This window comes from Bacillus sp. ChL18 (assembly GCF_026241425.1).
Classification (GTDB): Bacteria; Bacillota; Bacilli; order Bacillales; family Bacillaceae; genus Bacillus; species Bacillus velezensis.
In genome coordinates this window covers 286,920-380,299 of the sequence record NZ_JAPHWE010000003.1, presented here as the reverse complement: position 1 = coordinate 380,299, position 93,380 = coordinate 286,920, and the positions used below count along the sequence as shown (strand labels likewise).

The following is a 93,380-nucleotide window of genomic DNA, read 5'->3' as shown; positions in this document are numbered from 1 at the left end:
GTTCGTCCTGAGCCAGGATCAAACTCTCCGATAAAGTAGTTTGACTGACTACGCACATCGCTGTGCGATTTATTTAAAACTTTGAATTAACAGGTACGTTTTGTCTTGTTTAGTTTTCAAAGATCATGATAATGGAGCGGGTGATGAGAATCGAACTCACGACATCAGCTTGGAAGGCTGAGGTTTTACCACTAAACTACACCCGCATTTGAATTGGCGCGCCCGAGAGGAGTCGAACCCCTAACCTTTTGATCCGTAGTCAAACGCTCTATCCAATTGAGCTACGGGCGCTTATCAGGCGACTTAACTATCATACTACCAATCAGTTATGATGTCAAGTGTTTTTTTATTTCTTTTCGAAGTCTTTTTCTCGACCTCATTTATTATACACGCTTTTGAGAATTTGTAAAGTCTTTTTTCAAAAGATCATTTTCTCATTTGTCGTTATCGCTTTGTTCATCAGCGACGTTTAATAATATACCATGCACTTCAAATTAGGTCAACACTTTTACGAAACTTTTTTCTCACTTATTATTCCCTTCTATATAATAAATAAAAAAGCAGGATTCCTAGGAACCCCGCGTCTATTCAGATTACCCGCTCACCTCAGCTTCTGCGCTATTACGATCTGTTTTTTCATAAGCACGGAAGTTTTGTTCAAGCTGTTCGAGCGACAGACCTTTCGTTTCCGGAAGAAACCTTTTCACAAATATAACGGACGCTACCCCTAACAGGACAAAAATGAAGAAGGTTGCAGACAATCCGATGTTTGCGAGCAGGATCGGAAAAGTTAAACCCACAAGGAAGTTCACGATCCAGAGGCAGAAGACAGTGACCCCCATACCAAGTCCTCGCAATCGAAGCGGGAATATCTCCGACAGCATCAGCCAGGTCACCGGAGAGACAGCCCCCTGCTGAAACGCAAGGAAAGTGACTGTTAATGAAAGAACCACATAAGGAAGAGCAGGCGACCCTTTCAGCACGACAGACAGAACTCCGATCAAAAGCAGCACCGCAGTCGTTCCGATCAGGCCCGTCATCAGCATCGGGCGGCGGCCGACTTTACCGAGAAGCCATATTCCCACAAAAGTCGCGAGCACTGAAATCACACCGTTAGCGATATTGCCGATCAATGCGGCTTTTGTCTCGAAACCGGCATCTTTTAAAATTTGAGTTCCATAATACATAATTGAATTCACGCCGGTGAGCTGCTGCACTACCGCAATTCCGATCCCAATAAACACAATGCGGCGCACCCATGGAACGGCAAGATCCTTAAAGGTGGCCTGCTCCATCTCAACTTCCTTATGAAAGGCAGATTCAATCTCAGCGAGCTCAGACTTCGCTTTCTCTTCATTCCTTATTCGCCGGAGAACGTGCAGAGCATCTTCTTTTCTTCCTTTAGAAACCAGCCAGCGCGGACTTTCAGGAACTTTCAGCATACCGAAAAACAAGAATAACGCCGGAAGGGCCGCGATAACGAGCATATAACGCCAAGCGTGAGAGGTATCACCAAGCACATTGCCGATGATAGCATTACACGTGAAGGCAAGCAGCTGGCCCGTTACAATCATCAATTCATTTTGGGTAACCATTCTCCCTCGGCTTTCCGCCGGCGACATTTCAGCCAAATATGCCGGAACGGTTACGGATGCTCCCCCGACGGCAAGCCCCAGCAGAAAACGGGAGATGATCATAACCGATACGTTAGGCGCCAGTGTACATCCAAGCGTTGCTGCAAAGAACAAAACGGCAAGGATAAGGATATTTTTACGTCTGCCGTTATAGTCCGACAATCTCCCTCCGAAAACCGCGCCGATCGCAGCCCCCAAGAGCAATGAGCTCGCCACCATCCCTTCAGTCAAAGCGGTAAGATTAAGCTGGTCAGCTTCCGCCATAAACGGCAGCGCCCCATTAATTACACCGGTATCGTAGCCGAAAAGTAGACCCCCGAACGTCGATACTAAAATGATGGTTCTTAAAAATGAATGCTGGCTGCTATTTTTATTCATCTTCAAATCCTCCTAGTTTTTACACAGAGATAATATCAGAATATTCAGTTATCAATATTTACACCTATAACGTCTGCATACAAGTTCTGACCGTCCAAAACAGTTATATAAGAAGAAAATACTCCGAAAGCGTTATTATTTATAATGATTATTCGCTCTCCCCTCTCGCCAAATTGTTACTTTATAGTTATTTTGTAGTAAAGTTATAATGATATTATTGGCACTTATGTTATTATCATAATTTTAAAAGCGCTTTCAGTCAATAAATATTTCAGAAAATTTTATAATTTACCTTTATATTACCTATATGTAATCAATTTATGTTTTTAATCAACTTATTTTCACGATATACTCAATATTTAGTCTCTTTTCAATAAATAATTGATTATATATTGAAAACCCCCAATCAGCAGTTGGGGGTTTTTGATTTATTCTTCGTTTATTGTAACGATCGTTCTTCCTCTCGCTTCTCCTTTTAAAAGGGCAGGAAGCGTATCCGGCAGCTCTTCAAGTGTAATTTCCTTTTGAATAAAGGCCTCCAGACCTGCAGGCTTGAAGTCATCAGCTAAACGCTGCCATGTTTTCTTTCTAGTCTCCATCGGACAGAATACGGAATCGATTCCCAAGAGACTGACGCCGCGCAATATAAACGGAAAGACTGTAGCCGGGAGTTTCGTTCCCGCTGTCAGTCCGCTCACAGCAACTGATCCGCCGTACTGAATCTGGCTGAGAACTGAAGCAAGCGGCTCACCTCCGACCGGATCGACGGCCGCTGCCCATTTTTGTTTTTGCATCGGTTTTAACGTGCCGTTATACACTTCATCACGGTGAATGACCGTCTTCGCTCCGAGGCTCTTCAAATAGCCGCTTTCATCTTCTTTTCCCGTACTGGCCTCGACCTCGTAACCTAAGGTTGAAAGAATGGAGACGGCAAAGCTTCCGACGCCGCCTGTCGCTCCCGTGACCAGCACCTTCCCTTTTTCAGGAGCGGCATGGTTTTCTTCAAGACGCTGGACGGACAATGCGGCAGTGAAGCCGGCGGTTCCGATCGTCATGGCTTCTTTAAGTGTCAGACCTTCAGGCAGCGGCACGATCCAATCAGCCGGAATGCGGGCCATCCCGCTATAACCGCCAAAGCGGGAAACACCTATGCCGTAGCTTGTCGCAATGACTTTGTCCCCCTCTTTGAAACGGGCGTCATCTGAGGAAACGACGATTCCCGCTAAATCAATTCCCGGCACGAAAGGATACGACGTTACAATCTTGCCGTCAGGAATGGCAGCCAAGCTGTCTTTATAATTCACCCCTGAGTAGCAAACCTTAATCAGCACTTCACCCTCGGGAAGGTCCTGAACCGCCAGCTCCCGTACGCTGACTGAAAACCGGTCTTCACGTTGATCGACTACTAACGCTTTAAATTGATCTGTCATCACTACGTCTCCTTAAAATGAATTGAATGGCTTTGGAAAAGCATAGAATAAGTTTGATTTGATTTCAAATGTCCTGCCCCGTGTAGTATGATCAAAAGTAAAAACAGCGAAAGAGTGGTTACGCATCATGTCTGATAAACAAAACAAAGATAACAAAAACAACAACAGCGGCAATCAGCCATTACCGGACATTATTCATACCGCCGTTTTCAAGGCGCCGATACAAGTTGTCTGGGATACGGTCTCCACTGCGGACGGCCTGTCTCTCTGGTTTATGCCGAATAATTTCACACCTCAAGAAGACAGTGAGTTTCAGCTGGAATCTCCGTTCGGTCCGTCTCCGTGCAAGCTGCTGGATATTGAAGCGCCGTACCGCCTTTCTTTTTCGTGGGATACGGAAGGCTGGATCGTTTCTTTTGTCTTAAAGGAAACGGAAAGCGGAGATACGGAATTCACTCTCATTCACGGCGGATGGAAAGAGCCGGAAGCCGTCATCAATAAAGTCAATCGGAAAAGCTCCGAGATTCACAGTACGATGGATCAAGGATGGAACGGGCTTGTCAACACGAAACTTCGCGGGGCGGTTGAGGCTTAACACAAAAGGACGGACACGGTTTCCGTCCTTTTTTTGATGCCGATACATAAAAACTGACTTTGCAAAGACACTAACAGAAGAACCGAAAACTTCTTTCAGGGGGCGCTGTTTATGTATTATTACAAAGAAGAGCTGATCAATATCATTAAACCGGACAAGCCGGACCCCGCCGCAGCCAAGGTGCTTCAGGAAATTTTAGGCGGGCACTACGGAGAAATGCGGACGATGATGCAATACTTTTTCCAAAGCTCTAATTTCAGAGGGAAAGAAAAACAGTTCCGTGACCTGCTTCGCGGTGTATTTTTAGAAGAGATCGCACACGTTGAGCTTGTCCAGCATACGATTAATGCGCTGCTCGACGAAAGCGGCGCTGAGGGCCCCGGAAATCAGGCAGCAGATCAGGCGCCGCTTGACGAAGCAGTTAAACACGCCAATCCGCACCATTTTATCATCGGGGCGCAAAGTTCTCTTCCTGTAGACGCCGGCGGCAATCCATGGAACGGGTCTTGGGTATACAACCACGGGAACCTGATTTCCGATTTATTGGACAATGTCGTGCTGGAATCAACCGGCGTGCTGCAAAAGACGCGCATTTATGAAATGAGTTCAAATCAGACGTTCAGAGAAACACTCGGTTTTCTGATCGTCCGTGACAACGCTCATCAAAATGCATTTACAAAAGCGTTGGAAACACTGGGTGTCGAATGGGGCAAATTATTTCCCGTTCCGAATTATGATATTGAAAAATACCCGGAATGCCGGAAATTCGTTGAGATGGGTTATCATAATACCCAATTTAATTTCAGACTGGATCCGACACGGATCGGAGAAATTCTGCAGGGAACGACGCCGAGCCGAAACGGCGGCGAATTAAGTGTGTCCGAGCCTCCTAAAGGTTTCCCCGTGCCGGAACTTCCCGAGCTTCCGAATGAGCACAGCCCCGGACTGAAAGATATGAACTTGTAACAAAAAACGCCTGTTTCGGGCGTTTTTTGTTTTTCTGAATATGAGGTTTGAATGTGTTTAAAACGGGGAATATAAGCCGGGAGATCTTGCCATACGGCCGTTATTATAATGTGAGCACATTGCTGTACATACTTCGTTTCGAAAGTTGTCCTAATTTTCCAGCCGGCCGGCTGGGTATGTTTGAATGATAATGGGAATTATGTAAAGAGAACAATGTCTTTTCTAAGGAGGCAGCGAATGTCTAAGCAAGGAAACTTCCAGAAAACTATGTCACTTTTTGATCTTATTTTAATCGGCATGGGAGCCATATTCGGTTCGGCATGGCTGTTTGCCGTCAGTAACGTCGCCTCTAAAGCGGGCCCATCAGGCGTTTTTTCCTGGCTGATCGGCGGGGGAATCATCTTATTGATCGGCTTGGTTTATGCGGAACTGGGCGCCGCGCTGCCGCGGACCGGGGGAATTATCCGGTATCCCGTATATTCACACGGACACCTGGTCGGATATTTAATTTCCTTTGTCACCATTGTGGCATACACGAGTCTTATTTCTATAGAAGTCACGGCAGTCCGCCAATACGTGGCGTATTGGTTTCCCGGTTTGACCGTCAAAGGCTCCGATTCGCCGACAATTGCCGGGTGGATATTGCAATTTGCGCTGCTCTGCCTGTTCTTCCTCCTCAATTACTGGAGTGTCAAAACCTTTGCGAAAGCAAACTTCATTATCTCGATTTTTAAATATGTCGTACCGATTACGGTAATTGTGGTACTGATTTTTCATTTTCACCCGGGCAATATGACCGTTCACGGATTCGCGCCTTTTGGTTTCACCGGAATTCAGGCCGCGATTTCCACAGGCGGCGTCATGTTTGCATATCTTGGGCTGCATCCGATTGTGGCTGTCGCGAGTGAAGTGCAGAATCCGAAGCGGAACATTCCGATCGCATTGATTGTCTGTATTATCGTTTCTACTATTATTTACACCGTGCTGCAGCTCACTTTTATCGGGGCGATCCCGGCGGATACCTTGAAGCACGGATGGCCGGCTATCGGGACTGAATTCTCCCTTCCGTTCAAAGATATCGCCGTTTTGCTCGGTTTGGGGTGGCTGGCGACATTGGTCATTTTAGATGCCATCTTATCACCGGGCGGTAACGGAAATATCTTTATGAATACGACTTCACGTCTCGTCTATGCCTGGGCCAGAAACGGAACATTATTCAGCATTTTTTCTAAAGTCAATAAAGAAACCGGGACACCGCGTGCCTCCCTTTGGCTTTCGTTCGGTCTGGCTGTTTTTTGGACGCTTCCGTTCCCTTCTTGGAACGCTCTTGTCAACGTATGCTCCGTCGCATTGATTCTGTCTTATGCGATTGCGCCGATTTCTTCTGCGGCGCTGAGAGTCAACGCGAAGAATATTAACAGACCGTTTTATTTAAAAGGGATGAGCATCATCGGACCGCTGTCGTTTATTTTTACCTCTTATATTGTATATTGGTCCGGATGGCGCACCGTATCCTGGCTTCTCGGTTCTCAAATTGTCATGTTTCTGATCTATCTTTGTTTCAGTAAATATGCTCCCAAAGATGATGTCAGCATACGCCAGCAGCTGAAATCAGCATGGTGGATCGTCGGCTTTTATGTCATGATGCTGATTTTCTCCTATCTCGGCTCGTTCGGCCACGGATTGGGCATTATCAGCAATCCGCTTGACCTGATCCTGATCGCCATCGGTTCGCTCGGTATTTATTACTGGGCAAAATATACAGGACTGCCGAAGGCTATGATCGACAGTGATAAATGACGAATGCCGGAAAGAAGTATGGTCTTCTTTCCGGTATTTTTATTTTAAGGGATGACAAAAAAGCGAATGTGCGATAAAATGAATGACAGTCATTCATAAAAGGAGGAACCCCTCTATTGGCAAAACAAAGCTCGGGAAAATACGAAAAGATCCTGCAAGCCGCGATTGAAGTCATTTCTGAAAAAGGATTAGACAAAGCATCCATTTCAGAAATCGTCAAAAAAGCCGGAACGGCCCAAGGGACGTTTTACTTATATTTTTCTTCTAAAAACGCACTGATATCCGCGATTGCAGAAAACCTGCTCGACAATACGCTGGACAGGATAAAAGGGAAAACGGACGGTTCTGAAGATTTTTGGACGTTGCTGGACATTTTGGTAGATGAGACATTTCACATCACCCGGCTTCATAAAGATATTATCGTTCTCTGTTATTCCGGTCTTGCCATCGATCATTCGATGGAGAAATGGGAAGCCATTTATCAGCCTTATTATTCCTGGCTGGAAGGCGTGATCAATACGGCCATTGAACAGGGTGAGGTCCACAGCGGCATTCATGTCAGATGGACGGCCAGAACGATTATCAACGTTGTCGAGAACGCGGCTGAACGGTTTTATATCGGCTGTGAACAGGATGTCGATCTCGAAGTATATAAAAAAGAAATATTCAGCTTTCTCAAAAGAAGCTTGCAGAAATGATTGGCGGAGACCGATCATTTTTGACCGCCGTAAAAATGACTGACATTCATTCATAACTAACTGAGGTGACTGTATCATGTATTGGCTGCTTGTATTGATAGCCGGACTGTTAGAAGTAGTTTGGGCGTCCGCCCTGAAGCATGCGGATTCGCTCTTTGATTGGATTGGTATTTTCCTTCTGATTGCCGTCAGCTTTCTGATGCTGATCCGCTCTTATAAAAAAATTCCGATGGCTGCCGCATATACCGTTTTTGTCGGAATAGGCACCGTCGGCACATATGTAACGGGCGTCATTTTAGGCGAATCGTTTTCAATCGGGCAAATATTCTTTTTGGCTTTGCTGTTGTCCGGTATTTTAGGAATGAAGGTATTTACGAAAGAAACTGAAACAAGGAGTGAACATTAATGGCATGGCTGCTGTTATTTATTGCCGGAGCGGAGGAAGTTGTAGCGGCCGTTGCCATGAAACATATTGACGGTTTTAAAAAAAAGTGGCCGCTGATTGTCATGGTAACAGGCTTTATGCTTTCATTCTTTTGCCTTTCCGGAGCGATGCAGGTTCTTCCCACAGGTGTCGCGTATGCGGCTTGGACCGGCATGGGAAGCATCGGCGTTTCGGCCGTGGGCATACTTTGGTTTAAAGAAAAATTCAACCTGTCACAATTGGTGTCTCTGGGGCTTATCCTCATCGGTGTCATCGGCTTAAAACTGACAGCTTGACGGCCTGAGACAGCTTTTCAAATAAAAAACAAAGGACCCTAAGCGGGCCCTTTGTTTTTTTATGCTGTTTTGATCTGTTCTGCTTTTCCCGCTCCGACTCCGAAAATAAAGATCAGAACGGAGACTGCGATCAGCATGAATAACGGAACCGTCCAGCCGTGCGTGATGTCATGCAGCAAACCGAATACGAGCGGCCCGAACGCGGCAAGCAGGTATCCGAATGACTGGGCCATGCCGGAAAGCGCCGCGGCTTCATGAACATGCCGGGTCCGCAGGCTGAAGAACATCATCGCCAAGCTGAACGCACATCCTCCCGCAATTCCGATCAAAATGACCCATAGCGGAGTGAGCGCCGGGCTTCCGAAAAGAACGCCGGCAATGCCGATAAGGAAAAATAAAGCTGTCAGTCCGGCGAGTGCGCGCTGATTTTTCATTTTAGCGGCAGCGATCGGCACGATAAAAGTAATCGGCAGGACTGAGAATTGCATTAATGAAAGCATCCATCCCGCCTTACTTGAGCTGAGTCCATTCTGCTGAAGAATTTCCGGCAGCCAAGCGATGACGGTGTAAAAAATAAGGGATTGCAGCCCCATGAACATCGTCACCTTCCAAGCAAGCGGAGACCGCAGCAGACTGCTTTTCTTCTCTCCGTTTGTCCCAGTCGTGCGGACAGGCAGTTCGCGTCCTCGCATTTGCGGAATCCACATGACAAACGCAATGAAAGAAAGGATAGCCCAGCAGCCGAGCGCGCCTTTCCAGCCTAACCCCGCTGAAGAGGCGATCGGCACGCTGATGCCGGATGCAATCGCGCCGCACAGATTCATAGAAACCGAGTAGACGCCGGTCATGATGCCTAAATTTCCGGGAAACTTATGTTTAATGAGACTCGGCAGCAGGACATTGCATACGGCGATCGACAATCCCAACAGGATCGTTCCGAAAAAGAGAGTGCCGATTCCAGCGATGGAGCGCAGCAGAGTTCCGGCTGTCAGGACAATTAATGATGACAGTAACACAATCTCGGTCCCGAAGCGCCGGGACAATAAAGGAACAAACGGTGACAGACATGCAAAGGCCAAAAGCGGCACTGTCGTAATGGTGCCGGCAGCCGCATTGGTCATGCCGAGGCTGTCCCGAATTGAGGAAACGAGCGGCCCGACCGATGTCAGAGGCGCTCTAAGGTTGGCCCCTATCAATATGACTCCGATGACCAGCAATATCAGTTTTTTACGCTGACTTGCTTGCAGAATTTGATGTTCGTCTTTAATTTTCATGTTCATCCTCCATGTGTATTGTATCTTTAAATACTGTGATGTATTGGTTGACGGCCTCCATGGCCTGATCCGGTTTCTGTCCGATAATCGCGGCGGCAAGCTGGGTGTGGATCCGGATAGCAGGGGTGATTTCCAACAGGTTATGGACTGACGCACAAAGCGCCTCCGTCATATGCTCGTATAGATCAGAAAGCATGTTGTTATGGGCCGCCTGTACAATGGTTTTGTGCAGCTTAATGTCGGCTTCTGCATACCGTTTTCGATCTTCATTTTGCAAGGCCGCTTCACATTCATCCAAGCATGCCTTCAGTGCTTTCAGGTCTTCGTCATTACGCCTTTCCGCCGCCAATCGTGCAGCTTCTCTTTCGAGTGCGTATCTGACTTCTAATGTTTCAAGCAAATTTGATTTTTTAATATGGCGGTAAAATGCCGCGCCGAGAACACTGGATGAGCTGACATACGTACCGCTCCCCTGCCTTGTCTGAAGCAGGCCGGCATGTACGAGCGCCCGAATGGCCTCACGCAATGTGTTTCGGCTCACATCAAATTGCTTCATTAAATCCAGCTCAGGGGGAATGCGCGTCCCGACCGGCCATTTATCCGATTGAATTAACGATTCAATTTGCGTCACCACTTGTTCTACGAGCGACAGTCTGCTTGTTTTGGATATCTCCATCAAAACACCTCTGAAATTTGTAGGATGATTCTATCATTGGGTAATATAACATAAAAGAAGCGGAGATGTAAATCAGCGGCAACAAAAAAAGAGTGAGTTTTTCTCTCACTCTTCGGCGCTTTTATGAACGTTTTATATTGACTGAGGTCACGACAAACTTGTCATGACGGTGGCGGGAAAATGAATATTCAAAGGGAGTGCCGTTGTCCAAAAAGCCTACATGCTCGACTTCAAGTATCGGGTCATCCGGCCGGCAGCCGAGATGTTGCTGATCGATATCATCCGACTTGCACGCTCTGATTTTTCTATGTGAGCCTGCGATTTTGAGATGCAGTTCCCGCGTAATATGATCATAGATAGAATGGTTGAGCACCTCGTCATTAATGCCGGGTATAAGGCTCGCCGGCATGTACGTTTTTTCAAGAACGTACGGTTCGCCTTCAACAATTCTGAGCCTTACTACATTATAGACGGGAGTCTTTTCATCGATGGCCAAATGTGCGGCGACATCTTGAGAGGGAAACTGCACTTCAAACCGGATGACCTTGCTCTTGATATTCTTTCCTTTTAACAAATTGCTCAGGCCGAGAATTTCGTTGCTGACTACGTGAACGTGCTCATCCTGCATGGCTGATTGAATGATAAACGTGCCGTGCCCTCTTTTTCTGAAAAGCATCCCTTCAGCCGCAAGTGTATCAAGCGCCCGCTTCATCGTCATCCGGCTGCACCCGAACTCCGCAGCGAGCGTCTTTTCATCCGGGATCGGCTGATCTATGTCATATACACTGCTTTTAATCCTCTTTCTCATTTCGTTGGCGATTTTTTCGTACTTATTCATCGGTTTCCTCCGGCTGTATAATGTTTGATCTGTATAGACTCCTTACGGTTATCATAAATTTTTTTCCCTGCTTCATCAATGACGTTACAGCCGCCGATATTGAAATTGAAAGGATTTCCTCGAATTTTCTATGGAATCTCCCTCACTATTATGGTAGAATTTTTGCAGAAACGGACACAACCGAATATTGCATACATTGTATAACCTCAATGATATGGTTTGAGGGTGTCTACCAGGAACCGTAAAATCCTGATTACAAAAATTGTCCCGTACACTTTTTGTAATCAGGATTTTTTATTTTCTAAAAAATAAAAAAAGGAGTATCTGTACATGAATTTCAAAGTATTTCTGCTTGCAGCATCTACCATCGCAGTCGGATTGGTTGAACTAATTGTGGGCGGTATTCTTCCGCAAATCGCTTCCGACTTAAATATATCCATCGTCAGCGCAGGGCAGCTGATCAGCGTGTTTGCGCTCGGTTATGCGGTATCCGGCCCGCTGCTTTTGGCAGTGACGGCAAAGGCTGAACGAAAGCGGCTTTATTTAATCGCACTGTTTATTTTCTTCCTAAGTAATCTGGTCGCTTATTTCAGTCCCAATTTCGCCGTACTTATGGTGTCACGGGTTCTCGCTTCTATGAGCACAGGGCTGATTGTCGTCCTTTCTTTAACGATTGCTCCTAAAATCGTGGCGCCTGAATACAGAGCGCGGGCGATCGGCATCATTTTCATGGGGTTCAGCTCCGCAATCGCTTTAGGCGTGCCTGTCGGCATTATCATCAGCAATGCCTTCGGATGGCGCGTTCTGTTCTTGGGAATCGGCGTATTATCTCTCGTTTCCATGCTGATTATCAGCGTCTTTTTCGAAAAAATACCTGCTGAAAAAATGATTCCGTTTCGTGAGCAGATTAAGACGATCGGGACCGCCAAAATTGCCAGCGCACATCTTGTCACCTTGTTTACATTGGCGGGGCATTACACACTCTATGCCTACTTTGCGCCTTTTTTGGAAAGAACGCTTCATTTGAGTTCCGTTTGGATCAGTGTATGCTACTTTTTGTTCGGTCTGTCAGCGGTATGCGGCGGCCCGTTCGGAGGCTGGCTGTATGACCGTTTAGGGGCATTTAAAAGCATCATGCTTGTGACCGTTTCTTTCGCTCTGATCCTGTTTATTCTTCCGCTGACAACGGTTTCTTTAATCATTTTCCTGCCTGCGATGGTGATCTGGGGATTGCTCAGCTGGAGCCTTGCGCCGGCGCAGCAAAGCTATTTAATCAAAATTGCGCCTGAGTCTTCCGATATTCAGCAAAGCTTCAACACGTCCGCTTTGCAGATCGGCATCGCGCTCGGGTCAGCCATCGGCGGCGGCGTGATCGGACAAACCGGTTCTGTCACAGCAACAGCCTGGTGCGGCGGTTTGATTGTCATTATCGCTGTCGCGTTAGCTGTATTCTCTTTAACGAGACCCGCTTTGAAAAGAAAATCCGCATAAATGTGAGACCGCAAAAAAGCCAAAGGAGTTCCTTCGGCTTTTGCGGTCTTTTTATTTTGCGGCAGCAAGCTCGTCTTCTGTCACCCATTTATGATTGGTTACTTTTTGGCCGCCGTCAGTCGGTGTATAGTCGACCATATAAACCGTTGTCTTTTTGGCTGAATCAATAACGGCTTCGGCGCCTTTCATGCCTTTCATATGGGATGCCTCGATCACGGCCTTGTCACCCGGTTTTAACGTTTTATCACCGGCGCCCTTCAGCTCTTCCTGAATGACCCATTTATGATCTTCGACGCGCTTTCCCCCCGTTTCCGGAGTGTAAGATACACTGTAAACCGTTGTATCATAAGCACCTTTTACGGTTCCTTGCGCATTTTTCATGCCTTTCATATGAGAAGCTAAAATCATGACGTCACTGCCGACCTTATAAGTCGGATTTTCGGCCTTCTTTAAACCTTTCGGCACCTCGGATGAACCTGAGTGATTCATGTCTTCGTGAGAGTGCGTTTCTTTGTCTTTCGCTTTTTCGCTTCCTCCTGAAGATTGGCTGTTGCATCCGGCAAGCGCCAGAACGGGGATCAGGAGAAACATGCTGAATAAAAATAGTCTCGCTTTCATTTCAAGAACTCCTTTGCCTTTTTGATTTTTCACTTTCCCTTTCGTTTCTTCAGTAAAACAAAAAGATGGCCTGTCATTTCTCCTAATTCTTCAAATCTCTCTTTATTGCCTTTCATCAGGTGAAATTGTTCACAAAATGTACACATTAATGGAGATGCAGTATAATTCAATTATCAGATAATAGGGGGAACTCATCATGAAAACGAAGGTTTTTGCGGTGGTATTGGGCGCTGTTTTAATGATTGCGGGGTTGCTTTTGGCAGAAGTTTCGCTTTATATGGAATACATCACAATGCTCGGAGCTATGATTTTTTCTTCTATATTTATGTCAGAGCCGAAAAGAAAATTTCGCGTCATCAAAGGGGTTTGACCTTTCTATTACCGCCGTCTTCTCAGGACGGCGGTTTTGTTTTGCATGTCACTCAATCTATCCGCACAGCCGTTTCTTCTGTGCCGTCCTGATATAAAACAAAATGGGGGCTGTTTGTGCTTTATCACCTGCAAATTCAATTTCAAGCGGCAGCGCCCTGACAAAATAACGGGTTTCCGTCATTGGGAATAATTCGAATGGTGTCTGCCCGTCTATTGTAAGATACAATCGGTTTTCTTTTACCGCCACCGATGCATGTGTGTCATCCTGAAATGAGTAATTGCCGGTAAATCTGCTGTAAAACGCAGGATCGATATCTGCTTTTTTCTGATCTGCCGGACGTTTCGGAATCACGTATGGCTGATCAAATAAGATGTTTACAGCCGCGGCAATTACAGCTTGTTCAAATTGATACGATTGTTCCATATTGCTTAGATAAATCAATGTTTTATTCTGGTCAATATACCGGATCATCAAAGTTGAATAGCCCGGCCAGCCTCCGTCGTGACTGATAATCTTCCCTTTTTGCCGGCTGTTTTGAATCATCCAGCCAAATCCGTATCCGAATTGCTCTTCTTCAATCCAATAGCCCGGTGTAAACGCTTGATCTTTAGACTCTTTGCTGATGATTTCTTCTGTATAAAGAGCCTGATCAAACAGATATAAATCTCTTATAGCGGAGTTAACGGTTCCGTCACCTTGAATCCCGTCAAGAAAGACGACATAATCGGTTTCCTCAAGTTCATCCGGCAGCACATATTCTCCGGAATGAACATCATACACATAGCCATATGCATAGTTCGGAATGTTTTCTTTACTCAGCCTTCTGTTATAAATCCGCGTATCGTGCATACGAAGCGGATGAAATACGGCTTGTTTCATAAATTCAGCAAAACTCATGCCTGATACAATTTCTATAATAACCGCTAACACCACATACCCCGTATTACTGTAAAGCCACTCCTTGCCCGGCGGGAAATAAGCATCCGGTTTATGCTGCTTAAGCATATTGATCACATCTTGATTAACGGCAATTCTGTCCCGGTCCCAATGTGTTAAGAACAACTCCATATAGTCCGGCAATCCTGACGTATGATGGAGTAAATGCCGAATGGTAATGCCCGGATAAGGAAAATCAGGAAGCCATCGCTCTATCATATCGTCATAACGCAGCTTCCCTTGCTGCTCTAAAATGATAACGCCCAAAGCTGTAAACGGCTTCGATACTGAGGCCAATTTAAAGACCGATTGGTCATTCAGCATCCTCTTTGTTTTCAGTTCTGCAGCGCCGAATGAACCCTGGTATAAGATGCGGCCGTTTTCCGCTGCCAATACAGCGCCGTTTATTTCATGTCTTTCGTCTAAAGTGCTGAAAAGCTGTTCAAAAGCTTGTTTTTTCTTATCGTTCATTTCACGAACCTCCATATACAAGCTGATTTACTCTTTTATACGAACGGCCGCTTTAGAAGTTTCAATATTTTTCCTTCTCGAAACACCAGTCGTTATACTGCCGTTCAGGCAGCCGCGGAGGTTTGATGAATGTCTTTTATTCACAAAATACTGTGCAGGCTTCAAATTCAACATGCTTCTCGTCTTTATTTGCACCGGCAATTTCCATGGTCGAAAACATCGCGCAGACGACGGCTTTGTATTCGTTCATGACGGTTTGAATTTCAATCAGGAACCGTTCGGATGAAGCCGCGTATTCCGTTACGTACTCTTTCATTTTGCCGATAATATCATCTGCCTGACGGCTGAAGCCGGCCGCCTCCAAGTCACTCTCAAACTGGTTTTTGTTGATCATATAAATATGCATTTTTTAAAGGCTCCTTTCAGCGGCATTTTGTGGTTATATCTACTGTAAAGGACAAGCTTGGATAAACTTTTAATAAAATATGAACAAAATATGAATTGGCTCATCGGCCTGACCGGCGGGCTTTCGGCTGTGCTCCGTTTCATTTGGACTACATGAAAAAATGACTTCTTTACTCTGTTAAAAACAGCTCATATATGATCTAATACCAGTAAAATGTTTAGGAGGCGGCCTATGTCAGCAGCAGGAAATCGGCAAAAATTTTGGGTCATGGCGATGCTTATAGCGGTCTTTGCCGTGTTCGTTTTCTCTTTTTCTGAGAATCATTCACAAAAGAACTGGCACACGGCGGTTGACCAGGCGTCAGTGGATGTCTTCGGCCAGCAGATCTTTGAAAAAAACCGTCTGGCAAAAACACTCGACGCACGTGAGGCAGAATCTCTTCTGACTCTTGTGAAACTTGCAAATGAAGAACATCACATCATCTAAAAGCCATTATAAAAAGCCTGTTTCCCTTTGGCAGAGGAAACAGGCTTTTTCCATGTATTATTGAGCATGTTTTTGTTCAATAAACCGGTCGATCCGGGCAAGGACATCCTTCATGTCCGTACATTCTTTAAAGCTTTCATTAATGGCTTGAATGCCTTGTTTGTATTTTCCGTTATGCAGCACTTCTTCCGCGGCAAGCCTTACCTTTTCAGCGCTTACTTCATCTTTTTGCACTGTATAGCCTGCATCCAATTCAGTCAGGCGGCGCGCAACCATCGGCTGGTCTTTATCGTGCGGGATGACCACCAGCGGCACTTGATAATGAATGCCTTCATTTACACTGTTCATTCCGCCATGCGTGACAAACACGTCGGCCTGCTCCAGCACTTCAAGCTGCGGCACGTACGGAGTGATGATAAAGTTTTCCGGCGCCTGTTTGATTTTCGACAGATCGGCTTTTTCCCCGGCGGCAATGACTACTTTTCCTTCAAAATCTGAGAACGCGTCTATGCACAGATTGAAAAACGCTTCTGTGTCCCCGAGCACCGTTCCCATTGAGATATAAATGACTTTTTCATTCTTTAATGAGTCAATCGGGAAGTCGACGCGCCCTTTTCTCTTCGGAAAACTCGGACCGATAAATAAATACTCATCTCCGAATGTCTCACTTTCGGGCTGAAAATATCTGCTTGTATAGACGACGTTCAATTCACCTGTGTTGTTCATAAATTGAACCATGCTGTCAGGGGCGACACCGTATTTGTCTTTCATCTCGGCTAACAGCTCTTCACATTCCCTGTCCGGCTGAAACGGCACGCCCGATTCCGGATGGAGCGGCAGTATTTTCAGACGGTCTTCATTGAACAGGAAGGATGCTGAAGAAGAGATGCCGGGAATGTTGAGATAATCCCGCACCAGCTCTCCCGCACCGAATTTATCATAATAGACGGCGTCGAATTGAATGTCCTCTGCCAGCCTCTGCACAATATGTAAAATCTCCAGTGACGTTTTGATATGAACCTTTAAAAATGCAAGTATGCCGGACGGACTGCCGGGATCAATAGGTGTCATTCTGAGCAGATCGCTGTGAAGATGAACTTTCGCCCCTACTCCTTCCAGTCTGCTTTTGTATTTTTCCGTTGAGATATAATGAACGTGATCGCCCCGTTCGCTGAAGGCCTTTGTCATACCCAAAGTCGGGTTTACGTGTCCTTCTGCGGGAAAATTGATCATCAGAATATGTTTCGCCATTTTTCAAACTCCTTTGCTTTTTTTGCGTCTCTTCCATATCCATCATAAATGACGCGGAAAAAATCATGCAAGGAACATCCGTCAGGTCTTTATGACGGTTCGATGACATCGGCAAAAAAAGACAAGGCTTTTCACCTTGTCTATCGTGATGATTCGTCTGTTTCTCCCGCTTTGAGCACGCCTTTCAGATGTTCTTCATCATGCTTGAGATGCTCCGTCATATATTGCACGGCTTTTGTTTTATCGCCCTTTTTTATTTCTTCAAAGACTTTCCGGTGCTCATGCAGGATAACCTCCGCACGGTCATCGCCTCTAAAATTAAGAACTCTGCAAAAATGAATCAGCACATTGACATGCTCAAGCAGCATGGCCAGCCGGCTGTTGCGGCTGAAATCCACAAGGAGCCGATGAAACGACTCGTTTAAGGAAATAATCTCAGTCTCTTTGACGCCTTTATTGATGGCTTCTTCCGTTTCCCGCAGCTGTTTTTCAATGAGGTCAATTTCACTCTCAGCCGCTTCATCAATAACCAGTTCGACCGCCAGTGATTCAAGTGACATTCTGATTTTATAAATCTCTTCAACATCCTTAACGGACAAAGAATAAATGACAAAGCCGTTTCGATCGTCTGCCGTCAAAAGCCCGTCCTTTTCAAGGAGCCGCATGGCTTCTCTGACCGGCGACCGGCTGACTCCGAAATCCTTGGCCAGCTGAGTCTCATTCAGCCGTTCACCCGGTTTAAAAATCCCGTCAAATATCATTTTTTTCAATTGGGAATAAAATTGCAGATAATACGGGATTGGCTTATCTAATTTAAAATTATCCATCTTTCCTACCTCTTCATACAATTTAGGCCTTATTGTTACCAAGATCATATAACAGTTTATCTATGGAAGCAACATTCCCGGGCTTGTCAGCATATCGGATGTGACGGAAACATGAAAACATACAAGATTGCCAGCATACCGGGGGACGGTGTAGGGAAAGAAGCAGTTCCGCAAGCGGAGCCGGTGTTGAACGCGATCGCCGAATTACCTGGAGGCATTGCCTTTGATTTCAAATGAATGCTCGATTCATTCGGAGAAGAGGAACTGGGCCATCTCCTCTTACAATCTATTGAAACGGTCACAAACAGCGGCATTCTGACTCCTGATGTCGGCGGAAAACATTCAACGGAAGACGTCACTTCCGCTATTATTTCTCAAATCAAGAACAGATAATACGAAAAAACCGCGGGCAGGAAAACTGCACAGCGGTTTTTTTCGTCTCAGACGGGACGGACCGCGCAGAAACAGGCCGATTCACCTGTGAAGTCCGCAATACGGCCTGATTGATCCTTTTCTACAGAAAAAAACCGCTGTATATCACGAGGAGCATCCAGCATCTGTTTTTCCAGTAATGCGGCTTTCTCTTCAGTCAGGCCTGCCCGTTCACACCAGACGGTAAATTGAAATGGTTTCAAAAAGCAGACAGCGGATTCAATCCGGAAGCCGGCTGTCTCCAGAAAACGGAGCCATTCTGTTTTTTTCCACGCCCGAAAGTGGCTCTGATCCCGTTTCTTTTCAATGTCATTATAAAAATGGTCATATTCATCCTTTTCAGGTGCGGTATTGTCAATGAGAAGCAGTCTGCCGCCCGGTTTGACAACCCGAAACGCTTCATGAACAAAGGCTCTGACATCGGGAAAATGATGCGCCGCGATTCTGCATGTGACGATATCGAAAGCAGCATCGGAAAACGGCATCTTTTCAGCATCGCCTTTTTCGAATGACACGTTCGTCCATCCGTTTCCGGTTATAAATGCTTCAGCGGCGGCTAACATTTCTTCCGTGAGGTCATATGCGATAACAGAGCGTACGAGAGGAGCGAGAGCGTTAGCCGTATGTCCGCCTCCCGTCGCGATATCCAGCACGTCCATATGCTTTTCGGCACCGGAAGCTGAAACGAGATACGCCAAATCCTCTCCTGCAGTGTGTCCTGGACTAGTCACATATTTCGCGGCGTTTTTGGCAAATTGCCGCTGCGCCTGCTGTTTAATTGAATCCTCCATGATACTCGGGGCCCCTTTTCTTTCTGATTGTTGCCTTAATCAAAATAAACGGGTTCGTCCGGATGTTTGAGATATGCAAACATCCTTTCAATCTGACTTTCCGTATTGCGGGCTTCAGATAGCGGCGGCAGTTCCGTCTCCGCAAAAAAGCTTGCCGCGCTTGTTTCCGTTCCCTCCCTGAGCCGGCCGCCGATGATCTCGCATTTGATAAACACTTTGTAAACGTGGGCAGCGGACGGCGGATGGGAATGGCATTTCTTATCCATTACAGCTAACAGTTTAACGGGCTTTACGTCGATTCCCGACTCCTCTTTTACTTCTTTGACAGCGGTCTCGCCCGGAGAAAACCCGATATCAGCCCATCCGCCCGGCAGCGCCCATCTGCCGTCGCTTTTCTCTCTTACCATTAATATGCTCTGATCTTTAAAAACTGCCGCTCTGATATCAACTTTCGGAGTGGGGTAGCCCGTGTCACCGGCGAATACGTCTTTTATGACCCTTTTGTCGATGCCGGTATGATGCGCCATGATATCCACGCTTATTTTTCTTATTTCTTCAAATCTCTCAATATCATATATGTCTTTGGAATAAGCCAGCCCCGCTTGCGCCGCGGATTGAAGCTGTTTTGCCCAATCTAGCCATTTTGGCTCCATTTTTTCACCGCCCGTTATGTTAATTGACGAAACCCTGAGGGTCCGGGTATTGCACCTTGAGAGTACCGGTGCCCATGATCCGTTTCTGCTCCTTGTTTTCTGTTTATGGAGGGGCGAATCCTGCCGGGAAAACAGAAAAAAGCCACTCATTTGCTGAATGGCTTTTTTTTCATTTTCTATTTTTCTTTCATGACAAGAACGACGCCTGAAACAATAAGAGCCGCTCCGATCCAGAAGGTTCCTCCGATCGTCTCTCCCAGCAGCAGCCAGCCGAGCAATGTTCCGGAAAGCGGCTGAAAGAAGAAAAACAGACCGCCGCTTGCCGCATTCAGCAATTGCAATCCGCGATTCCAAAGCATGAACGCGCAGGCGGTTGAGATCACACCCAAATATAAAAGTCCGCCCCATATCTCAGGCCGGGCAAGCTGAGACAAAGGAATCTCCTGAAGCGGGCCCGCTGTAAACGGGGTCAGGATGACAAATGCGACGCAAATGGAATACGTTGTGACCACAAGCGGTGAGTAATGGCCGGGAACCCGTTTCATCAGCACGGACATCAAAGCCCATGTCAGCGCCGCAGCCAGAAGCGAGAGACCGCCGAGCTGGCTCGACATATCGAGATCTCCGTTCCCCACAATGAGCAATACTCCGATCGTCGCCAGCCCTGTCGATATTCCTTTTTTCAGCGTTAACCGCTCTTTCAACATCAGCCGGGCAAATACAACCATAAATGCGGGAGTGGATGCCGTAATAATCGCACCCATCTGCGCGGTTGATAATTTCGTGCCGATTTCCTGCGTGACGATCGAAATCGTGTTGCCGATCAATCCGATCGCAGCGATCAGTAATAAATCACGTTTATGAACTTTCCAGGATTGGCGTGTAAACAAACTGAGAATCAAAAGCGAAAGAAGCGCCACCGCATATCTCAGCCATACCAGTTCAAGCGGCGGAATGACCGCTACCACAACTTTTACAACGACATACATACCGCCCCAGATACTGGCGGCCAATGCCAAATAAATCGAACCGAACAATGTATTTTTCAATTTGATGCACCCTCCGTTATCATATTAGGTCACGTTATATGCCCTAACGGAGAGAAGCGCAGTCACTTTCCTCCATTAAGGGCGGAGAAGTGCTGCCGGTACATCATGTTCAAATAAGGGCGCTAGAAACATATCGTGTTTCACCTCAATTGCAATCTGATTTTCTCATTATACAAGGTTTGTTAAAAGACGTAAATGAACGGCGGCATCGGCTTTATGGATTGCGGACTTGCAGCTGGATTCTTGTGGTCTGATTGTCAAACCCGTCCGCCACAACCTCATCAAGCATATATTCTTCATATGCATAATCGCCCATTTCCAGCCCATACTCTTCAATAAACTGCATGATGCTGCGGTAAGCCGCTTCCGCTTCATCCCCTATTTGGTACCCGACGGCATAAAGCCCTTTCGGCTTGATATGGAGGTCTCTATTCTCGATGCCTTCATCTGTCTTCATATAAAAATGGGTGTAGTTGTAGAATTCTTTTTTCAGAATCTGCTCCCGCGCAAACAGTCCGCCGACCGGATGCCCCTGATCGAGCTCATGTACCCGCATATAGCGGATCAATTCGGAAATGGCGGCAGTATATTGCCGTTCTGGCAAATGGAGTACGGGTCGTCCTATCATAAGTGTCTCTTCATCTAATCGCTGCAATGAGACGGAGGAAAAGTCTGTCTCCAAGGCTTGTTCGGTCAGCTTCACCTTTGTCTGAATCATCCCATGCAGGTGCTCCAGCTTTTTGATTTTGCTTTCGATTTCTGAAGATCTCTCTTTTAAAAGCGTGATGATACCCTCAGGGGTTTTGTCTGTTAAGAGCGGTTTGATCTGCTTCAAGGGCACGCCGGCCTCCTTAAACAGACCGATGACCTGGAACAGTTCGAATTGATGATAGGAATAGTATCTGTATCCATTCGCTTTTTTGATTTCCGGAGAAAGCAGGCCGATCTCGTCATAATGGAACAGGGTTTGTTTTTTTACGTGGCACAGTTTTGCAAATTCACCCGTTGTGAAGTATTTTCTGACGTCTTCGCTCATAATGCCTCCTTGACTATACGGTAACCATATCCTTTATGATGATCATTGTATCCGAGAGAAGGCTGATTCACAAATGGCTTACGCACTGAAAGCTTTACCGTCTCAAAAAAAGCGGAAGAGGAGTATCAAGTATGACGATTGAAATCAGAGCAGTCACAGAAAAAAACCGTGCCGATATACTGGCGCTTCATGTAAGGGAAAGCCAGACTTCATTTATTGAAACCGCGGAAGAGTGCTTACAAGATTCTGAGGATTGCCGGCATTATCAGCCGGCCGGTCTTTATGTTAACGGGGAATTGGTCGGCTTTGCCATGTACGGATGGTTTCCGGAATATGATGAGGAAAATGAAAACGGCAGAGTGTGGCTTGATCGTTTTTTTATTGATGAACGCTATCAGGGACGGGGATTGGGCAAGCTGTTGCTTGATGGCCTAATCCGCCATCTCGTTCGAATATATGATTGCAGACGGATTTATTTAAGCCTGTTTGAAGATAACGTGCACGCATTGCGGCTTTATCAAAAATTCGGCTTCTTATTCAATGGAGAGCTGGACTCAAACGGGGAAAAAGTGATGGTGAAAGAGCTTTAAACCCTCTGTATAAAAGCGATTCGGCTTCTTGCCAATACCTTAAATTTGAGGTAACATAAAGATATTAGACGACGGTCGACGGACTACGGTCGATTATTAGAACCTGATACAGCGGAGCGGAACATGGTGATCAGGCATCTAAATGGAGGAGAAGATTGTGCTTATTATACTCGTTATGTTTCTTCTCGGGATTATTCTCGGGTTTATCGGCGCCGGGGGAGCCGGTTTTGTCATTGCACTTTTAACTATACTGTTTCACGTACCGATTCATACGGCTTTAGGCACCTCCCTTGCCGGAATGGCTTTCACAAGTTTATCGGGGGCTTTCAGCCACTACCGTGAAGGCAATATTCAGATGAAAATCGGCCTCATCGTCGGCGTTTTTGCGGCATTCGGTTCGTTTTTCGGGGCAAGGCTTACTTCCCTTATCCCCGCAGATTTGCTGCATTACTTGACGGCGGGCATGCTGTTTTTATCTGCTCTGCTTATTTTAGTCCGGTTATTTATTGTAAAAGAAACACAAGAAGATTCCGGACGGCAAAGCAATCTGAATATATGGGTGAAAGCCGTTGTACTCGGTGTCATCGCAGGAATCTTGTCCGGAACGTTCGGCATCGGCTCTGCCCCTTTTATCCAAATCGGCTTAATGATTCTTTTACGCTTATCCATCCGCCAGTCGGTCGGCACCACCATGCTTGTCATTATCCCGCTTGCGGTCGGCGGAGGACTCGGTTATGTGACGGAAGGATTTGTCGATTATATGCTGTTGGTTAAAGTGCTGATCGGAACGATGTGCGGCGCATATGTCGGCGCGAAATTCACCAACCTCGTGCCGAAAGTCATTCTGAAATCAGCCATCTTTTTAACACCGGCCATCGCCGGTCTCATGCTTTTATTTTAAACTGAAACGGGAGGCGGCCGCCTCCCGTTTTTTTCTGTTCTTCATCTGTTTTCGAAGAGCTTTTTCAGCTTTGCTTCCGTTTCGGTATGATCTACCGGCGTATACACACTGCAGCGCAGATCACTGTTGCCCTGAACCTGAAATGAAGTCAGGTTAAAGACCATTTTTCCCGCCTTCGCGTGGCGGAACTCAATTAATACTTCGGGTGCCGAGCTGACTTCGCTCTCATTCCACAGCGTATGAAATTCCGAATACGTTTTCTCCATTTCTTCTATAAACTGAGAATACCACGTATCAGCTACATACTGGCCGTAATACGTTCTGAAAATGGCAATGAATCCTTTCACAAAGTGCTCCCAGTTCACGGCTAAACTTCTTAATTCTTTTCTGGAAAACAATAACTCTATGAGATTCCGTTTTTCAGGAGGAATTTGTTCAAAATCTAAAAACACGTGAGCCGCGGCCTGGTTCCATCCCACGATATGACACCGCCTGTCCGAGATAATGGTGGGACAATAACGGAGCTCCTGCAGGATTTTTGAAAGCGACGGGCTGATAACCGCTTCTTCCTCCGCGGCAAACGGCTGCTTCACGCCCTCCTCAATGGCAAGTGCGTATAAATAATTTCTCTCATCTTTGTTGAGCTGCAGCGCATCGGAAACGGCGTCCAATACGGCTGCGGACACTTTAATGTCTCTGCCCTGCTCCAGCCACGTATACCACGTGGTGCTTACGCCGGCTAATTGCGCGACCTCTTCTCTTCGGAGTCCGGGCGTTCTTCTCCGTGTGCCCATCGGCAGCCCGGCCATCTGCGGAGAAATTTTAGCCCGCTGCGTTTTTAAAAACTCTGAGAGCGCCTGCAATCTTCCTTCTGGTATCATACCGAATCTCTCCTCTCTTACCCTGGTATTCATTATACTAGGATAATCTACAACTTGTAATAGGATAATTGCGAGTTACAATAAATACATACCGAAGGAGGAATGACCATGAAAAGAGTTGTGATCACCGGAATGGGAGTGATTTCACCTCTCGGCAATGATGTGCATACATTTTGGAAACACCTGACGGAAGGAAAATCGGGAATCTCTTTCATCGATTCGTTTGATGTCTCCGGCTCAAAGACAAAAATAGCCGGTACCGTCCGTGATTTTGACGCAGAAGAAAGATGGGGCAGAAAAGAAGCGAGACGGCTTGACCGTTTCAGCCAGTTTGCTTTAGCGGCAGCGGAACAGGCGCTTGAAAGCTCCGGGATTCAGCTCGATCAGATTGACCGTGAACGCCTCGGCGTGTACGTCGGCTCGGGAATCGGCGGCATCACGACTTTGATTGATAACGTTCATACTTTAAATGAACGGGGAGCGCGAAAAGTGAGCCCAAGCCTTGTCCCCATGATGATCTCAAACGCGGCCGCCGCTCAAATCAGCATCAGATTAGGCGCGCTCGGCCCCTCACTTTCTCCCGTCACCGCGTGTTCCATCGGCAATACGTCGATCGGGGAAGCATTCAACGCCATTCGGAATGATGACGCAGATATCATGTTTGCCGGGGGAGCGGAAGCGGCGATTACGAATTTGTCATTAGCCAGCTTCGGCAATGCCCATGCGCTGTCAGCGAGAAACGAAGACCCCGCCGCGGCAAGCCGTCCGTTTGACGCGGATCGCGATGGATTTGTCATGAGTGAAGGCGCGGGCATCTTAGTATTGGAATCATTGGATAGCGCAATCAGCCGAAACGCCCCGATCCTTTGTGAGGTGCTCGGCTACGGCGCGAGCTCTGACGCCTATCATATGGTGGCCTCCCATCCGGAAGGAACGGGCGCATACCTGGCGATGAAAAACGCTTTGAAAAAGGCGAACGTTTCAGCGGAAGACATTGATGTCGTAAGCGCCCATGCGACAAGCACAAAAGCCGGAGATCTTTCTGAAACGTTGGCCATCAAGACATTATTCGGGGAGCTTGCGTATGACATTCCGGTTACGGCCAACAAATCAATGCTCGGCCACATGCTTGGCGCGGCAGGCGGAGTTGAAGCCATCGCTCTGACAGAAAGCTTGAGACACGGCATCATTCCGCCGACGATCAATCTGCAGCACCCTGATTCGGCATGTGATTTGGACTATGTAGCAGACGGGCCCCGCCAGCAATCGTTAACGATCGGCCTTTCCAACTCATTCGGCTTTGGCGGACATAATTCGGCGATCGTGCTGAAGAAATATGAATAGCGGGCATCAAAAAAAGGAGTGAATCATTTCACTCCTTTTTTGCTTTCTCCGGTTTTGTTGTTAAGGCGAAAAAAGCGATGGAACCGATAACGGATGTCGTGAACATAATTGCCCCCATCGGGACGGCCGTCGCTTCATTCATCCCCACAAGCGGCGACACGATGGAACCGAGAAGAAGCGGAAGCATGCCGAGCAGTGCACTTGCGCTTCCCGCGCGGTGTCCCTGCTTTTCCATCGCCAATGTAAAGGTGCTTGTCAGCGTCATGCCGATCGTAATCATATAAATAAAAATTGAAATCACCAGTGCCGCCAGCGGCCCGTGAATGATTGTCATGACGAGCAGAACGGCAGTCGCCGTCATCGCTGTAATCACGCCGATTCTCAGCAGGCTTTTTTCGTGAATGATCCCGCCGAAACGCCCGATGATAAAGCTTCCGGTAATGATCGCCAGACCGTTTATGCCGAATAAAACACTGAATACCTGAGGCGATACTCCGTAAATATCCTGATACACGAAAGGCGTTCCGGAGACATACGCAAAGCTCCCGCCGTGAATAAAACCGACCGTCAGCGCATAGCCGATAAATGACCGATCCTTCAGCAGACTTCCCATTGTCCGCACGGAATTTCCGATGGAGCTCGGAATCCGCTTTTCCGGCGGCAGGGTTTCTGTCAGCTTGAGCGCAATGATGATTACAAGCAAAAAACCGATAAACGTTAAAAAGAGAAAAATCGTATGCCATGATGCAAACGGAAGCAGTAAAATCGCGCCTCCCGTCATCGGAGCCACCATCGGCGCGACGGCGGTAATGACCATCAGCAGCGAGAAAAATTTAGAAAGCTCTCTTCCCGTAAACACATCTCTGACGATTGCACGGGATAAAACGAGTCCTGCCGAAGCGGTGAATCCTTGAAGAAAACGGGCAATCACTAGTGTTGCAATGTTCGGTGCAAGCGCGCAAAACAGAGAAAACAACGCAAATAAAAAAATACATAGTAATAACGGTTTTCTTCTTCCCTTCGCGTCACTTAACGGGCCGACAACAACCTGTCCGATTGTCAGTCCGATCAGACAAGCGGTTAAACTGAGCTGGACAAGCGATGCGCGGGCGCTTAAATCTTCAGCGATTTCAGGGAAACTCGGCAGATACATATCTATATTGAGCGGCCCCAGTATCGCAAGCATTCCGAGAAGAAAAGCCAGCGCAAGCCGCTCCTTACCGGTCGGATTATGCAGCATATCGTTCCCACCTTTCCTTTGTCAATCTCTCAAAACATTTGTATATTGTATCATAATTTTTTCTTTATTTTTAAAAGTTTTCAAAGGGCACAAAAAAAACCAAGGGCTGTTACAGCCCTTGGTCCCGGGTCACACGGTAAAAGGTTTTACGCGTGTTTTTCTTTAAATGCTTTTGCGTATTGATCAGCCGCTATAATGGCATCCGCCACGTCGTCAGCCGTCACGTCAAAAGCGGCATGAATTGTTTCTTCTTCAATCGTCGCGGCTTCTGCCACTTTCATAATGTCCACTTTAGATGCGTCTTTCAATTTGATGTCTTCAAGTGTGACAGGCAGCCCCAAGCTGATATAAAACGCGATATACCGCTCAATTTCCTCAAGCGAGCGTTTTTCCAGCGCCAATTGAACGAGCGTGCCGAATGCCACTTTTTCACCGTGGGTCAAGTGATGGATTTCACCTTCAAGCGCGGTAAATCCGTTATGAATGGCATGCGCCGCAGCTAAGCCGCCGCTTTCAAATCCCAGTCCGCTCAGAAGTGTATTGGCTTCAACCACCGCTTCCAATGCGGGCGTAACGGCTTTCGCTTTCACAGACTCATAAGCGAGACGGCCGTATTTGAATAATACCGCTTCACATTTTTCCGCGATAGCCTCTCCGGCGATTGTCGGAATTCCGCCTGCCATCGTTTTACCGCCATTGGCGATGACACTGCGCGCCTCTATCCACGTCGCCATCGCATCGGCAATCCCTGATGCTAAAAAGCGCGGCGGAGCTTCCGCGACGATTTTCGTATCGACCAGAACCAGGTCAGGATTCTTATGATAGAAACGATAGTTTTCGAACGCGCCTTGTTCAGAATACACGACAGACAGCCCGCTTGTCGGAGCATCCGTTGAAGCGGCCGTCGGCACGATAACGGTATAGCCGTTTATTTCATCTGATACGGCTTTGGCCGTATCAAGCGTTTTACCGCCGCCGACTCCGATGACAATAGTCGCGCCTGCTTTTTCCGCGATGCCGGCAATTCTTTTCATTTCTTCCTGGGAGGCTTCGCCGTTGAAAACCGCCTCTTCAGAAGAAATATTGCTTTTCTTTAATTCAGCAGTCACCTTGTGGCCCGCGATATCCCATACGGTTTTGTCCGCGATGACGACGGCTTTTTCACCAACGCCCTCCAGATGTCCGCCGATCGTTTCAATGGCGTTTTTTCCCTGCACGTATTTGGCCGGACTGATAAAAATTCGTTCCAATGTCATCATCCCTTCTTCGTTGTCTCTCATTACATTTCTCTTATAGAAATGAAAACTCTTCTGATATAATTCCTCGTTTTAACTTGATTTAAACCTCATATACACTGCAGAAAAATCAATTTTCACGGCATTGACAAGATGTGAAGGTGTCTATATAATCTTCGATATTGAAGCTGATCATTCTTTACTGAATGAACAAACGAGATTGTGAATGATTCGTCTTAAAAATTATTTAGTTCTGCTGGATAATTTTTGAGGCGTTTTTGTTTTATATATATTTTTGACTGCGGAGGAGGTTTGCACATGAAGAACATTTGCAAGGATATACTGATGATTATGGCCGGAGCCTTTCTTATCGCGGCGTCCGTGGAATTTTTCGTCATCCCGAATCATTTAGGGGACGGCAGCACCGTGGGAATCGCTCTCGTGTTATATTATCTTTTCCATATACCTGCAAGTATTACGACTCTGGTTGTAAATTTGATTTTTATCGGGCTTGCTTATAAATTTTTAACGAAAAAAACGATTTTATACACGATACTCGGGACGGGAATGACTTCTGTTTTTCTCAGCATCGTCAGCTTTATTCCATTCGGCGTGCACGACATGGTGCTCGGGATTGTATTCGGCGCTCTGCTGATGGGAGCGGGGCTGGCATTGATCTTTATCGCTGACGGATCTACCGGCGGAACCACGCTTTTGGCGTATTTATTAAATTACACAAAGGGCTTTAACATCTCGAAAAGCATGTTTTATATGGATTGTGTCATCATTTTCGCATCCGTTTTAGCGATCGGCCTCAATCATATGCTGTATACGTTTATATTCGTTTATCTGTGCGCCAAAATCGTCGATATTGTCATTGAGGGTTTCCATAATAAAAAAGCCCTCACCATTATGTCTGACCAATACGAAGAAATCGCCAAAGCCATCACCTCCGAGTACGGCAACGCGGCGACGATTTTTTACGGATACGGGTATTACGGCAGCAAAGACAAGCGCATTATCTATGTTGTCATTAAAAAGAACGAATTGCTGAAAATCAAAAAACATGTTCAAAAAATTGACCCGAAATCATTTATCGTTATTCATGAAGTAAAAGAAGCTGTCGGAGGGCAATTCGGGTTTACAAACCTGCCCGCCGCCGCAAATGAAAAATAACCGCCTGCAGTGTATAGCTGCAGGCTTTTTTTATTCGGCTCTTCCCCGCTCAAAGGTTTTTACATCTTTCAATCGAAGTAGTAAATGAAACCTTTTTTGATGGAGGAACATAAAAAATGAATATCAAAACTGACAGGCTCGTAATTCGCACATTTGAACCGGAAGATTGGCAGGATGTCTATGCGTACACATCAAATCCGAATGTCATGAAATATATACCAGAGGGTGTCTTTACCGAAGATGATGCCAGGAAATTCGTTACTGAAAACAGCGGTGAACATGCCGGGAAGTTTCCCGTTTTATTGAAGGATGAGAAAACGGTCATTGGCCACATTGCTTTTTTTCAGTATTTTGGCGATCATACGTATGAAATCGGCTGGGTGTTTCACCCGGAATACCAGGGCAAAGGATATGCTTCAGAGGCGGCGCGAGCCGTGCTGGCATTCGGGTTTAACAAGATGAAATTACACCGGATCATTGCGACATGTCAGCCGGAAAACACGGCTTCGCACCGGGTGATGGAAAAGATCGGGATGAGACGGGAAGGCTTTTTTAAAAAATGCATTCTCCATGATAATGAATGGTGGGATGAATATTATTATGCCGTTTTAGAAGAAGAGTGGGAAGTCTCCAACCTGGAATAAAAAGGCTTATACCCTTTGCTTTTACAGATAAGTGTGTGCTACACTGTTCGTAACAAACACGAAGGGATGATGGGTGGACAATGATTAACTAATCTTATTTTGACCGTTTGAAATCAAATATTTCAAATCAGAAAAAATAGGATTAGTCTGCCCATTTTCTATACGATACGAAAGCTATGTAAAAATAGCTTATTTGATCATGCACAGGTACGGCTAATCCTTCCAAATCAATTGGGAGGATTTTTTTGTCCTCCCTTAAAAGCGAGGGATTGACATATGAAAGAAATGTTAAAAATAAGCGGCATCAGTTATGAAATCAACAGCGTTCCCCTTTTTGATCAGATCAGCGCGAGCGTTCAGCAAGGTGACATCATCGGCGTTATCGGTAAAAACGGCGCCGGCAAATCTTTATTGCTGCAATTGATCTGCAATCAAAAAGCGCCGTCACAAGGACAGATCCAGATGATGCAAGATGTGAACATATATATGGTGGAACAAGAAACGGAAGCTTATGATTCCGGCCATCCAGAGCCTGCGGAGGCAGCCTTGTTAGAAAAGTGGAACGTGCCCGCACGCGCCTTTTCGCAATTGAGCGGCGGAGAAAAACTGAAAGCCCGTCTTGCCAAAGGTTTCTCCTCCTCAAGCAGCCTTTTGTTATTAGATGAGCCGACGAACCACCTCGATCAGCACAGTTTAGAAATACTGCTAAATCAGATCAAGAATTACAAAGGCACCATTATTTTTGTTTCGCATGATCGTGCTTTTATTGATGCAGCGGCGACAAAAATCTGGGCCATCGAAGGAAAGAAACTCATTGAGCATAAAGGGAATTATTCAAGCTATATGGAGGTCCGCAAACAGAGAAGGCTGACACAGCAGCGGGAATATGAGAATCAGCAGCATATGATCAGACGGATTGAAGCTCAAATGAACGAGCTGAGCGCCTGGTCGAAAAAAGCCCACGCCCAATCAACGAAAATAGAAGGATTTAAAGAATACCATCGCGTAAAAGCAAAACGCACGGACGCCCAGATTAAATCAAAGCAGAAGCGTCTTGAAAAAGAGCTTGAAAAAGCGAAAGCAGAACCGGTTGAAGCGGAGTATGAAGTCCGTTTTTCCATTGAGCACCGCAAAAAAGCGGGAAAGCGTTTTTTAGAAGTAAGGGATGTCACAAAGTCATATGACGGCCGAACGCTTTTCAAAAACGTGAATTTCACTGTGATGCACGGTGAAAAGATTGCGATTACAGGCCCGAATGGCAGCGGGAAAACAACATTATTGAAGGTCATCCTCGGTAAGGAAAAAGCGCAGGGCGGCATATGGATTTCTCCGTCTGCAAATGTCGGATATCTAACCCAGGAAGTATTCGACCTTCCGCTTGATAAAACCCCCGAACAGCTTTTTTACAAAGAAACGTTCGAAGCAAGGGGAAATGTTCAATCCCTCATGAAGCATTTAGGATTTACCGCAGCGCAATGGACGGAACCCATCGGCAAGATGAGCATGGGAGAGCGGGTCAAATGCAAACTGATGGCGTTTATTCTGGAAGAGAAAGACGTGCTGATTCTGGATGAGCCGACAAACCACCTTGATCTGCCGTCACGCGAGCAGCTTGAAGACACTTTGGCCCGATACGACGGAACGCTCATCATCGTATCTCATGATCGTTACTTTGTCGAAAAGACGACGGACATCCGGCTTGATATCTCAAACGGCAGCGTCCGAAAACAATGGAAAGAATCTCCCTCCGTCAGGGACGATGCTGAAGAACTGCGATTAAAGCTTGAAACCGAACGGCAGGAAGTCCTCGGAAAACTCAGCTTCATGACTCCGGCTGATAAACAATATCGTGAGCTTGATAAAAAATTCAAAGAGCTGACGGAAGAAATCAAGAAATTGAAATAAATGTAAAAACCCGTGTGTCACGGGTTTTGTTTTGGAAAGTTCACGTATCATGAAGAATAATTTCAAACTGATTTGTACAACCTACGTTCAGATTTATTATTAGCATGGTTCAGGGGGACGAAGAATGGCCAAACGCATCGGAATTACGGGAAACATTATGGCTGATCAATCCGGTCCTTTCCCGGGTTATAATCGGGCATATGTCAATAATGATTATATTCAGTCTGTTTCTGAGGCCGGCGGTGTGCCGTTTATATTGCCGGTGATTCAAGAGACGGCGCTTTTAAAGGAACAGGTCTCTCATGTTGACGGCATCATTCTGACCGGCGGCCAGGATATAGACCCGCTGTTTTACGGCGAAGAACCTTTACAGGCTTTAAGAAAGACCTTTCCTGATCGGGACGCCTACGAGAAGGAGCTGATTCTCACGGCGGTTGCTTTAGAGAAGCCGATTCTGGCCATCTGCCGGGGGATGCATATGCTAAACGTCACTTTCGGGGGAACTTTATATCAAGACCTGACACACGCTTCATTTGCTGACATTAAGCATGACCAAGAAAAAGATCCGCCGTTAAAAACCCATCATGTTTCTTTTGAAAAAGGGACACGTCTCCATACCTTGTTTGGCGATTCAGCGCGGGTGAATTCATTCCATCACCAGATCATAAAAGAGACGGCGCCTTCGTTTAAAGCCGCTGCTTATGCGAAAGACGGGGCCATTGAAGCGATTGAACGGACGGGTGAATTATTTGTCGTCGGCGTGCAATGGCATCCCGAAATGCTGACAAAAAAGCATGAAGACATGAAAAAGCTTTTTTCTCTTTTTATGGATGCGGTCAGCACATAAAAAAAAGCAGATCAAAACGATCTGCTTTTTCATTTTATTCTTCCGGTTTCTCCGGTGTTTTGCCTTGTGTCAGCTTATGGCCTTCGATATCCACGTTCGGAATGATTTTATCCAGCCACTTCGGCAAGTACCAGGCCGCATGTCCCATCAGCTTCATGACACTCGGAATGATGGTCATTCTTACAATGAACGCATCGAAAAGAACACCGAAGGTCATTGCCAATCCCATGGATTTGATCATAGAGTCCCCAGCGAAAACAAATCCCGCGAAGACGAAAATCATGATCAGCCCCGCCGCTGTTACGACAGGTCCGCTATGCTTCAATCCGGCATGGATGGCTTGTACCGGATTTTTTGTTTTGACATATTCTTCTCTCATTCTGCTGACAAGGAATACTTGATAATCCATCGCCAGTCCGAAAAGAATACCGATTGCTAAAATAGGCAGGAAGGCGAGAATCGGGCCTTTTTCCGGGATGCTGAGCAAGCCGGTGAAATTCCCATCCTGCAATATGAATACCGATAAGCCGAGTGTAGCGGTCATTGTCAGCAAAAAGCCAAGAACGGCCGCAAGCGGCACGAGAAGAGAACGGAAAACGACGGTCAGCAATACAAATGCAAACCCGACAATAAGAATGGCGAATTCCGGAATGGCATCGTTTAACCGATCTGAAATATCAATGTTCACCGCGGTTGACCCGGTGACGAGCAGACGGATGCCGTTTTTGTCTGACAGTTTCCGTATATCCTGCACCAACTCTTTCGTTGCCGTATCGTTCGGCCCGGTTTCAGGCACTGCCGTAATGATGGCATAGTCCCCTTTTTCGTTCGGCATGGCAGGGGTGACGCTCGCCACATTGTGCAAGTCCTTCATTTCGTTCACGGCGTCTTGAAATGCTTCACTTTTGTTCCCCTTGACCCCTTTTGCATCGGCAACAATTGTCAGCTTGCCGTTAAAGCCTTCGCCGAATCCTTTAGACAAAAGATCATAGGCGCGGCGATCCGGGCTGTCTTTCGCTTTCATTCCCGCATCAGGCAGCCCCAGCTCTAAATGCATGGCCGGCAGACTGATGACGGCTAAAAGAATAATGCTGAAAATGCTTAACAGAATAGGCTTCTTTGTAACGAAGCGCCCCCAGGCATTCGTGCCGGCGCTTTTCTTTTCTTTCTTCTTATTTGATGTCGGAATCATCCGTTTTCCCGCGATTGACAACACCGCAGGAACCAGCGTTACTGATGCCAATACAGCCATCAGCACACTGAGTGCCGCTGTCAACCCCATGGCAGACATGAACGGAATGCCGACAACGGTCAATCCGCAAAGCGCGACGATCACGGTCAGTCCTGCAAAAACGACGGCGCTGCCTGCCGTTCCCGCGGCTTTAGCGATCGATTCATTTTTTTGTACACCTTCGCCCAAAAACTGACGATGCTTCGTAAAGATAAACAGCGCATAATCAATCCCGACGGCCAGGCCGATCATTCCGGATAATGAGAGACTGACCGAGGCTATCGTAAAGAACTGTGTCCCGATTAACGTCAGCGCGACGCTTACGCCTAATCCGATCAGGGCCGTGACAATCGGCAGCCCCGCTATGACTAATGAACCAAACGTAATAGCCAGTACGACGAATGCCAGCAGAACGCCGACAATTTCAGATACACCGCCGACCTCAACACCGGCCCCCGGGACATCACCGCTGAGCTCCGTCTGCAGGCCCTTGTCTCCTGCGGCAGACAGACTGTGTTTCATATGTGAAACAGACGCGGCCGTAATGTCATCCGCCGCTTTTGTGTACGTAATATCGGCATATGCCACTGATCCGTCTTTAGAAATGGTTCCTGTCTCAAAAGGACTTGCAATCGAAGCGACTGAATGATCTGTTTTGATCTTCTTTAAAGTATCTTCGATCGCTTGTTTTTCTGATTTTGACGTCAGTTTTTTCCCATCTTCAGCTCCGAAAATAACCCGGATGCTTCCTTTATCGGGACCCTTTGAAAATTCTTTTTGAATCATATCCATTGCCTTTTCAGAAGGTGTGTCGGGAATTGACATATCCTCAGAAAAAGCAGGTTTTAACGAGATGGCGATCACAACCGAAGCGATCAGTATCACGAGCCACGCACTGATTATTTTTAATCGGTTGCGGGCAGACCATCCCCCTAATTTATATAAAAAACCAGACATCGAATACTCCTCTCCAATCATTACTTTCTGCCTAATTGTAGTTCACATTCACATAAAAAAAACGTACATAGGGACATGTACGTTTGGGCAGTTTTTCATTATATATTCAGTTTCAGAATGCCTTTTTGCATGGCAATGGTGACGGCTTCCGTCCGCGAATCAGCGCCTAATTTGTTATAAATCGATGTTAATCTCGCTTTTACCGTCCGCTCTGAGATTCCTAAATCAAAGGCGATCGCTTTGCTTTTATGTCCTTTCGCAACGGCTTCTAGAACTATGATTTCCTTGTCCGTCAGCTGTGTTTCATTGGCATTTGCCCGTTCCATTTTCATTTCCCGGAAACGGCGCAAGATGTCCGGCTGCAGAAGCACTTCTCCCCTGACCGCCGCATCCATCGTATGAAATAAGGTTTCTGAGCTTGTGTCCTTCAGCAGATAACCGTTCGCGCCTGATTCGATGCCTTCTATCATCAGATGATCTTCATTATAGGTCGTCAGAATAATGATCGGCACATCAGAATGCTCTTTTATCTGTTTAATGGCTTCCAGCCCGCTCATTTCCGGCATGTACAGATCCATGAGAATGACATCGGGCTTAAGTTCCTCTGCGAGGCGGACGGCGGTTTTCCCGTTTTCCGCCTCTCCCGTTACGGTGTAATGGTCATTTGTTTCTATCAAAAGCTTCAGACCTTCTCTGACGACAAGATGGTCATCAGCAATTAACACTTTATACATGTTCTGCCTCTCCTTGAATTGGTATGATGATTTCAATTTGAGTCCCCGCTGATCTGGCGCTTGTTATACGGAAAGTGCCGTTCATCATATTGACGCGTTCTTGTATCCCAAGCAGCCCGTAATGTCCGCTTTTTCTCATTTCTGTTCGGGCATCAAAGCCTTTCCCGTCATCTTTGACGGTTATGCGGATTTGTCCCTCTTCTTCCTGAACGGATACCCAGACATTCTTTGCTTCTGCATGCTTGGCGGCGTTTGTCAGGCCTTCTCCAATCATGTAATGGCAATTCTCCGCCGTATGAACGTCAAGCACATGATGCACGCTGTAATCTAAAAAACAAGACAGCCCGGAGGCTTCTGTAAAATGGTTGATTTGTTCAGTGATGCTTTCTTTTAAGAACCCGATCTCTTCTGATTTGCTGCGAAGGTTGTCAATGGCCGAGCGCGCATCAGCCAATGTGCCCTTCACTCTGTCCATTGACTGGCTGATGATGTCTTTCGCTCTGTCAGTGTTATCTTTCGAAAGATGAACTTGCACCGCTTCAAGCTGCATATGCAAGCTGACCAGCCCTTGTGCAAGCGTATCGTGCAAATCTCTCGCCATCCGCTGCCTTTCATTTTGAAGCGTCAGCTGTTTCACTTGCCGGTGAGCGAGCTCTAATTTTTCAAGCGTCAGCTGTGTTTTTATTTTTTCATCAACTTGCGCGAAAAATGTTGCCGCATACGTGATAATCACGATCATGATGGGAGCGGCGATAACGATGAAACGTAGCAGATGATGCGGATGCTCCTCGTGCAAAGCTGTTATGGACATTAAAATGAAAAGATAGAGTATGAGCAGCGTTTTTCCCTTATCCGCCATTCCGATAATCTGCCCGATTAAAAAGGCATAGAGACCGACGACTACCGCGATATAACCGCCGCCCATCAAGTTAGCCGATGTATATATGATAAATCCCTGTATGATGAAATAAAGAAACGTTTTTTTCTTGACCCAGCGATGGGAATGCCAATGCAGCACGGTAAAAATGACGATCAATATCGTGAATAACAGCAGCAAAAAAACCGTCCAGCTTTCATAAATGTACTGCAAAGAGACTGATGCGGCATATACCATAAAAATAAACGCCAGACCGGGCACCCGAAGCGCAAGCATATGCAATGAGCGTCTGTCACGGGAGACGTAGTCTTCTTGATGTTTTGTACCAAACAATCTCTGTCCACTTCCTTTTAGCCGACCGGCCTCACGAGGTTTTATTCTATTTGTCATCATACCATAAGTGCCTTCTTCTCACCTTCCCCTTCTGTCCCTGCATGACGGGTGAAAGAAAAAACAGCCTGCGGGATTGTTCGCAAGCTGCTTTTTTGTTCATATCTTTTTTATGACCTTTCCCGGGTTTCCGGCCATGACGGAATTTGGCGGGACGTCTTTCGTAACGACTGTACCGGCCGCAATGACGGAGTTTTCGCCGATGGTGACGCCTGCTAAAATGACACAGCTTCCTCCGATCCATACATTGCTGCCGATCGTAATCGGAATGCCGTAACCGCTTTTATTTCTTCCTTCCGGCTGCAGAGAATGCCCGGCTGTATAGATCCCGACATTCGGCCCTATCATACAGTTATCGCCTATCCGCACGTCAGCCATGTCTAAAATGGTGCAATTATAGCCGGCATAAAAATGATCGCCGACATGAATATTGGTTCCGATATCACAATGAAAGTTATGCTCAATGCTCGGTTTCTCTCCCGCCGTCCCGAACAGTTCTCTGATGATCGCTTCTTTTGTTTCAAACGCTTCCGGATCGGCGCCGTTTAATTCCCGGACAAGCCTATGCGCCCGGATGTTTTTCTTCCTCAGCTCTTCCGTTCCGCGTTCATAATAGATTTTGTTATCAGAACTCATGTGTCGAGCCTCCATTCTCAGCAAGGATATTCTATTTATTCTCCGTTTGAAAACAATTTTAAACCGTCTTGACTGATTCGGGAAGTATATTTTAAACTACTTTTAATAAGTCTTTTAAAAAGTGATTAATAAAGGAGTGCGGAATCATGGCGAATACCATTAATAATACATCCATTGTAAAAAAAACGAATGAAGAAACCATCATTGAAGCGCTGCTGAAAACGGATGCGGCCACCATTTCCTTTCTCTCTCAACAAACAGGGCTCAGCGCCGCCACGTGCGGAAACATTTTACATGAATTAAAAGAACGCGGCGAAGTCATGGAGATGGAACCGAGCGCCTCAACAGGCGGAAGAAAAGCAAGGCAGTTTACGTTAAATGCGGACAGTCATTTGGTACTCGGCATATCCGTTAAAACAGAAGGCGGCGTCCATTCGATTGACGTCGCGCTGGCAGATTGGCACGGTGACTATGTTGAAAAAGACAGCCGCTTTTATGATGTCATCAATTATGACGTCATCGAACGGCTTACTGACGAATGGATAAGGCGGTTTCCCAATATAAAGGCAATCGGCATGGGGGTTCAGGGTGTGGTCAGCCACGGCGTCATCGGCATTTGTGACACTGAAGAGCTGTGTGATATCCCGATGCAGGAAAGACTTGAAGCCAGATATTCTGTCAAGGTCAATGTAGAAAACGAGATGCATTACGCTTTGTACGGATTTTATCGCGATCAGCAATATACCGTCCCGAAAACCATCGCCATGGCCGCATTTGTCAAAGACAATCCTCCGGGAGCGCGCTTTGTTATAGACGGGCGCTTAGTCAAAGGCAATACACAATTCGCCGGAGAAATTTCTTATATTCCATTTGAATCGACACGCAAGCAGCAGCTTGAAAAGCTCTATTCACCGGATTCTTTTCCGGAACTGGCTGTTAAGATGACAAGCGCCATGATTTCAATCATCAATCCGCAGGCCATTGCGTTTATCGGAGAATTATCAAAAGGGTTGGATATGGAACAGGTTTATGAAGCATGCTCCGCTTTTGTCCCGAAAGAACACATGCCGGAGCTGATTCTTATTGATGACATCCAGCCCTATTACCAAAAAGGATTGATTGCCATCACATTAAAATCTCTGCGTTTTCCGCTTCATTTGACAGAGAGAGAGCTGATTTCATGAGTAGACAGGGCATTCAAAAGTGGAAACTTGCCCTTTTTATTATTTTTTCGCTGCCCGGACTTGCTTTTTCATCCTGGATTTCCCGCACGCCTGAGGTGAGAGAAACGCTGAAAGCCTCGACGTCAATGATGGGGTTGATTATTTTCGGGCTGGCGCTCGGCTCATTGATCGGCCTGTTAAGCGCCAGCCGGATCATCTCGCGGAAAGGCACCAGATTCGTTGCTCTGATCAGCGTTCTGATTGTCATTATCGGGATATTCGTCATCAGCGCAGGTGTTTTTGCCGCTTTCAAAAGCATCGTATTTGCCGGACTGATCATCTTCGGGCTCGGCTACGGACTTGCGGAAGTGGCCCTTAATGTAGATGGTTCCGCCCTTAAACGCGCCGCAGAGAAAACCATGATGCCCGCATTGCACGCATCGTTCAGCGCCGGCACATTGCTAGGCGCAGGACTCTCCTCTCTCGCTATTTTATTCAAGGTTCCCGTGCTCGTTCACCTGCTGCTCATTGCCAGAATTGAGTTTATCCTGATTTTTACTTTCTTCCGGTTTCTGCCGGAGGACACCGGGAAAGAAGATGCCGTCTCAAGGCGGCAGGAAGTCTCAAGCGAAAAGCCGGTAAACGTCTGGACAGAGCCGCGCACACTGCTGATCGGGCTCATCGTGCTCGGAATGGCTTTCGCAGAAGGGTCGGCCAATGACTGGCTTCCGCTCACCATGACGGATGGTTTTCACGTGACGCACGCGCAAGGCACGGCGGTTTACGGCGTCTTCCTCACCGCTATGCTGATCGCCCGGATCTTTGGCGGGGCATTTTTGGACCGGTACGGACGCGTGCCCGTTCTTCGTCTCTGCACCGCCGTCAGTGTCATCGGACTTTCCCTTGTGATTTTCAGCGGAAACCTCACAGCAGCCGTAATCGGCGTCTTTCTTTGGGGAATCGGCGCCTCCCTCGGCTTCCCGGTCGGCCTTTCCGCAGCCGGCGATGACCCAAAAGGAGCAGTTAAGCGGGTCGGAGCAATCTCCTTCGTCGGCTACTGCGCCTTCTTAGTCGGCCCTCCCGTTCTCGGACTGCTCGGTGAAGAATTCGGCCTTGTCAGAGCGCTGATGATCGTACTGATCGGCATCGTGCTCAGCGGGCTCGTCTCCCGCGCGGCAAAACCGCCCGCGCATCAGAAAAATGTTCATGACACCAACAGCCGTTCCATGTGAACAAGAGGAAGCGATTGTGCTTCCTCCTTTTTTTGATGCACCGTCAGGCTTTTTCTCTGCTTTTTCTCACAAACAAAATTTGTAAGACTAGACCTCTTTTCTCAGGGGAAATTAACTACGTATTTCTACAAAGGGAGGTTTCAGACGATTATGGATAAGCGTGAATTAGCGGCTCACGAGTCGTTGGACTTACATGAAATCATTAACTTCAAGACGCTTTGTGTCGCGAAATCCAAGCTCATGCAAGGGCTTGTGTTTGATCAGGATCTGAAAACGTTAATGGAAAAAGACGTTCAGCAAGCCTCTCAAGACCTGGCTGATTTGCAAGCGGTTTATGAACGGGCAACGTTTCAGGCTCCCGTTCCTCAAAACCGGCCGACTTCGATCATCAATTGAAAGGAAGGTAAGCATCATTGAATCATGACCATTTAGATCCGATCAATTCATTACATGTCCCTGAACTTGCGGATATGACATTCGCAATGGATTTTCTCATACGCGCCAAAGAAGGCGTCAGAAATACCGCCGTTGCTTTAACAGAAACCGCTTCACCTGATGTAAGAGCTTTGCTGCGCAAACAGCTCATGCAGGGAATCACGATGCATCAGGAGATAACAGACTTGATGGTCAGCAAAAAGTGGTTTCACCCGCATGATCTGAGCGAACAGTATAAATTGGATCAGCTCTCTGCGAAAAATACCCTCATGGTCGGAAGCATGAACCTGTTTCCCGTTGAAACAAACAGAAAAGGGATGTTTGACCGCACACCTGATGAACACTAACACTGGAGGTATTACAGCATGAAGGCCGTAACGTATCAAGGAGTGAAAAACGTCGTTGTCAAAGACGTGCCTGATCCGAAGATTGAAAAACACGATGACATGATTATAAAAGTCACAAGTACGGCAATTTGCGGATCAGATTTACATTTAATCCACGGACTCATCCCGAATTTGCAGGAAGACTACATCATCGGCCATGAACCGATGGGCATCGTGGAAGAAACCGGTCCCGGCGTAACGAAAGTCAAAAAAGGCGACCGCGTCATTATTCCTTTTAATATCGCCTGCGGAGAATGCGTTTATTGTAAAAATCAGCTGGAAAGCCAATGTGATCAATCAAATGAGAACGGCGATATAGGCGCTTATTTCGGCTATTCAGGAAATGCCGGCGGCTATCCGGGAGGCCAGGCGGAGTATTTGCGCGTTCCATTTGCGAACTTTACCCATTTTAAAGTTCCCGAAACATGCGAAGAACCGGATGAGAAACTGAGTGTTATTTCCGATGCGATGACAACCGGCTTTTGGAGCGTTGACAATGCCGGCGTAAAAGAAGGCGATACAGTTATCGTTCTCGGCTGCGGGCCCGTGGGCCTTTTCGCTCAAAAATTCTGCTGGTTAAAGGGAGCGAAACGCGTAATAGCCGTAGACTATGTCAACTACCGTCTCCAGCATGCGAAACGGACGAATAAAGTGGAAATCGTGAACTTCGAAGACCACGAAAATACAGGCAGCTACCTGAAGGAAATCACCAAAGGCGGCGCTGATGTGGTCATTGACGCCGTCGGCATGGACGGAAAAATGACGGATCTTGAGTTCCTCACCAGCGGATTAAAACTTCAGGGCGGGGCGATGAGCGCATTGGTCATCGCGTCTCAAGCGGTGCGAAAAGGCGGAACGATCCAGATTACGGGTGTGTACGGCGGCAGATACAACGGGTTTCCCCTTGGCGATATCATGCAGCGAAACGTCAATATCCGATCAGGACAAGCTCCGGTCATCCACTATATGCCGTATATGTTTGAACTGGTGTCAACCGGCAAAATTGATCCGGGCGATGTTGTAAGCCATGTCATTCCGCTTAGTGAAGCGAAGCACGGCTATGAGATGTTTGACACGAAAACAGATGATTGTATTAAAGTTGTACTCAAACCTTAGAGAACGGAGGCTACAGAAATGACCAGCGCCTTACATGAATTACTTGAAATTCAGGAGATGGCTTCTTTTAAGTCACTTTGTCTGACGAAATCTAAAACCATGAAAGCGCTCGTATCCGATCCGCAGCTGAAAGAAATCATGCAGCAGGATGTGGATACATCAACAAGGCAATTGCAGGAATTTGCCTCAATTTTATCTGATGCACAGCATGAATGAGGAGATGAATGACGAATGAATCCGATTATTGAATACTTGACGGGAATGAATGCGCTGACAGACCAAATTGTCGCAATGGATTTATTGAATTCGGCAAAAAGCGGTGTCAGAAACTATGCGATGGCGGCGACGGAAGCCGGAACGCCTGAAGTGAAAGCGATCCTCACCCGGCACTTAGAAGAAGCCCTTGACATGCACGAGCAAATCTCACGCTATATGATGGAAAAAGGCTGGTATCACCCGTGGAACACAAATGAACAAGTCCGGCTCAATTTGCAAAATATTGATACGGCGCTCCGCCTGCCCGTCCTATAAATCGTTTTGCTGCTGAGACAGCACCCCTGACTCAAGCTTCAGTATTTCAAACTGTGAGCTGCCTTTTACAGCACCCAGGCGGCTCTCAGTTTTTTTATGCCTTCTTGTATATCGGTTTCAGAAACCCCCGCGAATCCGAGGGAAACTGTTTTTTCAGGGACCTGTTTTTGATAGGTAAGAGACACGGGATAGATTTTGACGCCTTGTTCCTCCGCCTTTCCAATCAGCTCTTTTTCGCTGAAAGGCAGATGAACGTCAAGTAAAATCCGCAGCCCGGAATTTTCTCCGCGAATCATGACGTATTGTCCCAGCTCGCGCCGCACGGCCTCTAATAATACCGCTCTTTTTTTCCGGTACAGCTTTCTCATTCTGTTAATATGTTTCTGCCACTCTCCGCTTTTGATAAATTGAGCCAGCGTCAGCTGACTGTGACAGGAGACGGTCTGTTTATATAAAGAAGCGATTTCCCTTCCTTTTTCGATAAGCGGCAAAGGAAGAATCATATAGCTGATGCGCAGCGAAGGAAGCAGAGATTGGGAAAACGTCCCCATATAAATGACACGGTGATGCTGATCAAGCCCTTGCAATGATGGGATCGGCTGGCCGGTGTATCGGAATTCACCGTCATAATCATCTTCTATAATGAACGATTGATGTTCCTCCGCCCATTTCAGCAGCTGAATCCTTCTGTTTACCGGCATAATCGTTCCTAACGTAAATTGATGAGAAGGCGTGACATATACAAGACGCGGCCGCTCTTCATTCAGCTTCCGGATACAGACTCCTTCATCATCAACGGGTATCGGAATGATCTTCATGTGATTGGCTTTAAAAATCTCCCTCGCTCTCGGATAACCCGGATCTTCATATCCGATGGATAGATTTGCTTCAAATATTTTGCACAGCATTTGCAAAAGAGCAGGGTTCCCGGCGCCGACTATCACTTGTTCAGGAAGACAATTCACGCCGCGCGACTGATATAAGTATTCTGAAATGAGCGTTCTCAGTTCAAGCTCGCCCAAATCATCCCCGGGCCGATAAAGCTCATGCCCGTATTGATCTAAGCTTGCAACCATGCTTTTGCGCCATGCCGAAAAAGGAAAATGAGCGGCATCCACAGTGCCGTAGTGAAAATCAATCCATTGGCGGTCTTCCTTCGCCTTTGTTTGAACAGGCGAAGAGCCCGGCTTTTTCACATAGACGGCGTCCGAGTCATAATCGGCAAACCATCCGCTTCTCGGCTTACTGACAATATAGCCTTCGGCGGCAAGCTGTTCATAGGCACGCTCCACAGTCGTCTGACTGACGGAAAGCTGACTTGACAAAAGCCTTTTTGAAGGAAGCTTCAGTCCTTTAGGAATACGGCCCTGATGCATATTTTCCTTAAAATGCCGATAAAGCTGCTGATAAAGCGGAAGATCCAGATCTCTATTTAAAAATGGCGTGATATCCATTTTTACTCCCTCCAAACTGGCATTCTTCTTTTTATAAAAACTGGCCATTTGTATAAGGTCAATTTCAGTTTATAGTCATTATAAACTTTGAAAATGTGTTTAGAAATATATATTGGAGTGATTGGAATGAATAAAGCCGCAAACGGCTGGATTAACGGATTTATCGGCGTGCTCATTTTCAGCGGCTCGCTTCCCGCGACCCGCTTGGCTGTAGCGGACTTTGACCCGGTATTTCTCACCGTATGCCGCGCCGCGATAGCCGGTATATTGGCAGGCGCTCTGCTCCTCATTTTTCAGGAGAAACGCCCTGCCAAAAGCGACATCATTTCACTAATAACAGTAGCGCTCGGCGTCGTGATCGGTTTCCCGCTGCTTACAGCCTTAGCGCTTCAGCATGTCACATCCGCTCATGCCATTGTCTACATCGGGCTTCTCCCGCTTGCGACGGCGATCTTCGGCGTACTGCGAGGAGGCGAACGGCCCAGGCCGGTCTTTTGGATTTTCTCGGCTGCCGGCAGCATCCTCGTAGCCGGATATGCTCTGCTGCAAGGAGGAGAATCCTCTCCGCTCGGTGATACGTACATGATCGCTTCGATTATCGTGTGCGGTCTCGGTTATGCCGAAGGCGCCCGCCTCTCCCGGCGGCTTGGCAACTGGCAGGTGATCTCTTGGGCACTCGTTTTATCGCTTCCCCTTATGTTCATCCTGTCTTTCTGCTTCATGCCGGACTCATGGTCAAACATCGGCGCGCCCGCACTGCTCAGTCTTGCATATGTCTCAATATTCAGCATGCTGATCGGCTTCGTATTCTGGTATCGCGGACTCGCCCAGGGAGGCATCGCCGCGGTCGGACAGCTACAGCTTCTGCAGCCTTTCTTCGGACTGTTACTGGCCGCCATGATTCTCGATGAAAAAGCAGGATGGGAACTTGCGGCGGTGAATGCCGGCGTTATCGCTTGCGTGGCGGCCGCCCGGCGGTTCGCAAATCAATCAGAAAAGGCCGAACAATGAACTTGTTCGGCCTTTTCATTATGTTCCGCCCATAGGCAGCAAAAGTCTGCATCTCTTTCACATGATCCGGGTATTTTTCAGGCAGGCTGAACTCCCTTAAACGCACTCATCACCAGATCATGCACATAAGAATCATTCACCTCATCACCTGTGATCAACAGGCGATAGAAAATCGGTCCGTAAATGAGATCGATGCTAACGTCAATATCAAGATTCTCTCTTAATTCACCTTTTTGAATTCCCTTTTCCAGAAGGCCTTTCGCTTGGAGGCGGCGGGGCTGGAAAAATCGCGTGCGATATTCTTCCGCCAATTTTGCATCCAGCTGCCCCGCACCGATTAATTCCTTAATAACGGTTCCTTCCCGGCTCGTCAAAAATCTTGCTAAATTCGTGGCGTGGGTCAATATATCTTGCACTGTTGATCCTGTATCGGGCACAGGCAGTCTGTCCGTAGCGGTCGAAAGAAAGCTGTCCATGATAACGGCAGCCTTGTTTGACCACCATTTATAAATCGTTGCCTTACTCACTTTGGCACGCTCAGCAATTTTATCGACTGTCACTGCGTCAAAGCCATTTTCCAACAATAGGTCATACGCTGCAGAAAGAATTGCCTTATGTGTTCCTTCATCGCGCGGCCGTCCTCGTTTACTCTGCACATGAATCATTCCTTCCCGAATTATAAACGATACGTTCAGTATACTTAACCTGTATAAAAAAAGAAAACAGAAACCCATTTACAAAACTGAACGTTTAGTATATTATTTGCTTATAATAAACTAAACGTTTAGTTTACAAATTAACTTGAGGGAAGTCTTGTTGAAATGCAGACTCCAAAAGCCTCTGCGTAAAGGAGATGAATCAGCAAATCATTTATCAAGCATCTTAAAAACCACTTAAAAAGGAGTTCATTCATATGGCTAAAGAAAACAAACAAACAGCAGATCAGGGAATTTCACCTGGTTTAACCCTTCTTCTCGCAACGGCATGCGGTATCATTGTCGCTAATCTTTATTATGCACAGCCCTTGGCAGGATTCATTAGTGCGGCAATCGGGCTTTCTCCAAGCAGCGCCGGATTGATTGTCACGCTGACTCAAATCGGATACGTTGCCGGCTTACTGTTTCTCGTCCCTTTGGGAGACATTATCGAAAACAAAAAACTTGTCGTTGTATCGCTCCTTCTAAGCGCAGCCGCTTTGACACTGACAGCATTTGCAAAGCATGGAACACTGTTTTTAGCCGCTGCGTTTTTCATCGGACTGGGATCAATTGCAGCCCAAGTGCTAGTTCCGTTCGCATCATACCTTGCGCCAGACGCCGCACGCGGCCGGGTTGTCGGCAATGTGATGAGCGGCCTGCTGCTCGGTATTATGCTTTCCCGTCCGATATCCAGTCTGGTCGCTGATATATGGGGGTGGAATGCCATATTTGCTTTATCCGCCGCGTTAAGTGTTGTCCTGGCAATCGTCTTATCAAAAGTGCTTCCTGCCAGAAAACCAACAGCAAACACAAGCTACACCGTCTTACTCGGTTCAATGTGGAAGCTGCTGCGCACAACTCCGGTCCTACGCCGCCGTGCCATTTATCATGCGTTTGTATTTGGAGCTTTCAGCTTGTTCTGGACGACTGTACCTTTATTATTGTCCGGCCCTGCTTTTCATTTTTCTCAAAAGGCAATCGCGCTGTATGCATTAGCGGGCATTGCGGGTGCAGCGGCTGCACCGATAGGCGGCCGTCTGGCTGATCGCGGCTTGACCCGGCTTGCCACCGGAATCGCTCTCGGTGTTGTCATCGTTTCTTTATTACTCCCGCTCATAATTCAGAGCAGCTCCCCCGTCGGAATAGCAGTTCTGGTGGCCGCAGCTATCCTGTTGGATATGGGGGTATCTGCCAATCTCGTACTCAGTCAGCGTGCCATTTTTTCGTTGGCACCTGAATTTCGCAGCCGATTAAACGGATTATTTATGGCAATCTTCTTTCTGGGCGGTGCTATAGGATCATCAATCGGAGGATGGGCATACGCCTCAGGCGGGTGGAGTATCACATTATGGATTGGAATCGCTTTTCCGGTCATAGCATTGCTTTATTTCACCACGGAGAAATAAGCCTTTTACCAAAAATAAGCCGTCAGGGCCAAGCTGACAGCTTTTTTTGGTGTATTCTTCTTTACATCCATCCGAACAAAAAATCCGGATTCATGAAAAGATGATATTGATTCTTTACGCCCCGCTCATATAGCCGGACTTCCAATTCTTTCAGCAGCGGTAAAACCATGTCATAATATGTTAAGAAATAATTGCGCCATAGGCAGGTGAACACATGAAGAAGTATTTATATAAACACCTTTTGTTAGCTCTCGTTTCGTCCGTTTGCTTTTTATTAGTCTTTTACGTGAGTTTAAAAATGACACAAGAGGACACACCGCCGTTGTCTTCTTACCCGTTTTACCTTTTTATTTATCTGTACATAGCAGCCGGATATTTGACGGTCGGCCTTGTTTTAGCTTGTATGACTGATATCTTGAAGAACCGTTGGACATTCAATAAACCGTCTACCATTCTATTGAAACTTATCGTTTACTTACTCATAACGTATGCTATTTTTCATTCTTTCTTCATTTTAATAGCGCCGTTGATTTATGTGCTGTTTGAGTCGTTATTCATGCTGAGAAAAGCTTCATAACCTGAAAAAACATACCGCATGCTGCCGGTATGTTTTTAATATGCTTGTCAGTTGTTCGCAGTGATCCGTTTGATGTTTTCTTCCATCAAGCCGGAAATGAGCTGTTCGTTTGTATGAGGAATCTGTTTGAGCTGTTGTACGACCAGCCCTTGTCTTGCAGCTGAATGATTTTGACTCAGCTTTGCTTTCCCCTCTATTTTGCTGACTTTGATTTTAAAGCCTTTTACCCCTTTGTTCATGCCTGCCAGCAATTTCGCATCGACATCCTCTAATTTGTACGGGCTGTCGGGGCTTTCGTATTTCAATACGAGATCACTCATCGACTGCACGGTTTCTTCCTCATCCAAAAGCTCCGCCTCTCCGTAAACATGAACCGCCACATAATTCCAAGTGGGTACAGCCTGATTCGTCTCATACCATTTAGGCGAGATATAACAATGAGGCCCTTGAAAAACGGCTAACACGTTTTGGCCATCAATCTCTTTCCATTGGGGGTTCGGCAATGCAAAATGACCGTATAAGCATTCGTTATTCTTACTCATCATCAATGGCAGGTGGGTTGCATACGGCATGCCTTCCGCCGTTGAAAACAATGCTGCGAAACCATACTCTTTGATTACATCGCACGCTTCAGCTTCACTCAGCTGAAATGGAGCCGGAATATACATACAAAACTCTCCTCTCTGAACATGGATTGATAAAGCGCTTTCCGCTATAATAAGATATCAACTGACATTTAAAAAGGTACAGTTTTCAATAAATATACATGTCAGAGGAGAACATCTGATGAAAAATATGATTTTCGCTTTCGGGAGCGACACCCCGAAATACAAACAAATTTACGAGCAATTTAAAACATTGATTGAGCAGGGAAATATTCAGGCAGATGAGCGGCTGCCTTCGATTCGGGAACTGGCAGATTCCCTGCGGGTAAGCCGTAATACAACGCTGATGGCTTATGATCTCCTTTTAGCGGAGGGATACATTCGCGGAGAAACACGCAAAGGTTATTTTGTAAATGAAGTAGAACCTTCTATATTTCAAAAAGAAAACGATGTTGTTCACGCAGAGAAAACCGAATCAACTCAGCCGGTCCTGATTGATTTTCGCGCCGGGGCCGTCGATCAAAAGCATTTTCCTCTGAAAACATGGAGAAAATTATACAATCAAGTTTTGACATCAGAGAAAAGCTTTCTGTACGGTGAACCGTTCGGCGAGAGAGACCTGCGTGAACAAATTGCCGCTTATCTCTTGGAATCCCGCGGAGTGAAAACAGATGCGGATTCCATTATCATCGGCAGCAGCACCCAGCAGATGCTGATATATCTCAGCCGGATTCTGAAAGAGGATTTTTCGGGAATGATCGTTGAAGACCCGGGATTTGATGGTGCCAGAGCGGCATTTCAATTTCACGGGCTATCTCTGGAAACGATGCCTGTCTATGAAAACGGAGCTGATTTTTCTCAATTACATGCAATGAAAGAAAAATTAATCTATGTGACCCCATCCCATCACAGCCCTTACGGCGTAAGCATGTCCATTCAGCAGCGCCAAACTCTGATCAATTGGGTGAATCATAGAGAGGGTTATATTCTTGAGGATGATTATGACAGTGAATTCCGTTATACACAGCAGCCGTTTCCCGCTCTTGCTTCCATTCAATCAGACCGGGTGATTTATTTAGGGAATTTCTCAAAATCCTTTCTTCCTGGCATCCGCATAAGCTATATGGTTTTGCCGCATCGCCTTTTGCACCGGTATAAAAAACGGTTTATTCATTTCGAAAGCACCGCTTCTTCGCTTAACCAGCTGACCATGGCTGAATTGATGAAGGCCGGTGAATGGACCCGCCATATTAAGCGCATGCGCATTGTTTACAGGCGAAAAATGCAGCACTTGATTTCACATGTAAAGCAGCAGTTCGGCGATCATGTGACGATCATCGGCGAGCAGTCGGGATTGTATATATTGGTGAGAGTTCACCTGAATTATACAGAAGAAACATTAATCGAACGCGCTTTTCAGTACGGAGTGAAGGTATATCCTACCGCCGTTTATTTCGTTGCCGAAAAACCCGAACCGCCGATCATAAAGCTAGGTTTCGCCCATCTCGATACGGATCAGATCACACAGGGCGTACAGCTTTTGAGAAATGCTTGGTTGTCATGAAAGAAAAAAGGCGCCGAACGGCGCCTTTTTTTATTTCGTATTTCTTGTGAATTTCGGCAGTCCAAATATGATGGCGGCGATGCCGCAGATTCCGATTAAAACGGGATAGAAAGAGTATGGCAGGATGCTGACTGGTGAAATATTCCCGAATTTCCCGGCTGATAACAGCTGCGCGCCGTAAGGAATCAATCCTTGTATCATACACGAAAAGATATCCAGAATACTTGCCGATTTTCTGTTGTCGATGTTGAATTTATCAGCGATATTCTTTGCAATCGGCCCGGCTGCGATAATCGAGATCGTATTATTGGCCGCAGCCAGATTCGTCACGCTGACCAGTCCGGCAATGCCGGCTTCGGCTCCTTTTTTCGAACGGATTCGTTTCGTGATGAACTCCAGTAAAAAGTCGATCCCGCCGTTTTGTTTCATCACGCCGACCATCCCGCCGATCAGCATGGACAGGATGATCAGATCGCTCATTCCGGCAATTCCATCCGTAATCGCCTTAAAATAAGAATCAAACGTCAGGCTGCCGCACGCTAACCCTATGATTCCCGTCAAAATCAATCCGCCGAATATGACAGCCATCACATTAATACCGATTAACGCAAAAACCAACACGGCGATATAAGGAAGCACCTTAATCCAGCTGTAAGATGCAGTTCCCGTATGGACGGCGTGGCCTGCCGGAATAAAAAATAAGATAATAACAGTCACAATGGCAGCGGGCAAAACAATCAGAAAGTTCGTTTTGAATTTATCCCTCATTTGTGTTTTTTGCGTCCGGACTGCCGCAATGGTCGTATCGGAAATAAAAGAAAGATTATCTCCGAACATAGCTCCGCCGACCACAGCCGCAATCGGAATCGCGGCGGAGATGCCAAGCTCGCCGCTCAAACCCGCGCTGATCGGCGCAACCGCCGCAATCGTGCCCATTGATGTTCCCATCGATATAGAAATAAAACAAGCAATGATAAACAGCCCCGGCAGCAAAAACTGCTGCGGGATAACGCTCAAAGCAAGATTGACAGTTGAATGCACCGCCCCCATCGCTTCAGCCGCTGAAGCAAAGGCACCTGCCAATATAAAAATCATAACCATAATGATAATATCAGGATGTCCCGCACCGGAAGCGAACCATTCTATTTTTTGATTGAGCGATTTCTTCCGGTTAAATAACAGCGCAAAAGCTGACGCAATGATCGCGGCAATCAAGATCGGCAATTTATAAAAATCTCCGGTCACCAGACCAGAGCCGACAAAAAGCCCTACGAATAAGACTAAAGGCAATAACGCCCAAGGGTTCTTTTTATTGTTCATCTGGGTAAACCACCTCTTTTCAGCATTAAAGTCGCTAATCACAGTCTAAGCAACATTTCACACTTTAAAAGTCTGCAGTAAAAAAGTCAAGCTGAAAAAAGGATAAGTAAAGATTGATAAGATAGAAAAAGCTGTTTTGTTTCCACTCTTTAGAAAATAAAAAAACCAAGGCTCGTTTCCCTTGGTACATTTCATGCGGCCCGGCGTCCGGGACACCTTCTCTTCATTCAGAAATACATTCAGCTTTCAATCTGTTTTTAAGTTTCGCTTCATTTTCAAGGATATCTTCGTAATCCTCAATCTTCCTGTTTAATCGTTTTATGGTTTCATCAATTTCCCTCTGTTTCTCCGTCAGCCTTTTCCTTTCATTTATAAGGATGTTTTTTCGGGGTTCGATCGTATGATCGGCTCCTTCAATAAATAAAGCGGTATATTCAATCAGCGCCTCAATCGACAGCCCGGCATTTCTCATGCATTTTATAAATTGAATCCAATTCACATCATCTTCGTCATAATCGCGGATGCCGCTTTCATCGCGTTTTACCGGAGGAATCAGTCCTATACTTTCATAATACCTAAGCGTCGCGGCTGATAACTCAACCTGCTTTGCAGCCTGCGCAATCTTCATATTCTTATCACCCGTCCTTCAAACCTTCATAAGCTTGCCATTATAGAATATCATTTCATAAAAAAATAAACCAAACTCCTTGACTTAAAGTCCGCTTTAACATTTAAAGTAAAATCGAACAGAGGATTCATCACTTTATCTTGGAAAGGAAGATAACCATGTGTAATAATCATCCGACTCGTGTATTAAGCGCTCCGCATGCAAAAGCTAAATTTGAGCGGACGACGATTGAGAGAAGAGCATTACGGCCGCACGATATCCTGATTGATATTAAGTACAGCGGGATTTGTCACTCAGACATCCACAGTGCATTCGATGAATGGGGCGGCGGAATCTTTCCGATGGTTCCCGGACACGAAATTGCCGGAGTTGTGGAAGCCGTGGGTGAAGAAGTCACCACATTTGCCGTCGGCGACCGTGTGGGTGTCGGCTGTTTTGTAGACTCCTGCGGGGAATGTGAATACTGCCTTAACGGAGACGAACAATATTGCACAAAAGGCGTTGTTCAAACTTATAATAACCTGGACTACGACGGAAACCCTACGTACGGCGGCTACAGCCAAAAAATAGTTGTCACTGACAGATTCGTTGTCCGGATTCCGGATCAGCTGGATTTGGATGCTGCCAGCCCGCTATTGTGCGCGGGCATTACCACCTATTCTCCGCTGAAACACTGGAATGCCGGCCCCGGCAAAAAAGTGGCGATTGTCGGAATGGGCGGGCTCGGACACTTAGCCGTTCAATTCGCGCACGCTTTAGGCGCAGAGGTCACCGTCCTCAGCCGCTCAATGAACAAAAAAGACGAAGCGCTTGAATTTGGAGCCGATCATTACTTTGCAACAAGCGATCCGGATACATTCACTGAGTTAGCCGGACATTTTGATATCATTTTAAATACGGTATCCGCGAACCTTGAGGTAGATGCCTACTTATCCCTGCTTCGCATTGACGGTACATTAGTAAATGTAGGAGCGCCTGCTAATCCGGACTCATACAGTGTGTTCTCTTTAATCACGGGCCGCCGCAGCATTGCGGGTTCACTCGTCGGCGGTATTCCGCAGACTCAGGAAATGCTTGATTTCGCCGCCGAGCACGGCATTGCTCCTAAAATTGAAGTGATTCCGGCCAACCAAGTCGACGAAGCGTACGAACGGGTTCTCCAAAGCGATGTCCGCTACCGTTTCGTCATTGATATTTCAACTTTATAATTCACATAAAAAACATACCAATATCTATTGGTATGTTTTTTTCTGTTCAGATTATTTTTTATTTCAGCAGCCAGCCGGGCACCGCTTTTATATAAACCAATTCGCCTATCAATTCAACGATCGTCTGTGTGACGATAACAGCGGCGGCTAATGAGGCCCAAGCATCCGGCAAGGCCAGTGCTAACGGAAGGACTGCGAGTGAATTTCTTGTGCCCGTGCTGAAGATCAATGCTCTTCCTTCACCTGTATCCAGACGGAACGCATTTGCGATAAACCGGGAGACAAACGGCATAATGAGCAGGAATAACAGATAGATCGGGATCACACGTAGAATGATGTCAGCATCACTGATGACCTTGCCGATTTGTGTGGCGACGACCGCCAGTAAGACCAGAGCCATAAAAGGAACAGGCAGCCATGCCGTCCACTCTAACACCTTTTCTCCCGCCGGCTTCTTATCAGCCCATAATTGAGTTATCACCGCCGCCAGCAGCGGCACTGCTATTAACAATAAGAATGCTTCCAGAAACGGTCCCGCATGAACAGCCCCTATCACTTCTTTCCCGATAAACAGCCGCAGGTATAACGGAAGCAATACCATCTGAACGGCGAACAAAACCGGCGTGGAAGCCAGTATTAATCTCTCATTTCCTTTGCCGAGCTGAGTAAAGACGATGACGTAATCAATACAAGGTGTAAGCAATACCAAACAAACCCCTAATAATATAGGAGGAGATTGAGGAAAAATGGCGGTTAACACCCATACAACGACAGGTACAGCTAAGAAATTACCGATCAGTAAAGCCGCCATAAACTTGAGGTTTGACATGGCTTCCCTCAGCTTCAAGAATGGGATTTGGGCAAACATGGCATACATGAGAACAGCGATAAGCGGTGATATCGTCCATCCCCAGCGAAGTCCTGAATCTTTCCCGGCGATCCCCGCTATTCCTCCGATCACAAGAGTCACACCATATATCCAAATTTGCTGTTTTTCTAATGTCTCTCTGGTTATTTTCATTGGCTGACACCTCTTCCCCGCTCATTATACCTTCTTTTCTTCCGGAATTAAAAAACACCAAGGGTCTGTGACACTTGGTGTTTTCGGAACGCGGGTTATTGTTGTCAAAACCGCTTATGAAAGTTTACTTGTGTTCTCTGTCCTGCCAACGAATAAGGTGGCTGCAACACTGGCTGAACTGACCAAAGTCCCCAGTACGGCAGCAAGAATTGTCAAAAAGCCATTGGGAATCAGAAATCCAATCGGAATGAGCCCCGCAAACGTGAGGACGATAAAACATTGATAGACTCCGGATATGATTCTCACAACCAAGCTGCCAAAAAAGGACATGACGAATGGCGGAATGAACAAACATAAGATGATTCCGAGCGAGATCAATAAAATCATAGGCTCGTCAAAAGAAATGACACGATCGCCGGGCGACTCTTCAGCAGCCGCGAATACAGCAAATATAGACATTATCAGCGTAAGAAAAACAAGAAAAAACCTTTTCAGCAACGTTATGACTCCTTTTTTTATAAAAACGGGTATCTTTTTTTAAAATCACGATAACCATTTTATGTTATCAAATGAAATAATATGAAGTCAATTGATGAATGAATCATAATAAAGCGTGTCATTTTCTTCCGCGAAGCCGTATCAGCAAATGGTTTGAAGAGAAACAGAAACCTTTACATTACATCCCCTTATCAGGATAAAAAAGGAATTCACTGCAAATGTCCTGCGGATTGTTTATTTTCACTGACTGCCAATCAATTAAAATGGTCAGACAAAAACCACATTTGCTGTTGAAAAGTTGTGGAATAAAGCATCGCATCAACTGCACTATGACAAGCTGAAACGTTAATATTTTGTGTTTCAGCCATTTCATCATGCTGTCCCAATACCATTTTTTCTATAGTCTTTGCAGCAGCAAAGTCCTCTGGAATCCTATACTAATCTTCCGCAGCCGCTGCATCGGCCTTTGTCACATGAACTGTACCAAACGGATGGTTGGGAGGAGCATAAATTGAATATAGTTTTAACGGCGTATTACCCGTATTAATAACATTGTGCCAAGTGCCGGCAGGGACAACAATGGCATAATCATCATAGACATTTCTTCGGAAACTTAAATTATTTTTACTCTTGCCCATTTTAACTATCCCTCGGCCTTGCTCAATCCGTAAGAATTGATCTACGTGAGGATGGATCTCCAAACCGATATCTTCTCCAATACCAAGACTCATCAAAGTAATTTGAAAATGCTCTCCTGTCCATAGGGCCGTACGGAACGTATTGTTTTGTTTTGCGGCTTTATTGATATTCACGACAAATGGTTTTGGTCCATAATCTTTCAAGAGAAGGTTTCTATCTTCGTATGAAGGACGCAAATCACCATAGTTATTTGGAATAGTCCAATAAACAGATCTTCCATCGCTATACATCGGTACATTCACACAATAATAACATTGATGCGAAAAAGGTATATAATACATTTTTCATCCCCGCAATTTTAAATTTTTGTGATATTATCCTATGCGTTTTGTAATGAGAGTGTGCCACACTAAGAAATTCCCTTGTTCAGCCTAAAAGACTTAAGTTAGCAGAAACGTTTTGGCCACAAAATCCGTTTGCATAAAAAATACCAACTGAATATGCACGGACTAAAATAGTTGCACTGATGGATAACTTAGGCACATGCCCTTATCAAAAACAATCTGGGTGCATATCCTGCTCCTAAAAGTCATTCATAAAGGGAGTTTAGATATGTATTATTATTATCCGTATTATGTATATGATTACAGACAGCAGCCTGATTTAAGTCAGGCAAATCATAAAATGCGAAGCCATTTATCTGCGATTCAACAAATTCCAATACACTCATCCTCCTTTCAACAATCAATGGCTGCGGTAGTGAAACACTTGCAGGCTGTCAGCAGAGCACTCGCTCTGGGATGCGGTATGAGTTCAGAATTCAGATTTCTTCCAGACACTTGGGGATTACGAGAACTTCATATTGTACACGCGAAATACCTTACTCCGTTGAGCTATCACGTTTATTCCGCTTTAGGCGCGGCAGAGCTTCTCGCCTCCGGACAAGGCCGGGCTCCTCATTTTCCTCTTATGGTTGGCTGCATGAATTCAATACTTCGTCTATGGTCAAACTTCCCCGCAGCGATAGCAGACCTGCGAAGAGCAGCCGGTCACCAATACGCGTCATCTGTAGACGAGGCGGAAAATCTCCTAAGACCAATGGTTCCAGCCACACAACAGGCATTATCCATCAGTCAATCTGCAGTGAGTCCGGCTATTTGGCAGGCTTCCTTACGTGCCGCGCAGTTAGCTCGGGAAGTACGTCAGAATGTTGCACAATCAATGAGTCAGGGATCTTCTTATTAATTAAGCCAAAAGATTTTTTCGGCTTTACACAGTCACATAACCGGACTTATTCAACACAAAAAAGAGCAGTAAACACGTAAGTTACTGCTCTCCTCAGTCTATCCACCGTTCATTTGTTTTACAATGTATTCAGCATCATTTCCTACACCTTGAAGCAGCGCTGAACCTCGCCTATGCTGCCAAGGCAAACCAATAAAATACAATCCTTCCACAGCAAAAACACCCCGGTGATGTATAATTCGGCCTTCCTTATCCAAAACACCTTCTATTTTCATCCAACAAAGCGGATTCTTAAAACCAGTTGCCCATATGATATTGTTTACTTCTAATGAAGATGAGTCTTTAAAAAAGATTTCATTTTGCTTTCCGGCTATGACTCTTTGTTTTAAGATGATCTTCTTCTGTCTTATTGCATGTTTTAATTCATACCCAAAGATGGGGTCACCTTTCTTTTGAATGAACTTGCCTAATATTGATGTATGACTTGCATGTAAAACTCCTAATTTATCAAACCACCAAAAGATGCTTCTTTTTCCAATCCATAAAGGGAAATAAGCCGGTTTATTACTGCAAGCCAAATATGTAACTCTTTCTTTGGATAATTCAACAGCTATCTGAGCCCCGCTATTCCCGCCGCCGACTACCAGTACATTCCCAGGCGCCAGTTGTTTTGAATGTTTATATTGTGAAGAATGTAATTGATGAATATGATCGGCTACATCCCTTGATATTGATGGAATGTTAGGGGTATGAAAAGGACCTGCGGCCATCACAAGATTCTTCGTTTGATATTCTTCCCGGTTTGTTTTTATTAAGAAATAGTTCTTTAATTTTTGGACACTTATTACTTCTGTCCGTAATTGGATTGGGATTTCAAATCTTTCAACATATTTTTTCAGATAAGCAGCAATTTCATTTTTTGAAGGGAGTCCATGCTTGTCTCCTTCAAGCTGCATTCCAGGCAAAGAGCTGTACATTCGAGAAGTAAATAAAACCAATGAATCATACCGGTTTTTCCAGCTTTCTCCCACTTCATGACTTTTATCCAAAATGATAAACTTTTGTTTCGACTTCTTTAGATAATATCCTACTGAGATCCCTGCCTGACCAGCTCCGATCACTATTGTGTCGTACATATGAATCCCCCCTCCGGTTTTAGCTTAATTGTCAGAAGACAAAGTGAACACCTATTAATGATGATGATGGTCACGCGGATTCTCAGTTTGGGCCTGACAAAGAATCGTATTGTCGTGATTATGCGCTGCTGTTTCCATTTGAATGGTTACATGTGTAATGCCTTTATCTCCAAGTTCATGTTCAATTTTGCGTAAAATACTTTCGCTTTTTGAAATGGTCAGTTGATCGTTAACAACAGCGTGGCAGGAAAGAGCATTCAATCCGCTTGTGATAGACCATATGTGCAAATCATGAATGCTTTGAATTCCTTCTGTCTCTTCAATTGTATGAATGATGTCAGTGACATCGATATTTTCCGGAGTTCCTTCCATTAATACGTGAATGGAGTCTTTCGTCAAATGGTAACCGCTTCTCAGAACAAGAATAGCCACAATGACACTGGCCGCTGGATCTGCCCAGCTCCACCCGAAGAAGATGATAAGGATCGCAGCCAGTATGGCACCTACAGATCCGAGCATGTCACTTATCACATGTAAGTAAGCCCCTCTTATGTTCAGGTTATTCTTTGTATCTCCGCCGTTCAGCATAATCCAAGCAACCAATATATTTACAGCTAACCCGATGATACTAATCGTCAGCATGCCGGTTGTTGCTACCTCCGGCGGATGAGAGAAACGTTTGATTGCTTCATAAATGATATAAAGGGAAATCACTATTAATGCAACACCGTTTATCACAGCTGCAAGAATCTCAAATCGTTTGTAGCCGAATGTCTTATGATGACTTGCCTTTTTTTCGGCCAATTTAAAAGCAATCAGAGCAACCATTAATGAGATTGAGTCACTAAGCATGTGGCCTGCATCTGACAAAAGCGCTAAACTATTGGTTAAAAATCCGCCTATCGCTTCTATTATCATATAACCTGTAATCACGATAAAAGAGATCAATAAAACCTTCTTATTGGATCCGCCAGCGTGATTGTGATTATGACCCATAAAAATCTCCTCCTTATCTCATACACTGCATTTATTATTTCTTTTCTGTTATGAAGCATTCTAACATGGACAAAATAACCATATATGATTATGTGCTCATATATGAATATATAGGTTCTTTACTGAAATGTCAAAATATTTTCGGTGAAAATGTCCAATACTTTATATTGCTCTTAATCAATGATTGCTATGAAGCCGCGGATTACAGCAATTACTTCAGGCGCAGACAATTTAGAAAAATCTCTTCACTTCTATCGGGATGGCTTGGGTCTGCCTACAGAAGGAATAGCCTGTACAGAATTTGAACATGGCGCAGCTGCTTTTTTTGACTTGCAAACGGGACTGAAACTTGCCCTTTGGAACCGCAAAAACATCGCACATGAATCAAACGTTACGTTCACTGCTCCAAGTACTGCGGAATTTACATGAGGACATAACGTCAGCAGTAAAGCTGAAGTCGATAAAGTCATGGAACAGGCAAAACAGGCAGGAGCAACGATAACTGATCCCGCTCATGATACTTTTTGGGGCGGATATGCCGTCACTTCCAAGACACCCCCCCGATGGACACTTATGGGAAATCGTTTGGAATCCGCACTGGGATGCAATTGAATAACCAAATTTAGCAACAATAAAAACACACCTGAATGTTCTGGTGTGTTTTTTATTTGTTTCCCAAAACGATCAAACTATTTATACGATGGCGGGATGCTTTGCGGAAAACGGAATACATTTTCGGGATCGTATTTCGCCTTTATTCTTTGAAGCCTTGCAAAGTTTGAGCCATAATATGCTTTTCCGAAGTTCTCGATATTTTGATCCGGAACATTCACATATGAACCTGTTACATATGGTTTCATCAGCTGACGCACTCTTTCAACTGATGCAAGATTCGAAGCTTCTTGTGATTTATTTTTCCAACTGGCCGTCCATTCCGTATAAAACAATGGCCGGCGCCAATAGAAGGCTGTTTCACTGCTTGGAACTCTGCTTATCGCGCCGCCCCAATTGATAAAAAAGAAATTGGTTTCTGTCCCGGTCGCTTTTTCTAAAAATTGTCTCATTACTGCAATAGGTTCTTCCGGCCAAAGATTGAGCGCCCACGCCGAGGAGAATTTAACACTCTGATCCGATCTGCCGGGAATCGGTTCGTCAGGATCTAAGAAATCTATACAATCCGGGTAGTATAGTGTTTTGATTACTGTTTGTGCCGGCGTTCCGGCATTTAATAAAGGTTTTAATAATTGAACCAGCTCTGGTTTTGAACCGAGGAACAATCCTTCCACATGGCACAAGCCATTTACTTTGCTGTAAATCTCAAGGTAGCATCCTAATCGTTCGTCTGTAAACGGCGCCCATTTTTGCCACGCTTTAAATACCGTTTCTAACTGTTCCCACGGCCAAATAATATTAAAGACGGTTGCGGTTTTAGGGGCACGGTGAACTTTGAACGTATATTGGGTGTTATATCCGAAATTGCCTCCCCCGCCGCCTCTGGAAGCCCACAGTAAATCTTCATTGCGGGATTGATTTGCTTGAATAATCCTGCCTTTGGCATCTACCATTTTCAGTGCGAGAAGGTTATCGCTTATCAGGCCGATCGATCGGGAAAGCACTCCAAATCCGCCTCCCATTGTGATTCCTCCGATTCCGACGGTTGGACTGTCTCCGAACGGGGCCATAAAACCTTCCCGAGCTAAACCTTTTACAAGCGGGCCGACGTGAATGCCGGTTTGAACGGTTGCTACCGCGTTTTTTTCATCTAAGAAAACTTTATTCATGTCACTCACATCAATAACAATCCCATCACTTACCGTGGAAAGATTTTTATCCAGAGCATGGCGGCCGCTTCTGACACGCATAGGCACATTCTTCTCACGAGCCCATTTAATAGCATTACTTACATCGTATGAATTTTGTGCAAAAACAAAGACAAGCGGACAGACATCAACATAAGGGTTCCAATTCTTAACCGCCTCTGTATAGCCGGGGTCCCCTTTGAAGATGACGCGTCCCGTTAACTGTGCTGATCCCATCTATTTCACTCCCAATAAGCATTTGATTCCGATACCAGTATATGTAGGAATTGGACAAATTCTTAGACAGATGTTCTGCAAACTTAAAAATAGACACATATACGCGAAGATGATATAAAAACAAAAAAAGACAAGAGCGGCAAGCTGCCGAAACTCTTGTCTCTCCTGCCTTTTTTATCATGATAGGCACTTACATTTATTGGCGTGATATCCCGACTTAACTATGGAAGTCCATAGAAATTATGTTTGCCCTGCCATGCGCGGTTCTGATGAGACACCGGCTGAGCAATCTTTCTGCTTGACCCCCGACAAGAATCTTATTCTTTATCGTTTTTGCACCCCTGTACGGATAACATCAATACACATTGAATCTTATCTTTTACATGATGAAAAGCTCTTATTTTTTCTTCTTGTGCTTACGTTTGCAATCCTGTTTTTTCTCTTTCTTATGATGTTTTTTACATTTCGCTTTTGCTGCTAATTTTGCCGCTTTTACCTTTGCTTCTGCTGTTGCTCTTGCCGCTTCTGCTGCTCTGGCTCTTGCTTCTTCCGCTCTTGCTATTGCCTCTTCCGCTCTGGCTCTCGCTTCTGCTTCTCTTGCTGCTTCCGCTCTTGCTGCGTCGTCCGCCATATCAAAATCATGGCCAAGGTCACAGGCTTCGTTGTATGGCTTTTTCTTCTGAACGTACTGTTGATCTTCACCTTCGTTATAATACATTACGCCACTCCTTCTCTCATTTTTTAATCTCTACATACTATGTAAAGAAATAACTGCAGCTTGGACTGGTATTATGATGAACCGGCACATTTTTAGGGCAATTTTCATTTATCGATACAACAGATTCTGGATGACTGCATGATTTTAAGGCACTTTCTCTCAGTAAAAGTGAATACAAGATTACTGCTGCACCAAAGACTGCAAGCTCTTTATGGGATCGAAGAATGAAAATAACCTACAGAATTTTTCACTGTTTTTACTGGGAGCCCCGCTCAATGCAATACACACGTCCTGGATCAATATGGTTATAATATTTTAAAAGAGCATCCTGACAAGGTTGCTCCTTATCTTTTTTATAACAGAAACCAATACCTTTCCCTAAGAGCAACTTCAACAGTTAACACTTACATGGGTTTGTGTCCCGTAAGTAAAAAAGGCTGACGAAAATTTTCGTCAGCCTTTTTTTGATATTCTGATTTCCTCATATCCGTTTTGCATAAATGTTATATCGCTTTGGAGCGTTACCGAAATATGAAAAGGCGTAACAAGAAGTAAGAATGAGCTCCTCTTTGTTATGCTGCAGCGTAATAATAGACGTATCTGTTTAGTCTGCGATTTATGAAAAGCTTCCATATGACAGCTTAACCTTTAATTGATTTTCGTTCATTAACACCTTATTTTTTCAAGAAACGTTTTACTCCCTCGACAGCATAATCATGATCAAGTTGAGGGGTAAGCCCTGCTACTGTTACAGTTCCAATTACCCCTGCGCCTTTAATACGAATAGGGAACGAGCCGCCTACAGCTTGATAATCCGATGATTGAAGAAGAGAGCTTTCATCATGAGTCGTTCCTTGCTCGTCGAATCTTGCTCCAATATAATGTGAGCTTCGGTTGTAATGATCCACTGTGCGTTTTTTTCGATATAGCCAGAATACATTTTCTTCAGATGTACCATCCATTAAGTGGGTGAATAAAGGTACTCGATTACGTTCAATGTGGATAGCTACTGCTTTATTATTTTCTTTTGCATAATAAATTAATGTCATACCGAGATTTAAAGCATCTTCGTTTGTAAATGTTTCAAATTGTAATTCATTTTCTGCGTTTTCCAGTTGTTGCAAGTTCATGAATAAACTCTCCCTTAAAATAATTTTTGTTTTTTATCTAATTTATAATTCAGTACGGATAGAAGAAATGCGAATGCTGCCATAATGGCACCAATCCATGCCGTATCCAAATACGTTAAATAGTCTACTGCTACTCCGCCTAAGGCAGATCCTCCAGCAATCCCTACATTAAAGGCTGATATATTTAATGCAGAGGCAATATCTTTTGCAGAAGGTACTAATTTTTCAGCAAGCGTTACAATGTACGCTTGAACTCCTGGAGACATCATAAATGCAAATAAACCTAACAGAATAATGGATAAGATACTTAATCTTTTACTAGGCAGTAGTACCATTTGTAATAAAAGTACGATTCCTTGAAATAAAAATACAAAACGTAACGATTTAACAGGATGCCGGTTTGCCATTTTCCCACCTGCTATGTTTCCAATTGCCACGGCAACCCCGTAAACTAAAAGTAACAATGAAATAGATCCTGATGAATACCCGCTAATTTCTTGGAGAATAGGAGCGAGATAGGTAAACAAAGCAAAGGTTCCGCCAAATCCTAGAGCAGTCATTAATAATGCCAGCAGAATACGTTGGTTTTTCACAAGTTTCCCTACATCTTTTAGAGTAGGAGGATTTGTTTGTCTGTTTACTTTATCAACGGCAAATATATTTACAATCAGCCCAATAATGCCGAGTACAGCTACCGCACCGAATGTAGCGCGCCAACCAAAGTGTTGTCCAATATAAGTCCCCATTGGAACACCTGCTATGGTTGCTACTGTTAACCCAGTAAACATAATTGAAATAGCTGTTCCTTTTTTGTTTTCTGGTACGATATCGGCAGCGACTGTAGCTGCAATTGCAAAAAATACCCCATGAGCGATAGCAGTAATAACTCGTGAGACCATTAATACTTCATATGTTTCAGCAATGGCTGACATTGCGTTACCTAATATGAAAACCATCATTAAGATGAGTAAAAAGCCTTTTTTAGGAATGCGCCCTGTAATAGCTGTTACAATCGGAGTTCCAACAGCTATTGCTACTGCATAACCAGAAATTAAAGCACCAGCTTTAGTTACAGAAATAGATAGATCATCAGCAACTGTTTGAAGTAAGCCTACAATGACGAACTCGGTTGTTCCAATGGCAAAAGCGCTAATGGCCAAAGAAAATAAGGCGATGTATACTTTTGTTGACATTTTTCACATTCCCCTCCTCAGCATTTATGATGTGTTCCATCAAAGCATTGTTGATATACGCGAACTACATTGAATAAGTTTCTTACTATAAGCCTTATCTAATTTTTTATTTAAACGAAATGCCGGACCAGATATCGCCACAGCTGAAACCACATTCCCCTCAAAAATAACCGGTACAGCGATACAGCGCAGGCCTAATTCTGTCTCTTCGTCATCTACTGCGTATCCTTGCTTACGAATGACCTTTAGGTGTTCTTTCAATAAATGCAAGTCCGCAAATGTATTTTTAGTTTTTTGCACTAATATCAATTCTTTAAGGACTCCTTCGAGTTTGTTTTTGTCCATAAAGGCTAATATGACTTTTCCCAGAGCGCTTAAGTGTACAGGAGCCCGGTCACCAACCTCTGAGTGTGCCCTCATAGAATGGGAGCCGTCAACAACTTGTGCTGTCACTACGTCCGTTCCATAAAGGATTCCAACATAGGCTGTTTCCCCAACTTCTCTGCTCAACTCATGTAAAGGTGGAACCGATAACCAATTTGCTTTTGAGTTATAGGAAGTAGATAAAGATCCCACTTTATTAGTAAGACTATAGGAATTATCAATTTTTTTGATATAGCCCATTATTTCAAGGGTATATAACAAACGAAAAGCTGTTGATTTATTAAATGAGAATGTTTGTATAACTTCACTAAGGGTCATACCTTTTTCTTGTAAAGCATCTAAAATTAGAAGTCCTTTTTTCAGTGTAGCTACTTCGTATTGCTTCAATGGATTCACCTCTCTCTCGTACGATGTTCATCATAAAATGTCGAGAAATAAAAATCAAAAAAAGAATAAAAGTTTCTATATTTAAAACCTTTTAGATGTAGCATTCACAAAATATGAACGAATTATTTACCCTTGAAGGAATTATGAATAGCGGGATCTTTCAAAGAGATAATTGAGCGGAAGTTCCTGCAGGTATCGTTTGATAAGGAAAAATGGAATGATGCCTCAAGGAGGTTAGTATTTTTTATTAACACATCAATTTTTTTTGATTTAACAGTTGTAAAAAGATAAAAATGAGGATATACTCATAACATCAAAAAAAATTGATGTAAGGAGAATTTTATGAAACAGCTGCCTTTCTATAACGAAGTAATGGGTAATTCATTTTCTATATACGAAAAAAAATTCAAAGCATTAGCAGATGAGAAAAGGTTACATATTCTCTATGAGCTGTGCCAAAGTGGGGAACTGTGTGTTTGCGATATGACAGATCTTTTTAGCCTTTCACAGTCTAAACTTTCTTACCATCTAAAAATCTTGTTAGATGCAAACTTACTTCATAAAACAAAAAAAGGAACATGGAATTATTACAGTATTAATAAAGAGGAAGTAGATGCGCTGTTATCAGAACAATTATGTTGCATCTTCCGACCAATGTAATATTGAGCTTTCATAGCTCATATACATTTTTAACATATATATATCAATTTTTTTTGATATATATTAAACCTAAACGAAGTGATTTAACTGTTAGTAAGAAGGGAGTAGGCTCTTATTGCAGGGAGACGTAAAAGGTGGTGAAGATAACCAGTTCTTTTTTTATAACTAATAAATCAATTTTTTTGATATTCCAATTAACTAGAGCATTTCATTACTAAAAAACAAGGAGGATTTCTTATGAAACCTATTAATAATATTCCATTAAATACTGTGTCTTGTTGTTCAACAGAAACTAATTCTTCTCCAGTTAATATGAAAGAAGAAGTCAATAAAAACAGACATTTGCCTGTAGTCATTATCGGAGGAGGACCAATTGGATTAGCTGCTGCAGCACACTTAACAAAGCAAGGACAGCCTTTTATTTTATTAGAAGCTGGATCGCAAGTAGGAGCCAATATTTTAACATGGAAGCATATTCGTTTATTCTCTCCTTGGCGCTATAACATTGATAAGGCTGCACAGGCTCTTTTAGAACACCATGGATGGATATCTCCAAACTTAGAAACATTACCAACAGGAAAAGAGCTTGTAGAACAATACTTAGAGCCATTAGCAAATATTGCAGAAATTAAACCATATGTACATGTAAATACCAAAGTCCTTTCCATTACACGTGAGGAAACAGATAAAATGAAAACGGCAGGCCGTGAGAATAAACCATTCATCGTCTATGCAGAAAAAGGCGGGGTGCTTCAAACATACAAAGCAAGAGCAATCTTAGATGCTTCAGGCACGTGGGGAAACCCTAACCCTGTCAATTCTAGTGGTGTATGGTTAAAAGATGAACAAGTACTGAAAGAGCATATCTTTTATGGCATTCCTAATGTATCAGAGAAAGAAAAGGATCGTTATGCTGATAAGCGTGTTGCCGTTGTGGGCAGCGGTCATTCAGCTATCAACGCTTTATTAGAGTTAGCCCAATTGCAAGAAACGTATCCGAAAACTGAAATTCTTTGGATTATGAGAAAACCAAAGGTCGAAGATGCATATGGCGGAGAAGAAAAGGATGCTCTTGCGGCAAGAGGAGCCCTTGGAAGCCGTATTCATCATCTTGTGGATTCTGGAAAAGTGGAGGTCATAACTCCATATAGAATTCACCATGTTACAGCCTCAGTGAATGGTATGAAGATGATAGGAAATCAAAATGAACAAGAGAAAATCCTTTCAAATATAGACGAAATCATCGTAAATGCAGGGAATCGTCCGGATTTTACAATCATTAGCGAATTGCGTACATCTATTGACTCCATTACAGAAAGTGTAAAAGACTTAGCTCCATTAATTGATCCTAACCTTCATAGCTGCGGCACGGTTCGTGCACATGGAGAAGAAGAGCTTCGTCAACCTGAGAAAGACTTTTACATTGTAGGAGCTAAGAGTTATGGACGTGCACCAACGTTTCTCATGGCAACGGGCTATGAGCAGGTGAGATCAATTTCGGCTGCTCTTGCAGGGGATTATGAATCCGCGAGAAGAGTAGAACTTGATTTACCTGAAACGGGTGTTTGTAGTATAAATCTACATCAAGAAAACTCATGTAGTACAGGTAGTAACAGTTCAAACTGTGGTTGTTAAATAAGAGGTTAGAAAGGGAGTAATCATATTGTTTACTCCCTTTTTTTTAAAAAAGTATAGTTTAATCTGAAGGAGGATATAAATCATGACTATTAATCATGCAGGTACATTAAATAAAGAGTATTTTCTTTCATATATGAACCTGATTATGAATGCACATCAAAATACAGTCGATCAAGCGAAAGAACTAGCATTTCAACGGTTATTCGGAGCACAAACTAATAGCTTAGGCCGTAGATCTTATGAAAATTTCCTTTTAGCTTATAAAGAATTAAAAGGATCTGAAAAATGAGAGCTCAATAAAGAAGGTGGGGATGAGCATGTCTCCTTTAACAAGTCAGTCCTCTTCGTCATATATCATCACTTTGTTATTTTTAGGAAACTCCATGTTTATACATTGCATTGCCTATTTATTAAAGATGTGAAGTGCATAACTCGAAAGGATCAAAATATAGACCAACTATCAGGGGTAATCTTGAAAACACGCTTAGCATTGTCAATCCGCTTTTTCTCTGCCGTTGTCCCAGACTAATGTTTGTTTTCACTAGATGCATAACCATGAAGTGAAATTGTAAAACATGAAAAAAGCGCTTAGCGCACACTTCAATAAAAACAACAATTGATGTTTATGGTCACTTATTTCAGAATAAACAGAAAGTAACTCCTGACAAGTTGGATGAGCTATTTTAAGTGGAGTAAAAAGGAGTAAACTTCAGAAACAAAAAAGAACATAAAAAAACACCAGGGTTCTACAACCCTTGGTATCATTGAGATGAAGCCGGGAGGATTTAAACCTCCGCGGAGTTTTTTAACATCTGTAAGGTAATGATTATATTTTTGATCGTTTTTTTGAAACAGGCTAGACCCAGACATCATTTTCAGCTGTTTGATCAGTTATTTCCTGCCCGGTATTCACAACACCTTTAGGTTCTACAAGCAAAATGTTACACTCTGATTCTGCATAAGGTTTATGTTCAACATTTTTCGGAATGACAAACATTTCACCTTCATTTAATTTTACTTCTCCATCACGAAATTCAATGATTAAATTACCCTTAATGACAATGAAGACTTCATCTGTTTCGTCATGCTTATGCCAAACAAAATCCCCTTGTACCTTAACAAGTTTAAATTGATAATCATTCATTTCAGCGATTACTTTTGGAGACCATTGATCTTGGAACGCAGCTAATTTCTCTTGAAAATTAATCGGTCTATATTCCATTCTTTCCCCTTCCCGTGTAAAACTCAATCATTTAACTAGTCCCAAATTAAAGGCCTGTCCACTTCAGCAGTTCTGAGATAGTCTAAAAGCTGACCGGTATGTACGGACTCATGGTAAGCGATTCTTAATAACATGTCTCCTAGTTCGCGAATATATCCAACATCAGACCTGTCAATCTTTATATTTGTTAAATCTGTTTCGTTTAACGATTTGATGAATGTCAAAAACTCGGCCCGATACGGTTTTGCAAATTCTAATTCTTCGGTTACTGTCGTAAACGTTTTTGATTCATACGGGTTTTTAGATTCCTTTGAAGACTCATTCATTTGTTTTAGTAAGATTTGATGATAAAGAAATTCCGCTTCTAATACATGTCTTATCATTTCCTTACACGACATTGCTTCGGAATCCGGGCGCCAGTCCATTTTTTCCTCAGGTATAGCTGTCCATAACTTGATGCTTCGCCGTCTTACTTCTTCAAAATTTAAAATAATAAGGTCAATCGTATTCAAGTGTTTTCCCCCTTTTATTTTTAAATAATTCTCCTTCTTCCCGGAAAAAACCTCTTTAAATAAAAAACATATTCTTTCCCGACTCGCTTGATTGGTAATTTAAGATAAGAAGATATTCATTCATCCATACAATAGACTCTGGCTGAACATATACTGAATGATAGTTTTCATCAGAAAGGAGAAATCAGCTTTGGCAAAATATCGGATCATGACATTTGACGGGGGCGGTACCTTAGGTGCTTTAAGTTTACAACTATTGAACAGACTGGCTGAAGAAAATCCAGCATTAATAAGTCGAACCCATGTATTTGCGGGAAATTCAATCGGTTCATTTACTGCCCTTGCATTAGCAAGCGGAAGATCTCCGAAGGAAACACTTCAGTATTTTGAGGATGAAATCCTGCCCGCATTCAGCACTTCCCGGCCGGGCGGACCTGTTTTCAATCAACAATTACCATATTCCGGTTTTATTAAAGCGGTACGAAACTTTTTCCCGCCAGGCCTTCGTCTTAAAGATGTAAAAAAACGAATTGTTGTCCCTTCATTCAAATTATACTCCCCCGCACTGGATCGTTGGACGCCCGTATTATTTCACAACTTTCCCGGCTCTCCCTATTTAAATGAGAAAGTGAGTGATGTCATACTGCGGAGCAGCGGTGCCCCCGCGACGCAGCGAGCCTATCAAAACTACGTGGACGGATATGTAGTGGCAACGAACCCAAGTACGGCCAGTATCGCGTTTGCGGTTGGTAAAGCCAACGTGCCATTGGATCAAATTGCGGCGCTATCCATCGGTACAGGTGAAGCCCCGACTCGGTTAAGAAGAGATACGAGGGGGTGGGGAATGGTAAGTGCGGATAACATACGTCCCGAAAATCTGAAGAACCTTCCTCCAAATTGGGGAGTCCTTTTGGACAGGTCGCCTAATGAACCTTTACTGCCATTTCTTCAGATGATCGCCGGCGGAAATGGCTACTATGAATCCATGGTCAGCGCGAACCTGCTGGGAGACCGCTTTTTCCGGTTAGATCCGCGGATTCCTAACTTCTCCAAAACGGACCCTTCCGTGGTGCCCGCTGTCATTGAAATTGCGAACAAAACCAACTTACAGCCTGCGAATACATTTATAGAGAAAAACTGGAACGACAGCCACTAAGGAAATTCACATCTTAAAACAATGAACAAAAAATACCAAGGGACTCAAAACCCTTGGTATTTTTAATGCGGCTGAGAGGGTTTGGACCTTCATGGGGTATTTATACGCTGGGCATTCGATAAAGTGAAAGCTTATTACCGCCCGGCATTTCAAGCACTGAAGTTAAGCATTACATCCAACAATCGGGCTATTTAATTGAATAGGACTACCCAGAAGCCGCTTCCCATTACGTAAGAAAAGCGACTTTTTAGATTTGATTTTCAAGTTCCTTTGACAAATTTTGAAAAGACCATTGACTATTCAGTTGGACTGTATTAAGTTTAACTATATAGTCAGACTGAATAGAGGATGAGGATATGAAACATAAATTATTACCGCTGTCTGAAACCATGCATTATATTTTATTAGCCTTGCGGGAGCCGCTTCATGGCTATGCCGCCATGCAGAAGATCGAAAAGATGAGTAACGGAACTGTTATTTTAGCAGCCGGCACATTATACGGCGCGATTGAAAACTTGAATAAGCATGGCTGGATTGAACCTGTTGGAGAGTCGGGCCGGAGAAAAGTCTATATGATAACTGCGGAAGGAAGCGCCATTTTGAAAATGGAACAAAACAGGTTACTGCATATTTTATCCCTGTACGAAGGAAGTGAATCGAATGAAGACATTTAAGATGTTTTTTGATATTGAAAAAGAGGAGCAATGGCTGAACGAGCAATTACAAAAAGGCTATCGCTGTACAAATATCAGCGGATTAGGAATATACACTTTCGAAAAAACCGACAAGAGATATGTGATGCGACTGGATTATCATGATTATTTATCAAAGAAAAAGTTCAAAGACTACAGAGAGATCTATGAAGACTTCGGCTGGAGTTATATAAACAGCCCATGGCTCAGCGGAACTCGATATTGGCAAAAAGAAGATGATGATCAAAATGAAATCTTCTCGGATCGCCAATCAAAGAGTAGTTATTATAAAAGATTAATGGGGTTTTCATCTTGTTTTGGTTTACTTTGCTTATTTTATTCTTATTTGATTTACAAGGATTCAGGTTTATATTTAACTGAAGGTCTGTGGAGTATGGAAGGCGCAATGTTTTGGAAAGCATTTTTATTTGAAACTCCATTTGCCCTTTTAAGGTCGCTTCCCGCTCTTATGGCTGTTGTCTTCGGCATCAGTTACTATAAAGCGTATCGAAAATATTCAATGTTAAAGGAACAATAACACGGGGAAGTTACATTCAAGAAGTAATCGAGGATTATATATCTGCCGAAGCCGGGCGCTTTAACGGAAAAAAGCGCCCTGCATTTGCTGATAAATCAGACGGCTTATTTTGTTAATGATACATACTTATTTACAATGGCTTGAGCGAGACAAGCTGATGAATCAACAAAGGTAAGTTCGCTTCTTTTTTGATCCGTGACAATATTTAAATCCGTACATGCAATGATAACCGTATCAACCTTTTCTGCTAATTCACGGTGTAATTCATCATAGAATGTACCAGCCTCATCGATTTGACCTTGTTTAATCTTTTCTATTATGTGATCGACATAGATTTGCCAACTATCTTGATGTAAAAAATCATAACCTTCTCTGTTTAACGCTTCTTGAAATATTCCAGATTGAACCGTAGGGACGGTGGCTAAAAGAGCTGCTTTTTTTGAACCTTTAGATATTTTTTTTATGGTTTCATCAACCATGTTTAGTAAAGGGACTGAAAGCGCATTTTTTATTTGATTAAAATAGATATGTGCGGTATTACATGGGATGGCAATAAAATCAACACCCGTTTTTTCAAGCTTTACAGCTCCCTCAATAATTGCCTTTTCCATGTCCGTATGATTGAGAGGTTTATTCATATAGAAAGGAGTCGGACAAGAATAAATCATCATATGAGGGAAATCCATGTCATGTATTGCTCCATATATTTTTTGGCACTCGTCTACTACCTTATCTACAAATGGCCCAGTAGATTTTGGCCCCATTCCTGCCAGTATTCCAATCATAATTGTCCTCCTCTGTAAAAATATGTACGAATACGATTACGATGAGTTATTCTTGTGTTTCTCATCTGAATCTGCACTCATTTCTTTTTGGCTGTCTTCTCCTATTTTATCATTTCATTAATTGAATTATGGTTAAAAATCGGTGATTAAATTGTGCCCATATAGATTAGTAAACGTGTCGTTGATGTCAAGTCATGAACTCCTAAAGGAGATTTAATAACTCATTTTCAACGAAAAACTGATCTCTGTTAATTAGTCGAGATTCCAAGATATACACGGACAAATTGATCTTTCCTTTTTTGGGAATCCCACAGGTTCCCTCTTGTTTTGATGTTGTTTTTTTAAAAAAAAGTTATTGACACCAATAAACGACCGTGTTATCATTAAAAATTTGATATCTCACTCCATATATGATAACCTTAAGTTAAGTTCCCATATATGGAGGTGGATTATATGTTTCAAATTGGCGATAACATTGTTTATCCAATGCACGGAGCAGGTACAATTGAAGCCATAGAAGAAAAACAATTCTTGGAGGAAAAACAACAGTATTATGTCATAAGAATGTCAATCAGTAATATGACAGTTATGATTCCAACGCGTAAAATATTGAGTTCAAATATACGGCCAGTTACTGATATACGTGCATTAAAACACATTATACACATTTTTCAGCATGGTGAATCAGATAGGTTACTGCCATGGAAGCAAAGGTATGTAGTAAACACGAACAAAATAAAAACGGGTGAAATACAAGAAGGCGCTGAAGTTGTACGTGATTTAATGCGAATGAAGAAAGAAAAAGCACTTAATTCAAGCGAAAAAAAAATGTTGGATAATGCATATGAATTTTTGATTAGTGAACTGGAAGTCATTAAAGGAATCACTGAAAAACAAATAAAAAGTTTCTGTTAAGGTTAATTTTAAATAATGTTTTGCATTCCAAAAAGCACCCACGAGTTTTCGGAATATTACGATTAAAATATTTCGAAGACGCTTAACTTCATCAACTTACTTTTAGAACATTAACCTCTTTTATTATTCCTACAATCTAATCTGTTTTTATTATTAGAAATTTCTTCAACGAACATTTGATGTTTTATCAAAAAACTCGATGAAATAGTCACTTGATTTTTGTAATCCTGATTCACACTGGCACGGACAAGGAGCCGTAAGGATGGAAGAGAGGCAGGGCTTTCATTGTTTTAGGTCTATGTGATTATTTCCAGAAGAAAAAACAACCACTCCCCTCTTTATCTTTAAGAATTTCTTACATCTCTTGCGACAGTGAATAGCAGTTGTTTATCTTCTTTTCATAAAAGAGACATGCGAATTGTAACAAAGAATAACATACAGTTATATTGAGAACATAAAAACAAATCATTTATATATATTCCACATATCGTCAATCCGGTATGTTATACTGTAAACAATCCTTTGAGGTTTTAAACCTTTTTCTTACCTTGTAGCAACTGTCCCTACTCGAACATTGAGTAGGGTTTTTTTATTCAGTATGATAAAGAGAACATAAAAAAACAGGCCCTATATAAAGAGCCTGTTTGTATAAACGATTGAAGATTAAGCAGTTTTTTGAACGTTAGCAGCTTGAGCTCCACGAGCACCTTGCTCAACGTCAAACGATACTTTTTGACCTTCGTCTAAAGATTTGAATCCGTCACTTTGGATTGCAGAAAAGTGTACGAATACATCGTCTCCATTTTCACGTTCGATAAATCCAAAACCTTTTTCTGCATTAAACCATTTAACTGTACCTTGTTCCATTTTTGTTGCCTCCTAGTGTGTTACACATTGTATTACTATCCTTGCCCAAAGTATCATCAAGACGAAAAGTCGATATTCATACTATCCTTTACACGAACAAAAATAATTCTCCTTTATCATAGCACGAAACGGAAATAACTGCAAATTAATAATGTGTTCATTCATGTTTTATTTGTTAAACCTGTCGATACCAGTGCAAAATAAGATGCCTATTAATAGCTATGGTTTGAAAACACCGTGAAAATGAATCATGAGTGCCTTCAAACCCAGTACTTCATATTGATTGTTAAAGGTTTCTTTAAAAAGCTCAGCTGTTTCTTGTTCAAGTACAAGATATTCTTGGCTGTTCACTGGTATAGCTTTGTTTCTGCACATGTTTCCAAACGATCACTCAGGTATACCCCTATTTTAACGCTATTAACTTGTCATGTTTGTTCCTCAAACAATCAAGTTTACGGTCTAAATAAACTGATTCACATAGGGGAGCATGGAGAGAGTTTGGCCCGATAAAGAGCCGGGTATAATCTTCATACGCTTTTTGTATCCCGGCTGGCCATTGCTAATAAAGATTTAATCGAGATGGAGATCATTTTCTGACCTTCAATAATTTTACACAGGATTAGGAAAGATACTTATTATACATGGAATATGACAGCTGGGACTTCAAAGGCAATAAAACGTTTTCTATACGCAGATTAAGAACATCAGGGAAGGGGAAGCTTTTAAAAATGAATGAACAAAACCTAAGGACTTTGAGAAAACTGGTTACCCCTTATGAAAAGTCCGATTTACAAAAAAGTATTTATCAAATCATTAACACATTGGTGCCATTTTTCCTGTTATGGTATTTGGCCTATAAGAGCTTGTCGATTTCTTATATCCTTACGTCAGCGATTTCTGTCGTTGCGGCAGGTTTTTTAGTGAGAACCTTCATTATCTTTCATGATTGCTGCCACTATTCCTTTTTTAAGAACCGAAAGGCGAATCGAATCCTTGGAACAATTACAGGAATTCTGACTCTGCATCCGTTTGATCATTGGGCACACGATCATTCTGTCCATCATGCGACAAGCAGCAACCTGGACAAACGCGGTACGGGCGATATTTGGGTACTGACTGTTGAGGAATATAAAGAAGCCTCAACTAAGACAAAAATAATGTACCGTTTGTACAGAAATCCGTTTGTTATGTTTATTATCGGACCGATTTACGTCTTCGGGATTACCAATCGTTTTAATCGTAAAGGGGCAAAACGCAAAGAACGGATGAATACATATGTAACCAACCTGGGGATCGTCGCTTTGGCAGCACTTTTATGTTGGGCTATCGGCTGGCAAAACTTTCTGCTGGTCCAGACGCCAATTTTTATGATATCGGGTTCCCTCGGAATTTGGATGTTTTATATTCAGCATACGTTTGAGGATTCATATTTCGAAGAAGATGAGCATTGGGAATATGTAAAAGCAGCCGTTGAAGGAAGCTCTTTTTATAAGCTTCCAAAAGTCATGCAATGGTTAACAGGCAATATCGGTTTCCATCATGTTCATCATTTAAGCCCAAGAGTCCCAAACTATAAGCTTGAAATCGTGCATAACAACACTGAACCATTGCAAAACGTTCCGACCATCACACTGGCAACAAGTATTAAGTCGTTAAAGTTCCGCCTATGGGATGAAGAAGGCAAAAAATTTGTTGGTTTTACCCACTTTAAAAAAACTTCTAAAAGCCAGGTATCAGCTCGGATTAGAACGGATTAAATAAACGCCCATAATCGATGATAAAGGACAGTGTATCTTGCAGAATAAAAGTGCAGACTCGCGCAATGAATTTGTGCAGAGGTCAGCACTTTTTTAATGCCACATGCACTTACAACAAAAAAATACCAAAGGTGTCAAAACCCTTGGTATCATTAGGATGCGGCCGAGAGGACTTGAACCTCCACGGGTTATTCACCCGCTGGGCTCTCAATAAAGTGATTCTTTATTATGAATTACAAAAGCCTATAATATCAGCATTTGTTTATTTTGATTATGAGTGTTTACTTCGATTTATTTTTATTTGGGAGTAAAAATGGAGTAGGTTTTCATTTCAAGACAGTTAATGTCTTGTTACTGGTGACATGTCTATTAGAGTAACCGCCTAACTTAATTACATTTCAACATTTTTTATAAGAACAATTGAAATAGCTAGTTCTCCATGTTTTATAATGAACTCCGGCTTGATGAAGTTTTTCTATGATTTGATCCAGCTTTTTATCTTTCCATTTCTTAATCAGCAGAACTCGCGGTTTGTAACACCTTATTATTGCCTTTCAAAATCCTTTGCATAAACGATCTCAACTTTAATGACTGCTTTCTTCGTATTCCCCTTAAAATTGAATAATCACTTTCCCTTTTGGCCGTCCATTTGCGACTAGTTCTAACGCTTCATTTACGTTGTCTATGGTGAATTGTGTTGGATGAATTGCTGGGACAATGTTGTTTTCTTCAATGATTTTGGTAATCTCTTTAAGTTGTGCGCCGTCAGAACGAACGAAGATAAAATGGTATTCCACGTTTTGTTTCTTGGCTTTGCGATCATACTTTGCGCCAGCAAGGGAAAATAGTATTTGTTTCCACGATGGGAAATTTCGGTCTTTTCCGAAACGTTTATTTGGTCCTGTACGGAGAGAGAGCAATCTTCCGCCCGGTTTGATGATACTCAATTCACTGTCAAATTCTTTAGGTCCCAGTGTATCAATCACGTAATCCACATTTGACAACAAGTCAACATAGTTTTCTGTTGAATAATCCAAATATTGATCTGCGCCCATTTCCAAAATGCGTTCGCGCGCTTCTGAGCTGCCGCTGACAATGACATTTAGGCCCATTGCCTTTGCGATTGGTACAGCCATCTGACCAAAGCTGCCTGATCCACCTGGAATGAAGACAGATTTACCTGACTGTGCCTCAAGTTCTTCATGCAGACCTTGATACGCTGTGAGTCCAGCCAGTGGTGCAGCAGCGGCTTCCACGTAAGACAAACTTTTTGGCATGGGTGCAATTGCGGCAGCATCAATTGCGGCATATTCCGCAAAAGCACCAATTTTTTCGAGGGGGAGACGTGTATAGATGGCATCTCCTACGTGAAATTCTGCCACATTTTTTCCGACTTTTTCGATAACTCCTGTCAATTCATTGCCAAGCGTTAATGGGAATTCATAATCTTGAATCAGTTTGACGCTGCCTGTAATGATTAACATTTCGAGCGGATTGACCGCCGCAGCTTTGACCTTTACCAAGACTTCGTTGTCATCGATTTCTGGAATTGGAATGTCATTGATTTGGGCATAGAGATCTTTTGAGTACTTGGTGATCTGAGCTGCTTTCATGAGTGTTTTCATTTTTTTATCAGCACCTCTGTCATATTATATTTATTGGGTTTTTACCTTTTTATATAATCGTTTAGGTGGAGGGGAATCTTACTTTTAGCGAAGTCTGACTTCCAATTTTATGATTAACCCTGCACCTAAACAGTAGTTATTTTTAGAACGATCATTCTCAAATAATTAAATTTTATACAACCGATACTGTGAATAAATGTTTCTCATCTTCCTAGTGTTATTAATATAGAGCATCGTTATATAGGTTTAATAACTTGAAATATTACATCTCTAGAATCGGATAGATTTGATCTCTTAATTGAAATTCATAGTTTCCGTCTACAACTCCTACTACTTGATTACTGTCATAAAGCTCCATCATAAAACTCGCCACTTGCTCAACTGTGTGGTACATCGGGATATTTGCTTTGTAATCATATTCTTTCGTATCAGATGCAGTTTTCATGAATTCTGTTTCCGTGATTGCTGGTGCTAAAACTTTCACCTTCATTTTCGCACCTTTGCGTTCCAGTTCTTTTGCAAGCCCTTCTGTAAATGCACTAACAAAGTATTTAGATGCAGAATAAGTAATACTGCCAACAGCAATTGCATATCCGAGTGCTGATGATACGTTAATTAACTGAGTTCCCTCTACATCCGTATAATCACGTACAAATAGTGTAGAAAGAATCGTTAAGGATTCTACGTTTACACGTAGCATGGTTTCCACTTTATCTAAATTCTGATCCGTGACAGAAGAAGATTCACCAAGCCCGGCATTATTAATCCAAGTCTCAATTTGATATTCCTTTAAATTGTCATACAGTGTGTATGCCTGAGCTGTGACAGATAAGTCACTTGTACGAATAATAACATCCAAATCAGGATTAATATTCTGAATAGCTGATTTAAGCTCTTCTAATTTATCCAATCTTCTAGCTACAATAATTAAGTTTTTGCCGCGAGCAGCAAACGCTAGGGCAGTTTTATATCCTATACCTGAGCTTGCTCCTGTAATAACTGTGTACTTCATATTATTCTCTCCTCGAAAACAAATTTTCTAATTAGTTAATCCATATAACAAAATAGATTCAGTCTAGTGTCGACAAAGTCAAATTAATAATGTTTTCTAATTTTTCCTTATCATTTGTCGTTTTTGCTAACACTCGCACCCCTACGAGTGAATTATGAATGAATTGAGAAAGCCCTTTAATGTCATAGTGTTTAGGAATTTCCCCTTTTTCTTGACCATGTTTGAGCAGATCAAATAATAAGGATTCCGCATTTATAAAAATCTCTGTAATTTTCTTAGCAACTTCTTCATCTATTAGGGATAATTCAACAGCTGCATTAACAGCTAAACACCCTTTTGGCTGATTTTGTTTTGGATATATAACCATTTCAAATAATTTTCGTATAGCCTGCTTAACCGTTAATTCTGTTTTCACTTCATTCTTCATTCGGCCTTCTATTATTTCTACATACTGACTTAAGGCTCGCATAAATAAAGTATGTTTGTCGCCAAATGTATCATAAATACTTCTGCGGTGAATGCCCATATGGTCCACCAAGTCTTGCATGGATGTTTTTTCATAACCCTGTTCCCAGAAAAGATCCATTGCTTTTCTTAATGCTTTTTTTTCATCAAATTCTTTATTTCTAGCCATGTAATCCCACCTTAGAATGTATTACCTCTTTATTCTGAGAAAGGCCTGAGAATCATTGATGCATTCATCCCTCCCTCATTCTTAAATAATTAAAGAACGATCATTCTCATTTGAGTAGCAAAACAGTTAGATCTAACGTGTTTCGAGTATATCAGATTTTAGAACGATCGGTAAAGAATTTAGAATTAAATCATGTGTTTTATATGTCTATGTATGGCTACTACCTGAATTTTAACGAATATCGCTCCTTTTTATTTTTCATCAAATCATTTCTTTAATGTCATTGACGGCAGGTCATAGAGCATACTGGTGTGTTTTCGAAAATACCCCTCATTTCAGTTAAGTTCCCCGCTGGAATATTCACACTTTGGACACGAAATAGGAACTGTAGAAGAGTTTCCCGGATTTTCAAACTAAAGTGTATTAAACAATACGGAGGATTACACTGGGTAACACAGTCAAATAAAAAAGCTCTAACTAATCCAAAAGGTTGCTAGTCAGAGCTTTTTATACATATTTTTTTGGTCCAACTCACTAAGCACCTACTCTATCATCAGCAACGTGAAAAGGAGCTTTGATAACAGGGGCATCATTTGTTAAAACCACTCCTGCGATGCTGCCCAATAAAATGACTGTAAACAAAGTCCGGCTGATTTTCATTAATAATCTCCCTTTTTTTATTTTTTCGTCTCGCTTTAATCTCAGTCGATAATATTCATTGGAACGTGATAAATCCCCTTTTTCATAAAAATAATCAGCTACTCTGATTGCAAAGTTTTCAATGTCTCCGTAGATTCTTAGAAGGAAGATACCATTAGCGATGACACTAATGGTACACTTTATTTCTACTCAATAACTTATTCAGCTTCTCCAACAACTGTAAAGCGTTCATTTATATGTTTTGGATTTTCAATTTCATCCAATACTGCAATTGCATAGTCTGCATAGCTGATATAACTTTCGCCTTTCGAATTCACAAGAAGATGATCTTTTCCTGACTGATAAAATCCAGTTCTTTTCCCGTCTGGGTCAAATACCGCTGAAGGACTGATAAATGTCCAGTTAATATCAGAAGTTTCCTTTAGTTCTTGCAAGTTACGACCTTGCCCTTTAGCTGTTGGAATAAAAATCTCCGGGAAATCAGGTGTATCCATTACACTGACAGTTTTATTTTCGTCTACATAAAGACTCCCTGCTCCACCTACAATTACAGCTCTTGTACCCGTTCCTTTTAATGCCCTAATTAATGCCCGGCCAGCATCTACATGTGCCTGTTCTTCTCCTAATGGAGCACCGAAGGCATTAACTATTACATCTAACTTTTTTAGATCATCCGATGTAAGATCAATTATATTTTTTTCAATGATTGAAATCTTTTCCTCTTTAAGTTTTGCAGCATCTCTTACAATTGCAGTTACTTCATGTCCCCTGCTTACCGCTTCTTTCAAGATAAGACTTCCAGCTTTTCCGGTTGCACCAATGATTCCAATTTTCAATTTAAATTCCTCCTAATCATTCAAAATTTTAAATGTAACCATATTGATTACATGTAATAATTTTAGTTACACCTTATTTATTTGTCAATACTTTTATCATCTTGTTAATTGAGCATATTAGAGTAAAAGAACTTGTAATACAATCAGTTACAAGTGTACTATAAAGAGTGTAAAGTAATTAGGATGGTGAAGAAATCATGTCTATTAGCAGCCGTTTTGCTGTAGGAATTCATATATTGGCTCTTATTGAAATAAATGAAGACGGAATTAGCACTTCTGAATTTTTAGCTGGAAGTGTAAATACAAATCCCGCCTTCATAAGAAAAATTATGGGGATGCTGAAAAAAGCAGGTTTAGTAAATGTTCGGCCAGGTATTGCAGGAGCTGAATTAGCGAAGGATCTAACTGAAATCACCTTACTTGATGTTTATAGAGCAGTTAATGTTGTTCAAGATAAAGAATTGTTTAGTATACATGAAAATCCCAATCCTCAATGTCCTGTAGGCCGGAACATTCAAAGTACAATTGGTCCAATATTTGAAATCGCCCAATCTGCCTTGGAAAAAGCTCTTAGGCATATAACAATTGAGGATGTGGTAAAGGATATTATTGAAAAAGAAAAATTGATCAATAATTGTTAAATGATTCACAGAAAATCTTTTATCATATTGAATCCAGCCCCGAATTGATATTGATTTTTTGATTAAAAAAGTGGCTTTTTTATGAAAAAGAACAGACATAAAGTCTGCTCCTTTTGATGAAAGATTTAGATTACGGTAAGGGATATAAATATGCTCATGATACAGAGGAAAAATTAACGACAATGCAGACGATGCCAGATTCTTTAATAGGGCGTGAGTATTACTATCCAACAACTCAAGGTTCAGAAGCTAAGTTCAAACAAAGACTTGAGGAAATCTCGGATTGGTATAAAAGAAACCGCAAATCTTAGTTTAAACGAATATGTTCTGTATATAAAAATAATGAGGTATGGGGTGAATTGATAATGAATTATGATGGAATAAAAGATTACTGCCTAACCTTTCCAAACTCTTATGAAGACCATCCTTTCGGAGATGGTTGGACTGCAATTCGTCACAAAGGGAATAAGAAAATATTTGCACTTATCTTCACTCGCGACGAACACTTATGTGTCAACCTTAAATGCGAACCTGAAAGGGCTGATTTTCTACGTGGTCTGTTTGAAGAAATCAAGCCCGGATACCATATGAACAAGGAGCATTGGAATACTCTTACCTTAGATGAGGGACTCCCAGAGCACCAAATCCATGACATGGTAAAGTACAGCTTTGAACTGACAAAACCAAAAAGTAAAAAGGAAACATAACATCGAAGGATAGAATGCTCATTATAGATATTCATCCGATGCAATGATACAGAGGAATATGCAAAAACCTCAAGGCAACAATGTTTAAATTCGTATTTACGAGATGATTTTTTCGTTATTGTTAGTCCTTTGTTTCTTGACATAGGTTGAACAAATAAAAAAGAGCAGACTCAAAGTCCACTCAATTAATTAAGATGATTGCTCAATTCATCCAGACACCTATAAAAAATGAAAGGTGACGATGATATGCCACAAAGGTCATTTAGCGTTTAATTAATACTGATAACTCACCTTCAAACACTTTTTCCTCTTTCTGATTATAGGTAGATAACAATACAGTAAGTATCCCCGTCTGGCTTTTATTTGGTTTTTTATCAATAACCTTAACAATAGTGTGCAGTTTATCATTAGGGTAAACGGGTGCTAGGAATTTTATATTATTCATTCCTGTCCCAGCAATAATATCGTCTTCATGACGCCCTTCTTCAATCCAAAGCTTAAAAGTAATAGATAACGTTTGTATTCCAGAAGCAATAATTCCATTAAATCTGCCCATTTTTGCTTTTTCTTCATTTAAATGCATGTATTGTGGGTCATACACTTCTGCAAAATTCATTATATTCTCTTTTGTTAATTCAAAAGATTTAGTTTGAAAAACCTGCCCGATGGTGAATTCATCCAATTTCATAAATAAATCTCCTTGAATCTAAACTTTATTATTAAATCTACGTAGCATTTTAACATACTGGCTCTCACACAACAACTTAACGGTAAAACAATTGTTCCCCTATCAGGAATGAACAAGCACATTGTTTTTGTTTCCTTGCCTTTAACCTCTTTATAATCAGGTGTTTTCTTATAAGACTAAGGCGGTCGCCATCACCATCACCCGGCATATGTGCCATTTCCTCATAAGAATATCCAAGCTTCTCATAATAAGAATAAGCAGTCAGCCTACGAGAACTTTCTTCTGGCTGATAAAACGCAAGTTGAATATATTTCCCGTCACCATATACACGAATTATGGCGTTATCTCTTTTGTGCTCATCTGAATCTGCTCGCATTTCTTTTCTGACTTTCTTCTCCTGCTTCATCACTTCATTAATTGCATTATCATATTTACTACCGCCGCACGCAGTCAGCAGAAGGATGAAGGTGACTGACAAATCATACGACCTACTATAAGTAAGTGGACAGTAACAGATAAATTTCTATAAACAAAAAATACCAATGGTGTCAAAACCCTTGGTATCATTGATGCGGCCGAGAGGACTTGAACCTCCACGGGTTATTCACCCGCTGGGCCCGCCATCTATATTCATAAAACTATTGCTCAGTTGTCAGCATGTTAAGTAAATTACGAATTTCCTTGTTATAACTTTTAATTTCTTCTTCATTACAACCGGTTTTATCAAATACTGCATTAGGGATCATTGTGACTTTTTCTTTAAAACTCATTCCCTTCAGTTGTTAACGTAATAATTACACTTCGTTCATCCTCTTTTGAACGCTCTCTTATAATAAGACCTCGCTCCTCAAGTCGTTTTAAAACTGGAGTTAATGTTCCGGAGTCCAGATATAATTCTTCGCCTAAACCTTTAACAGATATTTTTTCCTTCTCCCATAAAACAAGAAGAACCAAATACTGTGATTAGCGTACAAGTTCTCGTTTTCTGCTTTGGACCCCATATAGAAAATAAAAAGCCAGCTCTCCTTCGGGAGAAGAACTGGCATAACAAAGCTTCTTGCTTCTTATTTTGCTGTATTGCTCGGACCTTTTAATTTCTCTTCGTTCTTGCGTCAATGTTTTATTAATAGGACACAACCAATAAAATAATGACGATCGAAATAGCAACGCGGCTTTTGCAAAGCAGTAAGCCCTCCAGAATATAAAAGAGCTGCAGTCATTGCTGCTCGGATAATCCCAGCTTATTCTGAGTCTGTATTTCGAGTAGCCGGTCAATTAAATGGATGTTTTTTTCATTCCTTTTCTGTTTGTTCCATTTTCCACCACAGTGAATCTTTTGGATTTTCAACAGCTTCTTGAAACTCAGCTTTAGAAGCAACTGTTGGGTAAGAACCTTTTAAAGATTTACCTGAAGTATCTTTAAATAAGGTTAACACAACAATTAAGCCAATTAAACTAACTGCCAATAAATAGAAACCCGGCGCCAAATTGTTTCTTGTCACATGGGTTAACCAAGAAGCAACTAAAGGTGTTGTTCCACCAAAAATAGAAACTGATAAGTTGAATGTCCAGGATAATGTACGATATCTAATGTCAGTATGGAACAACGTAGGTAAAGATCCTGGCATAGTGCCTTCGTATACAGATAATACAATACCTAACATTAAAAGTCCTATAAATAAGAATGTTATATTCCCCATATTAAGAAATTGAAAAGAGATAATCGAAAATACAATTCCTAATACTAATCCAATTGATATAACTTTTTTATTTCCTAATTTATCTCCTAGTTTACCGAAAGTTAAAGCGAACGGTACCATAATAATCAATACAATTGCTGTAACCGGTGTACTTATATTATCACTTATACCAAGGTTCTCATCTAAATAAGAAGGCATATAACCTAACAATAGGTAATTGGTTATATTAAAAAATGCCACAAATACGATACATAAAAAGATATCTTTTTTATATGTTTTAATGACTTCTAATAAACCGGGTTGTTGTTCTTGGTTTTCAGAGATGTCACTTTCAAATATTGGTGATTCATCTAAATGACTTCTCAAATATAAACCAAATAATCCTATTGGAATACTTAAGAAGAAAGGAATTCTCCATCCCCAACTATTCATTTGAACATCAGATAAAGTCCAGAAAAGTACTGTAACTAAAACAGAAGCTACTATATAACCAGATAATGTGCCGATTTCTAAACCGCTGCCTAACCTTATACGCTTATTATCTGGAGAAGATTCTGCGATATATACCATTGCACCAGCGTACTCTCCACCCACAGAAAAACCTTGCAGAATACGAGCTAAGAGTAATAATATAGGGGCCCATACACCAATCTGATCATAGGTAGGAAGCACACCAATTATTAAAGTAGATAAAGCCATCATTAAAATAGTAATTGTTAATACTATTTTCCGACCAAATTTATCACCCATTTTACCAAAAATAATTCCGCCTACGGGCCTAAGTAAGAAGGCAATTGCAAATGTAGCAAAAGTAAATATTAACTTTAATTCATCGTTTTGAACTGGACTGAAAAAGTTTTTACTAATAATAACTGCCAAATAAGAATATAAAGCAAAATCAAACCATTCCATCGCGTTTCCTATCCCTGTAGCAAACACGCTTTTCTTCGCTTTTTGAATGTCTACAACGTTAATTTTTTTCTTGTTAAACTTCATTTAATAATATCGACTCCTTAATTATCAAATCCACATTATACAAGCGCATAAACGGTCCAAGCATGCAGTCCCAGAATGTATAGCGTAATGCTTCTCTAAAAGTCTGGGGGTTTCTGTTTCACCTGATGGAGAGCTAACGGCATAGTGGATGATTGGTTCAACTGTACCTTAAAAGACTAGACTAATATCCATATCAGCGCTAAATAACATTGTAAACCAGGAAAGAAGGATGAAATTCAGTTTTTTCGCTGGTTTCCTTAACTTATTTTTGCCGATTGGACTAAAAATAATACAAAAAGCAACAAAAAGAGAAACATCCAACAGATAATACCAGCCAAAGCGGTTAGTGATATATCCTTGGGCTGTGGTTGGTATTTTCTGCAGACTATTTGGAGAAATGATTCCCCTTCATACAGCTCTATTGTGAATATTATCACAATCGAAAAAAAACTTTTATTTCTTCAAAGTATCCTATACCTTTATTTTAGTTCTTCCATTACGTCTTCCAATATGTTTATTATAAGATTGATGTCGTTCCTAAGAATTATTTACTGATTCTATCTTTATTACCCCACAATCAGGTGAAACAAAACACTATAAACGTACCATATCTTTTTAAAATCTGACAAGCTCAACAGGGTGATAGAAACCCGGCTAAAGCCCAGCTAGTCAATGGATAGAAGAAATTTTTTTGTTTTTCCCAAGGAATAACCGTCTGCGTTTAATCCAGCCCAATTAGAAAGAAAAAGAGCAGGAGTAATCCCGCTCTTTCATTCAAAACTTTAATTTGTATGAAGAATTTCGTATACCTTTTCGACTTGCTTTAACTACTAATTAGTATGCAGACTACAACAGAAATAAGTAGCACCGGGTATGAAATAATGGATGCATTTAAACAGGCCAATCACCGACAATAGAATTTATTGCATGACACCTAACAAAATTATTTTTTAAATCCAGCTGGAAATAAAGAAACATTTCTTAGGTAATGGTTTTATTTTTGGTAAATCGACATGTATTTTTTTCCCCTTCCCTGTAATCCAAATGTTTCGATATGAACATTTAATCCTTTCATACATTTATCACAATTTTAACAAACTTTTAACTGAACTTGGTAAGTTGAACAAGGATTAAACATTGAATTTTGACAATCGCAAACTGTCATATGTGTCCGTCATATCAAAAGAATCTCTTTAATGTGTTGTTTAGTGCTTTCGTTACGGCGACTATCGACAAATAAGAACCAAGCAAAGTATTGTCCAGATAGTTTGAGTATTTTGATCACTTTGCAAATAAGTTATTGAAAATACACTACCTAAAATCACTGCAGCCAATAGACACCGGCTGATTTTCATCAATAATCTCCCCTTTTTTAATTTTTCATAGAAAGCATTAAGCTTCCTCGTTCATGAAAATAATCAGCGACTTCAATCGAAAAATTTTCAACATCAGCAAACATTTTCCTCGAAATCTTGGTTTTCTTCCATGCTTAGCAGCACTTTCTCTGCTTTTGCAAATTGGAGTTTGAGGCATTAGTAACTATCAATAAATAATGAAAATATTTGTGCGATGTCTACTGCAGATGACTTACTTTAGGTAAGTGGGCAGATTGTGGGCAGTAGATCATTTAAAAATAAGCGCAAAAAAATACCAAGGATCTCTTTATTACCCTTGGTATCATTGATGCGGCCGAGAGGACTTGAACCTCCACGGATTATTCACCCGCTGGGCCCTCAATAAAGTGAAAGCTTATCACTAGCTACCCCCCCCCCGTCATTTCAAGCATTTGATGTTGTTCATTACATCCATTTACACCATTACTGAGATAAAAAAATTGACTTAGAGAGATAAATATTATAATTTTATTTGCGTGCACAAGCAAATAAATTATTTGTAAGGAGTGAATATCATTGGTAACAATTTCTACACCCTACAAAATTAAAAATCTTGAACTAATTAACAGAATCGTCATGGCTCCAATGTGCCAATACTCGGTTGAGAAAGAAGACGGTATTCCTAACGATTGGCACTTTGTTCACTATGTCTCAAGAGCAATCGGAGGAACAGGCCTAATTATTATGGAAATGACTAGTGTTACTCCTGAGGGGCGTATTACGAACGGTGATCTTGGTCTTTGGTCAGATGAACAAGTACCACATTACAAACGACTTGTTAATGAAATAAAAAAGTATGACACCAAGGTTGGAATTCAAATAGCTCATGCAGGAAGAAAAGCAGAAGATGCCGATCAACCTGTAGGGGCTTCCGATATACCCGTAGAAGTATTACCAGAGGAAACAAAAAATGGTGAACTTAAACCCCCAAGAGCTTTAACAAACCAAGAAGTGAAAGAAACTGTTCAGCAATTTAAACAAGCTGCTGAGAGAGCAATAAAAGCAGGTTTCGATACAATTGAATTGCATGGTGCTCATGGTTATTTGTTGCATCAATTTATGTCACCAAGCATCAATAATCGTACAGATGAGTATGGAGAAGACCTAGCACTCTTTGGGGAAGAAGTTATAAAGGCACTCAAAAGTGTAATGCCTGCAGATATGCCACTTATCATGAGAATATCAGCTATCGAATATATTGATGGCGGTTATGATATTGAACATGCCATAAAAATGGCTAAACGGTTCAAAAATGCAGGAGTGGATGTGTTTCACGTATCAAGTGGAGGAGAAGGTCGTCCTGGAAAGAGAAAGCCATCAAATCATCCTGCATATCAGGTCCCTTTTGCCCGTGCATTTAAAGAAGCTTTGCAAACACCCGTTATAGCAGTTGGGAAATTGAGTGATCCTAAAGTTGCAGAAGCAACATTAGCAAATGGAGATGCTGATTTAGTTGCAATCGCTAGAGGAATGCTAAATGATCCTTACTGGGGATTACATGCTATAAAAGCTATTTCAAAGAAAGTTACGCCGCCAGTACAATATAGCAGAGGTATACGCTAATTTTATTTTAATGTATCTATTTTTTCTAGGTGAACATTAAAAAGACACCTATCCTATTAGGATAGGTTGTCTTTTTAATCGCATTTATCTCTGGGGAGGAGTATACCTTTTAGCTTCACTATTATTTGGATAATCTATCCCGTTTGGATAAGTTATTAGCTCTATTACCGATCCCCATGGAGTTGATCCGTAGACAAATTGATTCGTCTTATCATTTCCTTCTATTTCATTTAAGATTTTTGTAGGTTTGGTAAATAAATGGCCCCCAGCTTGTTCAAATTTTACTATAGACTCTTCCATATTATCTACATATACAGCAAAATGCTGAATACCCAAATCATCTGGGTTAGCCGGTCTTTTTTGATCTATACCTTGGTATTGGAATAACTCAATACTAATACTTTCTCCTATTGAAACTACTCTCATGTGAACTACTTCTGATCCCTTTTTTAATCCGAGAATCTTTTCAATTTTTTCTCCACCCATTGCTCCTTCTTCGGGCCTCTTTGAGTCATAAGCTACTTTAGCGTCAAATGCTTTTCTAAAGAATTCAGTCGCTACTTCCATATCGGGAACGGTTACGCCAATATGATCAATTCCTCTAATGATGTTACTCATAATAGTCACTCTACCTTTCTAGTACTTAAAAATTTAAAACAATAAATGATCTAAAGAATATATTCCTGGTCCAATAATAATGATGGCGATTGATACGGTAATTATAAGTATGTTATATTCGGCACCATTATTGTTGATCCAATATCCATTTCTTCCTGTTACCGTAATTATAGCTGCTGCCATGATAACTATAATAAAAAGGGAAGCAAGAGGTGTAAAAAGACCAATTGTTAGCAACCCCCCCCCCTACAATTTCAGAAGATGCTGCAAAAAAAGCCATTAGCTTTGGTGGTTTTAATTTCATATTGGCAAAACTCTCTACAGTCTTATTCCATCCATTTCCCCCAAAACCACCTGTGGTTTTTTGTAATCCATGTCCAATGAAAGTTAATCCTAATAGAATACGTACTAACAAGATTGCTGTACTCAATATCCCCACCTCTTTTTTTGTCTGCATTAATGGAACGCCAGTATTCTATGCTTTATTAGCTTCATTAGGAGTTTTAATTTTTCCTACGACTAATAAGAGGCATGCATTCCCTAGATTCTTCATTGTGTTCGTCTAAAGTTCCTTCCATTTTTAAAAGACGGATTGTGCTGTCATAAGAACCATTAATTCTATTATTGACTGACACTCCATTTGGAAGGATAAAAGGTTTGAACAATTTATTGTATTGTATCCATATTTTACACCTCCTTAAACTTGCTTGCGCAAGCAAGTATTTAATTATATATTATCCTTTTTTAAGTTGAGTAAACCTATTTTATATTTGCAGCTTTAAATTCATTGTTGTATTCTAATCGTAAGATAATTATTGTTAGGAGCGCACTATGAAAAACGAGGAATTAATTGAAACATGGTTCAATTTTTCTAAGTACCACAACAGAATTTCAAAGGCAATTGATTATATTTTGAAAAAACATTATGAGTTGGATATAAAAGAATTTTCTTTACTCTACCTTCTCTCTAAAGCTGATGAAAAAAAACTTCGTTTGCAAGAACTTCATTCTAGGATGGATTTAAGCTTAAGTGCAGTGTCGAGAATGGCTTCGAGATTGCAAAATTATAAAGAGGGCCAACTCGTCTCACGAGTAACTTATACAGAGGATAAAAGAAGTGCATATATAGTATTATCAGCAATGGGAAATGATTTATTGGAATCCATGATAAAGACTATAAATGAAGCACTAAATAAATTCTTACTACCAAAAGATATATCAAATATAGAGGCATTGTTGGAATAGAGAAGGGGGATTAATTCCCTTTCTTTTTTCAAATTAACTAGTTGCTATCTTATATATACCAAATTAGGAATGGATTTTTCATGAACAAAAAAAAGAGCAGACATAAAATCTACTCTTCCAATTTTGTTTCTTTTCCTTTAACTTCTTCATAATCATTCCCCATCTTCTCATAGTAATCATACGTGGAATAATTGAGCGAGCCATCTTTATAGAAAATTAACTGAATATATTTCCCACTATCATATACACGTATTACAGTATTATCTCTTTTGACGTCATCAGTATCCCATCCTCTTTCAACTTAAACAGGTTTCGCAAGATTTATTTCCCCTGCACACAGTCCGCAGAAGAATGAGGAGATAGCGGTGAGTGGACACTTTTGGTCACAAAACACATTTTTTATAAAACACAAAAAAATACCAAGGGTGTCAAAACCCTTGGTATCATTGATGCGGCCGAGAGGACTTGAACCTCCACGGGTTATTCACCCACTAGGCCCTCAACATTGTAAATCCGTATCACTGATTATGAAAGCTTGTTTTCACTACACTTTCTAACATCACCTTACATCATTTCTATAGGTTTGAATGAATAATGGTTAATAATTGGTGAGTAAAAAACACCCTTAATTCCCCACTTCTCCAAAATCATTACGTTCAATTCATTACCTCTTCTTCAACTTTTTATCGAATTTCACATCCTATACATGGTAATATTTAGATATAAACTTGCTGAAAGGATTGGACAATGAAGGTATTTGAAGCAAAGTCTTTGTTATCTGAAGCTGAAAACCGCGCAAAAGATTATAAAGAATTGAAAAATCAAATGATTAATTTGAAAAAAGCTTTTAAGGCTGTTGCTGATCTTGATGATAGTGAGTTCTCTGGGAAGGGAGCAAACAATATTAAAGCATTTTTTCACGATCACTCCGGGGTAGCTGATCAATGGATTGATTTCATTGATATGAAAATTGCTTTCCTTACTAGTATCTCCGGTATTCTGGAAGATGCCAGCTTATCTGATGCATATATCGAAGAATCCTTCTTAGAACACGAACTGGCAAACGCATATAGAAAATCACAAGCAATGATGTCCGAGCAGAAGAAAGCAATGAAAGACATTCTGAATGACATCGATGACATTCTTCCACTTGATTTATTTTCAACAGAGACTTTTAAGGATGAGCTCTCTTCTGCCGAAAACAAACGGAAAAAGACGGTTGATAAAATAGACGATGTGGACGAACACTTAAAAACTGAATATGCAATGACTGAACCTAACGAACAATTCATTAAAGCAGACTTTCAAAAGTTACAGGAGTCAACAGGTAAGGGCAAAAATGCTACACCCATTCACTATAATGCCAAGGCATATCGCGACAGTGACATACATAAGAAAAAAGGCGATATCGAAAAGCGGTCTGAAGCTTATTTAAAGCTCAAAAAAGAGGAAGCTAAACAACGCGAAATTAAAGATTTGAAAAAACAGCTTGTAAATGTAACAGATCCTGACGAGTATTTAAAAATTGCTGAAAAAATTGGATACGAAAATTTGGAGCCTGACCAAAAAGTTTATTTCCGCCAGCTCGAAGAACTTCAACAAAAAGCCGAAATCGGAAAAGGTATTGCAGTTGGAATGTATGAAGCAGGTAAAGATACCGTGATGGGTCTCTATCAACTTGCAATGCACCCTATTGAAACGCTTTCTGGAACGGTGAACGCCGTCTTACATCCAATCGATACTTATAAGATCATAGCAAAAGACATAGAAGACACTTTCCAACGTGATATGATTAATGGAGATAGCTACAGCAGGGCAAAATGGGTGTCCTATGTCGGCAGCACTGTTGTTCTTGCAATAGTTGGTCCAAAGGGTATTGATAAAGTATCCAAAGTTGCAAAAGCCGGTTCAAAAGTTGCTGCAATTAAGACGCTCGAAGTTTCAAAAGCAGGAATAAAAAAAGGTATTGAATACGTTAAAATACCAAATGTTTTTGAACAACAATATGCAATGGCTGGCGGTTCAGGAACTTTTCCTTTCAACACAATTGATGGGGAGAGTTATAAAAACTCTGCACTTGAAGTTTTTAAGAACCAGTCTGCTACACATGGTATAAAAAAAGCAAAGCCGCATGAAGTTGTAAACGAATTAGAGACTTTTCAAAGCAGGAAATACATTTTTGGAGGACAATCATTTCTCATTGATAAACGTGGAATGAAGCATATTTTAGAGCGCCATCATCCTAGTTTATGGGATGGCTCAGTTAAGTCTCGTCAATCTTTTCTCAATAAAGAGATGACTGTTAGCGATGTTGCAGATGCGATAGAATCAATCATGAAACAAAACCGTGAAGAGTTAGTACAAAAAGGAACAAAATTCAGTTATCAAATTAGAGGAACGTATAAGGATCAGCAATATGTTGTAGGCTTTCAAAAAGGAAGAGTAGGTCAATTCTATCCGGAAAAATAGGAGAGGTAAGAATGTTTTATATACAATCATTAATTCTCAAGCCAAATAAGAAGATAAAGGATCTTTCAGTCTTAAAAAATAATGTCGACGATTACTTTGTACCACTTAACAATATAGGGGAACTTAAGAACATGAGCTCACAGTTAGACCCAAACTATTTATCAGGAGCGATTATTTTAAAATATGGTGAACAAGAATTGCTTGATGTCACGATGTGGGACTTGATTGACCAATTATGGGCTTATTTTTTGAATTTAATTGAAGAAACTATTGAAACAGGAGAAAGCGAAACTTATTTTCCGGATCAACCACTTCTATTGAAAATGAAATCAATAACGAATGATATGTTGTTATTTGAAATTGATGAAAAACAAAAAGTATTACTGCCGAAACTTGATTTTTTTGAAACACTCTTAAAAAATGCAAAAGGTTTCTTTGAAACTATGATTTCTGTTTTAGAAGAAAGCTGTGATTATGACTACGAACTCAATAAGATCGATGAATTGCAAACCAAAATCAAATGTGTGTGAGGCTAAATGTGAATTACTCTAGAGTGAAAAAATTCTTTGATGAGAATAAAGAATATTCAATTCTTACTGGAGGCGTCACTGACAAACATATTAAAGAGATAGAAAAAGATCTCAAAGTAACCCTACCAGACAGTTATAAGTGGTTTTTAACTGAGTATGGTTCAGGAGGCGTGTTCGGGACTATGATACTCGGTTATGACTCTCATGGAGCTGAAGTTGTAGAACAAACCAAAGAATACAGAACGTTCTACAATCTTATACCAGGTCTTGTTGTTATTGAGTATATAGATGAATTCTCTTATTGTCTTGATACAAATAAAATGGTTGATGGAGAATGTCCTGTTATCCTTTGGGACAACCATGAAGGATATGGTTATACTGCTGCAAATAGTTTTCTTGAATTTCTTCTTCAGCAACTTAAAAAAGGTAAAGAGGATTTTGACGAAGATGAGGGTTGGAAAGAATAATCTTCTCATTCCAAATAAAGTTGTTTTTGGGATTGAATAATATAATATAAAAAACCATACCGAGATGTTTTGGTATGGTTTTCTAAGCTAGACCCTCAACTTAGTAAAATCATATCTTCATTTACAAAAGCCTTTATTTATAGCATTAAGTTATTTCATTTACACTGATTTTCATGATTTGTTGTTAATTCTGGGCAGTAAATGGGCACGCGACGAGGCTTGAAATAACCCACTAATAAGATCATATGTCATTGGCTGAATGTATTCTACCAATCAAAAAAATCATGCTGAGCTTTATCTTTTTTCTTTCATAATGAAAAAAGAACCTTTTTAGGCTCTTTCATTAGATATTATCCATTCTTTTTCTCACTCTCTTACTAAGCTTAAAGCCGAATCTATTTATATACTCTTCGTTTTTCACCATTATTTGATATGCCTCTATGATTGGCAAGGTACGAATCAAGATATAGACACCTACAGCTATCAAAACTACACAAACTGGATAGTAGGCAATTAAACCTGAGGCTATATGTTTTCTTTCAAGAAGAAAAGGAATTACGCCTGCTACAATAGAACAAACTCCAACGACCATGATAGCAGCATACCTTCTTTTAATATCTTTATATCTCGCTGTCAGCTCTTTATGATGATTTTGATCAAAAATCAGAGCCTCTTTCTTGAGTACCTTATATTTATCTTCTTCCGTAATCATTCCTGTC

General features: G+C 42.5%; 97 protein-coding genes, 2 tRNA genes, 11 pseudogenes and 1 riboswitch (1 of these 111 only partly in view). Of the genes and pseudogenes, 49 read left to right on the top strand and 61 right to left on the bottom strand.

The window, feature by feature from the left end:
- Positions 1-132: 132 nt before the first annotated feature.
- The 4 genes from OQ477_RS18445 to OQ477_RS18430 all read right to left on the bottom strand — a co-directional run bounded on the left by OQ477_RS18445 (position 133) and on the right by OQ477_RS18430 (position 3,442).
- A tRNA-Gly gene (locus OQ477_RS18445) sits at positions 133-206 on the bottom strand.
- 8 nt (positions 207-214) lie between these two features.
- Positions 215-291 (bottom strand) — tRNA-Arg (locus OQ477_RS18440).
- Between the two features lie 302 nt (positions 292-593).
- Positions 594-2,012, bottom strand: a complete 1,419-nt coding sequence (locus OQ477_RS18435) for a sugar porter family MFS transporter (protein WP_105938028.1) — start codon at positions 2,010-2,012, stop codon at positions 594-596.
- 428 nt (positions 2,013-2,440) lie between these two features.
- On the bottom strand, positions 2,441-3,442 hold the full coding sequence (locus OQ477_RS18430) for an NADPH:quinone oxidoreductase family protein (RefSeq protein WP_265973439.1): 1,002 nt from the start codon (positions 3,440-3,442) through the stop codon (positions 2,441-2,443).
- Between the two features lie 127 nt (positions 3,443-3,569).
- Between OQ477_RS18430 and OQ477_RS18425 the strand changes: the two genes are divergently transcribed.
- The 6 genes from OQ477_RS18425 to OQ477_RS18400 all read left to right on the top strand — a co-directional run bounded on the left by OQ477_RS18425 (position 3,570) and on the right by OQ477_RS18400 (position 8,221).
- Positions 3,570-4,037 (top strand): SRPBCC family protein, encoded by a 468-nt coding sequence (locus OQ477_RS18425; RefSeq protein WP_007609778.1) that lies wholly within the window; start codon positions 3,570-3,572, stop codon positions 4,035-4,037.
- Positions 4,038-4,148: 111 nt separating this feature from the next.
- Positions 4,149-5,003 (top strand): manganese catalase family protein, encoded by an 855-nt coding sequence (locus OQ477_RS18420; protein WP_007409292.1) that lies wholly within the window; start codon positions 4,149-4,151, stop codon positions 5,001-5,003.
- A 237-nt stretch (positions 5,004-5,240) separates the two neighbouring features.
- Positions 5,241-6,803, top strand: a complete 1,563-nt coding sequence (locus OQ477_RS18415; RefSeq protein ID WP_007409293.1) for an APC family permease — start codon at positions 5,241-5,243, stop codon at positions 6,801-6,803.
- A 116-nt stretch (positions 6,804-6,919) separates the two neighbouring features.
- A complete protein-coding gene (locus tag OQ477_RS18410) occupies positions 6,920-7,501 on the top strand; it encodes a TetR family transcriptional regulator (protein ID WP_044803144.1) in 582 nt (193 codons plus the stop codon).
- Positions 7,502-7,577: 76 nt separating this feature from the next.
- A complete protein-coding gene (locus OQ477_RS18405) occupies positions 7,578-7,907 on the top strand; it encodes a DMT family transporter (RefSeq protein ID WP_227051465.1) in 330 nt (109 codons plus the stop codon).
- A complete protein-coding gene (locus OQ477_RS18400; protein WP_003156024.1) occupies positions 7,907-8,221 on the top strand; it encodes a DMT family transporter in 315 nt (104 codons plus the stop codon). The genes OQ477_RS18405 and OQ477_RS18400 overlap by 1 nt, the downstream gene beginning before the upstream one ends.
- A gap of 59 nt (positions 8,222-8,280) precedes the next feature.
- Here OQ477_RS18400 and OQ477_RS18395 read toward each other — a convergent pair whose 3' ends face one another.
- The 3 genes from OQ477_RS18395 to OQ477_RS18385 form a co-directional block, all read right to left on the bottom strand.
- Entirely contained in the window at positions 8,281-9,495 is a 1,215-nt protein-coding gene (locus OQ477_RS18395) for a CynX/NimT family MFS transporter (RefSeq protein ID WP_012116961.1), read from the bottom strand.
- On the bottom strand, positions 9,485-10,171 hold the full coding sequence (locus OQ477_RS18390; RefSeq protein ID WP_007609773.1) for a FadR/GntR family transcriptional regulator: 687 nt from the start codon (positions 10,169-10,171) through the stop codon (positions 9,485-9,487). Before OQ477_RS18390 ends, OQ477_RS18395 begins: the two co-directional genes overlap by 11 nt.
- Before the next feature lie 121 nt (positions 10,172-10,292).
- Complete coding sequence (locus OQ477_RS18385; protein WP_265973438.1) at positions 10,293-11,009, bottom strand: GntR family transcriptional regulator; 717 nt, start codon at positions 11,007-11,009, stop codon at positions 10,293-10,295.
- 176 nt (positions 11,010-11,185) lie between these two features.
- A riboswitch (purine riboswitch) is annotated at positions 11,186-11,285 on the top strand.
- Between the two features lie 54 nt (positions 11,286-11,339).
- Between OQ477_RS18385 and OQ477_RS18380 the strand changes: the two genes are divergently transcribed.
- Positions 11,340-12,500 carry an MFS transporter gene (locus tag OQ477_RS18380; protein WP_265973437.1) on the top strand — a complete coding sequence of 387 codons (1,161 nt, stop codon included), beginning with the start codon at positions 11,340-11,342 and terminating at the stop codon, positions 12,498-12,500.
- Positions 12,501-12,551: 51 nt separating this feature from the next.
- Here the strand turns inward: OQ477_RS18380 and OQ477_RS18375 are convergent, their stop codons facing one another.
- Positions 12,552-13,118 carry a YdhK family protein gene (locus tag OQ477_RS18375; RefSeq protein ID WP_007409300.1) on the bottom strand — a complete coding sequence of 189 codons (567 nt, stop codon included), beginning with the start codon at positions 13,116-13,118 and terminating at the stop codon, positions 12,552-12,554.
- Between the two features lie 196 nt (positions 13,119-13,314).
- On the opposite strand from OQ477_RS18375, the gene OQ477_RS18370 reads away from it, so the two are divergent.
- Entirely contained in the window at positions 13,315-13,488 is a 174-nt protein-coding gene (locus tag OQ477_RS18370) for a hypothetical protein (RefSeq protein WP_170930476.1), read from the top strand.
- Positions 13,489-13,540: 52 nt separating this feature from the next.
- Here the strand turns inward: OQ477_RS18370 and OQ477_RS18365 are convergent.
- Positions 13,541-14,898 (bottom strand): annotated as a pseudogene (locus tag OQ477_RS18365) (serine hydrolase domain-containing protein).
- Positions 14,899-15,034: 136 nt separating this feature from the next.
- The gene (locus OQ477_RS18360; RefSeq protein WP_265973436.1) at positions 15,035-15,304 is read right to left on the bottom strand and encodes a hypothetical protein; all 270 of its coding nucleotides are present in this window, start codon (positions 15,302-15,304) and stop codon (positions 15,035-15,037) included.
- 231 nt (positions 15,305-15,535) lie between these two features.
- On the opposite strand from OQ477_RS18360, the gene OQ477_RS18355 reads away from it, so the two are divergent.
- Positions 15,536-15,790: a hypothetical protein gene (locus OQ477_RS18355; protein ID WP_265973435.1), complete on the top strand. Its 255-nt coding sequence runs from the start codon at positions 15,536-15,538 to the stop codon at positions 15,788-15,790.
- 57 nt (positions 15,791-15,847) lie between these two features.
- Here the strand turns inward: OQ477_RS18355 and OQ477_RS18350 are convergent, their stop codons facing one another.
- Together OQ477_RS18350 and OQ477_RS18345 are read right to left on the bottom strand one after the other, a co-directional pair.
- Positions 15,848-17,041 (bottom strand): macrolide family glycosyltransferase, encoded by a 1,194-nt coding sequence (locus OQ477_RS18350; protein WP_265973434.1) that lies wholly within the window; start codon positions 17,039-17,041, stop codon positions 15,848-15,850.
- A gap of 140 nt (positions 17,042-17,181) precedes the next feature.
- Positions 17,182-17,868: a GntR family transcriptional regulator gene (locus OQ477_RS18345; RefSeq protein ID WP_265973433.1), complete on the bottom strand. Its 687-nt coding sequence runs from the start codon at positions 17,866-17,868 to the stop codon at positions 17,182-17,184.
- A gap of 111 nt (positions 17,869-17,979) precedes the next feature.
- On the opposite strand from OQ477_RS18345, the gene OQ477_RS21100 reads away from it, so the two are divergent.
- Both OQ477_RS21100 and OQ477_RS18335 read left to right on the top strand, forming a co-directional pair.
- A complete protein-coding gene (locus tag OQ477_RS21100) occupies positions 17,980-18,105 on the top strand; it encodes a hypothetical protein (protein ID WP_265973445.1) in 126 nt (41 codons plus the stop codon).
- Positions 18,106-18,261 (top strand): annotated as a pseudogene (locus tag OQ477_RS18335) (tartrate dehydrogenase); the annotation flags it as partial.
- Positions 18,262-18,308: 47 nt separating this feature from the next.
- On the opposite strand, the gene OQ477_RS18330 reads toward OQ477_RS18335, so the two are convergent.
- The 4 genes from OQ477_RS18330 to OQ477_RS18315 form a co-directional block, all read right to left on the bottom strand.
- A complete protein-coding gene (locus tag OQ477_RS18330; protein ID WP_101670062.1) occupies positions 18,309-19,091 on the bottom strand; it encodes a class I SAM-dependent methyltransferase in 783 nt (260 codons plus the stop codon).
- Positions 19,092-19,126: 35 nt separating this feature from the next.
- The gene (locus OQ477_RS18325) at positions 19,127-19,744 is read right to left on the bottom strand and encodes an NUDIX hydrolase (RefSeq protein ID WP_265973431.1); all 618 of its coding nucleotides are present in this window, start codon (positions 19,742-19,744) and stop codon (positions 19,127-19,129) included.
- A gap of 176 nt (positions 19,745-19,920) precedes the next feature.
- Positions 19,921-20,793, bottom strand: a complete 873-nt coding sequence (locus OQ477_RS18320) for a DMT family transporter (protein ID WP_044803011.1) — start codon at positions 20,791-20,793, stop codon at positions 19,921-19,923.
- Positions 20,794-21,007: 214 nt separating this feature from the next.
- Complete coding sequence (locus OQ477_RS18315; RefSeq protein WP_265973430.1) at positions 21,008-21,829, bottom strand: MerR family transcriptional regulator; 822 nt, start codon at positions 21,827-21,829, stop codon at positions 21,008-21,010.
- 131 nt (positions 21,830-21,960) lie between these two features.
- On the opposite strand from OQ477_RS18315, the gene OQ477_RS18310 reads away from it, so the two are divergent.
- On the top strand, positions 21,961-22,419 hold the full coding sequence (locus OQ477_RS18310; protein ID WP_265973429.1) for a GNAT family N-acetyltransferase: 459 nt from the start codon (positions 21,961-21,963) through the stop codon (positions 22,417-22,419).
- Positions 22,420-22,576: 157 nt separating this feature from the next.
- Positions 22,577-23,320 carry a sulfite exporter TauE/SafE family protein gene (locus tag OQ477_RS18305; protein ID WP_007409313.1) on the top strand — a complete coding sequence of 248 codons (744 nt, stop codon included), beginning with the start codon at positions 22,577-22,579 and terminating at the stop codon, positions 23,318-23,320.
- 41 nt (positions 23,321-23,361) lie between these two features.
- On the opposite strand, the gene OQ477_RS18300 is transcribed toward OQ477_RS18305, so the two are convergent.
- Entirely contained in the window at positions 23,362-24,201 is an 840-nt protein-coding gene (locus tag OQ477_RS18300; protein ID WP_007409314.1) for a helix-turn-helix transcriptional regulator, read from the bottom strand.
- Between the two features lie 108 nt (positions 24,202-24,309).
- Between OQ477_RS18300 and fabF the strand changes: the two genes are divergently transcribed.
- Positions 24,310-25,545, top strand: coding sequence for a beta-ketoacyl-ACP synthase II (gene fabF / locus OQ477_RS18295; RefSeq protein ID WP_101670057.1), 1,236 nt, complete (start codon positions 24,310-24,312; stop codon positions 25,543-25,545).
- Between the two features lie 28 nt (positions 25,546-25,573).
- Here fabF and OQ477_RS18290 read toward each other — a convergent pair whose 3' ends face one another.
- Together OQ477_RS18290 and OQ477_RS18285 are read right to left on the bottom strand one after the other, a co-directional pair.
- Positions 25,574-26,785 carry a Bcr/CflA family efflux MFS transporter gene (locus OQ477_RS18290; protein WP_094296441.1) on the bottom strand — a complete coding sequence of 404 codons (1,212 nt, stop codon included), beginning with the start codon at positions 26,783-26,785 and terminating at the stop codon, positions 25,574-25,576.
- 146 nt (positions 26,786-26,931) lie between these two features.
- Positions 26,932-28,065 (bottom strand): glycerol dehydrogenase, encoded by a 1,134-nt coding sequence (locus tag OQ477_RS18285; protein WP_265973428.1) that lies wholly within the window; start codon positions 28,063-28,065, stop codon positions 26,932-26,934.
- Between the two features lie 273 nt (positions 28,066-28,338).
- On the opposite strand from OQ477_RS18285, the gene OQ477_RS18280 reads away from it, so the two are divergent.
- The 4 genes from OQ477_RS18280 (at position 28,339) to OQ477_RS18265 (ending at position 32,592) form a co-directional block, all read left to right on the top strand.
- The gene (locus OQ477_RS18280) at positions 28,339-29,196 is read left to right on the top strand and encodes a YitT family protein (RefSeq protein ID WP_007609718.1); all 858 of its coding nucleotides are present in this window, start codon (positions 28,339-28,341) and stop codon (positions 29,194-29,196) included.
- A 116-nt stretch (positions 29,197-29,312) separates the two neighbouring features.
- A complete protein-coding gene (locus OQ477_RS18275; protein WP_265973427.1) occupies positions 29,313-29,840 on the top strand; it encodes a GNAT family N-acetyltransferase in 528 nt (175 codons plus the stop codon).
- 276 nt (positions 29,841-30,116) lie between these two features.
- Positions 30,117-31,745 carry a ribosomal protection-like ABC-F family protein gene (gene abc-f / locus OQ477_RS18270; RefSeq protein WP_265973426.1) on the top strand — a complete coding sequence of 543 codons (1,629 nt, stop codon included), beginning with the start codon at positions 30,117-30,119 and terminating at the stop codon, positions 31,743-31,745.
- Between the two features lie 124 nt (positions 31,746-31,869).
- On the top strand, positions 31,870-32,592 hold the full coding sequence (locus OQ477_RS18265) for a gamma-glutamyl-gamma-aminobutyrate hydrolase family protein (protein WP_265973425.1): 723 nt from the start codon (positions 31,870-31,872) through the stop codon (positions 32,590-32,592).
- A 34-nt stretch (positions 32,593-32,626) separates the two neighbouring features.
- On the opposite strand, the gene OQ477_RS18260 is transcribed toward OQ477_RS18265, so the two are convergent.
- The 4 genes from OQ477_RS18260 to OQ477_RS18245 all read right to left on the bottom strand — a co-directional run bounded on the left by OQ477_RS18260 (position 32,627) and on the right by OQ477_RS18245 (position 37,417).
- On the bottom strand, positions 32,627-34,780 hold the full coding sequence (locus tag OQ477_RS18260) for an MMPL family transporter (RefSeq protein WP_265973424.1): 2,154 nt from the start codon (positions 34,778-34,780) through the stop codon (positions 32,627-32,629).
- Positions 34,781-34,878: 98 nt separating this feature from the next.
- Positions 34,879-35,514: a response regulator transcription factor gene (locus OQ477_RS18255; protein WP_265973423.1), complete on the bottom strand. Its 636-nt coding sequence runs from the start codon at positions 35,512-35,514 to the stop codon at positions 34,879-34,881.
- Positions 35,507-36,724 carry a sensor histidine kinase gene (locus OQ477_RS18250; protein WP_323054521.1) on the bottom strand — a complete coding sequence of 406 codons (1,218 nt, stop codon included), beginning with the start codon at positions 36,722-36,724 and terminating at the stop codon, positions 35,507-35,509. Before OQ477_RS18250 ends, OQ477_RS18255 begins: the two co-directional genes overlap by 8 nt.
- A gap of 156 nt (positions 36,725-36,880) precedes the next feature.
- On the bottom strand, positions 36,881-37,417 hold the full coding sequence (locus OQ477_RS18245; protein WP_025284328.1) for a sugar O-acetyltransferase: 537 nt from the start codon (positions 37,415-37,417) through the stop codon (positions 36,881-36,883).
- A 146-nt stretch (positions 37,418-37,563) separates the two neighbouring features.
- Between OQ477_RS18245 and OQ477_RS18240 the strand changes: the two genes are divergently transcribed.
- The 7 genes from OQ477_RS18240 (at position 37,564) to OQ477_RS18210 (ending at position 42,280) form a co-directional block, all read left to right on the top strand.
- Positions 37,564-38,601 (top strand): ROK family protein, encoded by a 1,038-nt coding sequence (locus tag OQ477_RS18240; protein ID WP_061581822.1) that lies wholly within the window; start codon positions 37,564-37,566, stop codon positions 38,599-38,601.
- Entirely contained in the window at positions 38,598-39,812 is a 1,215-nt protein-coding gene (locus OQ477_RS18235) for an MFS transporter (protein WP_265973422.1), read from the top strand. The genes OQ477_RS18240 and OQ477_RS18235 overlap by 4 nt, the downstream gene beginning before the upstream one ends.
- A 150-nt stretch (positions 39,813-39,962) precedes the next feature.
- A complete protein-coding gene (locus OQ477_RS18230; RefSeq protein WP_015416919.1) occupies positions 39,963-40,208 on the top strand; it encodes a hypothetical protein in 246 nt (81 codons plus the stop codon).
- A 17-nt stretch (positions 40,209-40,225) separates the two neighbouring features.
- The gene (locus OQ477_RS18225; RefSeq protein WP_012116936.1) at positions 40,226-40,594 is read left to right on the top strand and encodes a spore coat protein; all 369 of its coding nucleotides are present in this window, start codon (positions 40,226-40,228) and stop codon (positions 40,592-40,594) included.
- Positions 40,595-40,612: 18 nt separating this feature from the next.
- Positions 40,613-41,749: a zinc-dependent alcohol dehydrogenase gene (locus tag OQ477_RS18220; RefSeq protein ID WP_061581821.1), complete on the top strand. Its 1,137-nt coding sequence runs from the start codon at positions 40,613-40,615 to the stop codon at positions 41,747-41,749.
- A gap of 18 nt (positions 41,750-41,767) precedes the next feature.
- Entirely contained in the window at positions 41,768-41,965 is a 198-nt protein-coding gene (locus OQ477_RS18215) for a hypothetical protein (RefSeq protein ID WP_029974162.1), read from the top strand.
- Between the two features lie 15 nt (positions 41,966-41,980).
- Positions 41,981-42,280, top strand: coding sequence for a spore coat protein (locus OQ477_RS18210; RefSeq protein WP_014417026.1), 300 nt, complete (start codon positions 41,981-41,983; stop codon positions 42,278-42,280).
- A gap of 65 nt (positions 42,281-42,345) precedes the next feature.
- Here the strand turns inward: OQ477_RS18210 and OQ477_RS18205 are convergent, their stop codons facing one another.
- The gene (locus tag OQ477_RS18205; RefSeq protein WP_265973421.1) at positions 42,346-43,734 is read right to left on the bottom strand and encodes a PLP-dependent aminotransferase family protein; all 1,389 of its coding nucleotides are present in this window, start codon (positions 43,732-43,734) and stop codon (positions 42,346-42,348) included.
- Positions 43,735-43,860: 126 nt separating this feature from the next.
- On the opposite strand from OQ477_RS18205, the gene OQ477_RS18200 reads away from it, so the two are divergent.
- The gene (locus tag OQ477_RS18200; protein ID WP_061581819.1) at positions 43,861-44,745 is read left to right on the top strand and encodes a DMT family transporter; all 885 of its coding nucleotides are present in this window, start codon (positions 43,861-43,863) and stop codon (positions 44,743-44,745) included.
- Between the two features lie 77 nt (positions 44,746-44,822).
- On the opposite strand, the gene OQ477_RS18195 is transcribed toward OQ477_RS18200, so the two are convergent.
- Positions 44,823-45,401, bottom strand: coding sequence for a TetR/AcrR family transcriptional regulator (locus OQ477_RS18195; RefSeq protein WP_021495037.1), 579 nt, complete (start codon positions 45,399-45,401; stop codon positions 44,823-44,825).
- 257 nt (positions 45,402-45,658) lie between these two features.
- Between OQ477_RS18195 and OQ477_RS18190 the strand changes: the two genes are divergently transcribed.
- A complete protein-coding gene (locus OQ477_RS18190; RefSeq protein WP_265973420.1) occupies positions 45,659-46,849 on the top strand; it encodes an MFS transporter in 1,191 nt (396 codons plus the stop codon).
- A gap of 214 nt (positions 46,850-47,063) precedes the next feature.
- On the top strand, positions 47,064-47,426 hold the full coding sequence (locus OQ477_RS20960; RefSeq protein WP_323054520.1) for a hypothetical protein: 363 nt from the start codon (positions 47,064-47,066) through the stop codon (positions 47,424-47,426).
- A 47-nt stretch (positions 47,427-47,473) separates the two neighbouring features.
- Here OQ477_RS20960 and OQ477_RS18185 read toward each other — a convergent pair whose 3' ends face one another.
- A complete protein-coding gene (locus OQ477_RS18185; RefSeq protein ID WP_007609692.1) occupies positions 47,474-48,094 on the bottom strand; it encodes an FMN-binding negative transcriptional regulator in 621 nt (206 codons plus the stop codon).
- Between the two features lie 118 nt (positions 48,095-48,212).
- Here OQ477_RS18185 and OQ477_RS18180 point away from each other — a divergent pair, with 118 nt between their 5' ends.
- Positions 48,213-49,595, top strand: a complete 1,383-nt coding sequence (locus tag OQ477_RS18180) for a PLP-dependent aminotransferase family protein (protein ID WP_265973419.1) — start codon at positions 48,213-48,215, stop codon at positions 49,593-49,595.
- Positions 49,596-49,625: 30 nt separating this feature from the next.
- On the opposite strand, the gene OQ477_RS18175 is transcribed toward OQ477_RS18180, so the two are convergent.
- On the bottom strand, positions 49,626-50,915 hold the full coding sequence (locus tag OQ477_RS18175; protein WP_265973418.1) for a Na+/H+ antiporter NhaC family protein: 1,290 nt from the start codon (positions 50,913-50,915) through the stop codon (positions 49,626-49,628).
- Positions 50,916-51,138: 223 nt separating this feature from the next.
- Positions 51,139-51,543 carry a MerR family transcriptional regulator gene (locus OQ477_RS18170; protein ID WP_094296424.1) on the bottom strand — a complete coding sequence of 135 codons (405 nt, stop codon included), beginning with the start codon at positions 51,541-51,543 and terminating at the stop codon, positions 51,139-51,141.
- 158 nt (positions 51,544-51,701) lie between these two features.
- Between OQ477_RS18170 and OQ477_RS18165 the strand changes: the two genes are divergently transcribed.
- Positions 51,702-52,751 (top strand): NAD(P)-dependent alcohol dehydrogenase, encoded by a 1,050-nt coding sequence (locus OQ477_RS18165; RefSeq protein ID WP_265973417.1) that lies wholly within the window; start codon positions 51,702-51,704, stop codon positions 52,749-52,751.
- 58 nt (positions 52,752-52,809) lie between these two features.
- Here the strand turns inward: OQ477_RS18165 and OQ477_RS18160 are convergent, their stop codons facing one another.
- From OQ477_RS18160 to OQ477_RS18150, 3 genes are all read right to left on the bottom strand, one after another.
- Positions 52,810-53,772 carry an arsenic resistance protein gene (locus tag OQ477_RS18160; RefSeq protein WP_265973416.1) on the bottom strand — a complete coding sequence of 321 codons (963 nt, stop codon included), beginning with the start codon at positions 53,770-53,772 and terminating at the stop codon, positions 52,810-52,812.
- A 114-nt stretch (positions 53,773-53,886) separates the two neighbouring features.
- Positions 53,887-54,270, bottom strand: a complete 384-nt coding sequence (locus OQ477_RS18155; RefSeq protein ID WP_108654910.1) for a hypothetical protein — start codon at positions 54,268-54,270, stop codon at positions 53,887-53,889.
- A gap of 437 nt (positions 54,271-54,707) precedes the next feature.
- Entirely contained in the window at positions 54,708-55,250 is a 543-nt protein-coding gene (locus OQ477_RS18150; RefSeq protein WP_265973415.1) for a cupin domain-containing protein, read from the bottom strand.
- Between the two features lie 271 nt (positions 55,251-55,521).
- Between OQ477_RS18150 and OQ477_RS18145 the strand changes: the two genes are divergently transcribed.
- A complete protein-coding gene (locus OQ477_RS18145; RefSeq protein ID WP_032873053.1) occupies positions 55,522-56,154 on the top strand; it encodes a hypothetical protein in 633 nt (210 codons plus the stop codon).
- A 98-nt stretch (positions 56,155-56,252) separates the two neighbouring features.
- Here the strand turns inward: OQ477_RS18145 and OQ477_RS18140 are convergent, their stop codons facing one another.
- Both OQ477_RS18140 and OQ477_RS18135 read right to left on the bottom strand, forming a co-directional pair.
- Positions 56,253-57,290, bottom strand: coding sequence for a flavin-containing monooxygenase (locus tag OQ477_RS18140; RefSeq protein WP_265973414.1), 1,038 nt, complete (start codon positions 57,288-57,290; stop codon positions 56,253-56,255).
- 54 nt (positions 57,291-57,344) lie between these two features.
- Positions 57,345-58,286: a cation diffusion facilitator family transporter gene (locus tag OQ477_RS18135; RefSeq protein WP_265973413.1), complete on the bottom strand. Its 942-nt coding sequence runs from the start codon at positions 58,284-58,286 to the stop codon at positions 57,345-57,347.
- 189 nt (positions 58,287-58,475) lie between these two features.
- On the opposite strand from OQ477_RS18135, the pseudogene OQ477_RS18130 reads away from it, so the two are divergent.
- Positions 58,476-58,902, top strand: a pseudogene (locus tag OQ477_RS18130) (VOC family protein).
- Between the two features lie 73 nt (positions 58,903-58,975).
- On the opposite strand, the gene OQ477_RS18125 reads toward OQ477_RS18130, so the two are convergent.
- The 6 genes and pseudogenes from OQ477_RS18125 to OQ477_RS18100 all read right to left on the bottom strand — a co-directional run bounded on the left by OQ477_RS18125 (position 58,976) and on the right by OQ477_RS18100 (position 64,134).
- A complete protein-coding gene (locus tag OQ477_RS18125; RefSeq protein ID WP_007609656.1) occupies positions 58,976-60,322 on the bottom strand; it encodes an FAD-binding oxidoreductase in 1,347 nt (448 codons plus the stop codon).
- A 397-nt stretch (positions 60,323-60,719) separates the two neighbouring features.
- Positions 60,720-61,040 (bottom strand): hypothetical protein, encoded by a 321-nt coding sequence (locus OQ477_RS18120; protein ID WP_061581810.1) that lies wholly within the window; start codon positions 61,038-61,040, stop codon positions 60,720-60,722.
- A gap of 481 nt (positions 61,041-61,521) precedes the next feature.
- A pseudogene (locus OQ477_RS18115) lies at positions 61,522-61,641 on the bottom strand (class D sortase); the annotation flags it as partial.
- A 73-nt stretch (positions 61,642-61,714) separates the two neighbouring features.
- The gene (locus tag OQ477_RS18110) at positions 61,715-62,170 is read right to left on the bottom strand and encodes a heme-degrading domain-containing protein (RefSeq protein WP_265973412.1); all 456 of its coding nucleotides are present in this window, start codon (positions 62,168-62,170) and stop codon (positions 61,715-61,717) included.
- Between the two features lie 14 nt (positions 62,171-62,184).
- The gene (locus OQ477_RS18105; protein WP_061581808.1) at positions 62,185-63,363 is read right to left on the bottom strand and encodes an MFS transporter; all 1,179 of its coding nucleotides are present in this window, start codon (positions 63,361-63,363) and stop codon (positions 62,185-62,187) included.
- A 39-nt stretch (positions 63,364-63,402) separates the two neighbouring features.
- Complete coding sequence (locus OQ477_RS18100) at positions 63,403-64,134, bottom strand: IclR family transcriptional regulator (protein ID WP_061581807.1); 732 nt, start codon at positions 64,132-64,134, stop codon at positions 63,403-63,405.
- 342 nt (positions 64,135-64,476) lie between these two features.
- Between OQ477_RS18100 and OQ477_RS18095 the strand changes: the two genes are divergently transcribed.
- The 4 genes and pseudogenes from OQ477_RS18095 to OQ477_RS20955 all read left to right on the top strand — a co-directional run.
- Positions 64,477-64,794, top strand: coding sequence for an ArsR/SmtB family transcription factor (locus OQ477_RS18095; RefSeq protein ID WP_153014813.1), 318 nt, complete (start codon positions 64,477-64,479; stop codon positions 64,792-64,794).
- A gap of 237 nt (positions 64,795-65,031) precedes the next feature.
- Complete coding sequence (locus OQ477_RS18090; protein ID WP_237731259.1) at positions 65,032-66,429, top strand: FAD-dependent oxidoreductase; 1,398 nt, start codon at positions 65,032-65,034, stop codon at positions 66,427-66,429.
- An 85-nt stretch (positions 66,430-66,514) separates the two neighbouring features.
- Positions 66,515-66,721 (top strand): hypothetical protein, encoded by a 207-nt coding sequence (locus tag OQ477_RS18085; RefSeq protein ID WP_061581805.1) that lies wholly within the window; start codon positions 66,515-66,517, stop codon positions 66,719-66,721.
- 290 nt (positions 66,722-67,011) lie between these two features.
- Positions 67,012-67,119: pseudogene (locus OQ477_RS20955) on the top strand (hypothetical protein); the annotation flags it as partial.
- 169 nt (positions 67,120-67,288) lie between these two features.
- Here the strand turns inward: OQ477_RS20955 and OQ477_RS18080 are convergent.
- Positions 67,289-67,654: a cupin domain-containing protein gene (locus tag OQ477_RS18080; RefSeq protein ID WP_202729432.1), complete on the bottom strand. Its 366-nt coding sequence runs from the start codon at positions 67,652-67,654 to the stop codon at positions 67,289-67,291.
- Positions 67,655-67,689: 35 nt separating this feature from the next.
- Positions 67,690-68,166 carry a DinB family protein gene (locus OQ477_RS18075; RefSeq protein WP_265973411.1) on the bottom strand — a complete coding sequence of 159 codons (477 nt, stop codon included), beginning with the start codon at positions 68,164-68,166 and terminating at the stop codon, positions 67,690-67,692.
- Positions 68,167-68,356: 190 nt separating this feature from the next.
- Here OQ477_RS18075 and cotR point away from each other — a divergent pair, with 190 nt between their 5' ends.
- The 3 genes from cotR (at position 68,357) to OQ477_RS18060 (ending at position 70,552) form a co-directional block, all read left to right on the top strand.
- Positions 68,357-69,322: a sporulation hydrolase CotR gene (cotR, locus tag OQ477_RS18070; protein ID WP_265973410.1), complete on the top strand. Its 966-nt coding sequence runs from the start codon at positions 68,357-68,359 to the stop codon at positions 69,320-69,322.
- 356 nt (positions 69,323-69,678) lie between these two features.
- Positions 69,679-69,996, top strand: a complete 318-nt coding sequence (locus OQ477_RS18065) for a PadR family transcriptional regulator (RefSeq protein WP_012116900.1) — start codon at positions 69,679-69,681, stop codon at positions 69,994-69,996.
- Positions 69,983-70,552, top strand: coding sequence for a DUF2812 domain-containing protein (locus OQ477_RS18060; RefSeq protein WP_265973409.1), 570 nt, complete (start codon positions 69,983-69,985; stop codon positions 70,550-70,552). The genes OQ477_RS18065 and OQ477_RS18060 overlap by 14 nt, the downstream gene beginning before the upstream one ends.
- A 104-nt stretch (positions 70,553-70,656) precedes the next feature.
- Here OQ477_RS18060 and OQ477_RS18055 read toward each other — a convergent pair whose 3' ends face one another.
- Positions 70,657-71,337 carry an aspartate/glutamate racemase family protein gene (locus OQ477_RS18055; protein WP_265973408.1) on the bottom strand — a complete coding sequence of 227 codons (681 nt, stop codon included), beginning with the start codon at positions 71,335-71,337 and terminating at the stop codon, positions 70,657-70,659.
- Between the two features lie 453 nt (positions 71,338-71,790).
- Between OQ477_RS18055 and OQ477_RS18050 the strand changes: the two genes are divergently transcribed.
- A complete protein-coding gene (locus tag OQ477_RS18050; protein WP_265973407.1) occupies positions 71,791-72,252 on the top strand; it encodes a CarD family transcriptional regulator in 462 nt (153 codons plus the stop codon).
- A 663-nt stretch (positions 72,253-72,915) separates the two neighbouring features.
- Here OQ477_RS18050 and cspC read toward each other — a convergent pair.
- Positions 72,916-73,119, bottom strand: coding sequence for a cold shock protein CspC (gene cspC, locus OQ477_RS18045; RefSeq protein ID WP_020955377.1), 204 nt, complete (start codon positions 73,117-73,119; stop codon positions 72,916-72,918).
- 403 nt (positions 73,120-73,522) lie between these two features.
- Positions 73,523-73,663, bottom strand: coding sequence for a molecular chaperone TorD family protein (locus OQ477_RS21095; protein WP_416346538.1), 141 nt, complete (start codon positions 73,661-73,663; stop codon positions 73,523-73,525).
- 184 nt (positions 73,664-73,847) lie between these two features.
- Between OQ477_RS21095 and OQ477_RS18040 the strand changes: the two genes are divergently transcribed.
- Complete coding sequence (locus OQ477_RS18040; protein ID WP_265973406.1) at positions 73,848-74,876, top strand: fatty acid desaturase; 1,029 nt, start codon at positions 73,848-73,850, stop codon at positions 74,874-74,876.
- Positions 74,877-75,487: 611 nt separating this feature from the next.
- On the opposite strand, the gene OQ477_RS18035 is transcribed toward OQ477_RS18040, so the two are convergent.
- From OQ477_RS18035 to OQ477_RS18015, 5 genes are all read right to left on the bottom strand, one after another.
- Positions 75,488-76,501, bottom strand: a complete 1,014-nt coding sequence (locus OQ477_RS18035; protein ID WP_265973405.1) for an NADP-dependent oxidoreductase — start codon at positions 76,499-76,501, stop codon at positions 75,488-75,490.
- Between the two features lie 262 nt (positions 76,502-76,763).
- Positions 76,764-77,513 carry an SDR family NAD(P)-dependent oxidoreductase gene (locus OQ477_RS18030; protein ID WP_101670034.1) on the bottom strand — a complete coding sequence of 250 codons (750 nt, stop codon included), beginning with the start codon at positions 77,511-77,513 and terminating at the stop codon, positions 76,764-76,766.
- Between the two features lie 58 nt (positions 77,514-77,571).
- Positions 77,572-78,147, bottom strand: coding sequence for a TetR/AcrR family transcriptional regulator (locus tag OQ477_RS18025; RefSeq protein ID WP_101670033.1), 576 nt, complete (start codon positions 78,145-78,147; stop codon positions 77,572-77,574).
- 534 nt (positions 78,148-78,681) lie between these two features.
- Entirely contained in the window at positions 78,682-78,807 is a 126-nt protein-coding gene (locus tag OQ477_RS20950; RefSeq protein ID WP_257993772.1) for a hypothetical protein, read from the bottom strand.
- Positions 78,808-79,004: 197 nt separating this feature from the next.
- Positions 79,005-79,643 carry an NAD(P)-dependent oxidoreductase gene (locus OQ477_RS18015; protein WP_014416975.1) on the bottom strand — a complete coding sequence of 213 codons (639 nt, stop codon included), beginning with the start codon at positions 79,641-79,643 and terminating at the stop codon, positions 79,005-79,007.
- Positions 79,644-79,840: 197 nt separating this feature from the next.
- Between OQ477_RS18015 and OQ477_RS18010 the strand changes: the two genes are divergently transcribed.
- The 3 genes from OQ477_RS18010 to OQ477_RS18000 all read left to right on the top strand — a co-directional run bounded on the left by OQ477_RS18010 (position 79,841) and on the right by OQ477_RS18000 (position 80,991).
- Positions 79,841-80,284 (top strand): Rrf2 family transcriptional regulator, encoded by a 444-nt coding sequence (locus tag OQ477_RS18010; protein ID WP_265973404.1) that lies wholly within the window; start codon positions 79,841-79,843, stop codon positions 80,282-80,284.
- A gap of 116 nt (positions 80,285-80,400) precedes the next feature.
- The gene (locus OQ477_RS18005; protein WP_045555027.1) at positions 80,401-80,595 is read left to right on the top strand and encodes a hypothetical protein; all 195 of its coding nucleotides are present in this window, start codon (positions 80,401-80,403) and stop codon (positions 80,593-80,595) included.
- A gap of 54 nt (positions 80,596-80,649) precedes the next feature.
- Positions 80,650-80,991, top strand: a complete 342-nt coding sequence (locus tag OQ477_RS18000; RefSeq protein WP_012116882.1) for an MmcQ/YjbR family DNA-binding protein — start codon at positions 80,650-80,652, stop codon at positions 80,989-80,991.
- Positions 80,992-81,253: 262 nt separating this feature from the next.
- On the opposite strand, the gene OQ477_RS17995 is transcribed toward OQ477_RS18000, so the two are convergent.
- From OQ477_RS17995 to OQ477_RS17960, 8 genes and pseudogenes are all read right to left on the bottom strand, one after another.
- On the bottom strand, positions 81,254-81,679 hold the full coding sequence (locus tag OQ477_RS17995; RefSeq protein ID WP_007609622.1) for a MaoC family dehydratase: 426 nt from the start codon (positions 81,677-81,679) through the stop codon (positions 81,254-81,256).
- A 125-nt stretch (positions 81,680-81,804) separates the two neighbouring features.
- A pseudogene (locus OQ477_RS17990) lies at positions 81,805-82,157 on the bottom strand (cystatin-like fold lipoprotein); the annotation flags it as partial.
- Positions 82,158-82,317: 160 nt separating this feature from the next.
- Positions 82,318-82,639 (bottom strand): annotated as a pseudogene (locus tag OQ477_RS21090) (MarR family winged helix-turn-helix transcriptional regulator); the annotation flags it as partial.
- Positions 82,640-82,971: 332 nt separating this feature from the next.
- Positions 82,972-84,375 carry an MFS transporter gene (locus OQ477_RS17980; RefSeq protein ID WP_101670030.1) on the bottom strand — a complete coding sequence of 468 codons (1,404 nt, stop codon included), beginning with the start codon at positions 84,373-84,375 and terminating at the stop codon, positions 82,972-82,974.
- A 38-nt stretch (positions 84,376-84,413) separates the two neighbouring features.
- A pseudogene (locus tag OQ477_RS17975) lies at positions 84,414-84,780 on the bottom strand (BCCT family transporter); the annotation flags it as partial.
- Positions 84,781-85,505: 725 nt separating this feature from the next.
- A pseudogene (locus tag OQ477_RS17970) lies at positions 85,506-85,645 on the bottom strand (IS1595 family transposase); the annotation flags it as partial.
- Complete coding sequence (locus OQ477_RS17965; protein ID WP_223204396.1) at positions 85,602-85,730, bottom strand: hypothetical protein; 129 nt, start codon at positions 85,728-85,730, stop codon at positions 85,602-85,604. The pseudogene OQ477_RS17970 and the gene OQ477_RS17965, both read right to left, overlap by 44 nt.
- Positions 85,687-85,843: pseudogene (locus OQ477_RS17960) on the bottom strand (tetratricopeptide repeat protein); the annotation flags it as partial. The gene OQ477_RS17965 and the pseudogene OQ477_RS17960, both read right to left, overlap by 44 nt.
- A gap of 442 nt (positions 85,844-86,285) precedes the next feature.
- On the opposite strand from OQ477_RS17960, the gene OQ477_RS17955 reads away from it, so the two are divergent.
- The gene (locus OQ477_RS17955) at positions 86,286-87,332 is read left to right on the top strand and encodes an NADH:flavin oxidoreductase/NADH oxidase (protein WP_265973403.1); all 1,047 of its coding nucleotides are present in this window, start codon (positions 86,286-86,288) and stop codon (positions 87,330-87,332) included.
- Positions 87,333-87,416: 84 nt separating this feature from the next.
- Here OQ477_RS17955 and OQ477_RS17950 read toward each other — a convergent pair whose 3' ends face one another.
- Both OQ477_RS17950 and OQ477_RS17945 read right to left on the bottom strand, forming a co-directional pair.
- Positions 87,417-87,950: a VOC family protein gene (locus OQ477_RS17950; protein ID WP_265973402.1), complete on the bottom strand. Its 534-nt coding sequence runs from the start codon at positions 87,948-87,950 to the stop codon at positions 87,417-87,419.
- A gap of 127 nt (positions 87,951-88,077) precedes the next feature.
- A complete protein-coding gene (locus OQ477_RS17945; protein WP_265973401.1) occupies positions 88,078-88,380 on the bottom strand; it encodes a DoxX family protein in 303 nt (100 codons plus the stop codon).
- 401 nt (positions 88,381-88,781) lie between these two features.
- On the opposite strand from OQ477_RS17945, the gene OQ477_RS17940 reads away from it, so the two are divergent.
- Positions 88,782-89,195: a MarR family winged helix-turn-helix transcriptional regulator gene (locus OQ477_RS17940; protein ID WP_265973400.1), complete on the top strand. Its 414-nt coding sequence runs from the start codon at positions 88,782-88,784 to the stop codon at positions 89,193-89,195.
- 109 nt (positions 89,196-89,304) lie between these two features.
- On the opposite strand, the pseudogene OQ477_RS17935 reads toward OQ477_RS17940, so the two are convergent.
- Positions 89,305-89,463 (bottom strand): annotated as a pseudogene (locus OQ477_RS17935) (lipoprotein); the annotation flags it as partial.
- A gap of 479 nt (positions 89,464-89,942) precedes the next feature.
- Here OQ477_RS17935 and OQ477_RS17930 point away from each other — a divergent pair.
- The 3 genes from OQ477_RS17930 (at position 89,943) to OQ477_RS17920 (ending at position 92,661) form a co-directional block, all read left to right on the top strand.
- Positions 89,943-91,664: a ribonuclease YeeF family protein gene (locus tag OQ477_RS17930; protein ID WP_265973399.1), complete on the top strand. Its 1,722-nt coding sequence runs from the start codon at positions 89,943-89,945 to the stop codon at positions 91,662-91,664.
- A gap of 131 nt (positions 91,665-91,795) precedes the next feature.
- A complete protein-coding gene (locus OQ477_RS17925; protein ID WP_265973398.1) occupies positions 91,796-92,194 on the top strand; it encodes a hypothetical protein in 399 nt (132 codons plus the stop codon).
- Between the two features lie 8 nt (positions 92,195-92,202).
- The gene (locus tag OQ477_RS17920; protein ID WP_265973397.1) at positions 92,203-92,661 is read left to right on the top strand and encodes an SMI1/KNR4 family protein; all 459 of its coding nucleotides are present in this window, start codon (positions 92,203-92,205) and stop codon (positions 92,659-92,661) included.
- 343 nt (positions 92,662-93,004) lie between these two features.
- Here the strand turns inward: OQ477_RS17920 and OQ477_RS17915 are convergent, their stop codons facing one another.
- On the bottom strand, positions 93,005-93,380 hold the final stretch of the coding sequence (locus tag OQ477_RS17915; RefSeq protein WP_265973396.1) for a helix-turn-helix domain-containing protein. The gene runs 410 nt beyond the window's last position; the window shows 376 of its 786 coding nt (coding positions 411-786); the start codon falls outside the window, past its right edge; its stop codon occupies positions 93,005-93,007.

Coding starts and splice junctions, on each gene's coding strand:
- OQ477_RS17950 (WP_265973402.1), bottom strand. CDS start 87,950: ATGAGTAACATCATTAGAGGAATTGATCATATTGGCGTAACCGTTCCC.
- OQ477_RS18240 (WP_061581822.1), top strand. CDS start 37,564: ATGGCGAATACCATTAATAATACATCCATTGTAAAAAAAACGAATGAA.
- OQ477_RS17940 (WP_265973400.1), top strand. CDS start 88,782: ATGAAAAACGAGGAATTAATTGAAACATGGTTCAATTTTTCTAAGTAC.
- OQ477_RS18040 (WP_265973406.1), top strand. CDS start 73,848: ATGAATGAACAAAACCTAAGGACTTTGAGAAAACTGGTTACCCCTTAT.
- OQ477_RS18435 (WP_105938028.1), bottom strand. CDS start 2,012: ATGAATAAAAATAGCAGCCAGCATTCATTTTTAAGAACCATCATTTTA.
- OQ477_RS18135 (WP_265973413.1), bottom strand. CDS start 58,286: ATGGGTCATAATCACAATCACGCTGGCGGATCCAATAAGAAGGTTTTA.
- OQ477_RS18010 (WP_265973404.1), top strand. CDS start 79,841: ATGTCTATTAGCAGCCGTTTTGCTGTAGGAATTCATATATTGGCTCTT.
- OQ477_RS18175 (WP_265973418.1), bottom strand. CDS start 50,915: ATGAACAATAAAAAGAACCCTTGGGCGTTATTGCCTTTAGTCTTATTC.
- OQ477_RS18060 (WP_265973409.1), top strand. CDS start 69,983: ATGAAGACATTTAAGATGTTTTTTGATATTGAAAAAGAGGAGCAATGG.
- OQ477_RS18005 (WP_045555027.1), top strand. CDS start 80,401: ATGAAAGATTTAGATTACGGTAAGGGATATAAATATGCTCATGATACA.
- OQ477_RS18265 (WP_265973425.1), top strand. CDS start 31,870: ATGGCCAAACGCATCGGAATTACGGGAAACATTATGGCTGATCAATCC.
- OQ477_RS18090 (WP_237731259.1), top strand. CDS start 65,032: ATGAAACCTATTAATAATATTCCATTAAATACTGTGTCTTGTTGTTCA.
- OQ477_RS18030 (WP_101670034.1), bottom strand. CDS start 77,513: ATGAAGTACACAGTTATTACAGGAGCAAGCTCAGGTATAGGATATAAA.
- OQ477_RS18325 (WP_265973431.1), bottom strand. CDS start 19,744: ATGGAGCCAAAATGGCTAGATTGGGCAAAACAGCTTCAATCCGCGGCG.
- OQ477_RS18400 (WP_003156024.1), top strand. CDS start 7,907: ATGGCATGGCTGCTGTTATTTATTGCCGGAGCGGAGGAAGTTGTAGCG.
- OQ477_RS18405 (WP_227051465.1), top strand. CDS start 7,578: ATGTATTGGCTGCTTGTATTGATAGCCGGACTGTTAGAAGTAGTTTGG.
- OQ477_RS18085 (WP_061581805.1), top strand. CDS start 66,515: ATGACTATTAATCATGCAGGTACATTAAATAAAGAGTATTTTCTTTCA.
- OQ477_RS18425 (WP_007609778.1), top strand. CDS start 3,570: ATGTCTGATAAACAAAACAAAGATAACAAAAACAACAACAGCGGCAAT.
- OQ477_RS18415 (WP_007409293.1), top strand. CDS start 5,241: ATGTCTAAGCAAGGAAACTTCCAGAAAACTATGTCACTTTTTGATCTT.
- OQ477_RS18360 (WP_265973436.1), bottom strand. CDS start 15,304: ATGCATATTTATATGATCAACAAAAACCAGTTTGAGAGTGACTTGGAG.
- OQ477_RS18025 (WP_101670033.1), bottom strand. CDS start 78,147: ATGGCTAGAAATAAAGAATTTGATGAAAAAAAAGCATTAAGAAAAGCA.
- OQ477_RS18375 (WP_007409300.1), bottom strand. CDS start 13,118: ATGAAAGCGAGACTATTTTTATTCAGCATGTTTCTCCTGATCCCCGTT.
- OQ477_RS18145 (WP_032873053.1), top strand. CDS start 55,522: ATGTATTATTATTATCCGTATTATGTATATGATTACAGACAGCAGCCT.
- OQ477_RS18150 (WP_265973415.1), bottom strand. CDS start 55,250: ATGTATTATATACCTTTTTCGCATCAATGTTATTATTGTGTGAATGTA.
- OQ477_RS18430 (WP_265973439.1), bottom strand. CDS start 3,442: ATGACAGATCAATTTAAAGCGTTAGTAGTCGATCAACGTGAAGACCGG.
- OQ477_RS18180 (WP_265973419.1), top strand. CDS start 48,213: ATGAAAAATATGATTTTCGCTTTCGGGAGCGACACCCCGAAATACAAA.
- OQ477_RS18110 (WP_265973412.1), bottom strand. CDS start 62,170: ATGAACTTGCAACAACTGGAAAACGCAGAAAATGAATTACAATTTGAA.
- OQ477_RS18185 (WP_007609692.1), bottom strand. CDS start 48,094: ATGTATATTCCGGCTCCATTTCAGCTGAGTGAAGCTGAAGCGTGCGAT.
- OQ477_RS18285 (WP_265973428.1), bottom strand. CDS start 28,065: ATGAGAGACAACGAAGAAGGGATGATGACATTGGAACGAATTTTTATC.
- OQ477_RS21100 (WP_265973445.1), top strand. CDS start 17,980: ATGAAAACATACAAGATTGCCAGCATACCGGGGGACGGTGTAGGGAAA.
- OQ477_RS18210 (WP_014417026.1), top strand. CDS start 41,981: ATGAATCCGATTATTGAATACTTGACGGGAATGAATGCGCTGACAGAC.
- OQ477_RS17965 (WP_223204396.1), bottom strand. CDS start 85,730: ATGAAAATCAGCCGGTGTCTATTGGCTGCAGTGATTTTAGGTAGTGTA.
- OQ477_RS18315 (WP_265973430.1), bottom strand. CDS start 21,829: ATGAGCGAAGACGTCAGAAAATACTTCACAACGGGTGAATTTGCAAAA.
- OQ477_RS18120 (WP_061581810.1), bottom strand. CDS start 61,040: ATGTATTATAACGAAGGTGAAGATCAACAGTACGTTCAGAAGAAAAAG.
- OQ477_RS18140 (WP_265973414.1), bottom strand. CDS start 57,290: ATGTACGACACAATAGTGATCGGAGCTGGTCAGGCAGGGATCTCAGTA.
- OQ477_RS18080 (WP_202729432.1), bottom strand. CDS start 67,654: ATGGAATATAGACCGATTAATTTTCAAGAGAAATTAGCTGCGTTCCAA.
- OQ477_RS18345 (WP_265973433.1), bottom strand. CDS start 17,868: ATGGATAATTTTAAATTAGATAAGCCAATCCCGTATTATCTGCAATTT.
- OQ477_RS18230 (WP_015416919.1), top strand. CDS start 39,963: ATGGATAAGCGTGAATTAGCGGCTCACGAGTCGTTGGACTTACATGAA.
- OQ477_RS18290 (WP_094296441.1), bottom strand. CDS start 26,785: ATGCTGCATAATCCGACCGGTAAGGAGCGGCTTGCGCTGGCTTTTCTT.
- OQ477_RS18000 (WP_012116882.1), top strand. CDS start 80,650: ATGAATTATGATGGAATAAAAGATTACTGCCTAACCTTTCCAAACTCT.
- OQ477_RS18055 (WP_265973408.1), bottom strand. CDS start 71,337: ATGATTGGAATACTGGCAGGAATGGGGCCAAAATCTACTGGGCCATTT.
- OQ477_RS17930 (WP_265973399.1), top strand. CDS start 89,943: ATGAAGGTATTTGAAGCAAAGTCTTTGTTATCTGAAGCTGAAAACCGC.
- OQ477_RS18035 (WP_265973405.1), bottom strand. CDS start 76,501: ATGAAAACACTCATGAAAGCAGCTCAGATCACCAAGTACTCAAAAGAT.
- OQ477_RS18310 (WP_265973429.1), top strand. CDS start 21,961: ATGACGATTGAAATCAGAGCAGTCACAGAAAAAAACCGTGCCGATATA.
- OQ477_RS18245 (WP_025284328.1), bottom strand. CDS start 37,417: ATGAGTTCTGATAACAAAATCTATTATGAACGCGGAACGGAAGAGCTG.
- OQ477_RS18050 (WP_265973407.1), top strand. CDS start 71,791: ATGTTTCAAATTGGCGATAACATTGTTTATCCAATGCACGGAGCAGGT.
- OQ477_RS18390 (WP_007609773.1), bottom strand. CDS start 10,171: ATGGAGATATCCAAAACAAGCAGACTGTCGCTCGTAGAACAAGTGGTG.
- OQ477_RS18275 (WP_265973427.1), top strand. CDS start 29,313: ATGAATATCAAAACTGACAGGCTCGTAATTCGCACATTTGAACCGGAA.
- OQ477_RS18205 (WP_265973421.1), bottom strand. CDS start 43,734: ATGGATATCACGCCATTTTTAAATAGAGATCTGGATCTTCCGCTTTAT.
- OQ477_RS18165 (WP_265973417.1), top strand. CDS start 51,702: ATGTGTAATAATCATCCGACTCGTGTATTAAGCGCTCCGCATGCAAAA.
- abc-f (WP_265973426.1), top strand. CDS start 30,117: ATGAAAGAAATGTTAAAAATAAGCGGCATCAGTTATGAAATCAACAGC.
- OQ477_RS18065 (WP_012116900.1), top strand. CDS start 69,679: ATGAAACATAAATTATTACCGCTGTCTGAAACCATGCATTATATTTTA.
- OQ477_RS18395 (WP_012116961.1), bottom strand. CDS start 9,495: ATGAAAATTAAAGACGAACATCAAATTCTGCAAGCAAGTCAGCGTAAA.
- cspC (WP_020955377.1), bottom strand. CDS start 73,119: ATGGAACAAGGTACAGTTAAATGGTTTAATGCAGAAAAAGGTTTTGGA.
- OQ477_RS18160 (WP_265973416.1), bottom strand. CDS start 53,772: ATGAAAATAACCAGAGAGACATTAGAAAAACAGCAAATTTGGATATAT.
- OQ477_RS18200 (WP_061581819.1), top strand. CDS start 43,861: ATGAATAAAGCCGCAAACGGCTGGATTAACGGATTTATCGGCGTGCTC.
- OQ477_RS20960 (WP_323054520.1), top strand. CDS start 47,064: ATGAAGAAGTATTTATATAAACACCTTTTGTTAGCTCTCGTTTCGTCC.
- OQ477_RS18300 (WP_007409314.1), bottom strand. CDS start 24,201: ATGATACCAGAAGGAAGATTGCAGGCGCTCTCAGAGTTTTTAAAAACG.
- OQ477_RS20950 (WP_257993772.1), bottom strand. CDS start 78,807: ATGAAAATCAGCCGGACTTTGTTTACAGTCATTTTATTGGGCAGCATC.
- OQ477_RS18235 (WP_265973422.1), top strand. CDS start 38,598: ATGAGTAGACAGGGCATTCAAAAGTGGAAACTTGCCCTTTTTATTATT.
- OQ477_RS18125 (WP_007609656.1), bottom strand. CDS start 60,322: ATGGGATCAGCACAGTTAACGGGACGCGTCATCTTCAAAGGGGACCCC.
- OQ477_RS18355 (WP_265973435.1), top strand. CDS start 15,536: ATGTCAGCAGCAGGAAATCGGCAAAAATTTTGGGTCATGGCGATGCTT.
- OQ477_RS18215 (WP_029974162.1), top strand. CDS start 41,768: ATGACCAGCGCCTTACATGAATTACTTGAAATTCAGGAGATGGCTTCT.
- OQ477_RS17980 (WP_101670030.1), bottom strand. CDS start 84,375: ATGAAGTTTAACAAGAAAAAAATTAACGTTGTAGACATTCAAAAAGCG.
- OQ477_RS18330 (WP_101670062.1), bottom strand. CDS start 19,091: ATGGAGGATTCAATTAAACAGCAGGCGCAGCGGCAATTTGCCAAAAAC.
- fabF (WP_101670057.1), top strand. CDS start 24,310: ATGAAAAGAGTTGTGATCACCGGAATGGGAGTGATTTCACCTCTCGGC.
- OQ477_RS18350 (WP_265973434.1), bottom strand. CDS start 17,041: ATGGCGAAACATATTCTGATGATCAATTTTCCCGCAGAAGGACACGTA.
- OQ477_RS18380 (WP_265973437.1), top strand. CDS start 11,340: ATGAATTTCAAAGTATTTCTGCTTGCAGCATCTACCATCGCAGTCGGA.
- OQ477_RS18385 (WP_265973438.1), bottom strand. CDS start 11,009: ATGAATAAGTACGAAAAAATCGCCAACGAAATGAGAAAGAGGATTAAA.
- OQ477_RS18190 (WP_265973420.1), top strand. CDS start 45,659: ATGGCTAAAGAAAACAAACAAACAGCAGATCAGGGAATTTCACCTGGT.
- OQ477_RS17925 (WP_265973398.1), top strand. CDS start 91,796: ATGAGCTCACAGTTAGACCCAAACTATTTATCAGGAGCGATTATTTTA.
- OQ477_RS18260 (WP_265973424.1), bottom strand. CDS start 34,780: ATGTCTGGTTTTTTATATAAATTAGGGGGATGGTCTGCCCGCAACCGA.
- OQ477_RS18170 (WP_094296424.1), bottom strand. CDS start 51,543: ATGAAGATTGCGCAGGCTGCAAAGCAGGTTGAGTTATCAGCCGCGACG.
- OQ477_RS18370 (WP_170930476.1), top strand. CDS start 13,315: ATGAAAACGAAGGTTTTTGCGGTGGTATTGGGCGCTGTTTTAATGATT.
- OQ477_RS18095 (WP_153014813.1), top strand. CDS start 64,477: ATGAAACAGCTGCCTTTCTATAACGAAGTAATGGGTAATTCATTTTCT.
- OQ477_RS18280 (WP_007609718.1), top strand. CDS start 28,339: ATGAAGAACATTTGCAAGGATATACTGATGATTATGGCCGGAGCCTTT.
- OQ477_RS18105 (WP_061581808.1), bottom strand. CDS start 63,363: ATGTCAACAAAAGTATACATCGCCTTATTTTCTTTGGCCATTAGCGCT.
- OQ477_RS18220 (WP_061581821.1), top strand. CDS start 40,613: ATGAAGGCCGTAACGTATCAAGGAGTGAAAAACGTCGTTGTCAAAGAC.
- OQ477_RS18255 (WP_265973423.1), bottom strand. CDS start 35,514: ATGTATAAAGTGTTAATTGCTGATGACCATCTTGTCGTCAGAGAAGGT.
- OQ477_RS18420 (WP_007409292.1), top strand. CDS start 4,149: ATGTATTATTACAAAGAAGAGCTGATCAATATCATTAAACCGGACAAG.
- OQ477_RS17995 (WP_007609622.1), bottom strand. CDS start 81,679: ATGAAATTGGATGAATTCACCATCGGGCAGGTTTTTCAAACTAAATCT.